Annotated in this window: 101 protein-coding genes, 1 pseudogene, 1 riboswitch and 1 other annotated feature (1 of these 104 running past the window's edge); of the genes and pseudogenes, 34 read left to right on the top strand and 68 right to left on the bottom strand. The window is 57.1% G+C overall.

What is annotated here, in order from left to right; genetic code table 11:
* The 14 genes from murC to ilvI all read right to left on the bottom strand — a co-directional run.
* Window positions 1–647, bottom strand: partial view of a UDP-N-acetylmuramate--L-alanine ligase gene (murC, locus tag V3W49_RS09160; RefSeq protein WP_500145043.1) — the start only. It extends 829 nt beyond the left edge of the window; 647 of the gene's 1,476 nt are visible here — the first part of the coding sequence; its start codon is at window positions 645–647; its stop codon lies off the left edge, out of view.
* A gap of 75 nt (window positions 648–722) precedes the next feature.
* Window positions 723–1,781, bottom strand: a complete 1,059-nt coding sequence (gene murG, locus V3W49_RS09155; RefSeq protein ID WP_500145042.1) for an undecaprenyldiphospho-muramoylpentapeptide beta-N-acetylglucosaminyltransferase — start codon at window positions 1,779–1,781, stop codon at window positions 723–725.
* The gene (gene ftsW / locus V3W49_RS09150; protein ID WP_500145041.1) at window positions 1,778–3,046 is read right to left on the bottom strand and encodes a cell division protein FtsW; all 1,269 of its coding nucleotides are present in this window, start codon (window positions 3,044–3,046) and stop codon (window positions 1,778–1,780) included. The genes murG and ftsW overlap by 4 nt, the downstream gene beginning before the upstream one ends.
* The gene (murD, locus tag V3W49_RS09145; protein WP_500145040.1) at window positions 3,046–4,362 is read right to left on the bottom strand and encodes a UDP-N-acetylmuramoyl-L-alanine--D-glutamate ligase; all 1,317 of its coding nucleotides are present in this window, start codon (window positions 4,360–4,362) and stop codon (window positions 3,046–3,048) included. Before murD ends, ftsW begins: the two co-directional genes overlap by 1 nt.
* 2 nt (window positions 4,363–4,364) lie before the next feature.
* A complete protein-coding gene (gene mraY, locus V3W49_RS09140) occupies window positions 4,365–5,447 on the bottom strand; it encodes a phospho-N-acetylmuramoyl-pentapeptide-transferase (RefSeq protein WP_500145039.1) in 1,083 nt (360 codons plus the stop codon).
* Entirely contained in the window at window positions 5,441–6,799 is a 1,359-nt protein-coding gene (murF, locus tag V3W49_RS09135; RefSeq protein WP_500145038.1) for a UDP-N-acetylmuramoyl-tripeptide--D-alanyl-D-alanine ligase, read from the bottom strand. The genes mraY and murF overlap by 7 nt, the downstream gene beginning before the upstream one ends.
* Complete coding sequence (murE, locus tag V3W49_RS09130; protein ID WP_500145037.1) at window positions 6,796–8,283, bottom strand: UDP-N-acetylmuramoyl-L-alanyl-D-glutamate--2,6-diaminopimelate ligase; 1,488 nt, start codon at window positions 8,281–8,283, stop codon at window positions 6,796–6,798. The genes murF and murE overlap by 4 nt, the downstream gene beginning before the upstream one ends.
* A complete protein-coding gene (locus V3W49_RS09125) occupies window positions 8,270–10,036 on the bottom strand; it encodes a peptidoglycan glycosyltransferase FtsI (protein ID WP_500145036.1) in 1,767 nt (588 codons plus the stop codon). Before V3W49_RS09125 ends, murE begins: the two co-directional genes overlap by 14 nt.
* A 35-nt stretch (window positions 10,037–10,071) precedes the next feature.
* Window positions 10,072–10,437: a cell division protein FtsL gene (gene ftsL / locus V3W49_RS09120; protein WP_138095739.1), complete on the bottom strand. Its 366-nt coding sequence runs from the start codon at window positions 10,435–10,437 to the stop codon at window positions 10,072–10,074.
* Window positions 10,434–11,375, bottom strand: a complete 942-nt coding sequence (gene rsmH, locus V3W49_RS09115; RefSeq protein WP_500145035.1) for a 16S rRNA (cytosine(1402)-N(4))-methyltransferase RsmH — start codon at window positions 11,373–11,375, stop codon at window positions 10,434–10,436. Before rsmH ends, ftsL begins: the two co-directional genes overlap by 4 nt.
* A 3-nt stretch (window positions 11,376–11,378) precedes the next feature.
* The gene (mraZ, locus tag V3W49_RS09110) at window positions 11,379–11,837 is read right to left on the bottom strand and encodes a division/cell wall cluster transcriptional repressor MraZ (protein ID WP_500145034.1); all 459 of its coding nucleotides are present in this window, start codon (window positions 11,835–11,837) and stop codon (window positions 11,379–11,381) included.
* A 562-nt stretch (window positions 11,838–12,399) separates the two neighbouring features.
* Window positions 12,400–13,404, bottom strand: coding sequence for a catabolite repressor/activator (gene cra / locus V3W49_RS09105; protein ID WP_500145033.1), 1,005 nt, complete (start codon window positions 13,402–13,404; stop codon window positions 12,400–12,402).
* A gap of 195 nt (window positions 13,405–13,599) precedes the next feature.
* Window positions 13,600–14,094: an acetolactate synthase small subunit gene (gene ilvN / locus V3W49_RS09100; RefSeq protein WP_138099151.1), complete on the bottom strand. Its 495-nt coding sequence runs from the start codon at window positions 14,092–14,094 to the stop codon at window positions 13,600–13,602.
* Window positions 14,095–14,096: 2 nt separating this feature from the next.
* A complete protein-coding gene (gene ilvI, locus V3W49_RS09095; protein ID WP_500145032.1) occupies window positions 14,097–15,824 on the bottom strand; it encodes an acetolactate synthase 3 large subunit in 1,728 nt (575 codons plus the stop codon).
* An 822-nt stretch (window positions 15,825–16,646) separates the two neighbouring features.
* Between ilvI and leuA the strand changes: the two genes are divergently transcribed.
* From leuA to thiQ, 8 genes are all read left to right on the top strand, one after another.
* Complete coding sequence (gene leuA / locus V3W49_RS09090; protein ID WP_500145031.1) at window positions 16,647–18,218, top strand: 2-isopropylmalate synthase; 1,572 nt, start codon at window positions 16,647–16,649, stop codon at window positions 18,216–18,218.
* A 2-nt stretch (window positions 18,219–18,220) separates the two neighbouring features.
* Window positions 18,221–19,312: a 3-isopropylmalate dehydrogenase gene (gene leuB, locus V3W49_RS09085; protein WP_500145030.1), complete on the top strand. Its 1,092-nt coding sequence runs from the start codon at window positions 18,221–18,223 to the stop codon at window positions 19,310–19,312.
* Window positions 19,313–19,315: 3 nt separating this feature from the next.
* Window positions 19,316–20,716, top strand: coding sequence for a 3-isopropylmalate dehydratase large subunit (leuC, locus tag V3W49_RS09080; protein ID WP_500145029.1), 1,401 nt, complete (start codon window positions 19,316–19,318; stop codon window positions 20,714–20,716).
* 10 nt (window positions 20,717–20,726) lie between these two features.
* Entirely contained in the window at window positions 20,727–21,332 is a 606-nt protein-coding gene (leuD, locus tag V3W49_RS09075; protein WP_500145028.1) for a 3-isopropylmalate dehydratase small subunit, read from the top strand.
* Window positions 21,333–21,565: 233 nt separating this feature from the next.
* A complete protein-coding gene (gene sgrR / locus V3W49_RS09070; protein WP_500145027.1) occupies window positions 21,566–23,224 on the top strand; it encodes an HTH-type transcriptional regulator SgrR in 1,659 nt (552 codons plus the stop codon).
* A 179-nt stretch (window positions 23,225–23,403) separates the two neighbouring features.
* Window positions 23,404–23,492, top strand: a riboswitch (TPP riboswitch).
* 30 nt (window positions 23,493–23,522) lie between these two features.
* On the top strand, window positions 23,523–24,506 hold the full coding sequence (thiB, locus tag V3W49_RS09065; RefSeq protein WP_500145026.1) for a thiamine ABC transporter substrate binding subunit: 984 nt from the start codon (window positions 23,523–23,525) through the stop codon (window positions 24,504–24,506).
* Window positions 24,482–26,092 carry a thiamine/thiamine pyrophosphate ABC transporter permease ThiP gene (gene thiP / locus V3W49_RS09060; RefSeq protein ID WP_500145025.1) on the top strand — a complete coding sequence of 537 codons (1,611 nt, stop codon included), beginning with the start codon at window positions 24,482–24,484 and terminating at the stop codon, window positions 26,090–26,092. The genes thiB and thiP overlap by 25 nt, the downstream gene beginning before the upstream one ends.
* Entirely contained in the window at window positions 26,076–26,795 is a 720-nt protein-coding gene (thiQ, locus tag V3W49_RS09055) for a thiamine ABC transporter ATP-binding protein ThiQ (RefSeq protein WP_500145024.1), read from the top strand. The genes thiP and thiQ overlap by 17 nt, the downstream gene beginning before the upstream one ends.
* On the opposite strand, the gene V3W49_RS09050 is transcribed toward thiQ, so the two are convergent.
* Window positions 26,764–27,522, bottom strand: a complete 759-nt coding sequence (locus tag V3W49_RS09050) for a DedA family protein (RefSeq protein ID WP_500145023.1) — start codon at window positions 27,520–27,522, stop codon at window positions 26,764–26,766. The two genes, thiQ and V3W49_RS09050, sit on opposite strands and share 32 nt — an antisense overlap.
* 78 nt (window positions 27,523–27,600) lie before the next feature.
* Window positions 27,601–28,479: an arabinose operon transcriptional regulator AraC gene (araC, locus tag V3W49_RS09045; RefSeq protein ID WP_500145022.1), complete on the bottom strand. Its 879-nt coding sequence runs from the start codon at window positions 28,477–28,479 to the stop codon at window positions 27,601–27,603.
* 341 nt (window positions 28,480–28,820) lie between these two features.
* On the opposite strand from araC, the gene araB reads away from it, so the two are divergent.
* From araB to araD, 3 genes are read left to right on the top strand one after another with little or no spacing between them, the layout of a single operon-like run.
* Window positions 28,821–30,530 (top strand): ribulokinase, encoded by a 1,710-nt coding sequence (gene araB, locus V3W49_RS09040; RefSeq protein WP_500145021.1) that lies wholly within the window; start codon window positions 28,821–28,823, stop codon window positions 30,528–30,530.
* 11 nt (window positions 30,531–30,541) lie between these two features.
* Window positions 30,542–32,044 carry an L-arabinose isomerase gene (gene araA / locus V3W49_RS09035; RefSeq protein ID WP_500145074.1) on the top strand — a complete coding sequence of 501 codons (1,503 nt, stop codon included), beginning with the start codon at window positions 30,542–30,544 and terminating at the stop codon, window positions 32,042–32,044.
* 51 nt (window positions 32,045–32,095) lie between these two features.
* Window positions 32,096–32,791, top strand: coding sequence for an L-ribulose-5-phosphate 4-epimerase (araD, locus tag V3W49_RS09030; protein ID WP_500145020.1), 696 nt, complete (start codon window positions 32,096–32,098; stop codon window positions 32,789–32,791).
* 367 nt (window positions 32,792–33,158) lie between these two features.
* On the opposite strand, the gene V3W49_RS09025 is transcribed toward araD, so the two are convergent.
* Window positions 33,159–33,839, bottom strand: coding sequence for a hypothetical protein (locus V3W49_RS09025; RefSeq protein WP_500145019.1), 681 nt, complete (start codon window positions 33,837–33,839; stop codon window positions 33,159–33,161).
* Between the two features lie 124 nt (window positions 33,840–33,963).
* On the opposite strand from V3W49_RS09025, the gene polB reads away from it, so the two are divergent.
* The 4 genes from polB (at window position 33,964) to phoC (ending at window position 41,009) form a co-directional block, all read left to right on the top strand.
* Entirely contained in the window at window positions 33,964–36,324 is a 2,361-nt protein-coding gene (polB, locus tag V3W49_RS09020) for a DNA polymerase II (RefSeq protein ID WP_500145018.1), read from the top strand.
* A 213-nt stretch (window positions 36,325–36,537) separates the two neighbouring features.
* Window positions 36,538–39,444 (top strand): RNA polymerase-associated protein RapA, encoded by a 2,907-nt coding sequence (rapA, locus tag V3W49_RS09015; protein WP_500145017.1) that lies wholly within the window; start codon window positions 36,538–36,540, stop codon window positions 39,442–39,444.
* A gap of 12 nt (window positions 39,445–39,456) precedes the next feature.
* Complete coding sequence (gene rluA / locus V3W49_RS09010) at window positions 39,457–40,113, top strand: bifunctional tRNA pseudouridine(32) synthase/23S rRNA pseudouridine(746) synthase RluA (protein WP_500145016.1); 657 nt, start codon at window positions 39,457–39,459, stop codon at window positions 40,111–40,113.
* A 149-nt stretch (window positions 40,114–40,262) separates the two neighbouring features.
* On the top strand, window positions 40,263–41,009 hold the full coding sequence (gene phoC / locus V3W49_RS09005; protein ID WP_500145015.1) for an acid phosphatase PhoC: 747 nt from the start codon (window positions 40,263–40,265) through the stop codon (window positions 41,007–41,009).
* Between the two features lie 48 nt (window positions 41,010–41,057).
* On the opposite strand, the gene djlA is transcribed toward phoC, so the two are convergent.
* Window positions 41,058–41,885 (bottom strand): co-chaperone DjlA, encoded by an 828-nt coding sequence (gene djlA / locus V3W49_RS09000; RefSeq protein ID WP_500145014.1) that lies wholly within the window; start codon window positions 41,883–41,885, stop codon window positions 41,058–41,060.
* Between the two features lie 183 nt (window positions 41,886–42,068).
* Here djlA and lptD point away from each other — a divergent pair, with 183 nt between their 5' ends.
* Genes lptD through apaH form a run of 6 tightly spaced genes read left to right on the top strand, consistent with a single transcriptional unit; the run spans window position 42,069 to window position 48,802 of the window.
* Entirely contained in the window at window positions 42,069–44,423 is a 2,355-nt protein-coding gene (lptD, locus tag V3W49_RS08995; RefSeq protein ID WP_500145013.1) for an LPS assembly protein LptD, read from the top strand.
* Window positions 44,424–44,473: 50 nt separating this feature from the next.
* Entirely contained in the window at window positions 44,474–45,754 is a 1,281-nt protein-coding gene (gene surA / locus V3W49_RS08990) for a peptidylprolyl isomerase SurA (protein ID WP_500145012.1), read from the top strand.
* Entirely contained in the window at window positions 45,755–46,744 is a 990-nt protein-coding gene (pdxA, locus tag V3W49_RS08985) for a 4-hydroxythreonine-4-phosphate dehydrogenase PdxA (RefSeq protein WP_500145011.1), read from the top strand.
* A complete protein-coding gene (gene rsmA, locus V3W49_RS08980; RefSeq protein WP_500145010.1) occupies window positions 46,741–47,562 on the top strand; it encodes a 16S rRNA (adenine(1518)-N(6)/adenine(1519)-N(6))-dimethyltransferase RsmA in 822 nt (273 codons plus the stop codon). The genes pdxA and rsmA overlap by 4 nt, the downstream gene beginning before the upstream one ends.
* Before the next feature lie 3 nt (window positions 47,563–47,565).
* Window positions 47,566–47,943 (top strand): Co2+/Mg2+ efflux facilitator ApaG/CorD, encoded by a 378-nt coding sequence (gene apaG, locus V3W49_RS08975; RefSeq protein ID WP_500145009.1) that lies wholly within the window; start codon window positions 47,566–47,568, stop codon window positions 47,941–47,943.
* A gap of 7 nt (window positions 47,944–47,950) precedes the next feature.
* Entirely contained in the window at window positions 47,951–48,802 is an 852-nt protein-coding gene (gene apaH / locus V3W49_RS08970) for a bis(5'-nucleosyl)-tetraphosphatase (symmetrical) ApaH (protein WP_500145008.1), read from the top strand.
* 14 nt (window positions 48,803–48,816) lie between these two features.
* Here the strand turns inward: apaH and folA are convergent, their stop codons facing one another.
* A complete protein-coding gene (folA, locus tag V3W49_RS08965) occupies window positions 48,817–49,296 on the bottom strand; it encodes a type 3 dihydrofolate reductase (protein ID WP_500145007.1) in 480 nt (159 codons plus the stop codon).
* A gap of 251 nt (window positions 49,297–49,547) precedes the next feature.
* Between folA and V3W49_RS08960 the strand changes: the two genes are divergently transcribed.
* On the top strand, window positions 49,548–50,162 hold the full coding sequence (locus V3W49_RS08960; RefSeq protein ID WP_500145006.1) for a LysE family translocator: 615 nt from the start codon (window positions 49,548–49,550) through the stop codon (window positions 50,160–50,162).
* 25 nt (window positions 50,163–50,187) lie between these two features.
* On the opposite strand, the gene kefC is transcribed toward V3W49_RS08960, so the two are convergent.
* The 13 genes from kefC to ribF all read right to left on the bottom strand — a co-directional run bounded on the left by kefC (window position 50,188) and on the right by ribF (window position 66,727).
* Window positions 50,188–52,050 (bottom strand): glutathione-regulated potassium-efflux system protein KefC, encoded by a 1,863-nt coding sequence (kefC, locus tag V3W49_RS08955; protein WP_500145005.1) that lies wholly within the window; start codon window positions 52,048–52,050, stop codon window positions 50,188–50,190.
* The gene (gene kefF / locus V3W49_RS08950) at window positions 52,043–52,573 is read right to left on the bottom strand and encodes a glutathione-regulated potassium-efflux system oxidoreductase KefF (RefSeq protein ID WP_500145004.1); all 531 of its coding nucleotides are present in this window, start codon (window positions 52,571–52,573) and stop codon (window positions 52,043–52,045) included. The genes kefC and kefF overlap by 8 nt, the downstream gene beginning before the upstream one ends.
* 316 nt (window positions 52,574–52,889) lie before the next feature.
* A complete protein-coding gene (locus V3W49_RS08945) occupies window positions 52,890–53,123 on the bottom strand; it encodes a YgdI/YgdR family lipoprotein (RefSeq protein WP_500145003.1) in 234 nt (77 codons plus the stop codon).
* A gap of 184 nt (window positions 53,124–53,307) precedes the next feature.
* The gene (gene carB, locus V3W49_RS08940; RefSeq protein ID WP_500145002.1) at window positions 53,308–56,532 is read right to left on the bottom strand and encodes a carbamoyl-phosphate synthase large subunit; all 3,225 of its coding nucleotides are present in this window, start codon (window positions 56,530–56,532) and stop codon (window positions 53,308–53,310) included.
* Window positions 56,533–56,550: 18 nt separating this feature from the next.
* A complete protein-coding gene (gene carA, locus V3W49_RS08935; protein WP_500145001.1) occupies window positions 56,551–57,699 on the bottom strand; it encodes a glutamine-hydrolyzing carbamoyl-phosphate synthase small subunit in 1,149 nt (382 codons plus the stop codon).
* 448 nt (window positions 57,700–58,147) lie between these two features.
* Window positions 58,148–58,969, bottom strand: coding sequence for a 4-hydroxy-tetrahydrodipicolinate reductase (gene dapB / locus V3W49_RS08930; protein WP_500145000.1), 822 nt, complete (start codon window positions 58,967–58,969; stop codon window positions 58,148–58,150).
* A 155-nt stretch (window positions 58,970–59,124) separates the two neighbouring features.
* Window positions 59,125–59,835 carry an SDR family oxidoreductase gene (locus tag V3W49_RS08925; RefSeq protein WP_500144999.1) on the bottom strand — a complete coding sequence of 237 codons (711 nt, stop codon included), beginning with the start codon at window positions 59,833–59,835 and terminating at the stop codon, window positions 59,125–59,127.
* A gap of 15 nt (window positions 59,836–59,850) precedes the next feature.
* Window positions 59,851–60,768, bottom strand: a complete 918-nt coding sequence (rihC, locus tag V3W49_RS08920) for a ribonucleoside hydrolase RihC (protein WP_500144998.1) — start codon at window positions 60,766–60,768, stop codon at window positions 59,851–59,853.
* A gap of 105 nt (window positions 60,769–60,873) precedes the next feature.
* On the bottom strand, window positions 60,874–61,821 hold the full coding sequence (gene ispH / locus V3W49_RS08915; RefSeq protein ID WP_500144997.1) for a 4-hydroxy-3-methylbut-2-enyl diphosphate reductase: 948 nt from the start codon (window positions 61,819–61,821) through the stop codon (window positions 60,874–60,876).
* Window positions 61,802–62,272, bottom strand: coding sequence for an FKBP-type peptidyl-prolyl cis-trans isomerase (fkpB, locus tag V3W49_RS08910; protein ID WP_500144996.1), 471 nt, complete (start codon window positions 62,270–62,272; stop codon window positions 61,802–61,804). Before fkpB ends, ispH begins: the two co-directional genes overlap by 20 nt.
* Window positions 62,272–62,787 carry a signal peptidase II gene (gene lspA, locus V3W49_RS08905; RefSeq protein ID WP_500144995.1) on the bottom strand — a complete coding sequence of 172 codons (516 nt, stop codon included), beginning with the start codon at window positions 62,785–62,787 and terminating at the stop codon, window positions 62,272–62,274. Before lspA ends, fkpB begins: the two co-directional genes overlap by 1 nt.
* Window positions 62,787–65,603: an isoleucine--tRNA ligase gene (gene ileS / locus V3W49_RS08900; protein ID WP_500144994.1), complete on the bottom strand. Its 2,817-nt coding sequence runs from the start codon at window positions 65,601–65,603 to the stop codon at window positions 62,787–62,789. The genes lspA and ileS overlap by 1 nt, the downstream gene beginning before the upstream one ends.
* 185 nt (window positions 65,604–65,788) lie before the next feature.
* Entirely contained in the window at window positions 65,789–66,727 is a 939-nt protein-coding gene (ribF, locus tag V3W49_RS08895; protein WP_500144993.1) for a bifunctional riboflavin kinase/FAD synthetase, read from the bottom strand.
* Between the two features lie 328 nt (window positions 66,728–67,055).
* Here ribF and rpsT point away from each other — a divergent pair, with 328 nt between their 5' ends.
* Complete coding sequence (gene rpsT / locus V3W49_RS08890) at window positions 67,056–67,319, top strand: 30S ribosomal protein S20 (RefSeq protein WP_154777710.1); 264 nt, start codon at window positions 67,056–67,058, stop codon at window positions 67,317–67,319.
* 62 nt (window positions 67,320–67,381) lie between these two features.
* Here rpsT and nhaR read toward each other — a convergent pair whose 3' ends face one another.
* The 4 genes from nhaR to dnaK all read right to left on the bottom strand — a co-directional run bounded on the left by nhaR (window position 67,382) and on the right by dnaK (window position 73,000).
* Window positions 67,382–68,281, bottom strand: coding sequence for a transcriptional activator NhaR (gene nhaR / locus V3W49_RS08885; protein WP_500144992.1), 900 nt, complete (start codon window positions 68,279–68,281; stop codon window positions 67,382–67,384).
* Window positions 68,282–68,359: 78 nt separating this feature from the next.
* Entirely contained in the window at window positions 68,360–69,529 is a 1,170-nt protein-coding gene (gene nhaA, locus V3W49_RS08880; RefSeq protein ID WP_500144991.1) for a Na+/H+ antiporter NhaA, read from the bottom strand.
* Window positions 69,530–69,823: 294 nt separating this feature from the next.
* Window positions 69,824–70,966, bottom strand: a complete 1,143-nt coding sequence (dnaJ, locus tag V3W49_RS08875; RefSeq protein ID WP_500144990.1) for a molecular chaperone DnaJ — start codon at window positions 70,964–70,966, stop codon at window positions 69,824–69,826.
* Window positions 70,967–71,086: 120 nt separating this feature from the next.
* The gene (dnaK, locus tag V3W49_RS08870; protein ID WP_500144989.1) at window positions 71,087–73,000 is read right to left on the bottom strand and encodes a molecular chaperone DnaK; all 1,914 of its coding nucleotides are present in this window, start codon (window positions 72,998–73,000) and stop codon (window positions 71,087–71,089) included.
* Window positions 73,001–73,276: 276 nt separating this feature from the next.
* On the opposite strand from dnaK, the gene satP reads away from it, so the two are divergent.
* A complete protein-coding gene (satP, locus tag V3W49_RS08865; protein ID WP_500144988.1) occupies window positions 73,277–73,843 on the top strand; it encodes an acetate uptake transporter in 567 nt (188 codons plus the stop codon).
* Window positions 73,844–73,879: 36 nt separating this feature from the next.
* On the opposite strand, the gene V3W49_RS08860 is transcribed toward satP, so the two are convergent.
* From V3W49_RS08860 to tal, 3 genes are all read right to left on the bottom strand, one after another.
* The gene (locus tag V3W49_RS08860; protein WP_500144987.1) at window positions 73,880–75,181 is read right to left on the bottom strand and encodes an MFS transporter; all 1,302 of its coding nucleotides are present in this window, start codon (window positions 75,179–75,181) and stop codon (window positions 73,880–73,882) included.
* A gap of 125 nt (window positions 75,182–75,306) precedes the next feature.
* Window positions 75,307–75,894, bottom strand: a complete 588-nt coding sequence (mog, locus tag V3W49_RS08855) for a molybdopterin adenylyltransferase (protein ID WP_500144986.1) — start codon at window positions 75,892–75,894, stop codon at window positions 75,307–75,309.
* A 118-nt stretch (window positions 75,895–76,012) separates the two neighbouring features.
* Window positions 76,013–76,966: a transaldolase gene (tal, locus tag V3W49_RS08850; RefSeq protein ID WP_500144985.1), complete on the bottom strand. Its 954-nt coding sequence runs from the start codon at window positions 76,964–76,966 to the stop codon at window positions 76,013–76,015.
* Between the two features lie 200 nt (window positions 76,967–77,166).
* Here tal and V3W49_RS08845 point away from each other — a divergent pair, with 200 nt between their 5' ends.
* Window positions 77,167–78,633: an alanine/glycine:cation symporter family protein gene (locus V3W49_RS08845; RefSeq protein ID WP_500144984.1), complete on the top strand. Its 1,467-nt coding sequence runs from the start codon at window positions 77,167–77,169 to the stop codon at window positions 78,631–78,633.
* Between the two features lie 82 nt (window positions 78,634–78,715).
* Window positions 78,716–79,489 (top strand): peroxide stress protein YaaA, encoded by a 774-nt coding sequence (gene yaaA / locus V3W49_RS08840; RefSeq protein ID WP_500144983.1) that lies wholly within the window; start codon window positions 78,716–78,718, stop codon window positions 79,487–79,489.
* Window positions 79,490–79,523: 34 nt separating this feature from the next.
* Here the strand turns inward: yaaA and V3W49_RS08835 are convergent, their stop codons facing one another.
* The 7 genes and pseudogenes from V3W49_RS08835 to yjjY all read right to left on the bottom strand — a co-directional run bounded on the left by V3W49_RS08835 (window position 79,524) and on the right by yjjY (window position 86,241).
* Window positions 79,524–79,733, bottom strand: coding sequence for a hypothetical protein (locus tag V3W49_RS08835; RefSeq protein ID WP_500144982.1), 210 nt, complete (start codon window positions 79,731–79,733; stop codon window positions 79,524–79,526).
* 214 nt (window positions 79,734–79,947) lie between these two features.
* A complete protein-coding gene (gene thrC, locus V3W49_RS08830) occupies window positions 79,948–81,234 on the bottom strand; it encodes a threonine synthase (RefSeq protein ID WP_500144981.1) in 1,287 nt (428 codons plus the stop codon).
* 3 nt (window positions 81,235–81,237) lie between these two features.
* Window positions 81,238–82,167 (bottom strand): homoserine kinase, encoded by a 930-nt coding sequence (gene thrB / locus V3W49_RS08825; RefSeq protein ID WP_500145073.1) that lies wholly within the window; start codon window positions 82,165–82,167, stop codon window positions 81,238–81,240.
* A 2-nt stretch (window positions 82,168–82,169) separates the two neighbouring features.
* On the bottom strand, window positions 82,170–84,635 hold the full coding sequence (gene thrA, locus V3W49_RS08820) for a bifunctional aspartate kinase/homoserine dehydrogenase I (RefSeq protein WP_500144980.1): 2,466 nt from the start codon (window positions 84,633–84,635) through the stop codon (window positions 82,170–82,172).
* 30 nt (window positions 84,636–84,665) lie between these two features.
* Window positions 84,666–84,784: a sequence feature (Thr leader region), on the bottom strand.
* Window positions 84,723–84,791: a thr operon leader peptide gene (thrL, locus tag V3W49_RS08815; protein ID WP_500145072.1), complete on the bottom strand. Its 69-nt coding sequence runs from the start codon at window positions 84,789–84,791 to the stop codon at window positions 84,723–84,725. It overlaps the preceding feature by 62 nt.
* Before the next feature lie 190 nt (window positions 84,792–84,981).
* Window positions 84,982–85,686 carry a tRNA/rRNA methyltransferase gene (locus tag V3W49_RS08810; protein WP_500144979.1) on the bottom strand — a complete coding sequence of 235 codons (705 nt, stop codon included), beginning with the start codon at window positions 85,684–85,686 and terminating at the stop codon, window positions 84,982–84,984.
* A 412-nt stretch (window positions 85,687–86,098) separates the two neighbouring features.
* Window positions 86,099–86,241, bottom strand: a pseudogene (yjjY, locus tag V3W49_RS08805) (YjjY family protein).
* Between the two features lie 95 nt (window positions 86,242–86,336).
* Here yjjY and arcA point away from each other — a divergent pair.
* Window positions 86,337–87,053 carry a two-component system response regulator ArcA gene (arcA, locus tag V3W49_RS08800; RefSeq protein WP_500144978.1) on the top strand — a complete coding sequence of 239 codons (717 nt, stop codon included), beginning with the start codon at window positions 86,337–86,339 and terminating at the stop codon, window positions 87,051–87,053.
* A 56-nt stretch (window positions 87,054–87,109) separates the two neighbouring features.
* Here arcA and creA read toward each other — a convergent pair whose 3' ends face one another.
* The gene (gene creA / locus V3W49_RS08795) at window positions 87,110–87,580 is read right to left on the bottom strand and encodes a protein CreA (protein WP_500144977.1); all 471 of its coding nucleotides are present in this window, start codon (window positions 87,578–87,580) and stop codon (window positions 87,110–87,112) included.
* Between the two features lie 208 nt (window positions 87,581–87,788).
* On the opposite strand from creA, the gene robA reads away from it, so the two are divergent.
* Window positions 87,789–88,658: an MDR efflux pump AcrAB transcriptional activator RobA gene (robA, locus tag V3W49_RS08790; protein WP_500144976.1), complete on the top strand. Its 870-nt coding sequence runs from the start codon at window positions 87,789–87,791 to the stop codon at window positions 88,656–88,658.
* On the opposite strand, the gene gpmB is transcribed toward robA, so the two are convergent.
* Complete coding sequence (gene gpmB / locus V3W49_RS08785; protein ID WP_500144975.1) at window positions 88,655–89,302, bottom strand: 2,3-diphosphoglycerate-dependent phosphoglycerate mutase GpmB; 648 nt, start codon at window positions 89,300–89,302, stop codon at window positions 88,655–88,657. The genes robA and gpmB overlap by 4 nt on opposite strands.
* Window positions 89,303–89,355: 53 nt before the next feature.
* Here gpmB and yjjX point away from each other — a divergent pair, with 53 nt between their 5' ends.
* Window positions 89,356–89,871, top strand: a complete 516-nt coding sequence (gene yjjX / locus V3W49_RS08780) for an inosine/xanthosine triphosphatase (protein WP_500144974.1) — start codon at window positions 89,356–89,358, stop codon at window positions 89,869–89,871.
* Here the strand turns inward: yjjX and trpR are convergent.
* From trpR to V3W49_RS08765, 3 genes are all read right to left on the bottom strand, one after another.
* Window positions 89,862–90,197, bottom strand: coding sequence for a trp operon repressor (trpR, locus tag V3W49_RS08775; RefSeq protein WP_500144973.1), 336 nt, complete (start codon window positions 90,195–90,197; stop codon window positions 89,862–89,864). The genes yjjX and trpR overlap by 10 nt on opposite strands.
* Before the next feature lie 53 nt (window positions 90,198–90,250).
* On the bottom strand, window positions 90,251–92,188 hold the full coding sequence (gene sltY / locus V3W49_RS08770; protein WP_500144972.1) for a murein transglycosylase: 1,938 nt from the start codon (window positions 92,186–92,188) through the stop codon (window positions 90,251–90,253).
* 714 nt (window positions 92,189–92,902) lie between these two features.
* A complete protein-coding gene (locus tag V3W49_RS08765) occupies window positions 92,903–93,100 on the bottom strand; it encodes a hypothetical protein (protein ID WP_500144971.1) in 198 nt (65 codons plus the stop codon).
* Window positions 93,101–93,521: 421 nt separating this feature from the next.
* Here V3W49_RS08765 and V3W49_RS08760 point away from each other — a divergent pair, with 421 nt between their 5' ends.
* Together V3W49_RS08760 and ettA are read left to right on the top strand one after the other, a co-directional pair.
* Window positions 93,522–93,818 carry a DUF4225 domain-containing protein gene (locus V3W49_RS08760; RefSeq protein ID WP_500145071.1) on the top strand — a complete coding sequence of 99 codons (297 nt, stop codon included), beginning with the start codon at window positions 93,522–93,524 and terminating at the stop codon, window positions 93,816–93,818.
* Window positions 93,819–94,120: 302 nt separating this feature from the next.
* Window positions 94,121–95,791 (top strand): energy-dependent translational throttle protein EttA, encoded by a 1,671-nt coding sequence (gene ettA / locus V3W49_RS08755; protein ID WP_500144970.1) that lies wholly within the window; start codon window positions 94,121–94,123, stop codon window positions 95,789–95,791.
* Here the strand turns inward: ettA and V3W49_RS08750 are convergent.
* From V3W49_RS08750 to serB, 4 genes are read right to left on the bottom strand one after another with little or no spacing between them, the layout of a single operon-like run.
* Window positions 95,788–95,991, bottom strand: a complete 204-nt coding sequence (locus tag V3W49_RS08750; protein ID WP_500144969.1) for a hypothetical protein — start codon at window positions 95,989–95,991, stop codon at window positions 95,788–95,790. The two genes, ettA and V3W49_RS08750, sit on opposite strands and share 4 nt — an antisense overlap.
* The gene (gene nadR, locus V3W49_RS08745; RefSeq protein WP_500144968.1) at window positions 95,988–97,223 is read right to left on the bottom strand and encodes a multifunctional transcriptional regulator/nicotinamide-nucleotide adenylyltransferase/ribosylnicotinamide kinase NadR; all 1,236 of its coding nucleotides are present in this window, start codon (window positions 97,221–97,223) and stop codon (window positions 95,988–95,990) included. The genes V3W49_RS08750 and nadR overlap by 4 nt, the downstream gene beginning before the upstream one ends.
* Before the next feature lie 16 nt (window positions 97,224–97,239).
* On the bottom strand, window positions 97,240–98,619 hold the full coding sequence (radA, locus tag V3W49_RS08740; RefSeq protein ID WP_500144967.1) for a DNA repair protein RadA: 1,380 nt from the start codon (window positions 98,617–98,619) through the stop codon (window positions 97,240–97,242).
* Between the two features lie 56 nt (window positions 98,620–98,675).
* Window positions 98,676–99,650, bottom strand: a complete 975-nt coding sequence (gene serB / locus V3W49_RS08735; RefSeq protein ID WP_500144966.1) for a phosphoserine phosphatase — start codon at window positions 99,648–99,650, stop codon at window positions 98,676–98,678.
* A 112-nt stretch (window positions 99,651–99,762) separates the two neighbouring features.
* Here serB and V3W49_RS08730 point away from each other — a divergent pair, with 112 nt between their 5' ends.
* On the top strand, window positions 99,763–100,425 hold the full coding sequence (locus tag V3W49_RS08730) for a YtjB family periplasmic protein (RefSeq protein WP_500144965.1): 663 nt from the start codon (window positions 99,763–99,765) through the stop codon (window positions 100,423–100,425).
* A gap of 73 nt (window positions 100,426–100,498) precedes the next feature.
* Window positions 100,499–101,515, top strand: a complete 1,017-nt coding sequence (lplA, locus tag V3W49_RS08725) for a lipoate--protein ligase (protein WP_500144964.1) — start codon at window positions 100,499–100,501, stop codon at window positions 101,513–101,515.
* 141 nt (window positions 101,516–101,656) lie between these two features.
* On the opposite strand, the gene deoD is transcribed toward lplA, so the two are convergent.
* The 13 genes from deoD to V3W49_RS08660 form a co-directional block, all read right to left on the bottom strand.
* Window positions 101,657–102,379 (bottom strand): purine-nucleoside phosphorylase, encoded by a 723-nt coding sequence (gene deoD, locus V3W49_RS08720; protein ID WP_500144963.1) that lies wholly within the window; start codon window positions 102,377–102,379, stop codon window positions 101,657–101,659.
* A gap of 33 nt (window positions 102,380–102,412) precedes the next feature.
* Complete coding sequence (gene deoB, locus V3W49_RS08715) at window positions 102,413–103,636, bottom strand: phosphopentomutase (protein ID WP_500144962.1); 1,224 nt, start codon at window positions 103,634–103,636, stop codon at window positions 102,413–102,415.
* 191 nt (window positions 103,637–103,827) lie between these two features.
* A complete protein-coding gene (deoA, locus tag V3W49_RS08710) occupies window positions 103,828–105,144 on the bottom strand; it encodes a thymidine phosphorylase (protein WP_500144961.1) in 1,317 nt (438 codons plus the stop codon).
* A 77-nt stretch (window positions 105,145–105,221) separates the two neighbouring features.
* Window positions 105,222–106,001, bottom strand: a complete 780-nt coding sequence (gene deoC / locus V3W49_RS08705) for a deoxyribose-phosphate aldolase (RefSeq protein WP_500144960.1) — start codon at window positions 105,999–106,001, stop codon at window positions 105,222–105,224.
* 283 nt (window positions 106,002–106,284) lie between these two features.
* Entirely contained in the window at window positions 106,285–107,562 is a 1,278-nt protein-coding gene (locus V3W49_RS08700) for a NupC/NupG family nucleoside CNT transporter (RefSeq protein WP_500144959.1), read from the bottom strand.
* A gap of 139 nt (window positions 107,563–107,701) precedes the next feature.
* A complete protein-coding gene (locus V3W49_RS08695) occupies window positions 107,702–108,499 on the bottom strand; it encodes a TatD family hydrolase (protein ID WP_500144958.1) in 798 nt (265 codons plus the stop codon).
* The gene (locus tag V3W49_RS08690; protein ID WP_500144957.1) at window positions 108,496–109,578 is read right to left on the bottom strand and encodes a patatin-like phospholipase family protein; all 1,083 of its coding nucleotides are present in this window, start codon (window positions 109,576–109,578) and stop codon (window positions 108,496–108,498) included. Before V3W49_RS08690 ends, V3W49_RS08695 begins: the two co-directional genes overlap by 4 nt.
* A 102-nt stretch (window positions 109,579–109,680) precedes the next feature.
* A complete protein-coding gene (locus V3W49_RS08685; protein WP_500144956.1) occupies window positions 109,681–109,842 on the bottom strand; it encodes a DUF1328 domain-containing protein in 162 nt (53 codons plus the stop codon).
* Between the two features lie 110 nt (window positions 109,843–109,952).
* The gene (osmY, locus tag V3W49_RS08680) at window positions 109,953–110,567 is read right to left on the bottom strand and encodes a molecular chaperone OsmY (protein WP_500144955.1); all 615 of its coding nucleotides are present in this window, start codon (window positions 110,565–110,567) and stop codon (window positions 109,953–109,955) included.
* Window positions 110,568–110,755: 188 nt separating this feature from the next.
* Entirely contained in the window at window positions 110,756–112,345 is a 1,590-nt protein-coding gene (gene prfC / locus V3W49_RS08675; protein WP_500144954.1) for a peptide chain release factor 3, read from the bottom strand.
* A 105-nt stretch (window positions 112,346–112,450) separates the two neighbouring features.
* Window positions 112,451–113,131: a pyrimidine 5'-nucleotidase gene (gene yjjG / locus V3W49_RS08670; protein WP_500144953.1), complete on the bottom strand. Its 681-nt coding sequence runs from the start codon at window positions 113,129–113,131 to the stop codon at window positions 112,451–112,453.
* A gap of 20 nt (window positions 113,132–113,151) precedes the next feature.
* On the bottom strand, window positions 113,152–113,595 hold the full coding sequence (rimI, locus tag V3W49_RS08665; RefSeq protein ID WP_500145070.1) for a ribosomal protein S18-alanine N-acetyltransferase: 444 nt from the start codon (window positions 113,593–113,595) through the stop codon (window positions 113,152–113,154).
* Window positions 113,573–113,977: a DNA polymerase III subunit psi gene (locus V3W49_RS08660; protein WP_500144952.1), complete on the bottom strand. Its 405-nt coding sequence runs from the start codon at window positions 113,975–113,977 to the stop codon at window positions 113,573–113,575. The genes rimI and V3W49_RS08660 overlap by 23 nt, the downstream gene beginning before the upstream one ends.
* A gap of 136 nt (window positions 113,978–114,113) precedes the next feature.
* Between V3W49_RS08660 and rsmC the strand changes: the two genes are divergently transcribed.
* The gene (rsmC, locus tag V3W49_RS08655) at window positions 114,114–115,142 is read left to right on the top strand and encodes a 16S rRNA (guanine(1207)-N(2))-methyltransferase RsmC (protein ID WP_500144951.1); all 1,029 of its coding nucleotides are present in this window, start codon (window positions 114,114–114,116) and stop codon (window positions 115,140–115,142) included.
* Window positions 115,143–115,343 lie beyond the last annotated feature (201 nt).

The following is a 115,343-nucleotide window of genomic DNA, read 5'->3' as shown; positions in this document are numbered from 1 at the left end:
TTAATAAACGTCTGCTTCAAATTTTCGAAGTCGCCCTGGTAGGTATCCATATGGTCGGCTTCAATATTGGTGACTACCGCCACCATCGGCTGCAGGTGCAGGAAGGAGGCGTCGCTCTCATCAGCTTCCGCGATCAGATACCGGCTGCTACCCAGTCGCGCATGGGTGCCGGCCGACTTCACCAACCCGCCGTTCACAAAGGTGGGATCCAGTCCCGCCTCGGCATATATGCTTGCCACCATCGCCGTGGTGGTGGTTTTACCGTGGGTACCGGCAATTGCAATACCGTGGCGGAAGCGCATCAGCTCCGCCAGCATCTCCGCCCGACGAATCACCGGGATCCGCAGCTCGTGTGCTGCCACAATCTCCGGGTTATCCTGAGTGATAGCGGATGAAACCACCACCACGCTGGCATCCCGCACGTTTTCCGGACGGTGATTGAAGTAAATGGTCGCGCCAAGCTCAGACAACTGCCGGGTAACCGGGTTCGGCGCCAGATCGGAACCGCTGATCTGGTAACCTTCATTCGCCAGCACTTCCGCGATGCCGCCCATGCCGGCCCCGCCGATGCCAACGAAGTGTATGTGCCGGACGCGACGCATCTCGGGCACGATTGAACGCAGTTTCGCCAGTTGTTGTGTATTCATTCTTTAATACCCACGGCGCAATCAGCGCCTTACCTCTTCAATATCACTCCGGGGCACAAAATCGCGCCCGAATCATCAGGCCAGCGCCGCAGCGCTAACCTCCTTCGCCACACGCTCTGTAGCATCAGGAATAGCAGCCGCGCGCGCGCGCCCGGCCATGGTCAATAAGGTTGCGCGATCCCAGCCGCCCAGCGTTTCTGCCACCGCGTCCACGGTGAACTGCGGCTGCTCCAGGATCTTCGCCGCTCCCGCCTTTTCAAGCGGCAGCGCATTCCAGTACTGCTGACGATCTTTGTGCTGGAACGGCACAAACAGCGCCGCTACGCCCGCGGCCGCAATCTCACTGACCGTCAGAGCGCCGGAGCGGCAGACCACCACATCGGCCCAGCCCCATGCCTGAGCCATATCGTCGATAAATTCCGCGATCCGGTGCTGAGGCTGGCCAGCGGCGGCATAAGCCTGCTCCACCTCTTGCTGCGCGCCCTTGCCGGTCTGATGCCAGATAGTCACGCTATCGCCCAGCCGCGCCGCCACCTGCGGCATCGTCTGGTTCAGGATACGCGCCCCCTGGGAGCCGCCAACCACCAGAACTCGCACCGGGCCTTCACGGCCTGCGAAACGCACCTCGGGCGCTGGCAGCGCCAGCACGTCGCTGCGCACCGGGTTGCCCACCACTTCCGCATTGGGAAAAGCGCCGGGAAATGCCTGCATCACCGTGCGGGCAATCTTCGCCAGCCACTTGTTGGTGAGGCCGGCAATACCATTCTGTTCGTGCAACACTACCGGGATACCCAGCGACCAGGCCGCCAGGCCGCCAGGGCCGGAAACATATCCGCCCATGCCCAGCACCACGTCCGGCTTAAAGCGCTTCATAATGGCCCGTGCCTGACGCCATGCGTTGAAAATGCGCAGCGGCGCCAGCAGTTGCGCCTTCAGCCCTTTGCCGCGTAGCCCGGAAATACGGATAAAATCGATATCGATACCGTGCTTTGGCACCAGATCCGCCTCCATGCGATCGGCGGTACCCAACCAGCGAACCTCCCAGCCCTGGGAATGTAAATGGTGCGCGACCGCCAGGCCCGGAAATACGTGCCCGCCAGTACCACCCGCCATCACCATTAACCGCTTCGTCATCGCGTAGCACCTCTCGTCACCGCCTGGCCTTTAGCCAGCCGGGTTTCATAATCAATTCGCAGCAGCATCATAATGGCCGTCGACATGATAAGCAGGCTCGAACCACCGTAACTGATAAGCGGTAACGTCAGGCCTTTAGTCGGTAACATACCGGCCGCGGCCCCAACGTTGACCAGCGCCTGGAAGCTAAACCAGATACCGATAGAGCAGGCCAGGAAGCCAGCGAAACGCTGGTTCATATCCAGCGCTTTGCGCCCTATCGACATTGCGCGAAAGGCCACGAAGAATACCATCAAAAGCGCCAGCACCACACCGATATATCCCAGCTCTTCACCGATGATGGAGAAGATAAAGTCGGTGTGTGCTTCGGGCAGATACTCCAGTTTCTGAACCGAGTTCCCCAGCCCTTGCCCCCAGAATTCGCCGCGCCCGAAGGCCATCAGAGACTGGGTAAGCTGATAACCACTGCCAAAGGGATCTTCCCAGGGGTTCCAGAATGAAGTGACGCGCCGCATACGATAAGGCTCCGCCAGAATCAGCAAAATCACCGCCGAAATCCCCATGCCGATAATCGCCAGGAACTGCCACAGCTTAGCCCCCGCCAGGAACAGCATCGCCAGCGTGGTGACAAACAGCACCACGACGGTACCGAGATCCGGCTGTGCCAACAGCAGAATCGCCATGACCAGGATAACCCCCATCGGCTTCAGGAAGCCGCGCAGGTTGTTACGGACTTCGTCGACCTTGCGCACCAGATAGTTCGCCAGGTAACAGAACAGGGACAGCTTGGAAAACTCCGCGGGCTGTATACGCAGCGGCCCCAGCGAAATCCAGCGCGAAGCGCCGTTTACCGAGCTTCCCACCACCAGCACGATCAAAAGCATCGCGATCGAAGCCAGCAGCATCACCGCGCTGTAGCGCTGCCAGAACGCCATCGGCAGACGCAGAGTGACCATGGCCAGTAAAAAGGCCAGCACCAGGTAGATGGCGTCGCGCTTGGCGAACAGGAAAGGATCGTCCGCCAGACGCTGGCCCACGGGCATAGACGCCGAAGTCACCATAATGAAACCAATAGCCGCCAGTCCGAAGGTTAACCACAGCAGCACGCGGTCGTAGAGCACCATGCTGTTGTCGTCCGCTTCGCGGGAGCCCATCACCCAGCCCCTGAGCGCAGTAAAGAGCCATGCCAGCAGCGCGCCAATAGCACCGCCGCCCGGTATATGTGGCATGCGCGGCATTCTAAAATGCGGGAGAGAGAGTCGCATCAGCCCAACTCCTTCGCCAGTTGCGTGAAGTTATCTCCACGCTGTTCAAAATTTTTAAACTGATCGAGGCTGGCGCAGGCCGGTGACAGTAGCACCATATCACCGGGACGAACCCGGGGAGCGATCAGGCGCATGGCCTGCTCCATAGTTTCAGTCTGCTCCGCGATCTCCGGACGCAGCGCCGCCAGCTCGCCGCCATCGCGGCCAAAGCAATAAAGACGGATACGATCGCCCTGCAGGTAGCGGCTCAGCGGCGTAAAGTCCGCCGATTTGCCATCGCCGCCCAGCAGCAAATGCAGCGTGCCAGCCACCTGCAGACCATTCAACGCAGCCTCGGTACTGCCCACATTGGTTGCCTTCGAATCGTTAATCCAGCGCACACCGTTGTGATCCAGCACCAGCTGGAAACGGTGCGGCAGGCCGCCAAAAGTGGTCAGCGCCCGCAGGCTACTGGCTCTGGGCAGTGCTACCGCATCCGCCAGCGCCAGCGCCGCCAGGGCGTTGCTGTAGTTATGCTGCCCGACCAGCTGCATCTCATTAACGTTCAGAACCTTCTCGCCGCGTACCCGCAGCCAGGTGTCGCCCTGCTGGCGGTTAAGGTGATAATCCCCGACATCCACCCCAAAGCTGACGCAGCGCTCATCGGCGCCGCGCACCGGCATGGTCAGAGCATCATCGGCGTTCACCACGCACACCGCCGCATTTTCATAGATACGCAGTTTAGCGCCGCGATACTGCTGCAGGCCAAGCGGATAGCGGTCCATGTGATCTTCAGTGACATTCAGCACCGTGGCCGCCGCTGCTTTCAGGCTGGATGTGGTTTCCAGTTGGAAGCTGGACAGTTCCAGGACATACAGCTCACGCTCGGCGTCCAGCAGCATCAGTGCCGGTAAACCGATATTACCGCCGACGCCGACGTTAACCCCGGCGGCGATTGCCATTTCCCCCACCATGCGGGTGACGGTGCTTTTACCATTAGAGCCGGTGATAGCCACAATCGGTGCCTGCGCCTCGCGGCAGAACAGCTCGATGTCGCCAACGATCTCCACTCCGGCATCAGCCGCAGCAGCCAGAGCCGGCGTCGCCAGCGCAATACCCGGACTGGCGACGATCAGGTCGGCTTCCAGCAGCCAGTCTTCATTCAGACCGCCCAGGTGACGTTCGATTTCCGGCGCCAGCTTATCCAGTCCGCCGGGCGAAATACGGGTGTCCATGACGCGCGGCGTCACACCGCGCGTCAGGAAAAACTCCACGCAGGAGAGCCCGGTCATGCCCAGGCCGATAATGACTACCTTTTTCCCCTGGTAATCCGCCATCGTTAACGTACCTTCAGCGTCGCCAGACCAATCAGGACCAGCATCAGTGAAATAATCCAGAAGCGCACAATGACGCGCGGTTCCGGCCAGCCTTTCAGCTCATAGTGGTGATGGATAGGCGCCATTCGGAAGATGCGCTGACCGCGCAGCTTGAAGGAGCCCACCTGCAAAATAACCGACAGCGTCTCCACCACGAAGACCCCGCCCATAATGACCAGCAGAAATTCCTGACGCAGCAGCACCGCAATAACGCCCAGCGCGCCGCCCAGAGCCAGCGATCCCACATCGCCCATAAAAACCTGCGCCGGATAGGTGTTAAACCACAAGAAGCCCAGCCCGGCACCAACAATAGCCGTACAGACAATCACCAGCTCCCCTGCGTGACGCAGATAGGGAATGTGCAGGTAACTGGCGAAGTTCATGTTCCCGGTCGCCCAGGCCACCAGCGCAAAACCTGCGGCGACCAGCACCGTCGGCATAATCGCCAGACCATCCAGACCATCTGTCAGGTTGACCGCATTACCGGTACCAACAATCACAAAGTAGGCCAGCAAAATGTAGAAAATCCCCAACTGGGGCATCACATCTTTAAAGAACGGCACCACCAGCTCGGTGGCCGGGGTTCCCTTGCCGGTAATATAGAGGACGAAAGCCACCACCAGCGCGATAGCGGACATCCAGAAATATTTCCAGCGCGCCACCAGCCCTTTAGTATCCTTGCGCACCACTTTGCGATAATCGTCCACAAAGCCCACGATGCCGTAACCCACCAGCACGAACAGTACGCACCAGACGTAAGGGTTGGAAGGATAAGCCCACATCAGCACGGAGATCACAATCGACGTCAGGATCATCAGTCCACCCATAGTCGGCGTTCCACGCTTGCTGAAGTGGGACTCCGGCCCGTCGTTACGAACCACCTGCCCGAAAGAGAGCTCCTGCAAACGGGCGATCAGACGCGGCCCCATCCACAACGAGATAAACAGCGCTGTCAGCAGGCTGACGATGGCCCTGAACGTCAGATACGAAAAGACGTTAAAGCCAGAATAAAATTGGACCAGATGCTCGGCCAGCCAGACTAACATGTCCCCTTCTCCTGTAATGCTTGCACTACCTGCTCCATGGCAGAGCTACGTGAACCTTTCACTAAAATCGTTACCGTGGCATTTTCGGCAAGCAGCGTTTTAAGGCGCGCCACCAGAGCCGGCTTATCATTAAAATGTTCGCCCACGCCGCTCGCGCGGCTCAGCGCCTGACTCAGAACACCAACGCTCAGCACCTTGTCGATGCCCGCTGCGCGAGCCGCCTCGCCCACCTGGCGGTGGCACACTTGTGCTTCGCTCCCTAACTCGCCCATATCGCCCACCACCAGCACGCGCTGGCCAGGCATTTCCGCCAGAACCTGCACCGCGGCGGTCATTGAGCCCACATTGGCGTTATAGCTGTCGTCCAGCAGCAGTTGATTCTCTGCCAGTCGAATGGGAAACAGACGGCCCGGCACCGCTTGCAACTGCGCCAGTCCCTGCTGTACCGCCTGCGGCGCAGCGCCAACCGCCATCGCCAGAGCCGTCGCAGCCAGCGCATTAGCGATGTTATGGCGCCCGGGCAGCGGCAGCGTCACTTCGAACGCCCCGTCAGGCGCGTTCAGCGTGAAGTGCGTGCCGTCTGCGCCAATCCGCACATCGCTGGCGCTGAAATCGCAGCCGGCGGCATCGGGAGAAAAACGCCAGGTGCGGCGATCGCCGATGATCCCGCGCCAGTTGTCCAGATCGTTGCTGTCGGCATTAATAATTGCCGTGCCGTCAGGGGCAAGGCCTTCGAAGATCTCACCCTTCGCTTTCGCAACGCCGGCAAGCGACCCGAAGCCTTCGAGATGCGCCGCCGCCAGGTTGTTAACCAGCGCCGCTTCCGGCCGGGTCAGACTGGTGGTCCAGGCGATTTCGCCCTGATGGTTCGCCCCCAGTTCAATCACCGCGTATTCATGTTCCGGCGCCAGACGCAGCAGCGTCATCGGCACGCCGATATCGTTGTTCAGATTGCCTTCGGTATAAAGGGTATTACCGCACTGGCGCAGAATCGCCGCGGTCATCTCTTTCACCGAAGTTTTCCCGGAAGAGCCGGTCAGAGCGACGATCCGGGTCGGCACCTGCTGGCGCACCCAGGCAGCCAGCAGACCGAAGGCGTGGCGGGTATCCTCAACCACCACCTGCGGCGCCTTAACGGCCAGTTCACGGCTCACCAGTAACGCGCCGGCGCCGCTTTCCAGCGCCTGCGCGGCAAAATCATGGGCGTCGAAACGCTCGCCCTTCAACGCCACAAACAGACAACCCGGCGTGATTTTACGCGTATCGGTGGCGACCGCGTCGATAGTGCCATCAGCACCGACCAGGCGGCCATTCACCGCCTGCGCCAGCTGGCTCAGAGACAGGCTAATCATGCCATCACTCCCAGCAGTCGCGCGACGGTGACGCGATCCGAATAATCCAGCCGGCGATTGCCGACTATCTGGTAATCTTCGTGACCTTTGCCTGCAACCAGCACCACATCATCGGCTCCTGCTTGCATAATGGCATTAGTCACCGCTTCAGCACGGCCCGCAACCACCCGGGCATGTCCCGCGTCGGTCATACCGGCCAGGATATCCTCAACGATGGCTCGCGGCTCTTCGGTACGGGGATTGTCATCCGTCACCACCACGATATCGGCGAACTCTTCGGCCACCGCGCCCATCAGCGGGCGTTTACCTTTATCGCGATCGCCGCCGCAGCCGAAGACGCACCACAGCTGGCCTTTACAGTGCAAACGCGCCGCTTCCAGCGCTTTTTCCAGCGCATCTGGCGTGTGGGCGTAATCCACGACCACGGTCGGTTTACCCGGTGCTGTGAAAACTTCCATCCGGCCACACACCGGCTGAAGCCGAGCGGCGCTTTCCGTCAGTTTCTCCAGCGGATAGCCCAGGGAGAGCAGCGTCGCCAGCGCCAGCAGCAGATTGCTGACGTTAAAAGCCCCCATCAGACGGCTTTCGATTGCACCTTCGCCCCAGCTTGAGTTAAAGCGGATAGTGGCGCCACTGTCGTGGTAGTCGACACCGGTCGCCTTCAGCCAGCGGCCATGGCAGTTCGGGTTAATTCGATCTTCCATCGAAACCGCCACCGCATCCGGCAGTCGTTCCAGCCAGCGCCGGCCAGTTTCATCGTCGGCATTGATAATCGCCTGACCGTGGTGATGGGTGGAGAAAAGCTGCCATTTGGCCTCTTCGTAATTCGCCATATCACCGTGATAATCGAGATGATCGCGGCTTAAATTGGTGAAAACAGCGGCCGCGAAATGCAGCGCGGCAACGCGATGCTGCACCAGGCCGTGAGAAGAAACTTCCATCGCGGCAAAGGTCGCGCCTTGTTCTTTCAGACCCGCCAGCACCTGCTGAACATCGACCGCAGAGCCTGTGGTGTTTTCAGTCGGCGCCACCTGGCCGAGCAGCCCGTTGCCCACAGTCCCCATCACCGCGCTGGTTTCACCTATCAGTTGCGCCCACTGAGCCAGCAGTTGTGTCGTCGTGGTTTTTCCGTTAGTTCCGGTAACCCCGACCAGACGTAAGTGGTGCGATGGAGAACCGTAAAAGCGACCAGCCAGCGCGGACAGACGCTGATTAAGCTGGCTTAACCAGATAACCGGCACGCCGTGGACTTCGCGCACCTCACCATCGGCAGCTTCGCCATCGGCTTCCGCGACCACAGCGGCAACGCCCTGCGCTATCGCCTGCGGAATAAAACGACGTCCATCAGCCTGATGACCTTTTACGGCAACAAAGAGATCCCCCGACGCCGCCACGCGGCTGTCGAGCGTCATCTCCCGAAGCGTTCGCTCCGGTGCCTGTGGCGCCCAGGGAGCCACCAGGTCATGCAAATTACGATCTGCCACCCGTTTTCCCACCTTCATTAATCACAAATTCGTTTTTATCGTTCGTTGGCAACGCATCCGGCTCGACGTTCATGGTACGCAGAACGCCGCCCATGATGGCGCCAAATACCGGCGCTGAAACGGCGCCGCCATAGTATTTGCCCGCCTGCGGATCGTTGATGACCACGACCAGCGCAAAACGCGGATTGCTGGCAGGCGCGACACCCGCGGTGTAAGCAATATATTTGTTGATGTAGCGTCCATCAGGGCCGACCTTCTTGGCGGTACCGGTCTTGATGGCGATTCGGTACCCCTTAATTGCCGCCTTCACCCCGCCGCCGCCGGGTAGCGCCACGCTCTCCATCATGTGAACCACCGTTCGTACGATGGACTCCTGGAAAATACGCTCGCCGGGTACCGGCGGATCGACCTTAGTGATAGACAGGGGGCGATACACCCCGAAGCTACCGATTGTTGCGTAGACTCGCGCTAACTGTAACGGCGTTACCATTAGCCCGTAGCCGAAAGAGAAGGTGGCCCTCTCTAAGTCAGACCACCGTTGTTTTTTTGGATATAAGCCACTGCGTTCTCCGACCAACCCCAAATTGGTCGATTTTCCCAATCCAAAGCGTGAGTAAGTATCTACTAACGCAGAGGACGGCATCGCTAACGCCAGCTTGGAGACGCCGACGTTACTCGACTTCTGCAGAATTCCGGTGACGGTCAGCTCGCTGTAGCGCGCCACGTCCCGAATTTCATGTCCGCTTATCCGGTAGGGAATCGTGTTCAGCACGCTGTTTTCCCGTACCACACCGCGCTGGAGCGCGGTCATAACCACCATGGGCTTCACCGTAGAGCCCGGTTCGAATACGTCGGTGATGGTTCGGTTACGCATCACCTCTTTCGGCGTTCCCGCCAGATTGTTCGGGTTGTACGACGGGCTGTTCGCCATCGCCAGAATCTCGCCGGTGTTAACGTCCACTAACACTGCGCTGCCCGATTCCGCTTTGTTAAACGCCACTGCGTTATTGAGTTCGCGATACACCAGCGCCTGCAGGCGCTCGTCGATACTCAACGCCAGGTTATGAGCCGCCTGGCTATCGGTCGAAGAGATATCTTCGATCACCCGACCGTAACGATCCTTACGCACAATGCGCTCACCGGGCTGCCCGGTCAGCCACTTGTCAAAACTCTTCTCAACGCCTTCTATCCCTTGACTGTCGACGTTAGTGAAGCCGATAACCTGGGCGGTCACCGCTCCCGCGGGATAGTAACGACGGGACTCTTTGCGCAGATGAATCCCCGGCAGTTTGAGCTTCTTGATGTAGTCGCCGATATCCGGGTTAACCTGACGCGCCAGATAGATAAAGCGCCCTCTGGGGTTAGCGTTTACTCGCTTCGCCACCTGATCCAGCGGCATCTTCAGCGCATCCGCCAGCGCCTGCCAGCGGTTGTCGAGAGTGATCCCCCCGGCGGCATGCAGCTCTTTCGGGTCAGCCCAGACGGCGCTCACCGGTACCGAAACCGCCAGCGGGCGACCGCCACGATCGGTAATCATGCCGCGCGCGGTGGATACTTCCTGCACGCGCAGCGAACGCATATCTCCCTGGCGAACCAGCATGTCGGGATTAATAATCTGTAACCAGGCCACGCGTCCCAGCAGAAATGCCAGTGCCAACAGGATGCAGCCGCACAGCAACGCAAAACGCCAACTGATAAAGTTGGCCTGTTCGTCCTGACGTTTTGGTTTTTGCGATCTCGTCGCGGCTCTCATTGGTTATCGGGTTCCTTAGACTTCATCAAAAACATCTACTTCTGCACCACGATATTTTCCTGTGCCGGATCCACGTGCTGCATATGCAGTTTCTCCGTGGCCGTGCGTTCCACCCGGCTGTGATCGCCGAGGGCATTCTCTTCCAGAATCAGGTTGCGCCATTCAATATCCAGCGCGTCGCGTTCCAGTACCAGCTGCTCGCGCTGCGCGGTAAGCAGACGGGTATGGTGCGCGGTGGTGACCACAAAAATGGCGGTGACGATAATGGCAATGAAAAGACAGAGTGGCAGCTTCCCATATCGCAACAGGTCGCTTCCGATTACGCCAGGCAAGGCATGGCGCTCGTTGCTTCCGATCGACCCGGTTACTTTGCTCAGGGCCTCTGTCACTCTGCTAATCATGCGTTCGTCCTCTCTGCAATACGCAGAACTGAACTCCGGGCTCGAGGGTTGTCCGCCACTTCTTCTGCACCCGGCATCATTTTTCCTATTATTTTCAGCTGGCGACCGCCCAATTGGTTAAGCTGCGCTTCCGTCATCGGGATCCCCGCCGGCACCTGAGGCCCACGGCTGTATTCACGCATAAAGCGTTTAACCAGCCTGTCCTCCAGCGAGTGGAAACTGATAATGGAAAGCCGCCCTCCCGGGGCAAGTACGTCCAGCGAGCCTTTTAGCGCCAGCTCTACCTCCTCCAGTTCACTGTTTACCCAGATGCGCACCGCCTGGAAGGTACGGGTCGCGGGGTGTTTATGCTTGTCTTTGACCGGGGTGGCCGCTGCCACCACTTCCGCCAGCTCGCGAGTTCGGGTCATTGGCTGTTCACGGTTGCGCTCGACGATGGCGCGGGCAATACGCTTCGCAAAGCGCTCCTCGCCCCAGGTTTTCAGCACCCGGGCTATCTCATCCTCTTCGGCATCCATCAGCCATTCGGCGGCCGAACGGCCACGGCTGGGATCCATGCGCATATCAAGCGGGCCGTCGCGCATAAAAGAAAAACCACGCTCGGGATCGTCGAGCTGGGGAGAGGAAACCCCAAGGTCAAGCAGAATGCCGTCGATACGGCCGGCAAGCGAGCGCTCGCGCATATAGTCAGCAAGCGCAGAGAAAGGTCCATGAATGATGGAAAAGCGCGGATCGTCGATGGCCTGAGCGGCGGCAATCGCCTGAGGGTCGCGATCGATAGCCAGCAGACGCCCCTCCGGCCCCAGGCGGGACAGAATCAGACGGGAATGACCACCGCGACCAAAAGTGCCATCAATGTAGATACCATCACGACGCGGGTTAAGACCCTCTACGGCTTCGTCGAGCAGTACCGTGGTATGTTTATAATTTTCCATCATTTTTTATAGTGACAAGTCCTGCAGCCGCTCCGACATATCGCCCGCGGAGGATTGCTCAGCGTCAATATCTTCCATGACCTGTTGATGCCAGGTCGCCTCGTCCCACAGCTCAAACTTGTTAAACTGTCCGACCAGCATCACTTCTTTGGAAAGCCCGGCGTGCTGTCTGAGCACCGGCGCCACCAGCAGACGCCCCGCACTATCCATCTGACACTCGCTGGCATGCCCCAACAGCAGTCGCTGTACGCGACGTTCCGCGGGATTCATGCTCGATAAACGCGACAACTTTTGTTCAATAATCTCCCACTCGGGGAGCGGATAAAGCAGCAGGCAGGGGTGATGGATATCAATGGTGCAAACCATTTGACCCATCGCAGTTTCGATCAGCTTTTCCCGATAACGGGTAGGAACGGAAAGCCGCCCCTTGCTGTCGAGATTGACCAACGTTGCCCCACGGAACATGCCAGTCTCACCCTCTCCTCACCCTGTTCACCACTTTATCCCACAAATTCCCACCTGAAGAAGTTTACGGAGCGGAGGAAAAGCTTGTCAAGCCAACACCCATATATAAGAAAGTAAAAAAAGGTCACTGACAGGGGATTAACAGCCTGAGAGAAAACCGCGATTCGGGCGAGACAAAATTAACGCGCTGAATATTTGTAGAAAAATGACTAACAGACATGAAAATCGTAAAAACGGCTGAAGACATCCTGGAAAAAATATTACGTGCTAAGTTTGCGACGCGGGCGGCATTTTAAGGCAATTCGTCAGGCAAGAACAGCGCCAGATGGCGCCTGTACGCAGACGGGGAGCAGCAGAAAGAAAAACAATCGGAATATTTGCTGTTTTTTCACTCCGTTCCGGGATGTGAGTGTAACAAAATCATTCCGGCCTATTAAAAAATTGACGTCGAAGGAGGGAAAAAAGTCTTAACTAAAAAAACCGGTAAGAATTCTCTGTCTATTTTTAACCCCGTGTGACGAGAATAGTCTCAATTATCAGGCAGCCGAAGCTGCCATTTCAATTAAGAGCGGCTCAGATTACCGCGACGCCAAAGATTTCGGCGAATTCGGGTCAACCCGGCCTGGGGTCTGCGCGGTTCGTCCAGGCTGGCCAGCACCAGTTCCAGCACCCGTTCCGCCACTTCACGGTGGCGCTGGGCCACGGCAAGCACCGGACACTGCAGAAAGTCCAGTAGTTCATTATCGCCGAAGGTGGCGATCGCCAGTTCGGAAGGCAGATGCCCTTCGCGACGCAGCGTGACATCCATTACCCCCTGCAACAGCGCGAATGAAGTCGTATACAACGCCTGAGGCATTGGATTGTTATCCAGCCACTGGCCAAAGCTGCGCGCTGCCGCCTCGCGTTCATAGCTGTCGGCGTACAGAAACTGTACTTCGCGCGGATCGTCCTGCCAGGCATCACGAAATCCTTTTTCACGCAGGAAGCTGACCGACAGTTCCGGCAATGCTCCCAAGTAAAGTACGCGCTCGGCCGGAAACTGACGCAGCTCCGCCGCCAGCATACCGGCATCTTCTTCATCCGCCCCCACCACGCTGGTGAAGTGTTCGGGATCCAGGGCACGGTCAAGAGCGATAATGGGGAAAGTTCCGCTGGCCCAGCGCTGGTAGAAGGGGTGCTCCGGCGGCAGCGAAGTGGAGACGATAATGGCATCGACCTGGCGCTGCAGCAGATGCTCAACGCAGCGCATTTCGTTATCCGGCTGATCCTCGGAACAGGCGATAAGCAGTTGATAACCGCGCTGACGCGCCTGACGCTCCAGATAGTTAGCAATACGGGTATAACTGGTGTTTTCCAGATCGGGAATCACCAGGCCGATGGAGCGGGTTCTGCCAGCTCTCAGACCAGCAGCGACGGCATTGGGATGGTAGTTATGCTCACGTACCACCGCCATCACTTTTTCTACGGTCTTATCACTGACACGATACTGTTTTGCCTTGCCATTAATGACGTAGCTCGCCGTGGTGCGGGAAACCCCCGCCAGGCGTGCAATTTCATCCAGTTTCACTATTGCCCCTTAATAGTCGTTAAGCCTCAGCTCTGCTTCCCGCGTTCACACCATCGGCGCGAAGGCCCCCCGAGGTTACATCTTTTAACATCTAAGCGCAGAATAATAACCTGAGCAACCGCTTTTAAATCAGCGTGACTCCGATTTTGCCAAAAAAAACCCGGCATAAATGCCGGGCTTGTGAGCCGTGTCTCTTCACTGGCGCATAATCTTGTCACCGCGCGACAGGCCTACCACGCCAGAGCGAGCGATTTCAACAATGTTTGCGACATCGCGAATGGCGGCCAGGAAAGCATCGAGCTTATCGCTGGTGCCCGCCAGCTGTACCGTATAGAGCGATGGGGTGACGTCAATAATCTGGCCGCGGAAGATCTCCGCGCTGCGTTTGACCTCTTCCCGACCGTAACCGCTGGCCTGCACCTTCACCAGCATCATCTCGCGCTCGACATGGGAGCCCTGTCCCAGTTCGCTGACCCGCAGAACGTCCACCAGCTTATGCAGTTGCTTTTCGATCTGCTCAATGATTTTCTCATCGCCCACGGTCTGAATCGTCATACGCGACAGCGTGGGATCGTCGGTTGGCGCTACCGTCAGGCTTTCAATATTGTAACCTCGCTGGGAGAACAGCCCGACAACGCGCGACAGCGCACCCGATTCGTTTTCCAGTAATACAGATAATATCCGGCGCATAATCAGGTTCTCTCCGTTTTGCTCAGCCACATTTCATCCATTCCCCCGCCGCGGATCTGCATCGGGTAAACGTGTTCGCTACCGTCCACGGTAACATCCACAAACACCAGCCGACCGCCTTTAACCTGCGTCAGCGCTTCGCTCAGTTTGCTTTCCAGCTCCTGAGGCTGCGTGATGCGCATCCCCACATGGCCATAGGCCTCCGCCAGGCGGGCGAAATCCGGCAGGGATTCCATATAAGACTGGGAATGGCGCCCCGAATAGATCATATCCTGCCACTGCTTAACCATACCAAGATAGCGGTTATTCAGGTTCAGCACCAGCACCGGCAGACCATACTGCAACGCGGTAGAAAGTTCCTGAATATTCATCTGGATGCTGCCGTCGCCGGTCACACAAACTACGGTCTCTTCCGGAAGCGCCAGTTTGACGCCCAGCGCAGCCGGCAGACCGAAGCCCATGGTGCCCAGCCCACCGGAGTTAATCCAGCGACGCGGCTTATCAAAGGTGTAATAGAGCGCGGCGAACATCTGATGCTGGCCGACGTCCGACGTCACGATGGCGTTCCCTTCGGTCAGGCGGTAGATAGCTTCGATGGCCGCCTGCGGTTTGATCATTTCACTGTCCTGATGATAGCTAAGACACTTACGGGCCCGCCACTGCTCGATTTGCTGCCACCAGTCGCGGATCTCATCCAGCGGTCGTTCTGCCGGCGCTTCCTGCTCCAGAAGATCCAGCATCTGCTTCAGAACCTGACGGGCATCGCCAACGATCGGCACATCCGCCGCGACGGTTTTGGAGATCGAAGTAGGATCGACGTCAATATGCAATACCGTGGCGCTCGGACAGTATTTGGCCAGATTGTTGGTGGTGCGATCGTCGAAACGTACGCCAACCGCAAAGATTAAATCGGCGTTATGCATCGCCATATTGGCTTCATAAGTACCGTGCATACCCAACATGCCGAGCGCCTGGCGGTGCGTGCCCGGGAATGCCCCCAGCCCCATCAGCGATGAGACGACCGGCGCGTTCAGCGCTTCCGCCAGTTTCAGTAACTCCTGGTCACAGCCGGCGTTGATTGCGCCGCCGCCGACGTAAAGCACCGGTCGCCTGGCCGCCGTCAGGGTATTCAGGGCCCGTTTAATCTGTCCCCGGTGCCCCTGGGTGGTCGGATTATAGGAACGCATGCTGACCGTCTCCGGCCAGACATAAGGCAGCTTGTTGGCGGGATTCAGAATATCTTTCGGCAGATCGACCACCACCGGCCCCGGGCGCCCGCTGGCCGCCAGCCAGAACGCCTTTTTCAGCACGCCGGGAATATCCTCAGTCTGCTTCACCAGAAAGCTGTGCTTCACGACCGGGCGGGAGATGCCCACCATGTCGCACTCCTGGAACGCATCGTAGCCGATTAGCGATGTTGCCACCTGCCCGGAAAGCACAACCATGGGAATGGAATCCATATAGGCGGTCGCAATGCCCGTAATGGCATTGGTTGCCCCGGGGCCGGACGTGACCAACACCACGCCCACCTCGCCGGTCGCGCGGGCCAGGCCGTCCGCCATATGGACAGCCGCCTGCTCATGACGCACCAGCACGTGATCGATTCCCCCTACGGTATGAAGCGCGTCGTAAATATCGAGCACCGCACCTCCGGGATAGCCGAATACCTGTTTAACGCCCTGATCGATCAACGATCGGACAACCATCTCGGCTCCTGACAACATCTCCATGGTTTGCCTCCAGGCTTTTTTGTTTAGCGACTGACTACGGAACTCATTTCCATACAGTCACGGTGCAGAGGATACCCCCGCCCGTTTTTAGGATATTTAAGAAAACATTTTTCTAACATAACCTCTGAAAATCAGGCAGGCAATGTGTTAACGCCTCGCCCTGAGTGGTTTCCTTTTTGTCTTTCACTAAACGAGCCACTCAATTCAGCCCAAATAACCACACCAACATCGCCAAAACAAATAAAAAACCATAAACAACGGCAATGGTCAGAATAAAATCTAATTAACATCCCTTAGCCTGGCCCCCCGTGGCCTTTTCCCGACTCAGACCCGTAGCCACGTGGGGTTCAGTACGATGCCCCATCTACCGTTGCGGTATACACCCTACCTGTTCCAGAAAAATTTTCTCTTCATCATTAAATTCCCCCTGGCTTTCAGAGACCATTTTTTCCGAAAAAAAGAATGGTCATTTCGCTATTAAGCAGTGATTCATCCCAATTGATGTTGAATAATTAGTTTATCCAACTGGCCTTATCACTTCTCTCATTTAGCCGCCCCGGAATTCGAATCATAGTCTGGGGTTGACACCAGAAGTCAGATAAAGTACCTCTAAATACATCACTTATTTTTGATGAGACGGATTTAAATGATTTTTATCGCTCACAACCTTCTGGCTCTACTACTAAACGCCTTCACTGTGCGCGGTAGGCTGGCGGGTAGCGGTAAGCATTAATCCGACTCACCAGACAACGAAACCCGCGCCACTGCGCGGGTTTTTTTATGCTCGAAGCAGGGCGCCTGATAAACCAAAGGACCGAACCCATGAGCCAACAAGTCATTATTTTTGATACTACTTTACGTGATGGTGAACAGGCGTTGCAGGCCAGCCTGAGTGTGAAAGAAAAACTGCAAATCGCCCTGGCGCTGGAGCGTATGGGTATCGATGTGATGGAAGTGGGCTTCCCGGTTTCTTCCCCCGGTGACTTCGAGTCGGTGCAAACCATCGCCCGTCAGGTCAAAAACAGTCGAGTCTGCGCGCTGGCCCGCTGTGTGGAAAAGGATATCGATGTCGCCGCCGAATCCCTGCGCATCGCTGAAGCCTTCCGTATTCATACCTTTATCGCCACATCACCGATGCACATCGCAACCAAACTGCGCAGCTCGCTGGATGAAGTGATTGAACGCGCGGTTTATATGGTGAAGCGCGCCCGTAACTACACTGACGATGTCGAATTCTCCTGCGAAGATGCCGGTCGTACGCCGGTAGCCGACCTGGCCCGGGTGCTGGAAGCCGTGATCGACGCGGGCGCCACCACCGTTAACCTGCCGGATACCGTGGGTTACACCACGCCGGCCGAATACAGCAATATTATCGCCTCCGTGCGTAACAGCGTACCGAACATCGACAAAGCAATTATCTCTGTCCATACCCATGACGATTTGGGGATGGCGGTCGGTAACGCTATCGCCGCCGTTGAAGCGGGCGCCCGCCAGGTCGAAGGCGCAATGAACGGCCTGGGCGAGCGCGCCGGAAACTGCGCGCTGGAAGAGGTCATTATGGCTATCAAGGTGCGCAGCAAAATGATGAACCTGCACACCAATATCAACCATCATGAAATCTGGCGCGCCAGTCAGACCGTCAGCCAGATCTGCAATATGCCGATCCCCGCTAACAAGGCGGTCGTCGGCAGCAACGCCTTTGCCCACTCTTCCGGCATCCACCAGGATGGCGTACTGAAAAATCGCGAAAACTACGAAATCATGACCCCGGAATCCATCGGCCTGAACCAGGTACAGTTGAACCTGACCTCGCGTTCCGGCCGCGCGGCAGTGAAGCATCGCATGGACGAGATGGGCTATCAGGAAAGCGATTACAACATGGACGAACTGTACGACGCCTTCCTGAAGCTGGCTGATAAAAAGGGCCAGGTGTTCGACTACGACCTGGAAGCCCTCGCCTTTATTAATAAACAGCAGGAAGAGCCGGAACATTACCGTCTGGACTACTTCACCGTGCAGTCCGGCTCCAGCACCATGCCGACCGCCTCGGTGAAGCTGGCCTGCGGCGATGAAATCAAATCGGAAGCCGCCACCGGCAACGGCCCGGTCGATGCCGTCTATCAGGCCATTAACCGGATTACCGGTTACGCCATCGAGCTGGTGAACTATCAGCTCAGCGCGAAAGGCCACGGCGAAAATGCGCTGGGCCAGGTTAACGTCGTCGCGCGCTATAACGGCCGCCGCTTCCACGGCGTGGGGCTGGCGACCGACATCGTCGAATCCTCCGCCCAGGCCATGGTTAACGTGCTGAACAATATCTGGCGCGCCGCCGAAGTGGAAAAAGAGTTACAACGCAAAGCTCAGACCAAAAAACAGAATCAGGAAACCGTGTGAACATGTCCAGGAACACCCATATAGCAGTATTGCCGGGCGATGGAATCGGCCCGGAAGTGATGACTCAGGCGCTGAAAGTGCTGGATGCGGTACGTAAGCGCTTCGATATGCGTATCACCACCAGCGAATACGACGTGGGCGGTATCGCCATCGATCGTCACGGCACCCCGCTGCCGGCCGCCACCGTAGAAGGCTGTGAGCAGGCGGACGCCGTACTGTTCGGCTCGGTCGGCGGCCCCAAATGGGAGCACCTGCCTCCCAACGAACAGCCAGAGCGCGGCGCCCTGCTGCCGCTGCGTAAGCACTTTAAGCTGTTCAGCAACCTGCGTCCGGCTCGCCTGTGGCAGGGGCTGGAAAGCTTTTGTCCGCTGCGGGCCGACATCGCAGAGCGCGGCTTCGACATCCTGTGCGTCCGTGAACTGACCGGCGGTATCTACTTCGGTCAGCCAAAAGGACGCGAAGGCAGCGGCATGTATGAAAAAGCGTTCGACACCGAGGTCTATCATCGCTTCGAGATCGAACGCATCGCACGCATCGCCTTCGAATCGGCACGCAAACGCCGCCATAAAGTGACCTCTATTGATAAAGCCAACGTACTGCAAAGCTCAGTGATGTGGCGCGAAATCGTCAGTGAAATCGGTAAGCAGTATCCCGACGTCGAGCTGAGCCATATGTATATCGATAACGCCACCATGCAGATGATTAAGGATCCGTCTCAGTTCGACGTGGTGCTGTGCTCTAACCTGTTCGGCGACATTCTCTCCGACGAGTGCGCTATGATCACCGGCTCCATGGGGATGCTGCCTTCCGCCAGTCTGAACGAGCAGGGTTTCGGCCTTTATGAGCCCGCAGGCGGCTCCGCGCCGGATATCGCCGGAAAAAATATCGCTAACCCCATTGCCCAGATCCTGTCGCTGGCGCTGCTGCTGCGCTACAGCCTGGATGCCGGCGAAGCCGCCGAAGCCATCGAGCGCGCCGCCAATCGCGCGCTGGAAGAAGGCATTCGCACCAGCGATCTGGCCCAGGGGGGTCAGGCCGTCAGTACCGATGAGATGGGCGATATCATCGCCCGCTATGTGGCAGAAGGGGTATAAACCATGGCCAAAACCTTATATCAGAAGCTGTTTGACGCCCACGTCGTTTACGAGGCCGCGAACGAAACGCCGCTGATCTATATCGACAGACACCTTGTGCATGAAGTGACCTCCCCCCAGGCATTCGACGGCCTGCGCGCCCATAACCGCAAAGTGCGCCAGCCGGGAAAGACCTTCGCCACCATGGATCACAACGTCTCTACCGAAACCAAAGACATCAACGCTTCGGGTGAGATGGCGCGCATTCAGATGCAGGCGCTGATTAAGAACTGCAATGAATTCGGCGTCGAGCTCTACGATCTGAATCATCCCTGGCAGGGAATAGTGCACGTTATGGGCCCCGAGCAGGGAATCACCCTGCCCGGCATGACCATCGTCTGCGGCGACTCCCATACTGCCACCCATGGCGCTTTCGGCGCTCTGGCTTTCGGTATCGGCACTTCGGAAGTCGAACACGTGCTGGCTACCCAGACCCTGAAACAGGGCCGGGCCAAAACGATGAAAATCGAAGTCACCGGTCAGGCCGCCCCCGGCATCACCGCGAAAGATATCGTACTGGCTATTATCGGGAAAACCGGCAGCGCAGGCGGTACCGGCCACGTCGTCGAATTCTGCGGCCCGGCCATCGAGGCGCTTAGCATGGAAGGACGCATGACCCTGTGCAATATGGCGATCGAAATGGGCGCCAAAGCAGGCCTGGTAGCGCCGGATGAAACCACCTTTAACTATGTGAAGGGCCGCCGCCATGCGCCGAAAGAGGGTGCATGGGACGAAGCCGTCGCATACTGGAAGACGCTGAAGAGCGATGAAGGCGCCGTTTTCGATACCGTCGTTACGCTGAATGCCGAAGAGATCGCGCCGCAGGTAACCTGGGGAACGAACCCGGGCCAGGTCATTTCAGTCACCGACGCCGTGCCGGATCCGGCTTCATTCGCCGATCCGGTGGAGCGCGCCTCCGCCGAGAAAGCGCTGGCCTATATGGGCCTGCAGCCAGGCGTTCCCCTGACCGATGTCGCTATCGATAAGGTGTTTATCGGTTCCTGTACCAACTCACGCATTGAAGATCTGCGCGCCGCCGCCGCCATCGCCAAAGGGCGCAAGGTCGCGCCGGGCGTGCTGGCCATGGTGGTACCAGGCTCCGGCCCGGTCAAAGCGCAGGCCGAAGAAGAAGGGCTGGATAAGATCTTCCTCGATGCCGGTTTTGAATGGCGTCTGCCGGGCTGTTCCATGTGCCTGGCGATGAACAACGATCGCCTGAACCCCGGCGAGCGTTGCGCATCTACCAGCAACCGTAACTTTGAAGGGCGTCAGGGACGCGGCGGACGCACCCACCTGGTGAGCCCGGCGATGGCCGCCGCCGCCGCTATCACCGGCCGTTTCGCCGATATTCGCAATATTAAATAGGAGGCACACCATGGCAGAAAAATTTATCCGACATACCGGCCTGGTCGCCCCGCTGGATGCTGCGAACGTCGATACCGATGCCATCATCCCGAAGCAGTTTCTGCAGAAAGTGACCCGCACCGGCTTTGGCGCCCATCTGTTTAACGACTGGCGTTTTCTGGACGACAAAGGCGAACAGCCTGACCCGAATTTTGTTCTTAACTATCCGCAATATCAGGGAGCCTCTATCCTGCTGGCGCGTGAAAACTTCGGCTGCGGCTCGTCGCGCGAACACGCTCCCTGGGCCCTGACCGACTACGGCTTTAAGGTAGTGATAGCCCCAAGCTTCGCCGATATCTTCTACGGCAACAGCTTTAATAACCAGCTGCTGCCGGTCACCCTGAGCGAACAGCAGGTTGATGAACTGTTCCAGCTTGTCCAGAGCCAGCCGGGCATTACGTTCACGGTCGATCTGGAAGGCGAAAAGGTGATCGCCGGCGATAAAGAGTATCCCTTCACCATCGATACCTTCCGCCGTCACTGCATGATGAACGGCCTGGACAGCATCGGCCTGACGCTCACACACGAAGAGGCTATCTCGGCCTGGGAACAAAAACAGCCCGCCTTCGCCCGTTAATAATTATCCCTCCGCCCGGAGGGATGATTTTACAAATATCACCCAGAAAAAAGCCGACGGTAACAAGCCGTCGGCCGGTGATATATTCGCACCAATACTCAGTCACACATGATGTCCGCTACGCTGCATCGCTTTCCAACCTGGTCAACGCGCCTCGCTTTCATCTGACGCTATTATTCGCCTAATATAGGGAAACTAAAATTGATGACTTTCTGTCACGGAGTTCTCCTTTTATGCCCTCCTCTCGCCTGCAACAACAGTTTATCCGCCTGTGGCAGTGCTGCGACGGTAAATCCCAGCAGACCACGCTCAGCGAGCTGGCCCGGATGTTGAGCTGCTCGCGCCGCCATATGCGGACGCTGCTCAACGCCATGCAGGATAAAGGATGGCTGACCTGGCAGGCGGAAGCCGGCCGGGGACGGCGCTCCCGGCTAACCTTTATCTACACCGGCCTGACGCTGCAACAGCAGCGGGCGGAGGATCTGCTGGAACAGGATCGCATCGAGCAGTTGCTGCAACTGGTGGGCGATCGCCAGACGGTACGCCAGATGATTGTCTCCCATCTGGGCCGCAGCTTTCGCCAGGGGCGCCATATTTTACGGGTGCTCTACTATCGCCCGCTGCTGAACCTGCAGCCCGGTACGGCGCTACGCCGTTCGGAAAGCCACGTGGTACGCCAAATTTTCAGCGGCCTGACCCGGATAAATGAGGAAAATGGGGAAGCAGAGGGGGATGTCGCTCACCACTGGCAGCAAATTTCGCCGCTGCACTGGCGTTTCTACCTGCGTCCCGGCATTCATTTTCATCACGGTCGCGAGCTGGATATGCAGGACGTTATCGAAACCCTGCGGCGCATCAATCCCACCCCGCTCTATGGCCACATCGTCCGTATCGACTCCCCTACCGCCTGGACGCTCGATATCCATCTCAGTCAGCCGGATCGCTGGCTGCCCTGGCTGATGGGCAACTCCGCCGCCATGATACTGCCCCGGGAGTGGCGCGATATACCGGACTTCGCCCGTCAGCCGGTGGGCAGCGGCCCCTATGCGGTCGAACGCAATACCAGTAATCAGCTAAAAATTCACGCGTTCGACGACTATTTCGGTTACCGCGCCCTGATTGACGAAGTGAATTTCTGGGTACTACCGGAAATCGGCGAAGACCTCAGCTGCGGCGTACAGCTCGAAGGCAGCGGCGATAGCGAAAAAGCCGTGGAGAGCCGGCTGGAGGAAGGGTGCTACTATATTTTGTTCGACGCGCGCTCGGAATCGGGTCGCAGGGACGATGTGAAACGCTGGATTAATCATGTTCTTTCTCCGGTCAGCCTGATCTATCGGGCCGGTGAACAATATCAGCGCTACTGGTTTCCGGCCTGGGGGCTGTTGCCACGCTGGCATCACGCTCAACCTCCGGAGCCGGTTGAAAAACCGGACGGCCTCGACGCTATCACGCTAACCTTCTACCGCGATCACGCCGAACATCAGATCCTGGGAAACATCATGGGGAAATTACTGGCCGAACACGGGGTGAAGCTGATCGTTAAAGAAGTGGACTATGACCAGTGGCATAAAGGCAATGATATCAGCGATATCTGGCTGAACAGCGCCAACTTCACTCTGCCGCTGGAATTTTCGCTATTTGCCCACCTGTATGAAGTGCCGCTACTCCAGCACTGCATTCCCGGCGACTGGCATGAAGAGGCGCGCCGCTGGCGGGCGGGTGAGCTGGATCTGGCCGAATGGTGCCGCCAGCGCCTTAATCGCCTTGAAATCCAGCCGCTTATCCATCACTGGCTGATACTCCAGGGCCAGCGTAGCATGCGTGGCCTGCGGATGAACACCCTGGGCTGGTTCGACTTTAAATCCGCCTGGTTCGCGCCGCCAGACGTTTAAGTTTTCGGGCATACAGGCTGTTGTCGTCATCCGCCAAAGAGAGGGAGCATCTCCCATAATCTCTCTTTGGCGACGACAGACGTATCAGGCAGATCGGCCCGGTAGCCGCCCCATCAGAGACGGTTTCCTTAATCTCCTTCGCGTCTTTCGCTATGCGAGCGAACTCATTACAATGTGGGCCATTCTCAACGGGGTGCTATGTGCTGAGAGATACCCGTCGAACCTGATCCGGATAACGCCGGCGAAGGGATTTGAGGCCACGCCCAAAATCCTTTGCCACCCAATACTGGAGTGCAAAGTGCTGAATAAACTGCTACCGCTGCTCACACTGGTCGCCCTGCCCGTCTTTGCGAGTCCGCAGCTCACCGTCTATACCTATGACTCTTTCGCCGCCGACTGGGGCCCCGGCCCGGCCATTAAAAAAGCCTTCGAAGCCGACTGCGATTGTACCCTGAAGTTTGTGGCGCTGGAGGACGGAGTCGCCCTGCTTAATCGCCTGCGAATGGAAGGTAAAAACAGCAAAGCGGATGTGGTACTGGGCCTGGACAATAATCTGCTGGAAGCGGCCACCCAAAGCGGCCTGTTCGCCAAAAGCGATGTCGACACCCGCCACCTGACGCTACCTGGCGGATGGCAAAACGACACCTTCGTGCCTTACGACTACGGCTGGTTCGCTTTCGTATATGATAAAAACCGCCTGAAAAATCCCCCCGCAAGCCTGAAAGAGCTGGTGGAAAGCGCCCAGAAATGGCGGGTTATCTATCAGGATCCCCGAACCAGCACTCCGGGGCTGGGGCTACTGCTGTGGATGAAACAAGTCTATGGAGACAAAGCGCCCGACGCCTGGCAAAAACTGGCGCGTAAAACCGTCACCGTGACCCGGGGCTGGAGCGAATCCTGGGGGCTATTTCTGAAAGGCGAAGGGGATCTGGTGCTTAGCTACACCACCTCTCCAGCCTATTCGCTTATTGAAGAACATAAAGATAACTACGCCGCCGCTAACTTTAGCGAAGGGCACTATATGCAGGTAGAAGTGGCGGCCCGCCTGAAAAGCAGCAAGCAGCCAGAGCTGGCCCAAAAATTTATGCAGTTTGTGGTATCAAAGGCGTTCCAGCAGACCATCCCCACCGGCAACTGGATGTATCCGGTAAGCCCGGTCTCACTGCCCGAAGGCTTTAATACGCTGATGCGTCCCCAAAAGACGTTACAGTTTACGCCTCAGCAGGTAGCGACACAGCGCACCGCCTGGATTGATGAATGGCAGCGCGCCCTCAGCCGCTGATTCCCGGCTGGCTGAAACCGGGGCTGCTCGCCGCCGGGCTGGTACTCGGCGTGGCGCTGGCCGCCTTCGGCGCCCTGTGGTTCAGCGCGCCAGCCGTCGATCCCCGCGCCCTGATCCAGGACGACTATCTGTGGCACGTGGTGCGCTTTTCGTTCTGGCAGGCTTTTCTTTCAGCGCTGCTCTCCGTGCTCCCGGCCATTCCCCTGGCGCGGGCCCTGTGGCGTCGCCGCTTCCCCGGGCGTCAGCTTCTGCTGCGGCTATGCGCCATGACGCTGGTGCTGCCGGTGCTGGTGGCGGTTTTCGGTCTTCTTTCCGTTTATGGACGTCAGGGCTGGCTGGCCGGGATTTGCCAGTGGCTGGGCATCGACTGGTCATTCTCTCCCTATGGCCTGCAGGGAATATTGCTGGCGCACCTCTTTTTTAACTTGCCGATGGCCACCCGACTGCTGCTCCAGGCGCTGGAGAGTATTCCCGGCGAGCAGCGCAGGCTCGCCGCTCAACTGGGCATACGCGGCTGGTCGCTGTTCCGGCTGGTGGAGTGGCCGTGGCTGCGGCGTCAGATCTTCCCTACCGCCGCCCTGATTTTCATGCTGTGCTTTGCAAGCTTCGCCACCGTGCTGGCGCTGGGCGGCGGCCCTAAAGCCACCACCATTGAACTGGCCATCTACCAGGCCCTTAGCTATGACTACGATCCGGCCCGGGCGGCGCTACTGGCTTTGATTCAGCTATTCTGCTGTCTGGGCCTCATGCTACTGGCCCAGCGCTTCAGTAAAGCTATTCCCGCGGGCGCCACCCTGACCATGGGCTGGCGCGCCCCCGAGAGCAACCTGTTCTCGCGTGCCCTGGATGTGCTACTTATCTTGCTGCTGCTACTACTGATGCTGCCGCCACTGCTGGCAATTGTAGCGGACGGTTTGCGCGGCCCTCTGCCACACATGCTCCAGCAGGGCGCGCTGTGGCAGGCGGTCTGGACGTCGCTGCGGATCGCCATCGCCGCTGGCTTGCTGTGCGTCGCGCTGACCCTGATGCTGCTCTGGAGCTCCCGCGAGCTGCGCCTGCGCAAGCAGCCGCTGGCGGGCCAGGCGCTGGAGCTGAGCGGCATGTTGATCCTCGCCATGCCGGGCATCGTACTGGCGACCGGATTCTTCCTGCTGCTTAACGCCACCACCGGCCTGCCGGAATCGGCGGACGCCATCGTAATTTTCACCAATGCGCTAATGGCGATCCCTTATGCGCTTAAGGTGCTGGAAAATCCCATGCGCGATCTGGCGGAGCGTTACGGCCCGCTGTGCCAGGGGCTGGGAATTCGCGGTATCAACCGCCTGAGAATCATTGAGCTACAGGCCCTGAAGCGCCCGATTGCTCAGGCGCTGGCCTTCGCCTGCGTCCTGTCGATTGGCGACTTCGGCGTGGTGGCGCTGTTCGGCAATGAAGATTTCCGTACCCTGCCTTTTTATCTCTACCAGCAGATCGGCGCCTACCGCAGCGACGATGGCGCGGTCACTGCGCTGCTACTGCTGCTGCTCTGCCTTGCACTGTTCACTCTGATGGAAAAATTACCGGGGCGCCATGCTGACACTGACTGATGTAACCTGGCTGTATCATCACCTGCCCATGCGCTTTAGCCTGCAGGTCGCACGCGGAGAACGCCTGGCGATACTCGGCCCCAGCGGCGCGGGGAAGAGTACTCTTCTCAATCTGATTGCCGGTTTCCTGACGCCTGGCAGCGGTCGTATTCTGCTTAACGACGTCGACCATACCCGTACGCCGCCCGACCAGCGTCCGATTTCCATGCTTTTTCAGGAGCACAATCTGTTCCCGCACCTCAGCGTACGTCAGAATATCGGTCTGGGTCTGAACCCCGGGCTGCGACTGAATGCGCAGCAGCGCAAAGAGGTGGAGGAAATCGCCGCCCAGATGGCGATCGGTGAATTACTGGACAGGCGGCCGGGCGAACTTTCCGGCGGCCAGCGCCAGCGAGCGGCGCTGGCCCGCTGCCTGATCCGCAAGCTTCCGCTACTGCTGCTGGACGAGCCGTTTTCCGCCCTCGACCCCGGCCTGCGTCAGGAGATGCTCGCCCTGCTGGATGAGATTTGCCGCAGCCGGCAGATCGCGCTGTTGATGGTATCGCACAGCCTGGAAGACGCCGCGCAGATCGCAGCGCGCAGCCTGGTGGTGGTGGATGGCCGTATTTACTGGGACGGCGATACGGCTCAGTTGTTAAGCGGCGCGGTCAGCGCCTCTCATTGGCTTGGGATCAAAACCCCAGCACCTTCCCCAGAATCCTGAGATAAACCGGCATCAGCGGGTGAAACACCACCCGCAGCGTTACGACAATCGACGCCACTGCACAAAGCGGCGTCAGCCACAACAGTCGGCTGCGCGACAGATACGCCGTTAACTTATCTTTCGCCGCCTTGCCGCTGCGCCACAGGCGCCAGCACAGCCATCCCGCCAGCCATAGCAGAGCCGCCGCCGCCAGCAGCCACCACTTAAAGCCCCCTCCTTCCAGCTCTGCGGGAATATCGATAGCGGCGCCGGCCAGAATTCCCGGCAGAAAATAAAACGGCGGCCAGAGGATGCAACCGATAATATTAGGAGCGATAAACTTACGCACCGGTAGCTCCAGCATACCGGCCACCATCGGCACCAGCGGACGCGTCGGCCCAATAAAGCGCCCGACCAGAATAGTGAACATGCTGTGTTGGTGCAGCGCGTGTTCGGTTTTATCCAGCCACGACTTCTGCTTTTTCAGAAATGACCAGCGATGCAGCGGCCCCCGAAAGCGCCAGCCCAGCCAGTACGAAATCCAGTCCGCCAGCAGGCAGCCAAGGGTTCCCACCAGCCATGCCGAGTAGAAATTTATCTGCCCGCTACCGATCAGCGCCCCCAGCGCGGCCATCACCACGGTGCCGGGCATAATCAGCCCCACCAGCGCCAGCGATTCAAGAAAAGCGACCAGCCAGATGGCGATAAGGGAGTAGTGGGTAACGAAGTGTTGCAGAAAATCTTCCATAGCGTATCCGGTTGAAGGCGAAGTCGGTCGATTTTCCCGATGCGGCCGCCGGGCGTCAAGCAGCCCGGCACAGCTGGTTCAAACGCGGTTTAGCGACTCATCCCGATTAAGCTGCTCGCAACCGGCCCGGAACTCGCTGGGACTGGCTCCGGTACACTTTTTAAAAACCCGGGAAAAGTAGAGCTGATCTTCAAATCCCACGTTGCGCCCCACGCTGGCGATGGGCAGCCTCGTAGTACTCAGCAGCAGCTTGGCCTGGCTGATGCGTTGATCCTCACGCCAGCCCAGTACACTCACGCCCAACTGCTGACGAAACAGGTGGGAAAGGCGCGATGGCGACAGGCAAACATGCTGGGCTACGCTTGCGATATCAAAACGGCTGTCCGCCAGATGATCGGTAATGTACTGACAGGCATCTCGCACCCGGTTATCCAGTGGCGCCTTCTGGGATTCGCTCAGGGCATCCATGCGTCGCAGCAGCAGCTGTTCCAGCAGGTTTATCGCCAAAAGCTCCGCATAGCGCCCCTCCCCCTGACCGGCATCGATAATCAACTGAAACAACCGGGAAAAGTGACGCTGGTGTTCCTCGGCCGGGCGATAAAAACCAGTTTTCGCAAAGATGGCGGGCCAGTTCAGCCACTCATGCCAGTAAGCCCGGGGCCGGAAGTAGACCCACTGGTGATACCACTCCTGACTGTCGGGGTGACGCCCGTAGTGGTGGATCTCGCCCGGCGGGAACAGCAACATATCGCCGGTGCGGCAGACAAACTGCTGCCCCTGATTATTGATAATCCCTTCGCCACGCACGGTACGGTTAAGAATAAAACCCTTCATGCCCAGAGGACGATCGATAAAAAAATCCAGCGGCCCGTTGGCCTCAATGGGCGTCAGCCCGGCCACCAGATGGGCGTTAAACGAATAGCCGGGCAGCAGGGGATCATTTTGCGTCTCATTCATCAGGCTCGTCTCTCCACGGGGTCAAAAAGAAACCATTTGTCCATATTCTGTCGCTTCCGCATCCGGCGGCGTATCGGGTTGCATCTCTCCGGGATAGCGCCGAGCGCGAAACCGCACCACGGCGGAAAAATGTGACAAATATCGGGTAAATCCGCCTTCATGAACAGTAACAAAAGTGTCTATAAGAGTGGCAGAAATGTCCACATCAAATACTTGCGTGGCGTCACAAATTTCCCTCTGACAGCAATTTTATCCATAAGATAAGCCAGATCGGCCTGACCCTGTTTCGCCTCTGGCCTCTATGGTTCATCCATGTTCTGTTTGACCCATGGAGTAACGAGATGGCTATTGCACTGGGCCTCGATTTTGGCAGTGATTCCGTTCGGGCGCTGGCGGTGGATTGCGACACCGGCGACGAACTGGCGAGCGGCGTGGAGTGGTACCCACGCTGGAAAGAAGGGCGCTACTGCGATGCCGCCCATAACCAGTTCCGCCACCATCCGCTGGACTACATCGAATCCATGGAGCGCGCCATCAAAAGCGCGCTGGCGGCGTTAAACGACGATCAACGCGCCCGGATTATCGGTATCGGCGTGGACAGCACCGGCTCCACCCCGGCGCCGATCGATGCCAGCGGCAATGTGCTGGCGCTGAATCCCGAATTCGCTGACAACCCGAACGCCATGTTCGTGCTCTGGAAAGATCACACCTCCGTGGAAGAAGCCGAGGAAATTACCCGCCTGTGCCACAGGCCTGGCAAAGAGGACTACTCGCGCTATATCGGCGGCATCTACTCCAGCGAATGGTTCTGGGCCAAGATCCTGCACATCACCCGTCAGGACAACGCCGTCGCTCGCGCTGCCGCCTCCTGGATCGAACTGTGCGACTGGGTACCGGCACTGCTGTCCGGCACCACCCGCCCGGCGGATATTCGCCGCGGCCGCTGTGCCGCCGGCCATAAGTCGCTGTGGCACGAAAGCTGGGGCGGCCTGCCTCCGGCCAGCTTCTTCGACGAGCTGGATCCGATTATCAATCAGAATCTGGACTACCCGATGTTCCGTGACACCTGGACCGCCGATCGGCCTGTGGGCCGCCTGACCGCCGAATGGGCCAGGCGCCTGGGGCTGTCTGAGCAGGTGGTTATCTCCGGCGGCGCCTTCGACTGCCATATGGGCGCGGTCGGCGCTGGCGCGGGAACCAACACCCTGGTGAAAGTTATCGGAACGTCGACCTGCGACATCCTGACCGCCGGGAAGTCCGCCGTCGGCGATCGCACGGTGAAAGGGATCTGCGGCCAGGTGGACGGCAGCGTTACCCCTGGCGTCATTGGGATGGAAGCCGGTCAGTCCGCCTTCGGCGACGTCTACGCCTGGTTTGAACGCATTCTGGGCTGGCCGCTGGATCAGCTGGCGCAGCAGCATCCGGAGCTGCGTGAACAGATTGCGCAAAGCCGTAACAAGATAATTCCAGCGCTGAGCGAAGCCTGGGCCGAAGCCCCCTCGCTGGAGCATCTGCCGGTAGTACTCGACTGGTTTAACGGCCGTCGTACGCCTTTCGCTAACCAGCGTCTGAAGGGGGTCATTAGCGATCTCAACCTGGCGACCGACGCTCCAACGCTGTTCGGCGGATTGATTGCGGCAACCGCCTTTGGCGCCCGCGCCATTATGGAATGCTTTACCGAACAGGGCATTCCGGTGAACCACGTGATGGCGCTGGGTGGTATCGCCCGTAAAAACCCGACCATCATGCAGGCCTGTAGCGACGTACTGAATCGCCCGCTGCAGGTGGTGGCTTCCGATCAATGCTGCGCCCTTGGCGCCGCCATCTTTGCCGCCGTCGCGGCCGGCGTTTACGACGATATTCCCGCCGCCCAGAAGATCATGGCCAGCCGCATTGAACGCACGCTCCAGCCAATACCGGAGCGCGCCGCACGCTTTGAACAGCTCTATCGCCGCTATCAGCAGTGGTGCCAGAGCGCCGAACAACACTACCTCCCCTCGGCCGTTCCTCAGGGCAACGCATCTGCGGGCCAGGCGGCACTGACACATTAAAGGACGCGATGATGACTATTTTCGATCAGTATGAAATTTGGTTCGTAATTGGTAGCCAGCACCTGTACGGCGCGGAGACCCTGCGTCAGGTCAATAGCCAGGCGGAACAGGTGGTTAACGCCCTGAACGCCGATGCAAAACTGCCGTGCAAACTGGTGCTTAAACCGCTGGGCACCCGCCCGGATGAAATTACCGATATCTGCCGCGACGCCAACTATCAGGACAGGTGCGCCGGTCTGGTGGTATGGCTGCACACCTTCTCGCCATCCAAAATGTGGATTAACGGACTGAGCATCCTGAACAAGCCGCTGCTGCAGTTCCACACCCAGTTTAATGCGCAGATCCCCTGGGACAGCATCGATATGGACTTTATGAACCTGAACCAGACCGCCCACGGCGGCCGCGAGTTCGGATTCATCGGCGCCCGCATGCGCCAACAGCACAGCGTGGTCAGCGGTCACTGGCAGGATAAACGCGCTCAGGAGCGTATCGGTGACTGGATGCGCCAGGCGGTCTCGAAGCAGGATACCCGTCACCTTAAAGTGGCGCGCTTCGGCGATAACATGCGCGAAGTGGCGGTCACCGAAGGGGATAAGGTCGCCGCACAGATTAAATTCGGCTTTTCGGTCAACACCTGGGCGGTGGGCGATCTGGTGGCGGTGGTCAACGACGTCAGCACCGGCGATATCAACGCCCTGATCGACGAATACGAAAGCAGCTACACTCTGACGCCCGCTGTGCAGATTAACGGCGCTAAACGCCAGAACGTGATCGATGCAGCGCGTATCGAACTGGGGATGAAGCGCTTCCTGGAAGAAGGCGGTTTCCACGCCTTTACCACCACCTTTGAAGATCTTCACGGCCTGAAGCAACTGCCGGGTCTGGCGGTACAGCGCCTGATGCAGCAGGGTTACGGCTTCGCTGGTGAAGGCGACTGGAAAACCGCCGCCCTGCTTCGCATTATGAAAGTAATGTCAACGGGGCTTTCGGGCGGCACCTCCTTTATGGAGGACTACACCTACAACTTCGAGTCCGGCAACGATATGGTGCTCGGTTCCCACATGCTGGAGGTTTGCCCTTCTATCGCCACGCCGACCAGGCCAATTCTCGACGTTCAGCCGTTAGGTATCGGCGGAAAAGACTCCCCGGCTCGTCTTATCTTCTCAACCGCCACAGGCCCTGCGATCAACGCCAGCCTGATCGATCTGGGCGATCGCTTCCGCCTGCTGGTGAACTGCGTCGATGCAGTTGAAGCGCCTCATGCGCTGCCGAAGCTGCCGGTGGCTAACGCCCTGTGGAAAGCCCAGCCGGATCTGCCCACCGCCGTTGAAGCCTGGGTGCTGGGCGGCGGCGCACATCACACCGTATTCAGCCAGTCCCTGACTCTGGAAGATATGCGCCTGTTCACTGAGATGCACGATATCGAGCTGACCACCATCGATAACGATACCCGCCTGCCCGCCTTTAAGGACGCGCTGCGCTGGAACGAAGTTTACTACCACTTTAAACGCTAAAACCTGATTCGGGCCGGTTCGCCGGCCCGCCTTTTCTGGAGGAAACGACTTATGCTGGAAGAGTTAAAACGTCAGGTTCTGGAAGCGAACCTGGCGCTGCCTCGTCATAATCTGGTCACCCTGACGTGGGGCAACGTCAGCGCCGTTGACCGCGAACGCGGCGTGCTGGTTATCAAGCCTTCCGGCGTGGAATATGACGTTATGCGCGCTCAGGATATGGTGGTGGTTTCGCTGGAAAGCGGCGACGTTGTCGAAGGCGATAAAAAGCCCTCGTCCGATACACCGACCCATCGCCTGCTCTACCAGAGCTTTCCGGAGATCGGCGGTATCGTGCATACCCACTCGCGCCATGCCACCATCTGGGCCCAGGCGGGTCAGCCTATTCCCGCCACCGGTACCACCCATGCCGATTACTTTTACGGCGCCATCCCCTGCACCCGCAAAATGACCGATGCCGAAATTAATGGCGAGTATGAATGGGATACCGGCTCGGTAATCGTGGAAACCTTCCGCGAGCGGGGTATTTCCGCGGCTCAGATGCCCGGCGTGCTGGTGCACTCCCACGGCCCCTTCGCCTGGGGGAAAGACGCTCAGGATGCCGTACATAATGCCATCGTGCTGGAAGAGGTGGCCTATATGGGCATCTTCTGCCGCCAACTGGCGCCGGAGCTGCCGCCCATGCAGCAGACGCTGCTGGATAAACACTATCTGCGCAAACATGGCGCTAACGCTTACTACGGACAGTAATAGCAGGGGGGTATGACTCACCCTTAAACGGTGGTTTGTTCGAAAGCGGGAGCTAAAAACCGGCAGAATATAATGATGCGGTGAGCTGTTCCGTTCACTTTGAGTCACTGCTTCTCTGTTGATTCACAGCAGGTAGAACGGGCCAGGGGCTCAATCGCCGCTCCCTGGCAACCCGGGCTTTCCGGCAGTAAAAAACGCCCTTCGGGGCCCCTTCGCTTATCACTCCGGACTTTTCGGACCGGGCGAGAGCCGCCATCCCTGGCGGCCTCGCCCTGTAGCGACATCCTTGTCGCTCCTCCGGCCCTGCGTGAACGCTCCGGCGTTTTTTAAGCCGGGACACAACCCACACTCATTAGCGATGAACGCTTCAATTTCCCAGACTCGTGATGCCGTCTATCAGTGCGCGTAACACCCGCGCCCGGTTCAGGGTAATATCACACAGCAAAATAAAAACCAGCCCAACATAGACCAGGTAATACCACCCCATATAGTTATTAAAAACAATGGTATACAGCCAGTCCTGCATAAAGATATAGCTGTAAGACATAAACCCCGTCGCCAGCAACAGCAACCCTGTCGGCACCAGCAGAGGTCGGATGCGATCCCGGCACAAAAACGCCGTCAGCATGACAGCCAAAAATAGCCCACCGCTGAGCCCGGTAAACAGGCGAAAGTCATGGGTAAGCTGCTCTACCACCTGCTGATACTTTTGCCAGAGCGCGTGAGCGACCTTCCGATGAACGGCCCCCAGCAGGCCGGTGGATTCCGGCAAGCTCTGGTACGCCGCCACATTATCCAGCCTTTCCGCTACAGCCGCCTGTAGCTGCATCTTTAAACGCTCGCGCTGCTCAACCGTACTGGCGATGCGTTTGGCAAGGAAGGTCGGCAGCGTATCCACCCGCCTGTCTATCTCATCGTGCAGCGCCGTGCTAATCACGTAGCGCGATGTTTCCGCCACAAAATCCGGGCGCAAGAAAGTAAGTCCCCACAATAAAATAAACGCCAGACCGCCAGCAGCGCCGCCGATCGCGATCAGATAGCGCATCATCCCCCATCCTTAAGCGGCGTTGGTCATCCCCTGCCACCCCGTAAAAGATTACTGTATGAATTCACATACTCATCCGCCAAATTAGGGCTATAATAACGCCTGAATTTTGATGAAGGAACAGGGCGTGACCGAGACGCGACAGGGCTTTCTGCTCACCCGCCACTGGCGGGATACCCCCCGGGGCACCGAAGTCAGCTTCTGGCTGGCAACCGACCAGGGGCCGCTGCGAGTGGCGCTCCCACCCCAGGAATCGGTCTGCTTTATTCCCGAAGCGCAACGCGAACAAACCACCCACCTACTGGCCGGCGAAAAACACTGGCGACTGGCGGATCTCACCCTGCGCGATTTTCAGCGTCGCCCGGTTTTCGGACTCTACACCCGCCAGCACCGCCAGATGATGCGCCTGGAAAAATTACTGCGCGACGGCGGCGTTCACGTCTGCGAAGCCGATATTCGGCCCCCCGAACGCTACCTGATGGAACGCTTTATCAACGCCCCGGTTCGGGTTAGCGGCGAGCTACAGGGCAACACGCTGATCAATGCCCGCATGGCTCCCGAACCGAGCTATCGCCCACCGCTTAAATGGGCTTCCCTGGATATTGAAACCAGCCGCCATGGCGAGTTGTACTGCATCGGTCTGGAAGGATGCGGCCAGCGCACCGTTTATATGCTGGGGCCGGAAAACGGCAACCGGGAAGCGGTGGATTTCGAACTGGAGTACGTAGCCAGCCGCCCGCGCCTGCTGGAAAAGCTGAACGCCTGGTTTGAACGCCACGATCCCGACGTACTGATTGGCTGGAATCTGGTGCAGTTCGACCTGAGAGTGCTGCAAAAGCACGCGGAACGCTACGGCATCCCTTTGCGCCTGGGCCGGGCTGGCGTGGCGCTCGAATGGCGCGAGCATGGGTTTAAGCCCGGCGTCTGGTTCGCTCAGGCCGAAGGGCGACTGATTATCGACGGCATCGAGGCGCTGAAGTCCGCCTTCTGGAACTTCAGCTCATTCTCGCTGGAGAACGTCGCCAGGGAACTGCTGGGCGAAGGAAAAGCGATTGACGATCCCTGGCAACGCATGGGCGAGATCGAACGCCGCTTTAATGAAGATAAACCGGCGCTTGCCACCTACAACCTGAAGGATTGCGAGCTGGTCACCCGTATTTTCCACAAAACCGAGCTGATGCCGTTTCTGCTGGAACGGGCTACCGTAAACGGCCTGCCGGCCGATCGCCACGGCGGCTCGGTGGCCGCCTTCTGCCATCTCTATTTCCCCCGTATGCACCGCAGCGGCTACGTGGCCCCTAACCTCGGCGAGGTGCCCCCCCAGGGCAGCCCCGGCGGCTATGTGATGGATTCGCGCCCAGGTCTCTACGATTCGGTGCTGGTGCTGGATTACAAGAGCCTGTATCCCTCAATAATCCGTACCTTTTTGATCGATCCGGTGGGGCTGGTGGAAGGTATGGCACATCCCGAACCAGAATGTAGTGTAGAAGGCTTTCTGAACGCCCGTTTTTCCCGCAGCCGCCACTGCCTGCCCGCCATCGTGACCCAAATCTGGGAAGGGCGCGAAGCGGCGAAACGCCAGGGCAACCGCCCGCTCTCCCAGGCGCTGAAGATCATTATGAACGCCTTCTACGGCGTGCTGGGCACCAGCGCCTGCCGCTTCTTCGATCCGCGTCTTGCCTCATCGATCACCATGCGCGGTCATGAGATCATGCGCCTGACCCGGGAATGGATCGAAGCGCAGGGCTTTGATGTGATCTACGGCGATACCGACTCGACCTTTGTCTGGCTGAAGCGAGCATACAGCGACGACGAAGCCCGGGACATTGGACAACGTCTGGCCGACGGCGTAAACCAGTGGTGGCGTCAGCGACTGGGCGAAAACCAGCAGCTTGAAAGCGCGCTGGAACTGGAGTTTGAAACCCACTTCAGCCGTTTTCTGATGCCCACTATTCGCGGCGCCGACGCGGGCAGCAAGAAGCGCTACGCCGGGCTGACCGGCAGCGGAGAAGATCAACATCTGGTCTTTAAAGGGCTGGAGGCGGTACGCACCGACTGGACGCCGCTGGCTCAGGCATTCCAGCGCGAGCTCTATTCGCGCATCTTCCATAACCAGCCCTGGCAGGAGTACGTCCGCGCCACCATCGCCAGCCTGATGGCCGGCGAGTTGGATTCCCAGTTGGTCTATCGCAAACAGCTGCGGCGCCCGCTGGGTGAATATCAGCGCAACGTCCCGCCCCACGTACGCGCCGCCCGACTGGCGGACGAAGAGAACGCCCGACTGGGGCGCCCCGCCCGCTACCAGAACCGTGGCGCCATCAAGTATGTCTGGACCACTCAAGGGCCCGAACCTCTGGAATATCTGCGTTCGCCGCCGGATTACCATCACTACCTGGAGCGCCAGCTTCAACCCGTGGCCGAAGGGATACTGCCCTTTATTGGCGAAGATTTTGCTACACTGGCTACAGGGCAACTGGGGCTTTTTTGACAGGTGACGAACGGCCTGCCATCCAGTACCATAGCGCCCTTCCATTTGACTGAATCTGATTCCGGCCTCCGGCGACGACGCGCGGGAGGTCATATTCCCCCATAGAATTCGCGTAACAGAACCAAACGGTGCCCGGCACTGGCCCCGATTTCTGTTGCCTGAATTCCCGGGGGCATTTTGCCTGCAAATACAGAGAAACAGAGTTAAACAAATATGCCTTTTACCCCTGGTCAACGCTGGATTAGCGATACGGAAAGTGAACTGGGACTGGGTACCGTGGTCGCGCTTGATGCGCGTACGGTGACCCTGCTCTTTCCCGCCACCGGCGAAAACCGCCTCTACGCCAGAAACGACTCCCCCGTCACCCGCGTCATGTTTAACCCGGGCGATACCATCACCAGCCATGAAGGCTGGCAGTTAAAGGTAGATAGCGTCAGCGAGGAAAAGGGACTGCTGACCTATACGGGAACCCGACTCGACACTGGCGAAACCGATGTGGCGCTACGCGAAGTGATGCTCGACAGCAAACTGGTGTTCAGCAAACCACAGGATCGGCTGTTCGCCGGTCAGCTCGACCGCATGGATCGCTTCGCCCTGCGCTATCGGGCACGTCAGTACCAGAGCCAGCAGTATCGTCAGTCCTGGAGCGGCCTGCGCGGTATGCGTACCAATCTGATCCCCCACCAGTTGCACATTGCCCGCGATGTGGGAACCCGTCACGCGCCGCGCGTACTGCTGGCGGACGAAGTGGGCCTGGGTAAGACCATCGAAGCCGGGATGATCATCCATCAGCAGCTCCTTTCCGGCGCCGCCAGCCGGGTGCTGATCGTGGTACCGGAAACCCTCCAGCACCAGTGGCTGGTCGAGATGCTGCGCCGCTTCAATCTGCGCTTCGCCCTGTTCGATGACGATCGCTATACCGAAGCCAGGCATGAGTCCGACAACCCCTTCGAAACCGAACAGCTGGTCATCTGTTCCCTCGATTTTGTGTACCGTAATAAACAGCGCCTGGAACACCTGAGCGACGCGATGTGGGATTTGCTGGTAGTGGACGAAGCCCACCACCTGGTCTGGAGCATCGATGCCCCGAGCCGCGAATATCTGGCCATTGAGCAGATAGCCAGTCAAACCCCCGGCGTTCTGCTACTGACCGCCACCCCTGAACAACTGGGGATGGAGAGCCATTTTGCCCGCCTGCGACTGCTGGATCCCAGCCGCTTCCACGACTTCGAGCACTTTGTGGAAGAGCAGCAGCACTACCGCCCGGTGGCCGATGCCGTCGCCCTGCTACTGAAAGGCGAACGTCTGAACGACGAAGCGCTAAACGCCATCAGCGAACTGCTGGGCGAGCAGGATATTGAACCGCTGCTACAAACCGCCAACGGCGATCGCGATGGCAGCGAAGCCGCGCGCCGCGAACTGATTACCATGCTGATGGACAGGCACGGCACCAGTCGCGTGCTGTTCCGTAACACCCGTGGTGGGGTGAAGGGGTTCCCCCAGCGCGAGCTGCACACCATTTGCCTGCCGCTGCCGCCCCAGTACCAGACCGCCATTAAAGTCTCCGGCATCATGAGTTCGCGCCAGTCGCCGGAAGAGCGGGCGCGGGATATGCTCTACCCCGAACAGATTTACCAGGCGTTTGAAGGTGACAGCGGCACCTGGTGGAACTTCGATCCCAGGGTCGAATGGCTGATGGGCTGGCTAACCAGCCACCGCTCTCAGAAGGTGCTGGTAATTTGCTCCCGCGCCGATACTGCGCTTCAACTGGAGCAGGTGCTACGCGAACGTGAAGGTATTCGCGCCGCCGTGTTCCATGAAGGCATGTCGATTATCGAACGTGACCGCGCCGCCGCCTGGTTCTCCGAAGAGGATACCGGCGCTCAGGTGCTGCTGTGCTCAGAGATCGGTTCTGAAGGCCGTAACTTCCAGTTCGCCAGCCACCTGGTGATGTTCGATCTGCCCTTTAACCCGGATTTGCTGGAGCAGCGTATCGGCCGTCTGGATCGTATCGGTCAGGCTCACGATATTCAGATCCATATTCCATATCTGGAAAAGACCGCCCAGTCGGTGCTGGTACGCTGGTATCACGAAGGCCTCGACGCCTTCGAGCATACCTGTCCCACCGGCCGCGCCATCTACGATAGCGTCTATCCGCAGCTTATCGGCTATCTGGCCAATCCGGACAATATGGACGGCTTCGACGAGCTTATCACCCAATGCCGTAAACAGCATGAAGCCCTGAAGGCTCAACTGGAACAGGGGCGTGACCGCCTGCTGGAACTGCACTCCAACGGCGGTGAACAGGCCCAACAGCTGGCGGAAGAGATAGCCGCGCAGGATAACGATATCCAGCTGGTCAATTTCGCCATGAATCTGTTCGATATTATCGGCATCAACCAGGACGATCGCGGCGACAATATGATCGTGCTGACCCCTTCCGACCACATGCTGGTGCCGGATTTCCCGGGTCTGCCGGAAGATGGCTGCACCATTACCTTCGATCGCGATGTGGCGCTGTCCCGCGAAGACGCCCAGTTTGTTACCTGGGAACATCCTATTATTCGCAACGGTCTGGATCTGATTGTCTCAGGCAGCACCGGAAGCAGCGCCATCTCTCTGCTGAAGAATAAAGCGCTGCCGGTGGGCACGCTGCTGCTGGAACTGGTGTACGTGGTCGAAGCCCAGGCGCCAAAACAGCTACAGTTGCATCGCTTCCTGCCGCCGACGCCGGTGCGCATGCTGCTGGACAAAAGCGGCGCCAACCTGGCAGGCCAGGTCGAGTTCGAAAGCTTTAACCGCCAGCTAAGCGCCGTTAACCGCCATACCGGCAGTAAACTGGTCAACGCCATGCAGCAGGACGCTCACGCCATCCTGCAACTGGCGGAACCGCAAATGGACGAGGCCGCCCGTCAACTGATAGACGCCGCCCGCGCTGAAGCCGACGAAAAGCTCAGCGCCGAATATGCGCGCCTGGAAGCGCTAAAGGCGGTAAACCCCAACATCCGCGATGACGAGCTGGAAGCCATCGAGCACAACCGTCAGCAGGTGCTGGAGGCGCTGGATCAGGCCAGTTGGCGTCTGGATGCGCTGCGCCCCATTGTGGTCACGCACCAGTAACCGGAGCCCAAAATGCTGGAACCCTACAACCCACCGACGGATCCCTGGCTGGTCATCCTCTACCAGGATGAACACATCATGGTGGTCAATAAACCGAGCGGCCTGCTCTCGGTGCCTGGGCGGCTCGAAGAGCACAAAGACAGCGTAATGACGCGTATTCAGCGCGACTTTCCGCAGGCCGAGTCGGTGCATCGCCTGGATATGGCCACCAGCGGCGTTATTGCGGTGGCGCTGACCAAGCCCGCCGAGCGCGAGCTGAAACGCCAGTTCCGCGAGCGGGAGCCGCAAAAGCAGTATCTGGCGCGGGTGTGGGGCCATCCTGAGCAGGAAGAAGGTCTGGTGGATCTGCCACTTATCTGCGACTGGCCGAACAGGCCAAAGCAGAAGGTGTGCTACGAGACGGGTAAACCGGCCCAGACCCTGTATGAAGTGCTGGAATATGGTGCGGACAACACGGCACGGCTGCTGCTCAAGCCGATTACCGGGCGTTCGCACCAGCTTCGCGTCCATATGCAGGCGCTGGGGCACCCGATCCTCGGCGATAAGTTCTATGCCACGCCAGAAGCGCTGGCGCGCGCGGATCGCCTGCTGCTCCACGCCTGGACCTTAACCATTACCCATCCCGAATACGGGAGCAGCATGACCTTCCGGGCGCCAGCGGATTTCTGAGCGCAAAACGGGCGCGATATAATCGCGCCCGTTTTTTTATCTCTCTGAATAATGTCGTATCACGCACAGAAATCCAGACGTCATCCCCCGGATAATAGCAGAAGGACTTTTCCTGAATTAAAGTCTCCTGCCGTTAAAAAGGATGAAAAATGAAAAAAGTAGTTCTCCCTCTGTGTCTTTCTTTATTGTCATTCAACCTGTTAGCTGCAAACCCGCCAGGGAACGATGTCACCACCAAACCCGATCTTTACTACCTTAAGAGCAGTCAGGCTCCGGACAGTCTGGCGCTGCTGCCGCCTCCGCCGGAACCTGGCAGTCTCCTGTTCGCTAACGATCAGGCGATGTATGAAAAGGGGCGCCTGCTGCGAAATAGCCCGCGCGGAAAGCAGGCCATCGAGGATGCTAATCTGGCGGCAGGCGGTATCGCCACCGCCTTTTCCGGTGCTTTCGGGTATCCGATTACCGCCAAAGAGGCGCCCGAAATCTATAAGTTGCTAACCAATATGATTGAGGATGCCGGCGATCTGGCGACCCGGAGCGCAAAAGAGAAGTATATGCGTATCCGGCCTTTTGCCTTCTACGGCGTGCCAACCTGCAACACCAAAGAACAGGATAAACTATCCACTAACGGCTCCTATCCTTCTGGCCACACCTCCATTGGCTGGGCCTCGGCGCTGGTGCTGGCGGAAATCAACCCCGAAGCGCAGGACAGCATCCTTAAGCGCGGTTATGAACTGGGCCAGAGCCGGGTTATCTGCGGCTACCACTGGCAGAGCGATATCGACGCCGCCCGCGTCGTCGCGTCTGCGGTAGTGGCTACCTTGCACACCAACTCCGCCTTCCAGCAGCAGTTGCAGAAGGCAAAAGCGGAATTCGCGCAGCTGAAGCAAAAATAAACGCACACGGGATCGCGCCTGCCGGCGGGATCCCGTTTTTAATATCCGTTACTTAATATTTTTCGCTGTTTTCACCAGCTCCCACGCTTTCTGAATCTCCTGGGCTTTCTGGCGGGCCATCTCCATCATCTCCGGCGGCAACCCTTTGGCTACCAGCTTATCCGGATGATGTTCGCCCATCAGCTTGCGATATGCCCGCTTGATGGCGGCAGGATCGTCATTGGGGCTCACCCCCAACACGCTGCAGGCATCTTCGAGGGTCGGCCCGCTCTGCGCCTGGCGGGGGCCGCCGCCAGCCTGTTGCTGATACTGCTGGTAGTAAAAACCGCCACCAAAACTGGCGCCGCCCTGCATCATACGCAGGAACTGGTCGAACTGAGCGCGGGAGATCCCCAACTCTTCGCCAATCACATACAGTACATCCCGCTCTCTGGGATGTAGCGATCCATCCGCCAGCGCCGCGCGAGTCTGAATTTCAAGAAACATCCGAATTAAATCAAAGCGCCCGAAGCAGGCGCTGCGCAGCTGACGCAGTTTCTCGCGTAGCGGATAATCGCTCTGTTTCCCCACCCGAAAAGCATGCTGGGCGGCGGTACGCGACTCTCCGTGCAGTTGCATCTGATCCATTAACTGCGAAGCGGCTTCGATATCAGCCTGAGTCACACGCCCTTTGGATTTTGTCAGATGCCCCATGACTTCAAAGGTGGTGGCAAAAAACAGCGCCTGACGCTGCTGCTGGCTGGCGAACAGCACGCTGCGGCGGCTACGCACCCGGTCGAACAAATGTCCGATTAACAGTCCCGCCACGACGCCCCAGAAGCCACCGCCCATCAACAACCCCATGGCAGCACCCACTACTTTACCCAAATACTGCATATACTCCCCAAATCGTCATGCCGTGCGACGGAAATTGCATTATCATACCTGTCATTCGGAGCGCTGCCTAACAGGCGAGCTCAAAAACGGACAGGATAAGACTGGCGCGTTGCCGCCTGGTAAGTTAGTCTCTGAGCGTTTGCCGACGCGAAGCCACTGATGACGGAACAACGAAAAAAACGTATGAAAAAACGTATTCCCACTTTGCTGGCCACCCTGATTGGTTCAGCGCTCTATAGCCAGTCAGGGATGGCTGCGGATCTCGCCTCGCAGTGTATGCTCGGCGTGCCTAGCTATAATCGCCCACTGGTGGAAGGTGACACCAACAAGTTGCCGGTAACTATTAACGCCGACCGCGCAAAAGGGGATTATCCCGATAATGCGGTATTTACCGGTAATGTGGATATCCAACAGGGTAACAGCCGTCTGCAAAGCGATGAAGTCCAGCTTCATCAGAAACAGGTGCAGGGCCAGCCGGACCCGGTACGTACCGTTGACGCCCTGGGCAATGTGCACTACGACGACAATCAGGTCATCCTGAAAGGTCCGAAAGCCTGGTCCAATCTGAATTCCAAAGATACTAACGTCTGGAAAGGCGACTACCAGATGGTTGGCCGTCAGGGGCGTGGTACCGCTGACCTGATGAAGCAGCGTGGCGAAAACCGCTACACCATTCTTGAAAACGGAACCTTTACCTCTTGTCTGCCAGGCTCCAACACCTGGAGCGTGGTGGGCAGCGAGGTTATCCACGACCGCGAAGAGCAGGTCGCAGAAATCTGGAACGCCCGCTTTAAAATCGGCCCTGTGCCGGTATTCTACAGCCCTTACCTGCAGTTGCCGGTGGGTGACAAGCGGCGTTCAGGCTTTCTGATCCCCAACGCCAAATACAGTTCTAACAGCGGCGTTGAGTTCACGCTCCCGTACTACTGGAACATTGCACCGAACTTCGACGCCACCATTACGCCACACTACTATCAGGATCGCGGCAACGTCCAGTGGCAGAACGAGTTCCGCTACCTGACCCACTTTGGCTCCGGTATTGTCGAATTCGACTACCTGCCGTCTGACAGCCAGTACCGCGAAGATCACCCGAGCGAAGATCGTAACCGCCGCTGGCTATTCTACTGGCAGCATAGCGGGGTCGTGGATAAGGTGTGGCGTTTCAACGTTAACTACACCAAAGTTAGCGACCAGTACTACTTTAACGACTTCGATTCCGAATACGGCGACAGTACCGACGGCTATGCCACCCAGAAATTTAGCGTCGGCTACGCGAATGAAAACTTTGACGCCACGCTATCGAGCAAAAATTTCCAGGTGTTCGCCGATCAGCGTTCCCGAAATTCATATCGCGCCGAACCACAGCTCGATGTGAACTACTACATGAACGACCTGGGCCCGTTCGACGCCCATATTTACGCCCAGGCGGTAAAATTCACCAACGTTAACGACAATTTGCCGGAAGCGACGCGTCTGCACGTCGAACCGTCCATTAACCTGCCGGTCTCTAACGGTTGGGGCAGCCTGAACACCGAAGTGAAGATGCTGGCCACCCACTACCAGCAGGACAACCTGAATCGCTACCGGAAGTATGCCGGGAATAACGCCGCCGATCTGGATGGCACCGTTAACCGCGTCATGCCGCAGTTCAAGGTGGATGGCAAACTGGTGTTCGAGCGCGATATGAACTGGGCCGAAGGCTATACCCAGACCCTGGAGCCGCGCGCTCAGTATCTGTATCGCCCCTATCGCGACCAGAGCAATATCTATAGCTACGACTCCACCTTCCTGCAGTCCGACTACAGCGGCCTGTTCCGCGACCGGACTTACGGCGGTCTCGACCGTATCGACTCCGCCAATCAGGTGACTACCGGTCTGACCTCGCGTATTTATGATGACAACGCCGTGGAACGTTTTAACGTTTCCCTGGGTCAAATCTACTACTTCACTGAGTCACGTACCGGTAGTGACGATATTAACTGGGAAAAAGACAAGAAGACCGGTTCGATGGTGTGGGCAGGCGATACCTACTGGCGTATCAGCGATCGCTGGGGCCTGCGCGGCGGACTGCAGTACGATGCACGTCTGAACAATATTTCCACCGGCAGCGGCGCGCTGGAATACCGCAAAGATGCCGACCGTCTGGTGCAGCTGAACTACCGCTATGCCAGCCCGGAATATATCCGCGCCTCGCTGCCGAACTTCGCCAGCTCAGATCGCTATAAAGACGGCATCAACCAGGTCGGCGTCACCGCCAGTTGGCCGATTGTTGATCGCTGGTCCGTGGTGGGCGCCTATTACTACGACACCAACACCCACCAGCCCGCTGACCAGATGCTTGGCGTGCAGTATAACTCCTGCTGCTACGCAATCCGTGTCGGTTACGAGCGTAAGCTCAACGGCTGGGAACATAACAAGAGCGCATACGACGAGAAGATCGGTTTCAACATCGAACTGCGTGGCCTGAGTTCCAACTATGGTCTCGGCACTCAGCAGATGCTGCGTTCGAACATTCTGCCGTATCAGAGTTCGCTGTAACTGATGTTTAAAACAATCCGCTCCGCGGTAAATTCGGAAATGGAAAAAGTATGAAGAACTGGAGAACGCTGCTTATTGGTATCGCCCTGGTGGCGAATACCGCCTTCGCTGCCCCGCAGGTCGTCGACAAGGTCGCCGCCGTTGTTAATAACGGGGTGGTGCTGGAAAGCGACGTGAACGGCCTGATGCAGTCGGTCAAGCTTAATGCACGACAGGCAGGCCAGCAGCTCCCGGACGACAACACGCTGCGCCATCAGATCATGGAGCGTCTGATCATGGATCAGATAATCCTGCAAATGGGGCAGAAAGCGGGAGTACAAATTAGCGACGAGCAGCTCGATCAGGCTATCGCCAACATCGCGGCCCAGAACCATATGTCCGTCGATCAGTTGCGCAGCCGCCTGGCCTACGAAGGCCTGGACTACGCCACCTACCGCAATCAGATCCGCAAAGAGATGATAATCGCCGAAGTACGTAACAACGAAGTGCGCCGTCGCATTACCATTCTGCCGCAGGAAGTAGAGCAGTTGTCCAAACAGGTGGCTAACCAGAATGATGCCAGCACCGAGCTGAATCTGAGTCACATTTTGATTCCGCTGCCGGAAAATCCCAGCTCTGCCCAGGTTAACGAAGCCGGGCAGCAGGCGACCTCTATCGCTGAACAGGCGCGTAACGGCGCTGATTTCGGCAAGCTGGCTATCACTTACTCCGCCGATGGCTCTGCCCTGAAGGGCGGTCAGATGGGCTGGGGACGTATCCAGGAGCTGCCGTCCATTTTCGCCCAGGCGCTGAGCACCGCGAAGAAAGGCGATATTATCGGGCCAATCCGTTCCGGCGTGGGTTTCCATATCCTGAAAGTGAACGATCTGCGCGGTCAGACTCAGAATATTTCTGTGACCGAAGTGCATGCCCGCCACATTCTGCTGAAGCCGTCGCCGATCATGAACGATCAGCAGGCGCGTCAGAAGCTGGAGCAGATCGCCAGCGACATTCGCAGCGGCAAAACCACATTCTCCCGCGCGGCGAAAGAGTTCTCTGAAGATCCCGGTTCCGCTAACCAGGGCGGCGACCTTGGCTGGGCGACCCCGGATATCTACGATCCGGCCTTCCGTGATGCGCTGATGCATCTGCAGCGCGGTCAGCTTAGCGCGCCGGTGCACTCCTCGTTCGGTTGGCACCTGATCGAGCTGCTGGACAGTCGCAAGGTCGATAAAACCGACGCGGCCCAGAAGGATCGCGCCTATCGTATGCTGTTTAACCGTAAGTTCGCTGAAGAAGCGCAAACCTGGATGCAGGAGCAGCGCGCCAGCGCCTACGTGAAGATTCAATAAATGATGAATACAGAACGTGTGGCGATCACTCCCGGCGAACCCGCCGGGATTGGTCCCGACCTGGTCGTCGCGCTCTCAGAGCGCGACTGGCCGGTGGAGCTGGTCGTCTGTGCTTCACCGACTCTGCTGCGCGAACGCGCAGCATTACTCAACCATCCCCTACAGCTTCTCCCTTATCAGCCAGACTCTCCTGCCCGCCCCCAGAAAGCAGGGACGTTAACGGTCTGCGAAATCCCCTTGCGCGCGCCTGCGACGCCGGGCCTGCTTGATGTCGCTAACGGCCAATACGTCACCGACACCCTGTCCCGCGCCTGCGATGGCTGCCTGAGCGGTGAATTCTCTGCTATCGTTACCGGGCCGGTGCATAAGGGTATTATCAACGATGCCGGAATCCCCTTTACCGGCCATACCGAGTTTCTGGAACAGCGCGCCGGTAGCGAGAAAGTGGTAATGATGCTGGCGACCGAAGAGCTGAGAGTCGCGCTGGCCACCACGCATCTGCCGCTGCGGGCAGTGGCAGACGCCATTACCGCCCCGCTGTTGCGCCAGGTGCTGACTATCCTGCATCAGGATCTGCAGCGTAAGTTCGGCATCAGCCAGCCCCATATTCTGGTCTGCGGTCTGAATCCACACGCCGGCGAAGGGGGCCACCTGGGTACGGAGGAGACAGACACGTTGATTCCGGTGCTGGACGAGATGCGCGCCAGCGGCATGCGTCTGACCGGCCCGCTTCCCGCCGATACTCTGTTTCAGCCCAAATATCTGGACTGCGCCGATGCGGTTCTTGCGATGTACCACGATCAGGGCCTGCCCGTGTTAAAATATCAGGGGTTCGGGCGAGCGGTGAATATCACGCTGGGTCTGCCCTTCATTCGCACTTCAGTCGACCACGGCACCGCCCTTGAACTGGCGGGTCAGGGAAAGGCTGACGTCGGTAGTTTTACCACGGCGCTTAATCTCGCCATTAAAATGATTGTTAATAGTCAATGAATAATCGAGTCCACCAGGGCCATTTCGCCCGTAAACGCTTCGGGCAAAACTTTTTAAATGACCCGTTCATTATCGACAGCATCGTCAGCGCGATTCATCCCCAAAAGGACGAGGCGCTGGTCGAGATCGGCCCGGGTCTGGCCGCACTCACCGAACCCGTTGGCGAACGGCTCGATAAGCTGACCGTCATCGAACTGGACCGCGATCTGGCAGCCCGCCTGAAAACTCACCCGTTCCTGGGGCCGAAGCTGACTATCTATCAGCAGGATGCCATGACCATGGACTTCGCTGCCCTTGCCAGAGAGCAGGGACAGCCGCTGCGCGTTTTCGGAAACCTGCCGTACAACATCTCCACGCCGCTGATGTTCCATCTCTTTAGCTATACTGACGCCATAAAGGATATGCACTTTATGCTGCAGAAGGAGGTGGTTAAGCGCCTGGTTGCAGGCCCGAACACGAAAGCGTATGGTCGTTTAAGCGTCATGGCGCAATATTACTGTCAGGTGATCCCGGTTCTGGAAGTGCCACCAGGGGCTTTCACACCGCCGCCCAAAGTCGATTCCGCCGTGGTACGCCTGGTGCCGCACGCTACGTTGCCGCATCCTGTAAAAGACTTACGGCTGCTGGAACGCATCACCAGCGAGGCCTTTAATCAGCGTCGCAAAACGATTCGCAACAGCCTCGGCAACCTGTTCACCGTAGAGGCGCTGACCGAGTTAGGTATCGATCCGGCAATGCGGGCGGAAAACATTTCCGTTGCTGTTTATTGTCAGATGGCCAACTACTTAGCAGAGAATCCGCCGTCGAAGGAGAGCTGACCCATGTCTGATTCACCCCGCGTTTGCGTTCAGGTGCAGAGCGTCTACATTGAATCGCAATCCACCCCCGATGAGGAGCGCTTTGTCTTCGCCTATACCGTCACTATCCGCAACCTGGGGCGCACGCCTGTGCAACTGCTGAGCCGATACTGGCTTATCACTAACGGCAATGGTCGCGAGACCGAAGTTCAGGGTGAAGGCGTCGTTGGGCAGCAGCCGCATATCGCTGCGGGGGGAGAATATCAGTACACCAGTGGCGCCGTCATCGAGACGCCCTTCGGCACCATGCAGGGCCATTATGAGATGATCGACGCCGCGGGCTCTGCCTTCCGCATCGCCATTCCGGTTTTCCGGCTGGCGGTTCCATCCTTCATACACTGATAACACAATGTCGACATATCTGATTGGCGATGTCCACGGTTGCTACGATGAGTTGATTGCCCTGCTCAGGCAGGTTTCGTTCACTCCCGGCCAGGATCAACTGTGGCTTACCGGAGATCTGGTGGCCCGCGGCCCCGGCTCGCTGGAAGTTTTACGCTACGTACGTTCGCTGGGAGACGCCGCGCGTATCGTACTGGGCAACCACGATCTGCACCTGCTGGCGGTTTATGCCGGCATCAGCCGCAACAAACCCAAAGATCGCGTGACCCAACTGCTGGAAGCGCCGGATGCCGACGCGCTGATTAACTGGCTGCGTCGCCAGCCCCTGTTGCAGGTGGATGAAGAGAAAAACCTGGTGATGGCCCATGCCGGTATAACGCCGCAGTGGGATTTGCCAACCGCCAGGGCCTGCGCCCGGGATGTGGAGGCGGTGCTGTCCAGCGATAGCTACCCGCTGTTCCTCGATGCGATGTACGGCGATATGCCCAATAACTGGAGTACCGAGCTGAAAGGGCTGGCGCGGCTGCGCTTTATCACCAACGCCCTGACTCGCATGCGCTACTGCTTTCCTAATGGTCAACTGGAAATGTACTGCAAAGATACGCCGGAAAACGCCCCGGCGCCGCTGAAGCCCTGGTTTGCGATTCCCGGACCAGTGACGCGGTCTTACAGCATCGCTTTCGGTCACTGGGCCTCGCTGGAAGGCAAAGGCACGCCGGAAGGCATTTACGCGCTGGATACCGGCTGCTGCTGGGGCGGCGTCATGACCTGTCTGCGCTGGGAAGATAAAGCCTGGTTTACCCAGCCTTCTCGCCGCCAGAGTGATAACGACAGCGGCGAAACCGCCGCCGCATCCTGAACAAATGGAGCGCCTTAACGGCGCTCCAGCACCTCGAAACAGTAGCTGTGAGAGTTGTTCTCATCAGCGTCATGAAACTCGCTAAACACCGACTGCCACTCATCCGGCTCGTACTCCGGAAAATGGGTATCCCCTTCCACCTCTGCATCAATATGGGTCAGATAGAGGCGTCGGGCCTGAGGCAGGAAATGCTGATAAATCTTACCGCCGCCGATAATCATAATTTCCGGCACCTCGCCACAGGCAGCAATCGCCGCTTCTGGCGTAGGCACCCAGGTAACGCGGGCGTCGTCGCCGGGGCTACGGCTAATCACAATATTCTGACGCCCCGGCAGCGGACGACCAATTGATTCCCACGTCCTGCGCCCCATCACCACGGGCTTGTCCAGCGTGTTGCGCTTAAACCAGGCCAGGTCGGCCGGCAAACTCCACGGCATGGCGTTTTCCATACCAATTACGTGGTCGGCCGCCAGAGCGGCAATCAGACTGATCATTGTTAAAATCCCCGGGTCAAAAAATTGTCGCCACTATACGGAAAGCCGCAGGTTTCGTCGACGGATGCAGCACAAGGTGCTGTAGAAAATCTCTGCCGTATCACATACCCGCGGCCGGACATTCTGGCAAACTCACGCGGGTTGCGACAGCGGGCCTGCGATGGCAGCCGCTTTGCGCACTGTAAATCTCCCTGCACAAGCGTAAAGGCCAGGGTATAGTGCAGAATTCGAACGCCTGAAAGAGTCAGAATATGCTGGAAACTACTCTGCTTATCGCAACTATCGCTACCCTGGGAATGCTTTCTCCCGGGCCAGACTTTTTTCTGGTAATCAAAAACGCGGCCCGCTATACGCGCCCGGCGGCGCTAATGACCTGTGCCGGGGTTATCTCTGGCGTGGCGACCCATATGAGCTACTGCGTGGCCGGACTGGCCGTGGTAATCACCACTACGCCCTGGCTGTTCGGGCTGTTGAAGTACGCCGGGGCCGCTTATCTGGTCTGGGTCGGCCTGCACGCCCTCTTTTCCCGGGGCGGTGGCAAGATGGACGTCAGTCAGTACAGCCCCCGGCAAACCACGCTGAAAAAGGCGTTTCTCCAGGGCTATTTATGCAACTTGCTGAATCCCAAAGCGACGCTTTTCTTCCTGGCGATGTTTACTCAGGTGTTAAGCATAAATTCCGGTCCAGGTGAAAAACTATGGTATGCCGGCGTGATTGTCGGACTGTCAGCGATCTGGTGGCCACTGCTGGTATTACTGATTCAGAGCGACCCCGTGCGTAAAGGACTGGCCAGAACACAAAAGATTGTCGACAAGCTCCTGGGCGGAGTGCTGCTGGCGCTGGGCATCAAGGTCGCATTAAGTTAAGGCCCTCCCGGGGGAGGGCCTGGATTTACACTTCGGGCTTCGCCGCTGGCTCATCCGCCAGATCGCCGCTATGTAGACCCTCTTCGGTTCCCTGCCAGCCCAGCCTCTGACCGGTATTAAGGTGGTTGCGATCCTGATTGATAATTTCCGTCAGCATCGCGCCTGAACGCTGGTAAATGGCGGCGCGGGTGGCGGTATCGCTTTCACCGTTGACCAGCTCTTCCACCATCCGAATATTGAAACGCCGGAAGTGATCCGCCCGCTCCCTGGCCTCATAGCCGCCAACGCCCAGCGCTTCCAGCGTCATACGTCCCGCTCTGAGCGCGCCTTCAAAGGTTTCTCGCTCCGGCTGCTCAATACCGACCTGACGCAGACGAATATAGTGATCCACATCGCGGGCCCTGGCGACGATCTTCAGGTGCGGAAAGTGCTCTCTGGCAAGCTCCGTCAGTTGCATATTGACCTGGGGATCGTCTATGGCATTAATCAGTACCTCGGCTTTTTCGGCGCCGGCGGACTCCAGCAGATCGAGACGCGTGGCGTCGCCGTAGAACACCTTCATCCCAAATTTACGCAGGGTTTCAATATGATCCGGATCGTGATCCAGCACCACCATCTTCACGCCGCTGGTAAACAGCAGACGACCGGCAATCTGGCCAAAGCGGCCAAAACCAGCGATGATCACCCGGGGCTGTTCTTCATCGATATCGTCGGCCTCCCCCTGCTGCTGAGCGCCGCTCTTCTCCAGTTTCGCCAACAGCACCAGCAGCAGCGGCGTAATCGCCATAGACAGCGCCACCGCCAGCGTCAGGGACTTGGCCCAGCCGTCGTCCAGCACCTGCGCCATATGGGCCGCCCCGAAAACCACGAAGGCGAATTCGCTGCCCTGTCCCAGCAGCGCCGCAAAGGTGCGCCACTGACGACGCGGTACCCGCAGCGGCCAGCCGATGGCCCAGAGCACCACGCCTTTAATCACCTGAAATCCCACCAGCAACACAACCACCCGCAGGGGGTTATCGATAAGCGTACCGAAGTCGATGGACATGCCGACACCGATAAAAAACAGCCCCAGCAACAGCCCCTTAAACGGTTCGATATCGCTCTCCAGCGCATGGCGATATTCAGAGCTGGCCAGCAGTACCCCGGCCAGAAAAGCGCCCATCGCCATGGAAAGCCCCGCCTCTTCCAGCAGCAGCCCGAAGCCAAATACCAGAAACAGCGCCACGGCGCTGAATACTTCCCGCAGGCCAGACCGCGCCACAAAACGCAGCATCGGGCGCGTAACGTAGCGGCCCAGCAGGATGACCAGCGCCAGCGCCCCCGCCACCTTCAGCGCCGACAGGGTAAAAGCGCCCAGCGTCGTGGCGGCGCCGCTGCTGGCCAGTAGCGGAATCATCGCCACCAGTGGAATCGCGGCGATATCCTGGAACAGTAGCAGCGCGAAGGCGCTACGCCCCATGGGACTCACCGTCAGGTTGCGTTCGTTCATCGCCTGCATGGCGATAGCCGTAGAAGAGAGCGCCAGCGTCAGCCCGACCAGCGCTGCCACCTGCCAGCGCAGCCCCAGCGCTACGCAGAATCCCCCCAATGCCAGGCCGCAGGCCGCCATCTGCAAAAATCCGCCGCCAAATACCGAGGCGCGTAACCGCCACAGACGCTGCGGATCGAGCTCCAGACCGATGACGAACAGCATCAGCACCACGCCGATTTCGGCAAAATGCAGAATAGTTTCGGCATCGGTCACCAGCCGCAAACCCCAGGGGCCGATAATACAACCGGCAATCAGATAGCCGAGTACCGATCCCAGCCCAAGACGCACCGCGATGGGCACAATCAGCGCGGCGGATCCAAGATAGATCAGCGCCTGTATCATGCTATGGCTATCCATTATCCACCTCCTGCCAGTCCAGCAGGCGCTGCCGGTAACGCGCCGCGTGCATTTTCATGACCTCATCTTCGCAAATAAAGGCATCGTGCAGCGTGAATGGCCGCAGCCAGTTCAGTCCGCAATAGAGCGCGGTCGCCTGAAGCGGCTGTGCCAGAACCTCAAAACCGGGGTGCTCGCCCAGTTCGAAATGATGTTCGCTGCCGCCGGTGGTCACCGCCCACATCAGACTCTTGCCACGCAGCGCCCTGCCCCCTTCGCCATAGGCCCAACCGTGGGACAGCACTTTATCGATCCACAGCTTCATCAGCGGCGGAATGCTGTACCACTGCATGGGATGCTGCCAGATAATCAAATCGGCTTTGGCCATCGCCGCCTGTTCAGCCCCGACATCGATATTAAAGTCAGGATACAGGTGATACAGCGTGCGAATCTCCACCCCAGCTAAATCCCGTACCTGCTCCAGCATGCTGCGATTCGCATGGGAGTGCTCAGGATAGGGATGTGCATAAATAATCAGAATCATAAACATCCACTGCGTTGTTATCGTCTTCTTCGTTTAGCGCACAGGGATAACGGGCAGAGGCCGCGAAAGAGTGGAATAAGGAAGCGAATCGCCGTCCGTCGCTGCTTAAAGGATCCCTGGCGGGAAACATCCACAAAGAGTGTAGTCCGTTAACTTCTGACCTGACAGAGGGAAGTGAGAATGTACTGAAAAAATCGGAGGGCTGCGTGAGAAAAAAAGGAAATATCGTACTACGAGGTGGACACAGCAGCCCCGCGCTCGCTGTGCCCGTGCCCCTGATGCTGGTTCAGGGACGCCACCTCAGGTCGTGAAACCCTTAGTTATCCAGTTCGTTCATGGACTTAACCTGATCGCGGTTAATCTGTTCGGTTCTGCCGGTCTCGGCATTTTTGTAGGAGACCAGGCCGGTGTCGTCATCCACCTGAGGCTTACCGTCGGTGACAATGGTTTTGCCATCGGTGGTTTTGATGGACTGATTCGACGAGCAACCGCCGACCAAGAGCAGAGCCACTGCAGCAAGCGTAGAAGTAACAAGGAGTCTGGTACGCATAGTTTTCTCCTGACAATGTGATCGTTTTTCTCATCCGTCCCTACACTATAGCTAAATCGTCGCCTTCCGACAGGTTCTGACGCTAAAAGCAGAGGAGTCTTAAGAAAAGTTTCCCCAGTAAATCAATGAAAAACGGCCCCCGCCAGAGCGGGAGCCGTCTCAGTGACAGGCAGCCAGGTCGCGCTTATTTTGCCATCTGCGCGTGCATTTCCTGAACCGAAATAACCTGGTCGGTGGCATTGGCATTCAGCGACATCGCTGTAGCAAAACCGCCGTTCAGGGTGGTGTCGTAGTGCACCTTATACTGCAGCGCGCTGCGGCGAATAACGCGGGAATCCTCAATCGCCTGGCGGCCAGCGGTGGTGTTGATAATGTAGCTGTACTCACCGTTCTTAATGCGATCCTGGATATGCGGGCGCCCCTCGTGCACCTTGTTAACCAGGCGCGGATTGATACCCGCCTCGCCCAGCACAATGGCGGTGCCGTGGGTAGCGTCCAGCTCGAAGCCATGCTTAATCAGCCTGGCCGCCAGATCAACCACCCGCTCTTTATCGCCTTCGCGCACCGAAAGCAGGGCGCGGCCCCCTTTCTGCATCTTGCTCTGGCTGCCCAGCATCGCCTTGGCGAACGCTTCGGCAAAGGAGCGACCAACCCCCATCACCTCACCGGTAGAGCGCATTTCCGGCCCCAGCAGCGGATCAACGCCCGGGAACTTGTTGAACGGCAGCACCACCTCTTTCACTGAATAGTAAGGCGGAATCACCTCTTCAGTGTGCCCCTGGCTCGCCAGACTCTGACCCGCCATGACGCGTGCCGCTACCTTAGCCAGCTGTACGCCAGTCGCTTTGGAGACGAAAGGCACGGTACGCGCCGCCCGCGGGTTCACCTCAATCAGGTAGACTTCGTTGTCCTTCACCGCGAACTGCACGTTCATCAGGCCGCGCACCTGGAGTTCAAAGGCCAGTTTACGCACCTGATCGCGCATCACATCCTGAATCGACTGGCTCAGGGTATAGGCCGGCAGCGAACAGGCGGAGTCGCCGGAGTGCACGCCAGCCTGTTCAATATGCTCCATAATGCCGCCAATCAGCACCGTATCACCGTCGCAGATAGCGTCGACATCCACTTCTACCGCATCATCCAGGAAGTGGTCGAGCAGTACCGGCGCATCGTTAGAGACGCTGACCGCCGTCTTGAAATAGCGCTTGAGGTCCATTTCGTCATAGACGATTTCCATAGCGCGGCCGCCCAGAACGTAAGAGGGGCGTACCACCAGCGGGTAGCCTATCTCTTTCGCCTTCTCAACCGCCTGTTCAATGGTGGTCACAGTGGCGTTAGCCGGCTGCTTCAGCTTCAGCCTTTCCACCGCCTGCTGGAAGCGTTCGCGGTCTTCCGCACGGTCGATAGCATCCGGGCTGGTACCGATAATCGGCACGCCGGCGGCTTCCAGGTCGCGGGCCAGTTTCAGCGGAGTCTGACCGCCATACTGCACGATAACCCCTTTCGGCTGCTCGACGCGCACGATTTCCAGCACGTCTTCCAGCGTTACCGGCTCGAAGTAGAGGCGGTCGGACGTGTCATAGTCGGTGGAAACCGTCTCCGGATTACAGTTCACCATGATGGTTTCATAACCATCTTCGCGCAGCGCCAGCGCGGCATGTACGCAGCAGTAATCAAACTCGATGCCCTGGCCGATACGGTTTGGGCCACCGCCCAGCACCATAATCTTGTCGCGCTGCTGGTTGGGGCGCGATTCGCACTCCTCTTCCCACGTGGAATACATATAGGCGGTATCGGTGGCGAACTCGGCGGCGCAGGTATCCACGCGCTTATAGACCGGATGCAGACCAAACTTCTCACGCAGCTTGCGGATTTCGCCTTCGCGCACGCCCACCAGTTTCGCCAGCCGCGCATCGGAGAAGCCTTTACGCTTCAGCTGACGCAGGAAGGTCGAATTCAGGCCGGTAATACCGACTTCCGCCACCTGCTCTTCCAGGCGCACCAGCTCTTCAATCTGCACCAGGAACCAGCGGTCGATATTGGTCAGGTTGAAGACGCCGTCCACCGACAGCCCGGCACGGAAAGCATCGGCGATATACCAGATACGCTCGGCACCGGCATCCTTCAGTTCGCGACGGATTTTGGTTAGCGCTTCCGGGTCATCAAGGCTGACTTTCGGGTCAAAGCCGGTGGCGCCGACTTCCAGACCGCGCAGCGCTTTCTGCAGCGACTCCTGCTGGGTACGGCCGATGGCCATGACCTCGCCTACCGACTTCATCTGAGTCGTCAGACGGTCATTGGAACCTGCAAATTTCTCGAAGTTAAAGCGCGGAATCTTGGTAACCACATAGTCAATGGAAGGCTCAAACGAGGCCGGGGTACGCCCGCCGGTGATATCGTTCATCAGCTCGTCCAGGGTATAGCCCACCGCCAGCTTGGCCGCCACTTTAGCAATCGGGAAGCCGGTGGCTTTCGATGCCAGCGCCGACGAGCGCGATACGCGCGGGTTCATTTCAATGACGATCAGGCGGCCGGTTTTCGGATTCACCGCGAACTGAACGTTAGAGCCGCCGGTTTCCACACCTATCTCACGCAGTACCGCCATCGAGGCGTTACGCATGATCTGGTACTCTTTATCGGTCAGGGTCTGCGCCGGAGCGACGGTAATAGAGTCACCGGTGTGAATCCCCATCGCATCGAAGTTCTCAATTGAGCAGACGATGATGCAGTTATCGTTGCGATCGCGCACCACCTCCATCTCGTACTCTTTCCAGCCAATCAGCGACTCATCTATCAGCAGTTCATTGGTCGGAGAGAGATCCAGGCCACGCTGGCAAATCTCTTCAAACTCTTCGCGGTTATACGCGATGCCACCGCCGGTGCCGCCCATGGTAAAGGAGGGACGGATAATGCAGGGGAATCCGACATCTTCGGCAACAGCCAGCGCTTCATCCATGGTGTGCGCAATGCCAGAGCGAGCGGTTTCCAGGCCGATCTTCTTCATCGCGACGTCGAAACGACGACGATCTTCCGCTTTATCAATGGCATCCGCGGTGGCGCCAATCATGGCAACGCCGAACTCTTCCAGTACGCCCTGACGTTCCAGCTCCAGCGCGCAGTTAAGCGCGGTCTGACCACCCATGGTCGGCAGCACCGCATCCGGGCGCTCTTTTTCAATGATCTTACGCACCACTTCCCAGTGGATCGGCTCAATATAGGTAGCATCCGCCATATCCGGGTCGGTCATGATGGTGGCCGGGTTGGAGTTCACCAGAATGACCCGGTAGCCTTCTTCGCGCAGCGCCTTGCAGGCCTGAGCGCCGGAATAGTCGAATTCACACGCCTGGCCGATCACAATCGGGCCGGCGCCAAGAATCAGGATGCTTTTAATATCGGTACGTTTTGGCATGGCTCTTCTTGCTCCTGATTATTTCGCGCTGTGGCGATGTTGCTCAATAAGCTCAATAAAGTGGTCGAACAGCGGGGCAGCGTCGTGCGGGCCGGGGCTTGCTTCGGGATGCCCCTGGAAGCTAAACGCGGGCTTGTCGGTGCGGTGAATCCCCTGCAGGGTACCGTCGAACAGCGAACGGTGGGTCGCACGCAGATTTTCCGGCAGTGTGCTTTCATCGACCGCAAAACCGTGGTTCTGCGCCGTGATCATGACGCAATCCCTGTCCAGATCTTTCACCGGGTGGTTGCCACCGTGATGGCCGAATTTCATCTTCACGGTGCGAGCGCCGCTGGCCAGAGCCAGCAGCTGATGGCCAAGGCAGATGCCGAACACAGGGATATCGGTTTCCAGAAAGCGGGTAATCGCTTCAATGGCATAGTCGCAGGGTTCCGGATCGCCAGGACCGTTAGAGAGGAAGATGCCATCCGGATTCATTTTCAACACCTCTTCCGCCGGCGTCTGGGCGGGTACAATCGTCAGTCGGCAGCCGCGATCCACCAGCATGCGCAGAATATTACGCTTGGCGCCATAGTCGTAGGCCACCACGTGATACGCCAGCGCCTCTTCGCTCTGCTCTTCAGGCAGGCCACCCTGCAACGTCCAGCTTCCCTGACGCCAGTAGTTTACGGTATTGCAGGTCACTTCTTTCGCAAGGTCCATTCCCTTAAGACCCGGGAAAGCCCGCGCCTGCGCCAGCGCGCTGGCGGCATCGGGATTATCGCCGGCAATAATACAGCCATTCTGAGCCCCCTTCTCGCTTAACAGGCGCGTCAGTTTGCGGGTATCGATATCGGCAATGGCCACAATATTGTGGCGCTTCAGGTAGCTGGAGAGATCTTCAGTGCTCCGGAAGTTGCTGGCAATAATAGGCAGATCGCGAATTACCAGCCCCTGAGCATGTACCCGGGAAGACTCTTCGTCGGCCATGTTGGTACCGACATTACCGATATGAGGATAAGTAAGAGTGACAATCTGGCGGGAATAGGAAGGGTCGGTGAGGATTTCTTGATAACCGGTCATTGAAGTATTGAAAACGACCTCTCCCACGGCCGATCCTAATGCCCCAATGGCCCGACCGTGGAATTGGGTTCCGTCTTCCAGAACCAACAGCGCTGACTTAATCAAAACGTCCTCCAGGGAATAAACAGTCACTTTTATTGCATAGTAATTCATACCATAAGGAAGAATCAATGCAATTACCGCACGACACGGCGAATTTTTGACAAACGGCGGCATTCTAGAGAGAGGCGGAGGGAAAGTCCAGCCTTAAGGGTGTTTTTTATTATTATTTTGAGTATCTGAAGAGAAATTTAAGGAGTAACAATCAAAAAAAGCAAAAAACCAGGCCACAAAAGGGTCTTTATGGCGAAGAAAATTAAAAAACCATTCTATCACAGCTAAGCAAAGTAGACCAAATGGTCAAAATTTACCAAAAATGATATAGAAAAGCATGAAAACAAAAAATTATAACAACTTCAGGCAAAATAAACACCAAAACCAATAAATAAAAAGGGTGACAAAATATCACCCTGACAATCAATATATTATGATTGAAATTACCACATCACACGGCTTACAACTCATTGAGTTCCAGCACATCACGCATATCGTAAAGGCCAGTTTTTTTCGTCATTAACCACAAAGCAGATCGAACAGCGCCATTTGCAAAAGTCATCCGGCTGGAAGCCTTGTGAGTTATCTCGATACGCTCGCCGATATCTGCAAACATTGCCGTATGTTCGCCAACGATATCGCCTGCACGAACCGTCGCAAAACCAATGGTTCCAGGCAGGCGCTCACCCGTATGACCTTCGCGGGACCAGACCGCGCACTGTTTCAGATCCTTGCCCAGCGCATCAGCGATGGTTTCTCCCATCGCCAGCGCAGTGCCGGATGGAGCGTCCACTTTATGACGATGATGGGCCTCAATAATTTCAATATCAGTATGATTGCCCATGACCTTTGCGGTCTTTTCCAGTAGCTTCAGCAGGACATTAACCCCAACGCTAAAGTTAGCGGCGAAAACGACCGGTATTTCACTGGCAGCGTCCTGAATCGCCTGCTTTCCGGCATCGTCAAAACCCGTAGTGCCGATCACGATGCCTTTAGCATGCTGACGACAAAAGGCCAGGTGGTTCAGCGTTCCTTCCGGACGGGTAAAGTCGATCAACACATCGAAATCGTCAACGACATCCTCAAGTGCGGTGGCGACGCTCACCCCGCAGCGCCCGATCCCCGCCAGCTCACCGGCATCGCTGCCCGCAAGCGTCGACCCCGAACGCTCCAGCGCCGCTCCCAGCGTTACCCCTTGCGCCTGCGTCGCCGCCTGAATCAACTGGCGGCCCATTCTTCCCCCGGCGCCGGCTATAGCGACGCGAACCTGTGCATCATGCATATCTGTCTTGTACTCTTAATAATGAACTGTCGAATAAAACGCTCTCAGATTAGCCAGCCCGGGCCCGGGCCGCCAGCCGAAAGCCCCAATAATTAGAAATTTATGACAAAACGGCTTCAGTATCAGTAAAAGGCATTGCCGCTCTCCGATGACGACTAAGGCTGAAACTGCCAGCCGCCGTCACCGTGGTAGATCATCTGGCGCGTCATACCGCCATCGATACAGATATTCTCGCCGGTGATAAATCCGGCCTTTTCGCTGCACAGAAACAGCGCCATATGAGCGATATCCAGTGGATTGCCCACTCGCCCCACCGGGTGTTGAGCGGCGTCCGGCCCCTGATAATCGGTAAAATTGGTATCGATCCAGCCCGGCGAAATAGCATTAACCCGCGCTTTTCCCGCCAGGCTCACTGCCAGTGCGTGAGTCAGCGCCGAGATCCCCCCTTTAGCGGCCGTATAGCTTTCCGTATTGGGCTGGCTCATGCGGTCGCGGGACGACGAGATATTGATAATAGCGGCCCCCGGGCGAAAACAGGGCGCAAAGCGTTTGCTGAGCCAGAAAGGGGCGCTGATCCCCACCTGTAACGCCTCGTTGAACTGCCGCCAGCTCAGATTTTCGATACCGCCATTCATAAACATGGCGTTATTAATCAGGAAATCCACCGCGCCGTGACGGGCAATCACCCTATCGGCGAAGTGGTTCAGATCGGACTCACTGGCCAGATCGCCGGTAAAGGTACACCCCGGCTGTTTATCGATACTGCATACGGTCGCCCCCGCCTGCTCAAAGGCCTGTACCAGGGTTTTACCAATACCGGCCGCGCCGCCAGTGATTACTGCGATTTTGCCGTTAAATTCCGCCATGCACTCCTCCACTTTTCAGGGCGCCTGTGCCAGTAATTCCGCCACCCAGCGGCGAAAACCACCCACATCCAGCCCCAGAGCTACCCGGGCGTTAGCCGGCTGCTCCAGTCTTCCTTCAATATCCACCACGGTGGTGCCCGCAGTCCACTGCCCCTGGGTCTCAACAGCGACAAAGCAGTCACGCAGCTCAAACAGCTGCGGCTGCACCAGCGCGGCGATGGCGCACAGGTCATGCATCCGCAGGCCGGTGGACATACTGCCGCTGCGATAGTGGCTGAAGATCGCGTGCAGCATGGCGCCGGTGCGGTTCATCGTCGGTAGCTGCGCCAGAAAATCCGGCGCCAGTATCGCCTGGTTGGTGACATCCAGACCGCACATCACAATATCCAGGCCACTGGTAAAGACTCTGGCGGCCGCTTCAGGATCCACGGCGATATTAAATTCAGCATTAGGGGTAAAGTTACCGCGCCCGGCGGAGCCGCCCATAATGACCAGACGATGAATTTTATCGACGGCATCCGGATACTGGGTCAGTAACAGCGCGATATTGGTCAGCGGCCCAATAGCCACCAGCGTCATCGGCTGCGGGCTTGCCGTAAGGCGCTCATAAATAGCCTGAAAAGCCGGTATCGCCAGCGGCGCGCGATCGTGCTCCACAAAATCATAGCCTTCCATACCGGAAATGCCATGCACCCCGGCGGCGTCGCGCCCGGGACGCGCCAGCGGCGTGGCCGCACCGCGGGCCACCGGTACGTCCGCCTGCCAGAAATGAATTAGCTGCAATGCGTTACGGGTGGTTTTATCCACCCCGACATTACCCGCTACGGTACTAATCAATTGCAGATCCAGTTGAGGGGAAAAGAGCGCGGCGGCAAGCGCCACGGCATCGTCGATGCCGGGATCGGTATCGAGGATAATCGGGATGCGGTTCATCGGCTTCTCCATAAAAAAATGCCAGACGGTTTATCCATCTGGCATTCTCGCATACTGCCGATGATATGCATGAACCGGGATTGCGGCCCCGGTTACAGCGCTGGCTTATGCTTCGTGCGCATCCAGTCGCAGCTCTCTGGGCACCTCGAAGAAGATATTTTCTTCACGGCCGGTCAACTCAAGCACGTCACCGCCGCCCATCGCTTTCAGCCGCGCCAGCACGTTCTGTACCAGCACATCTGGCGCTGAGGCGCCGGCGGTAACGCCCACACATGCTATATCAGTCAGCCAGCTGTCCTGAATGTCGCTGGCGTCGTCGATAAGCCAGGCCGGTTTCCCCATTCGCCTGGCCAGTTCCGCCAGACGATTGGAGTTGGAGGAGTTCTTTGACCCCACCACCAGCACCGCATCGGCCTGGCTCGCCAGCTCACGTACCGCCTGCTGCCGGTTAGTGGTTGCGTAGCAGATATCGTCTTTACGCGGCCCGACGATCTTCGGAAAGCGGTCGCGCAGCGCATCTATCACCTCGGAAGTGTCATCCACCGACAGCGTGGTCTGAGTCATAAACGACAGCTTGCCTTCGTCTTTGATCTCAAGTTTCCAGACATCGTCCGGCGATTCCACCAGATACATGCCCCCTTTCGGGTTGCTGTACTGGCCCATGGTGCCCTCCACTTCCGGATGGCCAGCATGGCCAATCAGGATCGACTCTTCGCCGCGGCGGCTGGCGCGCGCCACTTCCATATGAACCTTGGTCACCAGCGGGCAGGTAGCGTCAAAGATGGTCAGATCGCGGCTCTTCGCTTCGTTGCGCACCGCCTGGGAAACGCCATGAGCTGAAAAGATCAGAATAGCGCCATCCGGCACTTCGCTGATCTCTTCAATAAAAATAGCGCCACGTTCGCGCAGGTCATCCACCACATAGCGGTTGTGCACCACTTCATGGCGCACATATACCGGCGCCCCGTAGATCGCCAGCGCGTTCTCTACGATGCTGATAGCCCTGTCGACCCCGGCACAGAAGCCCCGGGGATTAGCCAGCAGAATCCGCATGTTGCCCCTCCAGTGCCGGATCGATTTCCAGCACCTCGATATCAAAATGGATGGTGCGCCCGGCAAGCGGGTGATTGAAGTCCACAGTAATGGAATCTCCGCTCACTTCGCGAATCACGCCGGGCATCTCGCTGCCGTCCATTGCGGTAAAGAGCATAATAGTGCCGGGCTCCGGCTCCCCGGCATCGATAAATTCGCGCCGGGAGAAATACTGAATCAGATCCGGGCTGGAGACGCCGAAAGCCTCTTCTGGCTGTAGCGAAAACTGACTCTTTGCCCCCGGCTTCAGCCCCAGAAGATGCCGTTCCAGCCCTTCAGAGAGGGAACCATCCCCCATACGAAACAGCGCCGGTTTACCGTTAGCCTGAGTCGACTCCGCCGTAGAACCGTCGTCCAGTTTCAGCGTGAAGTGCACCAGCACTGCGCTGTCGCTCTGTACAGAGTCCGCCATTAGCTCCCCTTGTTGTTGGCCGCTTTCTTCTTACCGGAAGGCGTAATAAAGCTTTCCAGCACGATAAGGGCAGCGCCGATGCAGATCCCCGCATCAGCAATGTTAAAGGTGGCAAAGTGCCAGTCGCCGACATAAAAGTCGATCATATCGACCACAAAGCCATGCACCATACGGTCGAACAGGTTGCCCAACGCCCCGCCGATAATCAAAGCATAGGCGATATTGTTGAGCTTCTGGCTGGCCGCAGAGCGGTACATCAGCGCCAGTAAAACCACCGCAATGCCAATGGCGATGCCGGCAAAGAACCAGCGCTGCCAGCCTCCTTTATCCGCCAGGAAACTGAATGCCGCGCCCGGATTATGGGCGTAGTGCAAATTCAGAAATGGAATCAGCGGCCGGGTTTCAAACAGCTGGAAATTATCCATCACCCACTGTTTGACGCCCAGATCCACCACCAGAATCAGTAGCGCCAGCCATAGCCAGCGCAGCCCCGTTGAAAATATCGGTTTACTCATCAGGCAAACTTACGTTGTTCACCGTCACCGGCGACGTTACTGACACAGCGCCCGCAGATCTCTGCATGGTCCGCCACCTTACCGATATCGGTCGTGTAGTGCCAGCAGCGTGGGCACTTCTCGCCAATGGCTTTGCTCAGACCCACTTTCAGGCCCTTAATCAGCTCACTCGGCACAGCCTCTTCGCCTGCTGCGGCATAATCTGCGACTTCAGCGCCCGAGGTCAACAGGACAAATCGCAGTTCTTCGCCCAGCGAACGCAGCTTCGCCGCCAGCTCCGGCTCGGCATACAGCGTCACCGCCGCTTCCAGCGAACCGCCTACGCGCTTATCGGCACGAGCCTGTTCAATAACCTTGTTCACTTCGCCGCGCACCTGCAGCAGGTCAGCCCAGAAGGCATCGTTCATCGGCTCATTTTCCGCCAGACCAAACAGCCCCTGATACCATTCACCGGTGAACACGTACTTATCGCGTTCGCCCGGCAGATGGCCCCACACCTCGTCTGCGGTGAACGAGAGTATCGGCGCCATCCAGCGTACCAGCGCTTCAACGATATGATAGAGCGCGGTCTGGCAGCTGCGACGCGCCACACTGTCCGCTTTCGCGGTGTACTGGCGATCCTTGATAATATCCAGATAGAAGGAGCCCATCTCAACGGAACAGAAGCGCATCAGACGCTGTACCACTTCATGGAAGTCGTACGCTTCGTATGCCTTCAGGATATCGTCCTGGGCGGCGCGAGCGCAGCCTACCGCCCAGCGATCCAGCACCACCATCTCTTCCGGCTTCACCATATCCTTCGCGGGATCGAACCCGTTCAGGTTGGCCAGCAGGAAGCGGGCAGTATTACGGATACGGCGATAGCTGTCAGCGGCACGCTTAAGGATCTCGTCAGAAACCGCCATTTCGCCAGTGTAGTCGGTGGAAGCCACCCACAGGCGCAGAATATCGGCCCCCAGCTTGTTCATCACATCCTGCGGACTGACGGTATTGCCGATAGACTTGGACATCTTGCGCCCCTGTCCATCCACGGTGAAGCCGTGTGTCAGTACCTGGCGATAAGGCGCTTTGCCCTTCATCGCCGTGGAGATCATCAGCGAAGACATAAACCAGCCGCGATGCTGGTCGGAACCTTCCAGATACATATCGGCGGCGTGACCAGCAAATTCCGGACGCACGTCCACCACGGAGGCATGGGTAGAGCCGGAATCAAACCAGACGTCCAGGGTATCCGGTACCTTCACGTAGTTGTCGGCCTCATCACCCATGATGTCGCGGGGATCGAGATCCCACCAGGCCTGGATGCCGTCCGCTTCCACGCGCTTTGCCACTTCTTCCATCAGTTCCAGGGTGCGCGGATGCAGTTCTTCTGTCTCTTTGTGCACGAACAGAGACATCGGCACCCCCCAGGTACGCTGGCGGGAGATACACCAGTCAGGACGGTTAGCGACCATGGATTCGATACGCGCCTGGCCCCAGTCCGGAATCCACTGCACGCCCTTGATCTCTTCCAGGGATTTTTTACGCAGGCCGTTCTGATCCATATTGATGAACCACTGCGGCGTGGCGCGGAAGATGATCGGCGTTTTATGGCGCCAGCAGTGCGGGTAGCTGTGCAGCAGCTTTTCGACGTGCAGCAGCGCGCCCTTTTCACGTAACAGCTCAACGATGACATCGTTGGCCTTAAAGACCTGCAGGCCATCCAGCGTCGGATAAGTACCCGGCAGGAAGCGACCATCCGGCCCGACCGGGTTGGCGATCTCCAGGCCATATTTCTGGCTGATGGTGTAGTCGTCCGGGCCATGACCGCCTGCGGTGTGTACCGCGCCGGTACCGGCATCCAGCGTCACGTGATCGCCCATGATGGCCGGAACGTCGAAGTCCAGAAACGGATGCTTAAAGCGCAACAGCTCCAGATCGGCCCCTTTTGCAGTGCCCAGAATCTGCCAGCCTTCGATACCGGCGCTCTGCATCACGCTTTCCACCAGCTCTTTCGCCAGGATCAGCGCCCGGCCTTCCGCCTGAACCAGCGCATAGTCAAAATCCGGATGCAGCGAGATGGCGCGGTCGGCTGGCAGCGTCCAGGGTGTGGTGGTCCATATAACCAGAGAGACCGGCCCTTTTACATTATTTACGCCAAACTTCGCGGTCACCGCAGCGGCATCGGTCGCCTGGAAGGCCACATAGATGGACGGCGAGGTTTTGTCATAATATTCCACCTCGGCTTCGGCCAGCGCCGAACGACAGTCCACGCACCAGTGAACCGGCTTGGCCCCTTTATGCAGGTGGCCGTTGCCGATAATCTTACCCAGCGCCCGAATGATGTTGGCTTCGGTTTTGAAGTCCATGGTCAGGTAGGGATGGCTCCAGTCGCCCAGCACGCCAAGACGGATAAAGTCCTTACGCTGGCCTTCCACCTGCTCGGCGGCGTACTTGCGGCAGGCGGCACGGAACTCGGCGGAAGACACTTTCTCGCCCGGCTTGCCGATCAGCTGCTCAACCTTCAGTTCGATAGGCAGGCCGTGGCAGTCCCAGCCTGGGACGTACGGGGAGTCGTAACCGGAAAGCCCTTTGGACTTCACGATAATGTCTTTCAGAATCTTATTAACCGAGTGACCAATATGAATGTTGCCGTTCGCGTAGGGAGGGCCATCATGAAGAATGAAGGTTTTTTTGCCTTTTTTCGCTTTGCGGATGACGCCATACAAATCGTCATCGGTCCAACGCGCCAGCATGCCCGGTTCGCGCTTAGCGAGATCGCCGCGCATCGGGAACCCTGTTTCCGGCAAATTCAGGGTGGATTTAAAGTCACTCATCAGATTCTCGGTTCCGTATTTCGGTTTGGTTAATGCTTTATACCCTAAATAATTCGAGTTGCAGGAAGGCGGCAAGCTCGTGATTCCCCGGGAGCATAGAGAACTATGTGACCGGGGTGAGCGAGTACCGCCAACGCATCTGCAGCTTGAAGTATGACGGGCATATCAAATTCCAGGCGCGGCAACTATTGCGGCAGCGCCAGCCCGAAGAACTCCCGGGCCGTCATCTCGTCTCTGGCGATTTGCGCTTTTAGTTCATCCAGCGAAGCGAATCGCTGCTCGTTGCGAATCTTGCTGCGCATAATCACCTCAATATGTCGCCCGTACAGATCCAGTGTAACGTCCAGCAGATGGACCTCCAGCTGCTGGCGTTTGCCTTTTACCGTGGGACGAGTGCCAATATTGGCAACGCCAAATAATGGCGTTTCTGCGGCGCCCAATACCTCGACGGCATAGACGCCTCTGACCGGCGACACCTGGCGCCGCAGCGGCAGGTTCGCCGTGGGAAAGCCGATGGTGCGCCCCAGTTCATCGCCGTGCACCACGCGCCCGGAGATGGAAAACGGGCGCCCCAGCAGGCTTTCCACCCGTTTTAGATCGTCATGTGCCAGCGCCTGGCGCACCGCGGTACTGCTGATGCGCACGCCACCTTCGCAGAAGGTGTGGGTGCTGACCACATCAAAGCCGTACTTTTGTCCGGCCTTCTGTAATAACAAGAAATCGCCCTTGCGACCAGCGCCAAAACGGAAATCATCCCCCACCGCCAGGTAGCGAACCCCCAGGCGATCGACCAGCAGATCTTTCACGAAGCTTTCCGCAGTCAGCGCCGCAAACCGGCGCTCGAAGCGTATGCAAAGCACGTAATCAACGCCGCACTCGGCAAGATAGCGCACTTTTTCCCGCAGGCGAGTCAGACGCGCTGGGGCTTCACTGCCGGCAAACAGCTCAAGGGGTTGAGGCTCGAAGATCATCACAATCACAGGCAGCTTGCGACGACGCCCCTCTTCGACCAGTCTCTGAAGCAGGGACTGGTGGCCACGATGCACGCCGTCAAAATTACCAATGGTCAACACGCAACCCCGATGGCTGGCGTTGATATTATGTATGCCGCGTATCAGCTTCATGACAGGCTCAAAACAGTGGAAATCGGCGGATTATACCTTGTACAGCCGTTAAAATTAACCGGCGAATGATTCCTTATAGCATAAAGCGGCAATGATTTTTCCGCTCCTGGCTGCCCCCTACGCCACCCAACGAGAGCGGAGTCAATTTTGTCGCTGAAAGACTGTATTCGCGCGCGGCAAGCTGGTAGAATCTTGCGCCATCGTAACGTAACCGGTGCCGCTTGCTTTAACGGCGCTTATTTGCACAAATCCATTGACAAAAGAAGGCTAAACGGGCATATTCCTCGGCCTTTGAATTGTCCACATATGATTATTTGGGAGTTGGACCTTGGCTAATATCAAATCAGCTAAGAAACGCGCCGTACAGTCTGAGAAGCGCCGCAAGCACAACGCTAGCCGTCGCTCCATGATGCGTACCTACATCAAGAAGGTATACGCGGCGATTGCAGCTGGCGACAAAGAAGCTGCTCAGAAAGCATTTAACGAAATGCAACCTATCGTGGATCGTCAGGCCGGTAAAGGTCTGATCCACAAAAACAAAGCAGCGCGTCATAAGTCTAACCTGGTCGCGCAGATCAACAAGATGGCTTAATCGCCCTCGGGTTGTTGCCTGGTAAAAAAAACCCGCATCAGCGGGTTTTTTTATGTCCTTAATCAGCGTACCGGGCTGGCGAACAGTGCCGAATAGTCCCGATTGCAGATACGTTGCACCGCCGGATGCTGGATCATACGCTCGGCAAAAATCACGTGATACTCCTCCATCACGTTATCCATCCGTCCTATCTCTACAATCTCTTCATCGCGGTAGAAATCGTAAGCATAGAGAGTCGGCGCCACAAAAATAGCGTTATGCGCTGCGCCAAAGGCTTTCATCAGCGCCGCATCATCAAACTCGCCGAGGATCTGCACCTTCAAATCCTGCGCGTTAATCCAGTTCAGTAACTTGCGACCCAGCATGGAGCGACGACCGGGAATCAGCAGACTGCGCTGCTCCAGACAAGCGGGAAAAGGTTGTTCCGGCAGTGGCGCCTGGCTCCAGAAGCTAATGCCACATTCGCCGATCTTCACCGAAAACAGCCCCTCCTGTTGGGACGAGTCGATGGGACAATCGGAAAGAATCATATCCAGTTTATGCTGGCTGAGCTGCTCCAGCAGCAGTTCGTGGGTGGATTCGTAACAGCGCAGCCGTATCTGGCCGTCTTCTTCCACAGCGGCATCCAGCACCCCACTGACCAGACGTTTGGAGAGCGCATCCGCCACGCCGACGTCAAACAGCAAATGCGACTCCTTGCGGTAGTTGACGATATCCAGCATTTCCTGGCTCAGCGTGAACATCCGATCCGCATAGCGGAAAACCAGTTGTCCCAGCTCGGAAGGCTCCAGCCCGCGTCCCTTACGCTTAAACAGCTTGCCCTGTAGCCGCTCTTCCAGCAGCTTAATCTGCCCGGTAATGGTCTGGGGTGTCAGACAGAGCACCTCGGCGGCCCCCACAACCGAGCCCTCTTTACAGACGTGCCAGAAGTAGTACAGATGGTTGTAGTTTATATGGGGCATAAGCGTCGCTCCGTGATGAAAATCCCTGCGACCCCATACGACGGAGCCGCCTTATATTTATTAGCGTGAGCGTGCCTGCTACGCTTCGCGTCCGGAAAGTCGCATTCTCAGCATCACATATCCCAGCACCGCAGAAAGCAGCGAACCGACCAGAATTCCCAGCTTCGCCCAGGTGATAAGCTCAGGATCGATATCGCCGAACGCCAGGCTCGCAATAAAGATCGACATGGTAAAGCCGATACCACACAGTACCCCTACCGCGACAATATCCCGGCAGCTTGTCCCTTCCGGCAGCGACGCCAGCTTCAACTTCAGGGCCAGCCAGCAGAACAGGCTGATACCCAGCGGCTTACCTACCAGCAGGCCAGCGATAATGCCCAATGGAAGCAGTGACATCAACCCGCCCGGCGTCACGCCCTGCAGCGGCACTCCGGCGTTTGCGAAGGCGAACAGCGGCAGAATCAGGAACGAAACCCAGGGGTGCAGGATATGTTCCAGCTCCCGGGCCGGCGAGTGCCCATTTTCCGGCTTAAGCGGAATCAGGAAGCCGATAATCACCCCGGCAAGCGTAGCGTGAACGCCCGATTTTAACACCGCAGTCCACAGCACCACTCCCACCAGCAGATAAATTCCAGTCCGTCTCACGTTAAACAGATTCAGCATCACCAGCGCCACAATAGCGACGGCGGCCACGCCCAGTGACAGCACTGACAGCGAACTGGTATAGAACAGCGCGATAATCACGATAGCACCCAGGTCATCGATAATCGCCAGCGCCATCAGGAAGATCTTCAGCGACGCCGGAACCCGGTTGCCCAGTAGCGCCAGGATCCCCAGGGCAAAGGCGATATCGGTCGCCGCCGGAATGGCCCAGCCTTCACGGGTCACGGGATCCTGCGCATTAAACAACAGATAGATAGCGGCCGGTACCACCATGCCACCAATCGCCGCGATGATGGGAAAAACCGCCTGACGGCGGCTGGCCAGCGAGCCGGATATCAGTTCGCGCTTAACCTCCAGGCCAATCATCAGAAAAAAACAGGCCATCAGCGCGTCGTTGATCCACAGCAGCATGTTTTTGTGGATCTCCAGGCTACCCACCTTTAACTCAACCGGCATGTTAAGGAAAGAGAAGTAGCCCGCCTGCGTAGCGGACATATTCGCCAGAAGCATCGCCAGCGCGGCGGTGATAATCAGCAGTACGCCGCCCGAAGCGTCACTGCTGAAGAAGCGTTGTAATTGTTTCATTATTCGCTGTCTCATCAAGTAAAACCGAAGTAATAACTATCATAGGACAGAATAAACATTCGCTAAAAGCAGGTTATTACTGCCGTAAAACTCGGTTTTCACGATAAGTATAGCAAAAGAAAAGACGATGATTCCCCGTCTACCGACGTTCAGCGATATTAACGGTAAAAAGTCGCTCGCAATAATAACCATACGGAAAAACCTGTTATTCAGAGCAATAGCGAAGGGCTGGAATAAAAAAGCCTTAAGGAACCGTCGGCCCCTTAAGGCTATGTCTGGCTAATGAGAGAGACGTTAGCGGGTCAGATCGTCAAAGAACTTTTTTACCCCGTCGAAGAAGCTTTTGGAGCGCGGGCTGTTTTTCTCGCCGGTCGGGCCACCAAAGCTTTCCTGCAGTTCATTGAGCAGTTGCTTCTGCCTCTCGTTCAGGCTGACCGGCGTTTCCACCACCACCCGACACAGCAGGTCGCCCTGAGCGCCACCGCGCACCGATTTCACGCCCTTACCGCGCATACGGAACAGCTTGCCGGTCTGGGTTTCGCTCGGAACTTTCAGCTTAACGCGGCCATCCAGGGTAGGCACTTCAATCTCGCCGCCCAGTGCCGCCATCGTAAAGTTGATTGGCACTTCACAGTACAGGTTATTCCCTTCGCGTTCGAAGATAGGATGCGGCTTAACCTGCACCTGAACGTAGAGATCCCCTGCCGGAGCCCCGTGCTCGCCAGCCTCGCCCTCGCCCGCCAGGCGGATGCGATCGCCGGTATCGACGCCGGCCGGAATTTTAACCGACAGCGTTTTGCTCTTCTCGACGCGACCATGGCCATGACACCTGGTGCAGGGATCGGTAATCAGCGTACCGCGTCCCTGACAGTGCGGACAGGTCTGCTGTACGGTAAAGAATCCCTGGCGCATCTGTACCTGACCAGCTCCGTGACAGGTGGGACAGGTCTGGGGCTTGGAGCCCGCCTTCGCGCCACTACCGTGGCACAGATCGCACTCTTCAAGCGTCGGAATACGGATCTCTTTGGTCACGCCGCGTACCGCTTCTTCCAGCGACAGCTCCATGTTGTAGCGTAAATCGGCGCCGCGCGCGGCGCGGGTTCTGCGACCGCCGCCAAAGATGTCGCCAAATACGTCGCCAAAGATATCGCTGAAGTCAGCGCCGCCGCCAAAGCCACCGCCGCCGAAACCGCCACCGCCCATGCCGCCTTGCTCAAAGGCGGCATGGCCGTACTGATCGTAAGCCGCGCGCTTCTGATCGTCGGTCAGAATTTCGTAGGCTTCTTTAATCTCTTTAAACTTATCTTCGGCCTCTTTATTCCCGGGGTTACGATCCGGGTGATATTTCATGGCCAGGCGTTTATAGGCTTTTTTAATATCGCGTTCTTGTGCATCTTTCGCGACGCCTAAAATCTCGTAGTAGTCTTTCTTCGCCATCTTTTTATCTGCCCTTATCCCCGAGGCGATTCCACTAATCCTCCCGGGAATAGATGAATAAACGGGCGTGGAGGAATCCCCCTACGCCCGTGCGAACAATCTTACCCACTCAAAGGGCGATTATTTTTTGTTGTCTTTAACTTCTTCGAACTCCGCGTCGACCACGTCGTCGTTCTTGTCGGCACCGGCATCCGCTCCAGGCTGGGCCTGCTGCTGCGCATTCTGCTGAGCGATTTCGACCAGTTTGGCTGAAACCTGCGCCAGCTCCTGCATTTTCGCTTCGATATCGGCCTTATCTTCACCTTTCAGGGAAGTTTCCAGCGCGCTCAGCGCAGACTCGATAGCGGTTTTGTCGTCAGCCGGGAGCTTATCACCTGCTTCTTCAACCTGTTTACGGGTGCTGTGTACCAGGTGATCCGCCTGATTACGGGTCTGTACCAGTTCCTCAAACTTACGGTCGGATTCAGCGTTGGCTTCTGCTTCCTGTACCATCTTGTTGATCTCTTCCTCGTTCAGACCGGAAGAGGCCTTGATGGTGATCTTCTGCTCTTTACCGCTGTTTTTGTCTTTCGCGGATACGTGCAGGATACCGTCGGCATCGATGTCAAAAGTGACTTCGATCTGCGGCATACCGCGCGGCGCCGGGTTGATGCCGTCCAGGTTGAACTGGCCCAGGGACTTGTTATCACCGGCACGCTTACGTTCCCCCTGCAGCACATGAATAGTTACGGCAGACTGGTTATCTTCAGCGGTAGAGAACACCTGGCTATGCTTGGTCGGAATCGTGGTGTTCTTGCTAATCAGCGGAGTCATCACGCCGCCCATGGTTTCGATACCCAGAGAGAGCGGAGTCACGTCCAACAGCAGCACATCTTTCACATCACCGGTCAACACGCCGCCCTGCACAGCAGCGCCAATAGCCACTGCCTCATCCGGGTTCACGTCTTTACGCGGATCTTTACCGAAGAACTCGGCCACTTTCTTCTGCACCATCGGCATACGGGTCTGACCGCCGACCAGGATAACGTCATTGATGTCGGAAACCGACAGACCAGCGTCCTGCAGCGCGACTTTCAGCGGCTCGATGGAGCGGTTAACCAGATCTTCCACCAGGGATTCCAGTTTGGCGCGAGTCACCTTGATATTCATGTGTTTCGGACCGGTAGCATCTGCAGTGATATACGGCAGGTTGACATCGGTCTGCTGTACGGAGGAAAGCTCTATTTTTGCTTTTTCTGCCGCTTCTTTCAGGCGCTGCATCGCCAGCGGATCGTTACGCAGATCAATACCCTGATCCTTCTTGAATTCGTCAACCAGGTAGTTGATCAGACGGGTATCGAAGTCTTCGCCACCCAAGTGAGTATCACCATTGGTCGCCAGCACTTCGAAGGTTTTTTCGCCGTCAACGTCATCAATTTCGATGATGGAGATATCGAAAGTACCACCGCCCAGGTCGTATACCGCGATGGTGCGGTTGCCAGTCTGCTTGTCCAGGCCATAAGCCAGCGCAGCCGCGGTCGGTTCGTTGATGATACGCTTCACTTCCAGACCCGCGATACGGCCGGCGTCTTTCGTTGCCTGACGCTGCGCATCGTTAAAGTAGGCCGGAACAGTGATAACCGCTTCGGTAACCGGCTCGCCCAGGTAATCCTCGGCGGTCTTCTTCATTTTCTTCAGCACTTCGGCAGAAATCTGCGGCGGTGCCATTTTCTGACCTTTAACTTCAATCCATGCGTCGCCGTTATCAGCGTCGACAATTTTATAAGGCATGATGGACACATCACGCTGAACCTCCTCGTCCTGGAAGCGACGGCCAATCAGACGCTTGATTGCAAACAGGGTGTTCTGCGGGTTAGTCACCGCCTGACGTTTAGCCGGCTGACCCACCAGAGTTTCACCATCCTGAGTATATGCAATGATAGAAGGCGTGGTGCGTTCGCCCTCTGCATTCTCGAGCACGCGTGCCTGAGTGCCGTCCATAATCGCTACACAAGAGTTGGTAGTACCCAGGTCGATACCAATAATTTTACCCATCTAAACGTCTCCACTAAAAATTCGTCATCTTTGAGATCGTGAACCTGTAATAAGGGCAAAATTGTCTCTTTCAACCGCCCGGATTCGCTTTTTTTCAGATTCACTTTTCTTTGGTTGACTACAAGATGGGGTCGTCCTGCTCGCCATCAAGGGGCAAAGCAAAAAAAATTTCATTGTTACCCCTTTCGATCAAAGACGCAGCAGGCAGGGCCCCTATATGATGCGCCGCCAGCCGCCAGAGAGCGGCTGTTTCGTTAATGATGATACTGAGGCTCCATGGAAACTCTAAAACTGGCCAACCCGGCTCCGCTGGGCCTGATGGGCTTTGGCATGACCACCATCCTGCTCAATTTGCACAACATTAATCTGTTCCCCCTCGACGGTATTATTCTGGCGATGGGTCTCTTTTATGGCGGTCTCGCGCAAATTATTGCCGGAGTGCTGGAATATAAGAAGGGTAACACTTTCGGCCTGACGGCTTTCATCTCTTACGGCTGTTTCTGGATGACGCTGGTCGCCATTCTGCTGTTGCCGAAAATGGGGCTGGCCGACGCGGCAAACAGCCAGTTTATGGGCGTCTGGCTCGGGCTGTGGGGCATCTTTACTTTGTTTATGTTCTTCGGCACTCTGGGAGGAAACCGCGCCCTGCAATTTGTGTTTCTGAGCCTGACGGTGCTCTTCGCCCTGCTTGCCATCGGCCATCTGGCCGACAGCGCACAGACGGTACGCGTCGCCGGTTGGATCGGCATCATCTGCGGTGCCAGCGCCTTCTGGACGGCGATGGCGGAAGTGATTAATGAAAAAGCGGGCCGCACCCTGCTGCCCATAGGCGAACGCCGCTAGTATCTAAGCTCCTCGCCCGATGGCGAGGAGCCTGTTTCAACTCACCCTCTGCGCCTGAAAATCATCAGCTACCTGTGGCGAACGCCAGAGCCAGAAGCCGATTCCTGCCCCCATCAACGCCAGCGCCAGTACATACCAGGCAGGCGCCAGCGGGGAGATGCCCATCATCAGCGTTACCGCAATCGGCGACAGTCCACCGAAGATGGCGTAGGATACGTTGTAAGAAAAAGAGAGTCCGGAAAAGCGAACCTCTGGCGGAAAGGCGCGTACCATGACAAAAGGCACAGCCCCCACCACCCCAACGCTTAATCCCACCAGGCCATAAAGCAGAAATAGCCCATGAGGATGACTCAAGGTCAGGTGGTAAAACAGCGCGCTGCACAACGCCAGGAGCAGGCTTCCTACGATGAAGGTCTTACCGGCGCCAAAACGATCGGCGGCCAGCCCCGCCAGCAGGCAACCGCAGCACAGCATGATCGTCGCCACGCTGTTGGCCTGTAGCGCCCGGGCCGGCGCGATAGCCGCCTGTTGCTGAAGCCAGGTCGGCGCCATCAGAATCACCACTACAATACCAGCCGACAGTAGCCAGGTAAGCAACATCGAAACCACCACGCCTTTGCGGTGGCGGGTCACCACCGCTTTCACCGGCAGCTCACGCGCCAGCATCTTGCGCTGTTGCAGTTCCACAAAAACTGGCGTCTCCTGCAACCAGCGCCGCAGATACATCGCCATCAGTCCGAAAACGCCACCGAGTAAGAACGGGATCCTCCAGCCCCACCCTTGTACCTCACCGGCCGTTAACAACGAATTCACCAGCGTCGCCACCAGCGACCCCAGCAAAATCCCCAGCGTTAGTCCCGCAGTCAGAACACCGCAGGCCAGCCCGATACGCCGCTCAGGAACGTGTTCAGCCACAAAAACCCAGGCGCCAGGCACCTCGCCCCCAATAGCCGCCCCCTGGAGCAGCCGCATCGCCAACAGCAGCAATGGCGCCGCGATTCCCAGCGTCTCCCAGGTGGGTAATAACCCCATCGCCAGAGTCGGCAATGCCATCAGTAAAATACTAAGGGTAAACATTCGCTTACGACCACTGCGATCGCCAAAGTGCGCCATAACAATGCCGCCGAGCGGGCGAATCAGATAGCCGGCGGCAAAAATGCCGAAGGTCTGCACCTGACGCAACCACTCAGGCACGTCCGGCGGGAAGAACAACGCCCCCACCACCGCGGCAAAAAAAACGAAGATAATGAAATCATAGAATTCCAGCGCCCCGCCAAGGGCAGCCAGCGCCAGCGTTTTATAGTCCTGCCGATTAAGTGGTCGTGCGTCCTGATCCATAGATAAACCATCACCCCGCAATTGTATCGAATAGTTTCCACTTCATTGTAAATATGTAGTTACTATAACGATAAAATGACGACGTGACAGCTATATACAGCGATCAGAGATGTAAAAAAGCGAACTCAGCCGGCATTCTCGCGTCGGGCGCTTTTCGGGCGGAAGGCGGCGACCACCTGAGGATGAGTTTCGACGTAAGGGCCTTCCAGCAGTTGAATGCAGTATGGCACGCTGGCAAAAATACCGTGCACCAGCACATTGCCGGCATCGTCCTTCACCCCTTCCAGGGTTTCCTGGATAGCCTTCGGCTGGCCGGGCAGGTTGAGGATCAGCGCCTGTTTGCGAATGACTCCCACCTGACGCGACAGAATCGCGGTAGGAACAAAGCGCAGGCTCACCTGACGCATCTGCTCACCGAAACCAGGCATTTCACGGTCAGCCACCGCCAGCGTGGCATCCGGCGTCACATCGCGTCGGGCGGGCCCGGTACCGCCAGTGGTCAGCACCAGATGGCAGCCCATCTCATCCACCAGTTCGCACAGGGTTTGCTCAATCAGCTGACGTTCATCAGGGATAAGGCGATTCTCCAGCCGGTACGGCGAAGCAAGCGCCTGCTCCAGCCAGGCTTCCAGAGCCGGAATGCCCTTGTCCTGGTAAACGCCACTGGAGGCGCGATCGGAAACAGAAACTAAACCAATACGTAAGGTGTTCATAGCAAATCCGTAAATCAGTGGTTCATACCCGAATCATACACTGTGAAGGGAATTGCAGACAGAAGGAGGTGAAACGCAAAATGAGGGAAAGCGTGGCCGGTCATCCGGCCACGGGGGATTACAGCAGTTCGCTGACCATTTTTTCCAGTTTTTCCTGGTCAATGGCAAATTTGCGGATACCTTCCGCCAGTTTATCAACCGCCATCGGATCCTGGTTGTGACTCCACAGGAACTCAGACTCGGTCATACGCTCCGGACGAGCCTTCACATCGCCCACATAAGAGAGCTTACGCTCAACTGCACCTTCGCTTTCCGCCAGCTCTTTCAACAAAGCCGGAGCGATAGTCAGGCGATCGCAGCCCGCCAGCTCAAGGATTTCGCCCGCGTTACGGAAGCTCGCGCCCATCACCACGGTTTCATAACCGTGCTCTTTGTAGTACTGGTAGATTTCGCTAACCGACACCACCCCCGGATCTTCAGAGGCCGCATACTCTTTCTTGTCGGTGTTGGCTTTATACCAGTCGAGGATACGGCCAACGAACGGCGAGATCAGATAAACGCCCGCTTCGGCGCAGGCGCGAGCCTGAGCGAAGGAGAACAGCAGCGTCAGGTTACAGTTGATGCCCTCTTTTTCCAGCTGCTCGGCGGCACGGATCCCCTGCCAGGTAGAAGCCAGTTTGATGAGGATGCGATCGTTGCCGATGCCGGCATCATTGTACATTTTGATCAGGCGCTTCGCCTTGGCGATACTCGCTTCAGTATCGTAAGAGAGACGCGCATCCACTTCGGTAGAGATACGACCGGGGATAAGTTTCAGGATCTCAAGACCGATGTTTACCGCCAGCTTGTCGGTGGCATCCACCACCTGCTGCGCACGATCGCTGCTCTGGCCGCGCGCCCATTCAACGGCATCGTCGATAAGCTTGCGGTATTCAGGAATCTGAGCGGCATTGAGAATCAGTGAAGGGTTGGTTGTGGCATCCTGCGGCTGATACAGCTTCATCGCCGCGATGTCTCCGGTGTCAGCCACGACAGTGGTGTACTGACGCAGGGAGGTCAATTTATCCGTCATGATAGATTTCTCGTTAAAACTACTTGTTAGTGAGATGTAACCGATCTCACTCGATAATATCACGCCCCTCCTCCGGTGCAACCGGAGTCACCACGGACTCACCCTCTGTGATAAACTCTAAGAATTATTACCACGACATGACGGACGGTCGGATCAGCGTACGGCACGGAGCGACCAGGGCGCGGCATTAAAGGACATCAATGCACGATTTTTTGTTATTTCTGAGCGACCTGATATGGGGCTCAATCCTCATCTACCTGCTGGCTGGCGCGGGCATCTGGTTTACCTGGAATACCGGTTATATCCAGTTCCGTCATTTACGCACGTTTTGCGCCCTGCTCAGGCGCCGCATAATACCGCCAGGAGATGGTCTTAGCACGCTTCAGGCCTTGCTTATTAGCCTCGCGGCTCGGGTCGGCGTCGGCAGTCTGTCCGGTGTGGCGCTGGCGCTGGCAGCCGGAGGTCCCGGCGCGATTTTCTGGATGTGGATCACAGGCATTATCGGTATGGGGATCTCCTTCGCCGAATGTTCTCTGGCGCAGCTCTATAAAACCCGCAACGAGCGCGGTCAGTTTCAGGGCGGCCCCGCCTGGTACATGACCCGGGGACTGGGTATGCGCTGGATGGGAACCCTGTTTGCCATCATGCTGATAATCGCCTTCGGCTTTATCGCTAACTACCTTCAGGCTTCCGCCATTTCCCGGGCGTTGCATCAGACCTTCAATATTTCCCCGCTGGCGATTAGCATCGCGCTATTCATTCTGTGCGCACTGGCAATTCGCCGCGGAATTCAGGGTGTAGCAGCCATCGCGCTGTGGCTGGCGCCACTCATGAGCCTGTGCTGGCTGCTGCCGGGACTGGGACTCATACTGTGGCATATCGACCGGCTTCCCTTCGTTCTTGGCGTGGTGATCCGCAGCGCTTTTGGCTGGCACGAAGTGGCCGCCGGTACGCTGGGCTACACCCTGAGCCAGGCATTGAGTCAGGGGTTTCAGCACGGAATGTACTCTAACGAAGCAGGCATAGGCTCAACCCCCAACGTTGCAGCGGCGGCGGTTTCATGGCCGCCTCATCCGGCGGTTCAGGGATTAGTACAAATGTTTGGCGTCGCCTTCGATACGCTGATCCTGTGCAGCATCACCGCGATGATCATATTGCTCTCCGGCGTACTCGAAATGCCCGAGCTACAAAATAACGGTATCGCCATTCTCCACCTTGCTATGGCTTCACTGGCTGGCGAATGGGGCAGCACGCTGGTCACGCTGATTATCGTTCTTTTCGCTTTTACCACAATTATCGCCAACGTCGTTTACGCCGAGAATAACCTGAACTTTATGCTACGTTCGACCGCCGCCAGACGCCTGTTCTTCCGGCTGTGCATACTCCTCACCGTGGTTGCCGGCTGCCTGTTTTATATGCCCGGCATCTGGCAGTTGGCCAGCATTATGACGGCGCTGATGGCAATTATTAACCTGGCCGCGATTTTACTGCTTTCTCCGGTAGTGCAGGAACTCACCAGAGACTGGCAGCGCCAGCAGGCCCTGGGTAAGATGCCGGTCTTTAATCCCGAACGCTTCCCGGAGATTCACAGCCAGCTGGAGCCCGGTGTCTGGGATAATGCGAAGCGTCACACGCCATCGATTTCCGATTACAACCATCGGCCATAATATCCGCCAGATTTGCTACAGTAGTCCGGGCTGAATTCCGTATGCTCCGCCAGAACCCGAATCAACCTCGCAAGGAAAAGAGATGCTTATTCTGATTTCACCTGCCAAGACTCTGGATTACCAGAGCCCCCTTGCCACCCAACGCTACACCCAGCCTGCTCTGCTGGAATATTCACAGCAGTTAATCCGCGAGGCCCGTAAGCTTTCCGAACCACAAATTGCTTCACTGATGGGCATTAGCGATAAGCTAGCATCGCTAAACGCAACGCGCTTCCATGACTGGCACCCGGACTTCACACCGCAAAACGCCCGCCAGGCCATCCTTGCCTTTAAAGGCGATGTCTACACCGGCCTGCAGGCAGAAACCTTAAGCGAAGAGGATTTCGATTTCGCCCAGCGCCACTTACGCATGCTCTCCGGGCTGTATGGCGTACTACGCCCGCTGGATCTGATGCAGCCCTATCGCCTGGAAATGGGCATTAAACTGGCTAATCCGAAAGGTAAAGATCTCTACAGCTTCTGGGGCGACATCATTACCGATACCCTGAACGCCACGCTGGCAGAACAAAAAGACGACGTAGTGGTAAACCTGGCTTCAGATGAATACTTTAAATCGGTACGGCCGAAAAAGCTGGAGGCAACGGTAATTAAACCGGTCTTCCTGGATGAGAAAAACGGCAAGTTCAAGGTGATTAGCTTTTATGCCAAGAAAGCCCGTGGCCTGATGAGCCGCTATATCATCGAAAACAGGCTGACCCGACCAGAACAGCTCACCGCGTTTGATAGCGACGGCTACTTCTTTGATGCCGACGCCTCTGACTCCCGTGAACTGGTGTTTAAACGGCACGAACGCTAACGCCAGAACGCCAGCCTTCAGGCTGGCGTCGTTGTTAATGGTGGTGGTGGTGATGATGGCGATGGTGCGGCGGTGACCAATGCCCGTGATGGTGGTAACGCGGCGGCGGCGGCGGCGGACGATGCCAGTGATGGCGTTCGTGGTCGAAATGGTGGTGGCGCGGCGGCGGTCGACGATCGTGGGCCTGTGCCGCAAAGGGCGCTGCTATCATCATTATGAGTGCCAGAGTGAAGGCTCTTAACATCGTCTTCTCCTTATTCTCGCCCCTTTCGGGACTACGCATTCATCCTACTGGAGCAAAAATCAGTTTTTTATCCTGCGAAGTCCGAATTACGCCCTGCTCGCACGCATAGATAATTCATACATATTTTCTGCTTTTTACCTGCACATTTTCTCCATAATTTCCGATAAAAATAAAAAAACCGCCCATCAGGGCGGCTCTTGACAGAAAAATACCTTTACTTACCCGTCAACAGAAGCTGACTCAAAACAGTGAAATCCGCTGGGATAACGCTGGATAGCAGGGGAAGATCGGCACGCTCAGCCAGTGCTTCGGGCAGCTCCAGAGACTCGCCAAGGATCTCTTCAACGCTTTCCTTAAACTTCGCCGGATGCGCAGTCCCCAGGAACAGACCAAATTCACCGGGCTGCAAATTATCACGCAGCGCGCGCCAGGCTACCGCGGCATGGGGCTCGGAAAGATACCCCAGCCCTTTCAGTTCGCGCACGGTCGCTTTGGTGGTTTCATCGTCCACGGCAGCGTAGCCAAGATCGCTCAGGCGCCAGGTCTTACGGCGGAACAACTCTTCAACCCGCGGCCAGTTATTGGGCTGGCTGACATCCATCGCATTGGAAAGCGTCGCACGGGTCGAATGGGGCGACCACTCACCGCTTTCCAGATAGCGCGGCACGGTGTCGTTAACATTGGTAGCGGCAATAAAACGCTTCACCGGCAGCCCCAGCGCTTTCGCCAGCAGCCCGGCGGTCAGATCGCCGAAGTTACCGCTCGGCACGGATACCACCAACTGATTACGGGCTTCCTGCGGCAGCTGCGCCACCGCTTCAAAGTAGTAGCAAATCTGCGCCAGCAGGCGGCTGATGTTGATGGAATTTGCGGAATTCAGCCCCAACTGCTGCTTCAGAAGCTCATCATCAAAAGCCTGCTTCACCAGCGCCTGGCAGGCGTCAAAATCGCCTTCCACCGCGACGGTTTCAATATTACCGCCAAGGGTACAGAACAGTTTTTCCTGCAGAGGGCTTATCTTGCCGCGCGGATAGAGAATCACCACCCGTACGTTTTTCAGACCGTAGAAAGCGTGAGCGACCGCGGCACCGGTATCACCGGAGGTGGCGGTCAGAATCGTCACCGGCTTATCGCCGCTGATGTGCGTCAGCATCTGGGCCATAAAGCGGCCGCCGAAATCCTTGAACGCCAGGGTCGGCCCGTGGAACAGCTCCAGACAGGCCACATCGTCACTGACTTTCGCTACCGGCGCCGGGAAAGTGAAGGCGGCCCGTACCCGCTCTTCCAGAATTTCCGGCGTAATTTCGTCGCCGATAAAGGCCGACAAAATACGGCTGCTGCGCGGCACAAAATCCATCGCCAGCAGCTCATCGATCTCCGTCAGGCTGAATTCCGGCAGCTCGTGCGGAAAAAACAGGCCCTGATTCTTCCCCAGCCCCTGCGTCACGGCCTGCGCAAAGCTGACCTGCTCATTATGATCTTTCAGATTGTAGAGTTTCATGCGTTATCCCAGTACTCGTGCGCCCGCCGTATCCAGACGGCAAATATGAACGAAGCCTTCATCATTCTGTAAATAGTGTTGGTCGAGCCAGTCTGCCGCGCGCTGCGCCGTTTCACGCTTATCGCATACTGCAAACAGCGTCGGGCCAGAGCCAGAAATGCCGCAGGCCAACGCGCCGATTTCACTAACGGCGCGTCGTGCTTCGGCAAATCCCGGCAGCAGCTTCGCCCGGTAAGGCTCGGCGATCACATCGCGCATCAGCGCTGCCGCCAGCGCCGGCTGACCGCTATGGCAGGCGTGAATAAACCCCGCCAGACCACGCCCATGGCTAATACAGTCCTGACGACGATACTGCGCTGGCAGAATCGCCCGGGCTTCAGCGGTGGAAACTTTAATTCCCGGGTAAGCCATCACCCAGAACCACTCCGTGAAACAGGGAACAGACTGACTGATAATCCCCTGCTCTTCTATCATCAACTGCATACCGCCCAGATAGCAGGGCGCCACATTATCGTAGTGAACGCTGCCAGAGATACGCCCTTCCAGTTCCCCCATCAGCGCCAGCAACCGGGTCTTATCCAGCGGCCTATCACAAAATTCGTTGAGCGCAACCAGCGCCGCTACCACCGAGCAGGCGCTGGAGCCCAGCCCGGAGCCAATCGGCATATTCTTTTCCAGGGTCATCGCCACCGGAATCTGCTCACCGATCTCCCCGCAGAAGCGCTCCCAACACTGATAGACAATGTTGTCCTGCGCCCTGGCAGGAAGCTTGCTGACAAAACGCCCGGCGTTTTCCAGACTGAACTGACTGGCTCCCGCCACGCTAACGCAGTCCCCCAGTAGCGAACCGTCGACCGGCGATACCGCCGCCCCCAGCACGTCGAAGCCGACGCTGACGTTGCCAATTGAGGCAGGGGCATAAACTTTGACCATCATTAAACTCCCGAATTCCAGGAAAGAGTGCGCAGCAGATCGGCAAAAACGCCAGCCGCCGTCACATCGTTGCCGGCGCCGTAGCCGCGCAGAACCAGCGGCAAAGGCTGATAATAGTGGCTGTAAAACGCCAGCGCGTTCTCACCATTTTTCACTTTATACAGCGGGTCGTTGCCATCTACCGCCGCGATTTGCACCCGGCAGGCGCCCTGTTCATCGATCATTCCGACATAGCGCAAAACCTTACCTTCGTCTCGCGCCTGCGCCACCTTCGAGGAAAACAGATCGTCAAGCTGCGGCAGACGCGCCATAAACGCCTCTACCGAACCGCTGGCGTCGAAGCTTTCAGGCAATACCGGCTCAATAAAAATATCCTCCAGTTCCAGGCTGTAGCCGCTTTCACGAGCGAGGATCAGCAGCTTACGGGCCACATCCATACCAGAAAGATCGTCGCGCGGATCCGGCTCGGTGTAACCCATCTCACGTGCCGTGCGGGTCGCTTCCGACAGGCTCATGCCTTCATCCAGCTTACCAAAAATGAAAGAGAGCGAGCCGGAAAGGATCCCGGAGAAGCGCTGGAGCTCATCACCGGCATTCAGCAGATTTTGCAGATTTTCGATAACCGGTAAGCCGGCGCCAACGTTGGTGTCATACAGGAACTTACGGCGCGACCGGCCCGCTGCAGTCCGCAGCTGATGATAGTAAGCCATGGAAGAGGTATTGGCCTTCTTGTTCGGCGTTACCACGTGGAAGCCTTCACTCAGGAAGTCAGCATACTGATCGCCTACTGCCTGGCTGGAAGTACAGTCAACAATCACCGGGTTCAGCAGATGGTAGTCCTTCACCAGGCGAATCAAACGCCCGAGATTAAACGGCTCCGAGGCTTCTTCCAGCGCCGGGCGCCAGGCTTCAAGATCCAGACCGTGGACGTTGGTCATCATGGCCCGGGAGTTCGCCACGCCACACACCCGCAGGTCGATATTCTTTTTCTTAAGCCACGTCTGCTGGCGCTTGATCTGTTCAAGCAGGGCGCTGCCGACGCCGCCGACGCCTATCAGGAACACTTCCAGCACCTGTTCGGTGTTAAACAGCATCTGGTGTACTACGCGCACGCCAGTCGTGGCGTCATCATTATTCACCACCACGGAGATGGAACGTTCTGAAGAGCCCTGAGCAATAGCTACGATATTGATATTGGCCCGAGCCAGCGCCGCAAAGAACTTCGCGGAAATACCGCGCAGCGTGCGCATACCGTCGCCCACGACCGAGATAATCGCCAGACGCTCGGTAATGGAAAGCGGCTCCAGCAGCCCCTCTTTCAACTCCAGATGGAATTCCTCTTCCAGGGCGCGTCTGGCGCGCAGCGCATCGCTCTGGGGCACACAGAAGCTAATACTGTATTCAGATGAAGATTGCGTAATGAGCACCACCGAGATGCCGCTGCGCGACATGGTGGCGAACACTCTGGCCGCCATGCCGACCATCCCTTTCATTCCCGGGCCGGATACGCTGAACATCGCCATATTATTCAGGTTGGAGATGCCCTTAACCGGCAGACTTTCAGACGCATCACTATCCAGGCCAATCAGGGTGCCAGGCGCCTGAGGATTGCCGGTATTTTTAATCAAACAGGGAATCTGAAACTGGGCGATGGGGGAAAGCGTGCGGGGATGAAGAACCTTGGCGCCGAAATAAGAAAGCTCCATGGCTTCCTGGTAAGACATCGACTTCAGTAGTCTGGCGTCCGGAACCTGACGCGGGTCACAGGTATAAACCCCGTCGACATCAGTCCAGATCTCGCAACAGTCGGCTCGCAGACAGGCGGCCAGCACGGCAGCGGAATAATCGGAGCCGTTACGCCCCAGCACCACCAGTTCGCCTTTATCGTTACCAGCGGTAAAGCCAGCCATCAGGATCATATGCTCGGCAGGAATGCGCCCGGCCGCGATACGGCGGGTCGATTCAGCGATATCCACCGTAGATTCAAGATAATGTCCCACTGCCAGCAGCTTCTCTACCGGGTCAAGAACCGTAACCTGATGGCCCCGCGCCTGGAGCAATGCATCCATGATGGCGATGGAGAGCTTTTCGCCGCGGCAGATCAGCGATGCGTTGATAGCATCGGGGCACTGCCCCAGCAGGCTGATGCCATGCAGCACGTGTTTGATTCGCGAGAACTCCTGGCCTACCAAATCTTTCATGCGCTCCAGAGGGAAACCAGGTTGCGCCTCCGCCAATCCCTGCAGCAGAGCGTCGAAAATCTGTTCAGCATCGCTGATATTCGGCAGTGGATCCTGGCCGGCGATGGTTTTTTCAATCATGGCCACCAGGTGATTGGTGATTTTAGCCGGGGCAGAAAGCACGGTCGCTACCTGCCCCTGTCCGGCATTGCTTTCCAGAATGTCGGCGACCCGCAAAAATCGCTGGGCATTCGCCACTGATGTACCGCCGAATTTCAACACTCGCATGTCCAGATATCCCCCTGGGTTTTTTAAGCTCAAAAAAAAGCCCGCATCCTTTTGGGTGCGGGCTTTTTTCAGTTTTTCCTGTACGCGTCAGCCCGCCCCGTTACCCGTGGTAATGGTGGTGGTAATGGTCATGGTGATCAGGCCGATGCGATTCATGATGTTTGTGTGCTCTGAATTATTCTGTCCGTCTTGAGTTATATATTGGTTAAAGTATCCGCCGGATTAAGTCAACGAATTTTTAAGTTACTCACCGTGATTAGCTTTCTCCCCCCTCACTACGGACAGCCGGCCAGCTTGTCATATCCGCCAGTTTCAACGTCAGGAACCAGGCGTTTATGCCAGATTGTCATTCCTCAGCAGAATCATCATCCGGGATCTTTTTTTCGATATCATGCAGCAACTGATGCAGCATCGCCGTGTCTCTTTGCGCCAACAGGCCGATACGCTGTTCCAGCCAGGCGGATAATTTGACATCGTCCGCGACCGCCAGCCGGGTCAGCAGTCGGGCAATGCGCTGACGCAGTGCCCGCAATTGCCCGGCATCGGCCTGAGCCTTCGCCCGGGTCTCAATCTGCAGCAACCCGGAAAGCTGATAGCAATAAACCATCACCGCCTGTCCAAGATTAAGGGACGGGTAATCAGCAGCCATAGGCACGCCTGTCAAAATATCAGCCAGCGCCAGCTCCTCGTTAGTCAACCCGGAATCCTCCCTGCCAAACACCAGCGCCAGAGTGGGCAGCCAGCGCCCTTTTTCCTCCAGCAGCGGCACCAACTGTTGGGGAGTGGCGTAGTAGTGATACTGCGCCCGGGTACGCGCTGTTGTTGCGACGGTGAAATCGATGTCGTGTAAGGCGGCATCGAGAGTCGAATATTCTTTAATATTATCAATAATATCTGTTGAACCATGAGCGACGTAACGTGCGGCAGGCAGATGGTGCGCCTCACTATCCACAATCCGCATTTCGCTAAAGCCCATGGTCTTCATGGCACGCGCGGCTGCGCCAATATTTTCGGCTCTGGCCGGCCCGACCAGAATGATCACTAAACGCATAATCTCTCTTTATACTAAAACCAACAAACGCCAACAGGAAATCCAGTAGCGCGGAAATGGAAAAAATTCGCGTCGACAATTTACTTTATTGCAACAATTTTCTCCCCTTTTTGCATAGGGTGATTTATAATAAAAACTTATAAATTTACGCATTCGTGTACAAACGATATCAGCGGTGTTGTAACAGATATCTTGTTGTTCATCAGCTATAAATACCCAGGCACCGCGCCCGGCTATTTCCATTGATTTCGTTTATCGATTCATCAGGGAAACCAGTGCGGTTATTAAAAAAATGTGACGAAAAGAACCAGTACGCTATGAAGATTTCATCACTCTGTTAACGTGCTACAATTGAAATTGATATATGTCAACGAAGCGTAGTTTTATTGGGTGTCGGAAACCTCATACCCTGTTATGTTGCTGTTAAAATGGTTAGGATTACAGCCGTTTTTAACACCGTCGGGTCTTGAGGGATATAGAACCCACGACCAAGCTAATGATGTTGTTGACGTTGATGGATTGAGCATCAAGAACGCAATTACGTACTTTAGTCATGTATGGCCGGTCATGTTAATTTGCGACATGTACCAGGCAGGTCAGGGACTTCTGTACTCCTGTTTCGATTTAGTTGGCAATTTTAGGTAGCAAACATGCAGACCCCTCATATTCTTATCGTTGAAGACGAGTTGGTAACACGCAACACGTTGAAAAGCATTTTCGAGGCAGAAGGCTACGATGTCTTTGAAGCGACCGATGGCGCCGAAATGCATCAGATTCTTTCTGATAATGACGTTAACCTCGTGATCATGGATATCAACCTGCCGGGTAAAAATGGCCTGCTGCTGGCCCGCGAGCTGCGCGAACAGGCAAATGTGGCGTTGATGTTCCTGACTGGCAGGGACAATGAAGTGGACAAGATCCTGGGCCTTGAGATCGGTGCGGATGATTACATCACCAAACCGTTCAACCCACGCGAGCTGACCATCCGCGCCCGTAACCTGCTGCAGCGTACCATGAACCTGGGCGCCATTAGCGAAGAGCGCCGTTCCGTTGAAAGTTACAAGTTCAACGGCTGGGAGCTGGACATCAACAGCCGTTCGCTGGTAAGCCCTACCGGTGAGCAGTATAAGCTGCCGCGTAGCGAATTCCGCGCCATGCTGCACTTCTGCGAAAATCCGGGCAAAATTCAATCCCGCGCCGAACTGCTGAAGAAGATGACCGGCCGCGAGCTGAAGCCACACGACCGTACTGTGGACGTCACCATCCGCCGCATCCGTAAACACTTTGAATCAGTACCGGATACGCCGGAAATCATCGCTACGATTCACGGCGAAGGCTATCGCTTCTGCGGCGATCTCCAGGAGTAATCCGCTCCCGGAGAGCAACAAGAAGGCCGCGTAAGCAGCCTTCTTGTATTACGTCATTATTTCCACGGCATGACAGGCACCGCGCTGAGTGCATTTTTTGGCGAACCTTCCACTACTTTATCTGAATAGCTAAGATAAATCAGTGCATTACGACGTTTATCATAAAAACGCACGACCTGAAGCTTCTTAAACACCAGCGATGTCCGCTTACGGAATACCACTTCTCCTTCCGCTTTCCCCGCCTTGATCTTATCGCTCAGGTTAATAGGCCCAACCTGCTGACAGGATATAGCGGCGTCAGCGGTATCCTCCGCCAGTCCCAGTCCCCCTTTAATACCACCAGTTTTCGCCCGGCTCAGATAACAGGTCACGTTCTCCACATCAGGATCGTCGAAAGCCTCCACCACAATTTTGTGATCCGGGCCAAATATTTTAAACACCGTATCGACAGAACCTACCTGTTCCGCCTGTACACCCCGGGTGGTAAACGCCAGGAGAAGCGCAGTGGCCAACACCTTATATTTCATATTGTTACCAATTTTTAACATTACGTTATGTGACTATTAGACATCTGATAAAAAAAACGTTTAATATCACGTTATTAAAATTTCCAGAGAGAAGCGCGCATTTTTTAAGCACATATTGTTAAAAAAAACACTGAATGCTTAATCATCGAAAAATGATATCATTCGCGACATAAATCAGGCACTCGCTCGTCAGGATTGAGGATATTATATGGATCAGGCTGGGATCATTCGCGATCTACTAACCTGGCTGGAAAGCCATCTCGATCAACCCCTGTCTCTGGATCACGTCGCCGCAAGGGCTGGCTATTCCAAGTGGCACCTGCAACGTATGTTCAAGGATGTGACCGGGCACGCTATTGGTGCCTACATTCGGGCCCGCCGCCTGTCCAAGGCCGCTGTCGCACTGCGTCTGACCGCGCGCCCTATTCTGGATATCGCCCTGCAGTACCGTTTCGATTCACAGCAAACTTTTACTCGCGCGTTTAAAAAACAGTTTGCCCAAACGCCCGCTTTGTATCGCCGCTCGCCGGAATGGAGCGCCTTTGGCATGCGCCCACCAATCCGCCTTGGCGAGTTTACGCTACCGCAGCCTCATTTCGTAACGCTGCCGGAAACTCATCTGTTGGGCATTACTCAAAGCTACAGCTGTACGCTGGAGCAGGTAAGCGAATACCGTAACGAGATGAGGATGCAGTTCTGGCGGCAGTTCCTGAGCAATGCGCCGAGCATTCCGCCGGTACTTTACGGATTGCATGAGCCGCGCCCCAATCAGGAAAAAGATGACGAGCAGGAAGTCTTCTACACCACAGCGATTTTGCCGGAACAGGCAAACGGCTGCCCACATGAAGCACATCCGGTGACGCTGGAAGGGGGGGAGTATGTTCAGTTTAGCTATGAAGGGCCGACCAGCGGCATCCAGGACTTTATTCTGACCCTATACGGCACCTGCATGCCCACGCTGAATCTGACCCGACGCCATGGGCAGGATATTGAACGCTTCTACCCTTCCCATAAAGACAAGGTAGAAGCGAACCCGCAGAAGCTGCGCTGTGAATATCTGATTCCGGTACGCCGTTAACGCTGCAGTTCATCTAACGCGGGGGCGTCCAGATGCGAGACGTCTCCCGCAGTTTCTACCACCCAGCCGGACGCCAGCCACGGGCTATGCTGATGATCAACCCGGGAAAGCGAGCAATTGCGCAAACGCAGGCGACGCTCGGCGTACGGTGGCAGGCCCAAAATGGTGCTGACCAGGCTGCCCAACGCCATACCGTGGCTGACCAGCAGCGGGCGGCTTCCTTCCGGCAGTTCAAGGCAGGCATTGAGCGCCGCGTGCATACGCTTACTCACGTCAGTCATCGACTCGCCTTCCGGAATACGCCCGTCCGGCGTACCGTTCACCAAGCGCTGGCGCCAGCCTTCCTCTTCTTGCGTGAGTGAATCAAGCTGACGGCGCTCCAGCACCCCCATATGTAACTCGCGCAGGCGAGGATCCAGCGTGACCTCGCAGCCACAGGCATCGGCGATAATTTCCGCCGTACGCTTTGTGCGCCCCAAATCGCTGGCGATCACATGAGTGATGCCCATGTTCCTCACCCGCTGCGCAACCTGATGCGCCTGCTGCTCACCTTTTTCGGTAAGCGGGCTGTCCGACTGCCCCTGAATGCGGCGCTCGGCATTCCACTGCGTTTCGCCATGGCGAACAAGGTATACCTGTAACATGCTTATGATCCGTTATACTACTCTCACAATTTTTAAACAGGGTTCCACAGAATATGCTTCATGTCATCTGCGCGACCCGGAATCCCGCCAAAATTAGGGCGATTCTGGGCGCTTTTGAACAGATTTTCGGTAACGGATCCTGCCACATCGACGCCATTGACGTCGAGAGCGGCGTACCAGAACAGCCTCTCGGAAGTGAGGAAACAAGACGTGGCGCACGTCAGCGAGTGGACAACGCCCGCCGTCTTGAACCCAGGGCGGACTATTGGGTCGCGATTGAAGCGGGTATTGACGATGACAGCACCTTTAGCTGGGTGGTTATCGAAAGCCGGGATCAGCGCGGCGAAGCTCGCTCGGCCACGCTACCGCTACCCGAAGCTATTATGACACGGATACGCGCCGGTGAGGCGCTGGGGCCGGTGATGTCGGACTGGAGCGGAATTGATGAAGTGGGTCGTAAAGAGGGCGCCATCGGCATCTTCACCGCCGGACAGCTAACGCGTGCCAGCGTGTACCATCAGGCAGTGGTTCTGGCCCTGAGTCCCTTCCATAACGCCATCTATCGCTGAGGCGCGGTCAACGCCAGAGCCCGCTCCAGCCAGGCACGCAGCTCGGGTGGAGCGGATTTCAGACTGTTCGAGCCGCGGGTAATAGTGGCAATACCGGCGCCAAGCTCATTTTTCAGCTCACGCTGGCTCATTTCACCACGCAGCAACTCTTCGATAATTCGCACCCGGGTGCCCAACGCATCGCGCTCGTCCGGTGTCAGCAGCAGCGTCAGTAACGGCAAATGGAGATCGTCATCAAAGGAGTGCTTCAGCAGCTCGACAAAGCGTAGCCACTCCTGGTCGCGCTGGAGGTTCAGATCCGAAGAAAAAGGTGATTGCTGGGTCATGATATGCCGCCATACTCGTTCACTAGTACAGCAGCATACCATAATATCACCGATCAGTAACGACTCTGCCACTCGGCATCAGTCATCAACTGCGCTGCGCTGTCGCCCATAAAGTGGCGATAATAAGCGTCGTAGGCCAGCACATTCTTCACATAGCCACGGGTTTCCGAGAACGGAATGCTCTCGACGAAAGCAACCGCATTGATACGACCGCCGCTATTGCCACGCCAGGTTTTCACCCGGCCCGGGCCCGCATTATAGGCCGCTGAAGAGAAGATACGGTTATTGCCAAACTGCTGGTAGACGTATTCAAGATAACTGGTACCAATCTGGATATTGGTTTCCGGATCGAGCAGTTGGCTGCTGCCACTGTAGCCTGAAATTCCGTTCATCTGCACCGTATGACTGGCGGTGGCGGGCATAATCTGCATTAGCCCCGTGGCGCCAACCGGCGAACGTACCTTCGGATTCCATGCGCTCTCCTGACGGGCTATCGCCATCGCATAACTGCTGCTGATGCCTTTGCCGCGGGTATAGCGCTCGAAAGTGGACTGCCAGGCCAGCGGGAACCGTTCTTCCAGATGATTCCACAGCTTACCGGCGATGGTGGCCTGTACGCTAAGATCCCACCAGCCGCGCTCCAGCGCATAGTGTGCAAGCCCCGCCTGTTCCGATGCCGTACGGCTGCCAACCAGATTCGCCCACTCGCCGCGCGCTGTGTTATCCAGCCCCCAGTACATCAACTCCCTAACCCGGGCCATCTCCGCCCCCTGAACCAGAGAGCCGTTCACCGATGGGGCTTTATCGATACGCAGTTGGTAGTCTTCGCCCAGACGCTGGGCCGCCACCATCGGATAGAATCCACGCTCTTTCATCAGCGAGTGCAAAATCTCTTTGGCTTCATCCTCACGCCCGCGCTCCAGCAGCAGATCGGCCTGCCAGTAGCGCCATTCATCCTTTTCTTTAGCATCCATCGGCAGGCGCGCCAGCCAGGTATTCAGGCCGCGCCTGTCGCCAGTACCCAATGCCATACGCACCCGGCGTTCCAGCAACGATGTGGAATCGGAACGCATAATCACGTCATCACGCCAGCGCCCCTGTTCATCGGTAACGTCATTACCCATCATGCGCCAGGCCACGGCCTCCTTCAGTTCCTGCTGCTGAGCCTCATCCAGCTTCTGGGCCTGCACCAGTGAAGGGATCATCAGGCGGGCATTTTCCGCGTCCTGCCGCGCCACGCGTTCAAACGCAGCAGCCGCCATCTGGCGGGTAAAGTTGGTGGGTGCAACACTACGGGCGAAAGTCAGTACGTCATTCGGGTTATTGGCAAGGGAGATAATAGCGCTGGAGATAGTTTGATAATCGGCAGGCATCTCCCGCGCCAGATAAGTTACCAGTCCGGTATCGCCCGCCTTCATCGCCAGACGAATCCGCTCAAGGTAAGCTTCCGGACTCTGCTGGCCGGATGAACGCCACGCGGAAAACAGTTTGTCGCAGGCATTGGGTCGGCTCTTGCCGGTCAACCACAGCGCTTTCGCCCCCTGCCAGGCCTGCTGCGCCTGCCCGGTGTTCCACTTCGCGTAGTAATAATTGCACTGGGCTTCAATACCGCGCGGCTCCTCAGGGCTGAACGCCAGCAGACCACGCCAGTCTTCGCGGCGCGCCAGCTCATTGACGTAGCGTGTTTTCAGGCTTCGCGCCACCGGCAGCGTTGGGTATTTTTGAATAAACTGCTTAACAGTGACGGCCGGTTCGTTTTTCAGGGAGTCGGTAATCTGGCGATATTCAAGGTAGGGATAGAGTGGGTAATCACGCAGGCCAGGCATCAGTTGTGCCACCACATCCATCTGCCGGTTGTCCCACGCCTGCTTGATCTGTGAATAGCGGCTGCGCTGCTCATCCAGCGAATCCGCCCGCGCCGCCTGGCTCAGGCTCACCAGACACACTCCTGCCGCCAGCAATGACCAGACGGCCTGTTTAGCTTTTCCCACAAGAATTCCTCACGTAATCAACGTTATTAACCGCAGCTTCATGCCGCCTTAAAATTTTTCACCTTTGTTCATGCTAACCAGGCGCACAAGGTTGCGCCACGTTACGGACACTTTTTTACTTAGATTCAGGAAAATTTCCCCAATAAAAAAGGTTCATCGCGGATTAGCGTGGAGTGTTCGAAAGCGGAAACAAAAAACCGACAGAATATGATGATGCAGCGGGTGTTCCGTTCACTTTGGGTTCCTGCTTCTCCGCTAATTCACCGCCAGTGAGTAGAGAGAAACTCCCTCTCCCTTCAGGGTGTGTACGGTCCGGGGTGAGGGGTATAGACAGCTCCGGCGCCCGGTTTCAGAACAAAAGCGGCAGAATATGATGATGCGACGGGTGTTCCGCTCACTTTGCGTAATTGCTTCTCTGTTAATCCACCGCGGGTGAACGGGCCAGGGGGCTCAGTCGCCGCTCCCCTGACAACCCGGGCTCCCCGGCGGTAAAAAACGCCCTTCGGGGCCCCTTCGCTTATCACTCCGGGCTTTTCGGAACGGGCAAGAGTCGCCATCCATGGCGACCTCGCCCTGTCGCGACATCCTGTCGCTCCTCCGGCCCTGCGTGAACGCTGCGGCGTTTTTTAAGCCGGGAGGCTACACCCTCGTCGCTTCAGACGGGGCGCTCAAAAGCGACCAGCACCATTCTTTGCTGTTAATCAGGGCAGAAGATTAAAGGCGGTGACACTCCGTCCTGAAAATCGCCGGAGTATTCACGGCTGCCAGGGTCAGCCCGACAGGACGTCGGGCTGAGGGCGTGCGGCACACGGAGGTGCCGTCACGCCCGACCCGTCCGGCTGGCGGGAATACGCAGGGGCCCGCGACAGCGGCGATTTTCACGCCGGAAAGCCGGGTTGTCAGGGGCGGCATTTGAGCCCCTGGCCCGTTCACCGGTTCCGAAACCGACATATAAAAATACCCTTAAGGTGAACGGAACCTCCGCCAGCGCGGCATATTCTTTCAGAACACGGCACTGGTGCAGAAATAGCGAAACCGGCATGATCACGTACTACAACCGCCGCCCCAGCCTTCATCTGAAAAGCAACTGGGCAGAATATGATGATGCAGCAAGCCATTCCGTTCACTTCAGGCAACTGCTTCTCTGTTAATCCACCGCGGGTGAACGGGCCGGGAGGCTACCCCCTCGTCGCTTCAGTCTGCTCTTTCAGATGAATTCAGGCGGAAGATTCAGGGCGGTGACACTCTCCGTCCTGAAAATCGCCGGAGTATTCACGGCTGCCAGGGTCAGCCCGACAGGACGTCGGGCTGAGGGCGTGCGGCACACAGAGGTATCGTCACACCCGCCCCGTCCGGCTGGCGGATAAAGAAGAGCTATATTGCAGGTGCAGAATTTTTAGGGTTTGACGCGAAAACCGGTGAAGCAGCCTACAGTGGCATGGATCTGTTGCTATCAGCCTACGGAATCATACGTTTGATCCGCAAACCAGAAGCCAGGCGTTTGTTCCACTACCTCAATACTGACTATGTAAGAGGCATTAAAAATATGAGTCGCTTTGAGTTAGGTGTAGAAATTTACAACGATTCAATGGCGCTTAAATCGCTATACGACAATCGCATCCAAAACTAGTTTTTGCGAATAAAACGGAAAGCCTTGAAACCAAGCCTCAACGGTGTAAATACACAAAAAATAAGAAAGATTATAGCCAGGGTAATTGTACAGGAAATAATGGATTCTCGATCCTCATATGCGATAGTCCACACTGCCTATACCTGCCACATAGATTTTTCGTTCAACCACAGACTCAGCGCATACCGTTATAGATATGGCTAAATCCCATTCACCCCACATCTGGGATTAAGACGTGAAAAAGGCTACACTTCGCCATTAAGACTAACCATTTACTACGATAAAAGAGGCGAAGTCGCAACGTGGCTCAATTCGTTTATACCATGCATCGCGTCGGCAAAGTGGTGCCGCCGAAACGCCATATTCTAAAGAACATCTCCCTGAGCTTTTTCCCCGGAGCCAAGATCGGCGTACTGGGCCTGAACGGCGCCGGTAAATCCACCCTGCTGCGCATTATGGCGGGTATCGATACCGATATCGAAGGCGAAGCCCGTCCGCAGCCCGGCATTAGGATAGGCTACCTGCCCCAGGAGCCGCAGCTTAATCCAGAGCAGACGGTGCGCGAAGCCGTTGAAGAAGCGGTCGCCGAGGTGAAAAACGCCCTGACCCGCCTGGATGAAGTTTACGCCGCCTATGCCGATCCGGACGCCGACTTCGACAAACTGGCGAAGGAGCAGGGCGAGCTGGAAGCCATTATCCAGGCTCACGACGGTCATAACCTGAACATCCAACTGGAGCGCGCCGCCGATGCGCTGCGCCTGCCGGAATGGGATGCCAAAATCGCTAACCTTTCCGGCGGTGAGCGCCGCCGCGTAGCGCTGTGCCGCCTGCTGCTCGAAAAGCCGGACATGCTGCTGCTGGATGAACCGACCAACCACCTGGATGCCGAATCCGTCGCCTGGCTGGAACGCTTCCTGCACGACTTCGAAGGCACCGTGGTCGCGATTACCCACGATCGTTACTTCCTCGACAACGTCGCTGGCTGGATCCTGGAGCTGGATCGCGGGGAAGGGATTCCGTGGGAAGGCAACTACTCCTCCTGGCTGGAGCAGAAAGAGAGGCGTCTGGCCCAGGAAGCTTCTCAGGAAGCCGCCCGTCGCAAATCTATTGAGAAAGAGCTGGAGTGGGTGCGTCAGGGCACCAAAGGGCGCCAGTCTAAAGGCAAGGCCCGTCTGGCCCGCTTCGAGGAGCTTAACAGCGCCGAATACCAGAAGCGTAACGAAACCAGCGAACTGTTTATCCCACCCGGACCGCGCCTGGGCGATAAGGTACTGGAAGTGGCTAACCTCACTAAATCCTACGGCGATCGCGTGCTTATCGACGATCTGTCGTTCTCGATCCCCAAAGGGGCGATCGTGGGGATCATCGGCCCGAACGGCGCCGGTAAATCGACCCTGTTCAGGATGATAACCGGAGCTGAACAGCCGGATTCCGGCGCTATCACCCTGGGCGACACCGTGAAGATCGCCGCCGTAGAGCAGTTCCGCGACGCGATGGACGACAAGAAAACGGTCTGGGAAGAGGTCTCTGGCGGTCTCGATATCATGAAGATCGGCAACTTCGAACTGCCAAGCCGCGCCTACGTCGGCCGCTTTAACTTTAAAGGCACCGATCAGGGCAAACGCGTCGGCGAACTTTCCGGTGGCGAGCGCGGACGTCTGCATCTGGCGAAACTTTTACAGGTTGGCGGCAATATGCTGCTGCTCGACGAACCGACCAACGATCTGGATGTGGAAACCCTGCGCGCGCTGGAAAACGCCCTGCTGGAATTCCCCGGCTGCGCCATGGTCATCTCGCACGACCGCTGGTTCCTCGACCGTATCGCCACCCATATTCTGGACTACCAGGACGAAGGGAAAGTAGAGTTCTTCGAAGGCAACTTCACCGAATACGAAGAGTACAAGAAGCGTACCCTCGGCGCCGAAGCACTGGAGCCGAAACGCATCAAGTACAAACGAATCACCGCCCGCTAATCAAGCAGAAGAGGCGCCGGTGGCGCCTCTTCGGACTGATGACCGACCTGGGCCGAACGCGTTCGGCCAGAATCACCAGAAAAATAAACAAGGAAAATCAATTCATTGATTTTCGCCTGATAACCATAAAGAGGGAAAAACCACGTTTTTCCCTCTTTATCATCAACCTGAAGAGGCGCCGTCGGCGCCTCTTTTTTCACTCTTCAGCTTCGCCCATCAACTGCTTCACCAGCTCCACGCAGCGCAGGAAGCGTGCGTCGTAGTCCGACTCCTCTACCAGCACATACTCAATATCGTTCTCTTTGAGCATCGACACCAGCAGCGCCTGAAACGCAGCCCGATCCTCCGGACTGCCCAGACTACGTAAGCCATCGGCGACCCAGGGGGTATTGTTTTCCAGCAGGATCACCAGATCGAAGCGATATTCGTCAATCAGCGCCTGCACGAAAGGATGTTCGCGCCCTTCATAGCGCACGCAGAAGGCCTGGGTTGAAACAAAATCGGTATCGATAAAGGCCACCTTATTGGCGTACTTCACCGCAAAATCAATGTACTGGGCGTGGCCAAGGGCGATTTTATCGTAATCGGAATACTGAAGCGCCATCTCATCTCCCCCCAGGTGAGATAATACATACTCCCGCCCGTACTCCCAGGCGCTGGTGGTATTAAAGATATTGGCCAGCTTATTGACCAGCGTCGACTTACCGCTTGATTCCCCGCCCAGAATCGCCACCGTGCGCACAAAGAAAGGCTTCACCTCGGTGGGAATATATTCCCAGTAGCGGAACGGATTCTCACGGATCCGTGCGCCACTGATATTCATAAAGGTACGCCGGGGATCCACCAGCACGGTTTCAATGCCCAGATGCTCCAGATATTGCGGCGCATCAGTTTCTTCCGAGGTGTAGATCCGGTCTGGCAGGATCCCTTTCTCGGCCATAAACTGCTTAATGCCGCGACTCCATACATCCCAGCCATAGGGATAAGGCTCCATCCCCTCTTCGTTAAAGGGATGAATATGAATATTTTTCTGATACTTAAAGGTCTGGAGCAACCAGCGCAGCCGATCGCTGATAGTAGGCTGCTGAGACATAGCGCTGGCCTCGAACAACGTCCGATCGCGGGTTTCGTCATAACCCATAATGATATGCAGCTCATCCACCTGGCTACAGGCCCGCTGGATAAGATAGATATGACCGGTATGCAGCGGGTAAAACTTACCGAACACCACTCCAATGCGTTTAGGCTTCAGAGGGTATTCCAGCCCCAGAAAGCGATGCAGCGCTTCCAGCTTGCGGGCGCTGGGGCTTTTAATTTTGGCGTTCAGCAACTGGCTGAGGTACCCCTTGGTCATGCCGCTGGCTTCCGCCACCTGCTGCAAAGTACAGCCCTTCTGGCGGATGGCGGTCTTCAGGTAGTCGAATGACGACATAATACGGGCTCCAGAATTACAGATCGTCAAAAACGGCCAACGCGTCCGAAAGCTTCTTCACGCCGAATACCTGCATCCCCTCCGGCGGCTTCTTCGGCACATTAGCCTGGGGGACAATAGCGCGGCGAAAACCGTGACGGGCCGCTTCGAAAATACGCTCCTGGCCGCTAGGCACGGGGCGAATCTCACCGGCCAGCCCCACCTCACCAAACACCACCAGATCCTTCGGCAGCGGGCGATCGCGCAGGCTGGAAACCATCGCCAGCAGCAGCGCCAGATCGGCACTGGTTTCCATGACCTTAACCCCGCCCACCACGTTAACGAAGACATCCTGATCCGCCATCTGCAAGCCGCCGTGACGATGCAGCACCGCCAGCAAAATCGCCAGCCGGTTCTGTTCCAGCCCCACCGCAACACGTCGGGGATTCGACATCATCGACTGATCCACCAGCGCCTGGATCTCCACCAGCAGCGGTCGGGTACCTTCCCAGACTACCATCACCGAGCTGCCCGACGTAATTTCGTCGCCGCGACTCAGGAAGATAGCCGAAGGGTTGCTCACTTCACGCATCCCCTGTTCGGTCATGGCGAAGACGCCCAGCTCGTTCACCGCGCCAAAACGGTTCTTATGGCTGCGCAGAGTACGGAAACGGGAATCGGCGTCGCCATCCAGCAATACCGAACAGTCAATGCAGTGTTCCAGCACCTTCGGCCCGGCCAGCGAGCCGTCTTTAGTGACGTGGCCCACCATAATAATAGCGACGCCGCGCGTCTTGGCGAAGCGCGTCAGATAAGCCGCGGTTTCGCGCACCTGCGCCACGCTGCCGGGGGAAGACTGAATATCCGCCATATGCATTACCTGAATGGAGTCGATCACCATCAGCTTCGGCTCTTCCTGCGAGGCGATTTCGCAAATCTGTTCGATACTGGTTTCCGACAGCATATTCAGGTTATCGGTCGGTAATCCCAGCCGATGAGCACGCATCGCCACCTGCTGGAGGGACTCTTCGCCGGTGACGTACAGCGTTTTCATCTGATCGGCGAGCCGACACATGGTCTGCAACAGTAGCGTTGATTTCCCGGCTCCCGGGCTACCGCCAATAAGGATAGCGCTGCCCGGCACCACACCGCCGCCCAGTACCCTGTCGAACTCTTTAAAGCCGGTGGAAAAACGCGGCAGCGACTCCAGGCTAATCTCGGAGAGTTTCTGTACCTTGCTGCCCGCACTGCCCGCATAGCCGCTCAGGCGTTCGTTACGCGCCGCCTGGGGCGAGGCGGCGATACGCACCTCGGTAATGGTATTCCAGGCATGGCAGGCGCTGCACTGCCCCTGCCAGCGCGGAAAGTCCGCGCCGCACTCATTACAGACAAATGCGCGTTTTGCCGCTTTCGCCACCGTTGTTACCTCGCTCTGTTACCGTTTTAGCCCCGCTGTACGGCAGGGAGAAATGCTTACTCTTCCTGATTCAGGCTACCCGACAGAATGCAAAAAACGCCCATCAGGCTGGCGTGGCGAATGGTCACCTCCGCCTTTTCATTCACTTTGGGTTTGGCATGATAAGCCACTCCAAGCGCCGCTCGCTTAAGCATGGGCAAATCGTTAGCGCCGTCGCCTATCGCCACCGTCTGCTCCGGGGCGATATTGTACTGTTCCGCAAGCCTGATCAGGGTGCGGGCTTTATACTCCGCATCCACCACCGGGCCGATCACTTCGCCAGTCAGCTTGCCGTCAACGATCTCCAGTTGATTAGCCACCGCCTCGCACAGATGCAGACGTTCGCGCAGGTTTTCGGCGAAGAAGGTAAAGCCGCCGGAAGCGATCGCCACCTTCCAGCCCAGCGCCTCCAGCTTCAGCACCAGCGATACCAGCCCCGGCATCAGCGGTAATCGTTCCAGCACCTGGCTGAGAATTCGGGCATCGGCCCCTTTCAGGGTTGCCACTCGCTGACGCAGGCTGGCGGTGAAATCCAGCTCGCCGCGCATCGCTCGTTCAGTCACTTCGGCCACCTCATCGCCAGTGCCGGCCAGCTTCGCGATCTCGTCAATGCACTCGATCTGAATCGCCGTCGAATCCATATCCATGACCAGAAGTCCCGGCGTACGCAAGTGAGGGATTTTACCCAACGGCGCCACATCCAGCCCCGCGTCATGCGCCAGGCGGGTGGCGCGAGTCGTCAGCGATCCCGCAAGGCGGATAACCTGGTACTCTTCAACGCACCAGGCGCTGACGATAACCATCGCCGCTCCCAGCTTGCGCTGGTACTGGGTCAGGCGCCCTTTATCCAGATCCCGGCCATACAGAAGCCAGCCGCTACGGCCGGCTCGATAGTCAAGCGGCATAACCTCATCGCCGCTCAGGGAGAGGGGCAACCCGGGCCAAAGGGAGACATCATTTGGCAAATCGCACCAGGTCAGACTATTTGGCATTAGCGCACAGCTCCTGTATTCAGTTAATGGCCGGAACAAAACAACGCATGAGGCTACCCCGTCGCGCACACTTCTGGCAACATGCTGCCAGCAAATTTTCAACGGGAGGGATATGACCAGCGCAAAACTTAAATTCCGCCTGCATCGTGCGGTTATTGTACTGATCTGTCTGGCGCTTCTGGTGGCGCTGATGCAGGGGGCTTCCTGGTTCAGCCAGAGCCATCAGCACGCGCGTAATCTGCAAATGGAAGAGATGGCCCGAACCCTGGCGCGCCAGGTCAGCTATAGCCTGGTTCCCCTGATGGGCGGCAAATCGCCGGACGAAAAGGGCCTCACTCAAATTCTAAACCAACTGACTCACGATAGCCGGATTCTTGACGCCGCAGTCTACGATGAAAGCGGCAGCCGGGTTGCGCGGGCCGGCGAAAGCGTAGCATTACGCGACAGACTGGCTATCGACGGCAAAAAAGCCGGCAGCTATTTTAACCGCCAAATCGTACAACCCATTGAGAAGAAAGGGAACCGGTTAGGTAATCTTCGGCTGACGCTGGATACCCACACCCTGGCGACCGAGTCGCAGCAGGTGGACAATACATCCAATATTCTGCGCCTGATGCTACTGCTGGCGCTGGCTATCGGCATCGTACTGACCCGTACTCTGCTGGAAGGCAAGCGCACGCGCTGGCAGCAGTCCCCCTTCCTGCTGACCGCCAGTCAGGAGCTGCCCGATGACGATAATGAGAACGAAGCGCCGCAGAACCAGAAGAAACCCTGAAGCGCTCTGAGCGCCACGCCACGGCTGGCGCATCGTGATAAAATCGGGTTCCTGTTCAGGAAAGGAACCCGCTATGTCTGCTCTGCGATTACTGATTTCCCATTCTCACGACCCCTGGTTTAACCTGGCGGTAGAAGAGTGCATCTTTCGCCAGATGCCCGCCACCCAGCGCGTACTGTTCCTGTGGCGCAATGCCGATACCGTCGTTATCGGTCGCGCCCAGAATCCCTGGAAGGAGTGCAACACCAGGCGGATGGAACAGGACAACGTTAAGCTGGCCCGGCGCAGCAGCGGCGGTGGCGCAGTATTCCACGACCTGGGCAATACCTGCTTCACCTTTATGGCCGCTAAACCGGAGTATGACAAAAGCGTCTCGACGGGCATCGTTATCAACGCCTTACGTCGTCTGGGCGTCAGCGCCAGCGCGTCAGGGCGTAACGATCTGGTGATGGATACCCCCGAAGGGCCGCGTAAGATCTCCGGCTCTGCCTATCGGGAAACCCGGGATCGCGGCTTTCACCATGGCACCCTGCTGTTGAATGCCGATCTCAACCGGCTGGCGAACTACCTGAATCCGGATCGGAAAAAACTTCAGGCTAAAGGAATTACTTCGGTACGCGGCCGGGTCGCCAACCTGAGCGACTTCGTGGATCAGATTAGCCATCAGCAGGTGTGCGACGCCGTCGAGGCCGCCTTCTTCGAGCATTACGGCGAGCGGGTTATGCCAGAATATATCTCTCCGGACGCCGCTCCTGCTCTGCCTGGCTTCGCTGAAACCTTCGCCCGCCAGAGCAGTTGGGAATGGAACTTCGGCCAGGCGCCAGCGTTCAGCCATCTGCTGGACGAGCGCTTTGTCTGGGGCGGCGTGGAGCTGCACTTCGATGTGGAAAAGGGGCAGATCACCCGCTGCCAGATGTTTACCGATAGCCTGGACCCCACGCCGCTGGAGCGACTTGCCAAACGTCTGGTAGGCTGCACCTACCGCAGTGAAACGCTGAAAGCCCAGTGCGATGCATTGGTAGAGGCCTTTCCGGCCCAGGCCGAACAGCTACGGGAGCTGGGCGCCTGGATAGCCCGGGCGGTAAGTTAAATCGTCACCCCCTGCCATTTATAACAGGCTACGGCGCCTCAGAAAGAGGCGTCAAAACGGTGAGTGACCTTCAGGAAAGCGGGAATAGCGCGCCCTGGCTATCTTCAGGGCGCGGCGAGTATCGTCTAAAAGACGACGGCATCAGGCGGCTTTATCGCCCAGCAGTACCGATTCCAGGGCCACCTTGATCATCTCATTAAAGGTGGTCTGGCGATCGGCGGAAGAAACCTGCTCGTGAGTGCGGATATGGTCGGAAACGGTGCAGATTGTCAACGCCTTCGCGCCAAACTCCGCCGCCACGCCGTAGATGCCGGCAGCTTCCATCTCAATGCCCAGAATGCCGTACTTTTCCATTACGTCGAACATCTGCGGGTCCGGAGTGTAGAACAGATCGGCGGAGAAAATGTTGCCGACCCGGGCCTCGATGCCCAGCGCCTTTGCCGCGTCCACGGCGTTACGCACCATGTCGAAATCGGCAATGGCGGCGAAGTCGTGATCCTTAAAGCGCAGGCGGTTCACCTTAGAGTCGGTGCAGGCCCCCATGCCGATCACCACGTCGCGCAGTTTCACATCCGGACGCACCGCGCCGCAGGAACCAACGCGAATGATCTTCTTCACGCCAAAATCGGTAATCAGCTCTTTGGTATAGATAGAGCAGGAAGGAATGCCCATTCCATGCCCCATTACCGAAATCGGACGGCCTTTATAAGTCCCGGTGTAACCCAGCATCCCACGAACGTTATTCACCTCGCGGATATCGTCCAGAAAGGTTTCGGCGATGTGTTTCGCACGCAGCGGGTCGCCCGGCATTAAAACGACGTCAGCGAAGTCACCCATTTCCGCATTGATATGTGGCGTAGCCATAGAAAATTGTCCTTATCAACGATTCAAAATTAGTTAAAACAGTGCCTTACCGTATTCCATCTTCGATACTCCAAAATAATCGGCAAGGGTCTGCCCGATATCGGCAAAGGTATCGCGATGGCCGTAAGAGCCGGATTTAACCTGCGGGCCGTAAACCAGCACCGGAATATGTTCACGGGTGTGGTCAGTGCCTTTCCAGGTGGGATCGCAGCCGTGGTCAGCGGTCAGAATCAGGATATCGTCCTCTTTCACCAGCGCCATCAGCTCCGGCAGGCGCCTGTCGAACAATTCCAGCCCTGCGGCATAGCCCGCCACGTCGCGACGGTGGCCCCAGGACGAGTCAAAATCGACGAAGTTGGTGAAGACAATGGTGTTGTCCCCTGCCTGTTTCATCTCTGTAAGCGTGGCGTCGAACAGCGCATCCAGGCCGGTGGCCTTCACTTTTTTAGTGATCCCCACGTTGGCATAGATATCGGCGATTTTACCGACCGAAACCACCTGACCCTGTTTTTCGTCCACCAGCTTTTTCAGTACCGTGGGCGATGGCGGCTCGACCGCCAGATCGTGGCGATTGCCGGTACGTTCAAAATGACCGGCCTTATCGCCAGTGAAGGGACGCGCGATGACGCGACCAATGTTATAGCCCCCGTCAGTCAGCTCTTCGCGGGCGATTTCGCACAGCTCATAGAGTCTATCAAGACCAAAGGTTTCTTCATGGCAGGCAATCTGGAACACCGAGTCAGCAGAGGTGTAGAAGATAGGCTTGCCGGTCTTCATATGCTCTTCACCCAGCTTATCCAGGATGACGGTGCCGGAAGAGTGGCAGTTGCCCAGATAGCCCGGCAGCTTCGCGCGTTCGACCAGTTTATCCAGCAGCGCCTGAGGGAAGCTGTTCTCCTCATCTTTAAAGTAGCCCCAGTCGAAAAGTACCGGCACGCCGGCTATCTCCCAGTGGCCGGACGGCGTATCCTTACCGGAAGAGAGTTCGTGAGCCCAGGCGTAACCGCCGATAATTTCCGCATCACCGTCCATTCCGGCCGGGATCTTCCCGGTGACCCCTTCAGCCGCTTTCGCCAGCCCCAGTCGGGTCAGATTCGGAAGATTTAGCGGCCCTTTACGACCATTATCGGCCTTACCTTCGGCGCAGGCCTGCGCAATGTGGCCCAGCGTATCCGAGCCTGCGTCACCAAAGCGGCTGGCATCCTCAGCGGCGCCAATACCAAATGAATCCAGCACCATAATAAATGCACGTTTCATAGTTATCTCCTGCGTTAACGCGCGCATGACCCTGAATAGCTCCAGCTGCAGAAAGCGGCAAGTGAACGAGCTCCCGGGAGCATAGAAGACTATGTGACCGGAGCGAAAGAACGCAGCCAACGCATCTGTAGCCTGAAGTATGACGGGTACTGGCTTATGACAAAAAAGCGATCAGATCAGTATACCGTACCTTAGCGGCCGATCCTGCGATAAATCACCGGCGTCGGTTGATACGTTTGTTCCGTCACGCTGATAGCGGCTTTCACACGGGCAGCGGCAACCTGCCAGTCGGCTTCGCTGGATGCATGAATTACCGCCAGCGGACGCTGGTTGTCCACCCGTTCGCCCAGGGTAATCATCTGATCCAGCCCGACGCTGTAATCAATGGGATCCTGGGCCCGGCGACGTCCGCCGCCCATACCAACCACCGCCATCCCCAGCGCCCGGGTATCCATAGCGCTAACCACGCCGTCTCTCTCGGCATAGACCGCTTTGCTCAGGGTGGCTGCTGGCAAATAGCGATCGTAGTGAGCCATAAAATCACCCGGCCCCTTCTGTGCCGCCACCATCCGTCCAAAGCACTCCGCCGCCTGGCCGTTATCCAGCACCGCCTGTAGCTTCGCACGGGCTTCCTGCTCATTCTGCGCCAGCCCGCCTGAGATCAACATATCGGCACTCAGGGCCATCGTCACTTCCAGCAGGCGTGGATTTCGGTACTCACCGGTCAGGAAGCGCACCGCTTCTCGCACTTCCAGAGCATTACCGGCGCTGGAGGCCAGCACCTGATTCATATCGGTCAGCAGCGCAGTGGTACGCACGCCAGCACCATTAGCTACGCCGACGATGGCTTCGGCCAACAGTTGCGAACGTTCGAACGTCTCCATAAAGGCGCCGCTGCCTACCTTCACATCCATCACCAGCGCATCCAGCCCTTCCGCCAGCTTTTTAGCCAGAATCGAGGCGGTGATCAGCGCAATGGAATCCACGGTGGCGGTAATATCCCGGGTAGCGTAAAAACGCTTGTCCGCCGGGGCCAGTGAGCGGGTCTGGCCAATAATCGCCACCCCAACCGAGTGAATAATTTCCCGGAAACGGTCATCATCCGGGAAAATATCGAAGCCCGGTATCGCTTCCAGCTTATCCAGAGTACCGCCGGTATGCCCCAGGCCTCGTCCGGAGATCATCGGGACATAACCACCGCAGGCGGCCACCATCGGCCCCAGCATCAGCGAAGTGACATCCCCTACGCCACCGGTAGAGTGTTTGTCGACTACCGGGCCGTTCAGCCCCTGCCAGTCGAGCACCGCGCCGGAATCGCGCATCGCCAGCGTCAGGGAGACCCGCTCGGCCATATCCATATCCTGGAAGAAAATGGTCATCGCCAGAGCCGCAATCTGCCCTTCGGTAATGGTATTGTCACGGATACCATTCACGAAGAAGCGGATCTCTTCATCGCTGAGCGGCTGGCCGTCACGTTTCTTACGAATAATTTCTTGAGCGAGGAACACGGTCACTCCTTGCAGAGTCGAGATAAAGGGCGGCGGCCGGGAAACCACCGCAAGAAAAATCCGCCAGGCGCGGCGGCTTAGTAGCTGCTGGCGCTCTTACCATCGCCATGGCCCAGCGCTTTAAGCAGGCTGGCAAGCAGGCTGGATGCGCCAAAACGAAAATGGCGGCTATCGGCCCAGTCAGCGCCGAACAGTTCATCGGCAATTCCCAGAAAGAGGGCCGCATCTTCAGCGCTGCGTACCCCTCCGGCCGGTTTAAAGCCCACGCTTTTCGCCACGCCCATATCGCGAATCACTTCCATCATGATGCGTGCGCTTTCCGGCGTAGCATTGACCGGCACTTTACCGGTAGAAGTCTTGATAAAATCGGCACCGGCGCGAATGGCGATTTCAGAAGCTTTGCGAATCAGGCTCTCTTCTTTCAGCTCGCCAGTTTCGATAATCACTTTCAGCAACACGCCGGCATCGGCGCAGGCCGATTTACAGCGTTGCACCATATCGAATCCGGTCTGCTCATCGCCGGCCATCAGAGCGCGATACGGAAAGACCACATCCACTTCATCAGCGCCGTAGGCAATGGCGGCGCGGGTTTCGGCCAGGGCAATCTCGACGTCATCGTTACCGTGGGGAAAATTGGTCACGGTCGCAATACGAATATCCGGCGTCCCCTGCGCTTTCAGGGTTTTGCGGGCAATCGGGATAAAACGCGGATAGATGCAGATAGCTGCAGTGTTGCCCACCGGCGTTTTCGCCTGACGACACAGAGCGATGACCTTCTCATCGGTATCGTCGTCATTAAGCGTCGTCAGATCCATCAGTTTCAGCGCGCGCAGGCTGCTGGCGGTTAAATCGGTCATGGTTTTTCTCCAGTAAAATTGACGGCATCCCGGGCCGGAAACGCAATGCAGAAACGCCCGAGAGGAACGCTTCGCCGGAAATGTTAAAATACTAACATTCCGCTATCTGCCATTTTGTGTTTGGTTTCACAAAAGCCAAAGATGATATTGCAGCATATCGAGAAGTATATGTGATCAGACCGACAAAACAATCCCAGGCACGGTCAGAAAAACGCAAAGGCGGCCGGGCTTATCGCCAGGCCGCCTTCGGCAGAAATGTTATAATTATAACATCCAGAGCAGATTACAGCGCCAGGAAGATCCCAGCGATGGTGGCGCTCATCAGGTTCGAGAGCGTTCCCGCAGCAACCGCTTTAAGTCCCAACTGGGCCACTTCATGACGACGGCTGGGCGCCATACTGCCCAGACCGCCGATCAGGATGGCAATAGAAGAAAGATTAGCAAATCCACAGAGCGCGAAAGAGATAATCGCCTTGGTGTGCCCGGAAAGCACCTGCAGACCGGCCGCCGCTACGGTGGCGTCATCCTTCAGATACTCGCCAAAGTTCAGATAGGCCACAAATTCGTTGATAATCAGCTTCTGGCCGATAAAGGAGCCCGCTACCGTCGCCTCGCTCCAGGGAACGCCAATAAGCCAGGCCAGCGGCGCGAACACCCAACCCAGGATCAGCTGCAGCGAAAGTTCCGGATAGTTGAACCAGCCACCAACGCCCGACAACATCCCGTTAAGCAGCGCAATCAATGCGACGAAGGCCAGCAGCATCGCACCGACGTTCAGCGCCAGCTGCATACCCGACGCCGCTCCGGCCGCCGCGGCATCCAGTACGTTGCAAGGGCGATCGGGATCGTTTTTCAGGGTTTCCGGCTCCGGCGCGTCGTGCGGTTTTTCGGTTTCCGGAATCATCAGTTTTGCGAACAGCAAACCACCCGGCGCCGCCATAAAGGAGGCTGCTATCAGATACTCCAGCGGCACCCCCATCTGAGCGTACCCCGCCAGCACCGAGCCCGCAACGGAAGCCAGACCGCCGCACATCACAGCGAACAGCTCAGAACGGGTCATGGTGGCGATATAAGGACGCACCACCAGCGGTGCTTCGGTCTGACCGACGAAGATATTGGCCGTGGCGGAGAGCGATTCGGTACGAGACGTCTTCAGCACCTTACGCAAAGCCCCCCCGAGAATCCGAATGACCAGTTGCATAATGCCCAGATAGTAGAGCACGGCAATCAGGGATGAAAAAAAGACGATAATCGGCAGCACCCGCAGTGCAAACACAAAACCGCCGCCGCCGAACAGTTCAAACATTTTGTCTGAAGCCAGACCGCCAAACACAAAGCTGATGCCGTCGTTACCGTAGGAGATAACTTTAGAAACCCCTTCCGACATCGCCAGCAGCACCCGACGCCCCGCAGGTACGTAAAGGATAAGCGCCCCGATTCCCACCTGAATTAGCCATGCTCCCAGGACGGTGCGCAGATTGATCGCCCGGCGGTTGCTGGACAACAGAACGGCAATCAGCAACAGCGCCATCATGCCGATTATTCCCATAAGGATTCGCATACAGAATTCCCTGCCTGATAATTAAAAAAAGAGAAGCCATGACAGACGGGGCGAATTATAACGGTGGGGAATCATTAAATATCTACACACATCACGAAATAGTGCAGCATTTTACATAGCATGGTTTTATATAGTGACATCAGTCACACTTTTCATTTGAAGATAGCTCAAACACGCGACAGGCGTTTTCGAACAGCGCATCAGCAATCTGGTGGGGAGCTTCGCTGCGTAACTCGCACAGCGTTCGAAAAACCTCTGCGATCCGTTCAGGTCGGTTCGGCTGCCCCTGCCAGCCATTAAGCGGCATATCCGGCGCATCGGTTTCCAGCAGCAGCGCATCCAACGGCAGCGCCGCCATCACGGCGCGGGTCTTACTGGCCCGGGGATAAGTAATGGTGCCTCCTACGCCGATATGGTAGCCCAGTGACACAAAGCGCTGCGCCTGTTGCAGACTACCGGAAAAACCATGCACCACACCAGCGCGCGGCAACGCCATGCGCCGCAGCAGGGCAGCCAGTCGATCGTGGGTACGCCGCGAATGCAGTATTACCGGAAGATCGTAACCTTTTGCCAGCCGAAGCTGGGACTCCAGCAGCGCCATCTGCCTGTCAAACTGCGGCTCGGGGAGATAAAGATCGAGGCCAATTTCGCCGATCGCCACCAGTCCTGAAGGACATGAACTCAGACGCTGCTCCAGCGCCGCCAGATCCGCCTCGCTATGCTGGTCGATCCATACAGGATGCAGGCCCAGTGCGACGCGAATCGCCGGGTGCCGCCGCCCCAGCGCCAGCACATCATCGAAGCGCGCGGCGCACACCGCAGGAACAATAATGCGTTCCACCCCGGCCCTGGCGGCCTGCGCCAGGCTTTCCGCTTCATCCCCCGCGAAAGGCGGAAAGTCGAAGTGGCAATGGGTATCAATAAAGCGCCGGCTCACGCCAGATCCTCGCCGTTGAATGCAGCATCGTTTGCTTCCGGCGTCGCTTGCGGCATGACAATATCATTAGCCGCGGACGTAATCAGTGGCACGGTATCCGGCTGCGCGACGGGCGCGGTAATAGCCGGCGCGCTAAAGCGTCGCAGCGGCGGCTTACGGGCCAGCATACGCCCGACCGTCGCCAGGAAGTAACGCCCGCACTGACGGCCCAGCTTATAGTCGCTGCGTAGCGCCACCTGTCGACTACCCAGGGCAATACTCTTTAGCGGCGCAGGCGGGTAAATTTCGAAAATACGTAAATCGCCGGGCGGTTTATCGATGAAGCGCTGGATGGCCGCATAACTGGTTTCATGATGCTGCACCAGGTTGATTAGCGGCTTCAGGCTTCCTTCCCCCAGCCAGCGCTCCATACGCCGGAACCACTGGGGCGTATAGTACATCTGGGAAGGGACGGTACGGATAACCACCAGCGTTTGCGCGCCGCGCTGCGCCGCCTGGCGTACCGGAATCGCATCGCTGATTCCGCCATCCTGGTAGCTAAAATCGCCAAGCTGAACGCCGGTACGATAAAAGCCGGGAATCGCGCTGGAGGCGCGAATGACATCAAGCCAGTTACTGCTGTCAGGGGCAAAATATTCCGGCGTATAGTCATCATCGCTACGACAGGCGCACATATAAAATTCGCGACCGGCGTCGAACAGCCGCGACGCGTTATCCATCGCCAACGGCATTTTACGAGAGGTGGCATCCACCAGCCAGTCGAGATCGATAAGATTACCGCCGCGTACGAAACGCAGCGGATTAAAAAATTCGCTGCGCGTCGTGTAACGGGTAATGACCCGCCGGGCATAACCGGGCTGGCGACATACGAAGGCCGACAAATTCTGGGCGCCGGCCGAAGTGCCGAAATAAAAATCGAACGGATCGAAATTAGCGTCCAGAAATTCATCCAGCACGCCTGCGGTAAAAATACCGCGCTGGCCGCCGCCTTCACAAACCAGCGCCAGCTTGCCGGGATGAAAGGGTTTTAACGCCAGCGGCGCAATATTGCCGAGCGTTACAGGTATTCTCTGCCCCACCGCTGCTTTCCTGAAATTTTATCGTATCGGAGATCATTCTTTATTCAGAACAAAATAGCCAGCCCGAAGGCTGGCTATTTTGTTACAAATGCCTGGCCCGGGCTAAGGGCGTCTGCGCCCCATAAAAAGGCTTACCAGGAACAGGATAACACCGACCACAAAAACTATTTTTGCAGCGCTTGCTGCCACACCTGCCAGGCCACCAAAGCCCAGAGCCGCCGCAATCAGTGCAATAATCAGAAAAATAATGCCCCATCGAAACATATACATCTCCTTTTAATGGATATCTGAGTGGTTACGTATCGCTCTCGAGTGGGAAGCTCCCCGTTACTGACGCTTTTTATACTGCTCCGTACAAAGGCAAATAATTACGATTACGGCTCAACCTGAAGGTCATTTTTAACGCTCTTTACGCCATCCACGGCTTTCGCGATGCTTTCAGCCCTGTCGGCCTGAGCCTGAGTTTTCACATGCCCCGTCAGTTGCACCACCCCATCGGTGGTTTTGACTTTTACATTGCGCGAAGGCAGCCCGTCATCCGCCAGCATTTTGGCTTTAATTTCGCTGGTGGTGGCCGTATCCCCCGCATAGCCTTTCAGGCTCTGGGTTTTGCTGTCCTTCACGTGTAGCTTATCGCTCACCGAGGTCACGCCTTCAATTCCTTTCGCCAGCGCTACCGCTTTTTCAGCTTCCGCCTGGCTGGTGACAAAACCGCTCAGGGTCACCGTTTTATTATCCGTTTTTACCGAAATATCGCTGCTTTTAATCGCATCATCGTCCACCAGCGCCGCTTTCACTTTCGCTGTAATGGCGCTGTCATCCATGAAGTTACCGACTTTTTTCATCGAATTATCGATTTTCTGTCCTGCACTCTCGGCGCCAGACTGAACGCGGTTCATCGTCTCGCTTTGCGCCATTGCAGAGCCGCTTGCCAGAACTGTCCCCAGAACTACAGTCAGTAGCGTTTTGGAAATCATAGGCTTATTCATCGGTTTACTCCTGTTTTTGCTTATCCATCTGAATCTGACCTTATTAAATATAGACGAGCAAAATAAAAGCGCATGGAGATAAACCTGAAAACACCTGTATCGTCAGGGAATTAGGAGCATTCCTTAAGTGATTAATAGCGCAGGAGAATGATAGAGCGCGGCGCAATACCGCGCTCAGGCGGGACAGATTAATGTTCGCGGGTCTTACGGAAAGTAACGTCAGGATAACGTTCCTGAGTCAGATTCAGGTTAACCATGGTCGGCGCAATATAGGTCAGGTTATCGCCACCGTCCAGCGCCAGCTGCTGCTCATTCTTACGCTGGAATTCATCGAATTTCTTCACGTTATCGCACTCCACCCAGCGAGCGGTGGCGACGTTGATGGATTCGTAAATCGCCTCAACGTTGTATTCGCTCTTCAGGCGGGCGACAACTACATCGAACTGCAGTACCCCGACGGCCCCCACAATCAGATCGTTATTGGCAACGGGACGGAACACCTGCACCGCCCCCTCTTCAGAAAGTTGCACCAGTCCTTTCAGCAGCTGCTTCTGCTTCAGCGGATCCCGCAGGCGAATACGGCGGAACAGTTCTGGGGCGAAGTTAGGAATCCCGGTGAACTTCATGGTCTCACCCTGGGTAAAGGTATCGCCAATCTGAATGGTGCCATGGTTATGCAGGCCGATAATATCACCGGGATACGCCTCTTCCACGTGGGCGCGATCGCCGGCCATAAAAGTCAGGGCATCGGAAATCACCACATCCTTGCCGGTACGCACCTGACGCAGCTTCATGCCTTTCTCATAACGACCGGAAACCACGCGCATAAAGGCCACGCGATCGCGATGTTTGGGATCCATATTGGCCTGAATTTTAAAGACGAAGCCGGAAAATTTCTCTTCGCTGGCTTCAACCGTGCGGGTATCGGTCACGCGCGGCATGGGCGCCGGCGCCCATGCGACCAGGCCATCGAGCATATGGTCGACGCCAAAGTTACCCAGCGCGGTACCAAAGAAGACCGGCGTAATATCGCCGCTCAGGAATAGCTCTTTATCGAATTCATTGGAAGCCCCCTTCACCAGTTCCAGCTCATCGCGCAACTGCTGCGCCAGGTCTTCGCCCACGGCAACGTCCAGTTCAGGGTTATCCAACCCTTTCACGATACGGACTTCCTGGATAGTGTGACCCTGACCGCTCTGGTAGAGGTAAGTCTCATCCTTATACAGGTGATAAACCCCTTTAAACAGCTTGCCGCAGCCGATGGGCCAGGTGATGGGCGCGCAGGCGATCGAAAGCTCGTTCTCCACCTCATCCAGCAGTTCCATTGGATCGCGGATATCGCGATCCAGTTTGTTCATAAAGGTGATGATCGGCGTATCGCGCAGGCGGGTAACTTCCATCAGCTTACGGGTGCGATCCTCAACCCCTTTCGCAGCATCGATAACCATCAGGCAGCAGTCTACCGCCGTCAGCGTACGGTAGGTATCTTCCGAGAAGTCTTCGTGTCCGGGAGTATCGAGCAGGTTGACCAGCGCGTCATGGTAGGGAAACTGCATCACCGAGGTGGTGATGGAGATACCACGCTGCTTTTCCATCTCCATCCAGTCCGACTTAGCGTGCTGGCTGGCGCCGCGCCCTTTTACCGTACCTGCGGTCTGAATCGCCTGTCCGAACAGCAGCACCTTTTCCGTAATGGTGGTTTTACCGGCGTCCGGGTGAGAGATGATGGCAAAAGTGCGGCGTTTCGCCACCTCTTGCAAATAAGGAGACAAGGTCATAGTTCAGTCTTCAGTTGCGGCGCGCGGTTTCGGTTCGCACGCGGAGTATTCAATAAAGTGGGGCAATTTTACTCATCACCGCGGGTTACACAATTATTCATTGCACTATTCTTCATGGCACAGCAGTGCTTCCAGTTCCGCCAGTGAGCTGACCTGCCAGTCGGGGCGAATACCGTCCGGCAGGGGGCGCTGGTGAGCATTCAGCCAGACGGTGGAAAGCCCGGCGTTGATCCCCCCCAGGATATCGGACTCGGCGGTGTCGCCAACCATCAGCACCCGCTCCCGGGAAGGCTCGCCCATGCGCGCCAGGGCATAATCAAAGATTTTACGATCCGGTTTGGCGACGCCCACCTCTTCGGAAATCACCAGCAGATCGAAATAGTCGCTCAGCCCGGTGCGAGCCAGACGACGGTTTTGCAGCGCGCTAAACCCGTTGGTGATAATGCCCATCTTCGCTTTCCCTTTCAGGGCGTTAAGCAGAGAAACCGCGCCGGGCAGCGGCGTACAAATCTCGGCCATCGCGTTCAGGAAGGCGTCGTTCAGGGCGCTGGCCGGTACCTTCAGGCGATCGGCCCATCCCTGAAAGCGCTGATGCTGTAATTGCAGGGCGGTGATGTTGCCATTCTGGTAATCGACCCAAAGCGGCTTATTAACGGCCTGGTAATCCTGATAGTCCTCTGGCGTAAAGGTCACGCTGTAGTCAAGAAACATGCGCTGCAGCCCGCCAAAGGAGTCGAAGCTGAACAGCGTTTCATCAGCATCAAAGAGTATCCAGTCCCACTTCATTCACATCACCTTCTTGTTATTCAGCCCAGCGGCAGGGCCATAATAATGGCGTCCTCACGTCCGTCTGCGGTGGGATAATAGTTGCGGCGTACCGTCACCTCATTAAAGCCGAGGCTTTCATAGAGTGCGATGGCGGCGACGTTAGACGCGCGCACCTCCAGCCACAGCGTAAGGACATCGCGTTGTTCCAGTTCGCCAATCAAATGCGTCAGCAACTGACGGCCAAGCCCGCGCCGCTGCCAGGCGGGATCGACCGCGATATTAAATAGCGTGGCTTCGTCCAGCACCACCTGGGTTATGGCGAAAGCCGCCATCTCGTCGGCCACATCGAGCCGGAAGTTGAGATAGCGTTCACCCTGATTGCTTGCGAAAGTTTTTTCGCTCCATGGGAAGGCGTGGCTGCGCTGTTCAATCGCCCAGGCCCGCGCCAAATCCTCCGGCTTAAGGGAAGAGATCCTGTTCATGTTCACAAATCTGGCGCCAGAGCGCGATGCGCGCCGCGGCGTTATGAAGAAGCTCGTCGAAACCCGGTGAAGAGAGCTGAACGCCAGGCAGCGTCAGCGGCGATTCCACACCCAACCGCCAGCTATTGCAGCGGCTCCCCTCGGGCAGCAGCGCCGCGCGATCCGGCGTGAGCGGTAGCACGTTGGCTTCTGTTAACGTCAGCGCGCGCAGCACATCCTGAATCAGGGGATCGGTCAATGTGGGCGGCTTATCAGCTACCATCACCAGGCGGATATGTTCGGGGATTCTGAGCGCGATTTCGCCCTGCAACACCGCGGGGCGTCGAAGCCGCCACTGGGTGATCCCCAGTTGCGTGAGCTGCCTGTCACGTCGGGATGTCATCACGAAACCTGTTCCAGTCACCAGAAGCCCGCAAATATAGCAAATTCCTCGAATCCCCGCCAACAGATGCCGCTTATCTGCAACTTCACGCGCGTTGGGGTTATAATCCCCGGCCAACTATGAGAAGGAGTCGTTTATGTCCGCCTGGTGCCCTGCAAGCGAAGTCGTGCTGCGCCACAGTGATGATTTTACCCACCGCCGTGTACTGTTCGCCGGCGATCTCCAGGATGCATTACCGGCACAGCTCGAAACGGAGCAGAGCCGGGCATATACCTGGCAGTACCACCACTGGCAGCTACTGAGCGCGCAGATGGGCGATCGCGCCCGCTTTGGCCTGCAGGCCGATGCCGATGCCGTTGGCGACAGCGATACACTGGTTTACTACTGGCCCAAAAATAAGCCCGAAGCCCAGTATCAGTTGATGAACCTGCTGTCGCTGCTGCCGCAAGGATGTGACATCTTCATCGTCGGGGAAAACCGCAGCGGCGTTCGTAGCGCCGAGCAAATTCTGGCGGACTACGCGCCGCTGAACAAAATAGACAGCGCCCGTCGCTGCGGCTTCTATTATGGCCGACTCGAAACGCATCCGGTTTTCGACCCTGAAGCCTGGTGGGGCGAGTATCAGCACGACGGGATGACCATCAAAACCCTGCCTGGCGTGTTCAGCCGCGACGGACTGGATAGCGGCAGCCAGTTGCTGCTTTCCACCTTTATGCCGCACACCAAAGGCAAGGTGCTGGACGTCGGCTGCGGCGCCGGGGTTCTGGCCGTAGCGCTGGCGCGTCATTCTCCCAAAGTCCGCCTGACCCTGTGCGACGTTTCGGCGCCGGCTTTGGCCGCAAGCCACGCAACGCTTGCCGCTAACGGTCTGGAAGGTCATGTGCTGGCCAGTAACGTTCTGTCCGACGTTCAGGGCCGCTTCGATATGATAATCTCCAATCCCCCGTTTCACGAAGGGCGCGAAACCAGCCTGGAGGCGGCGCGTCAGCTTATTCGCAGCGCGACCCGCCATCTGAACAGCGGCGGCGAACTCAGAATCGTCGCGAATGCCTTTCTGCCTTATCCGGACGTACTGGACGAGGTTTTCGGCAGCCACGAACTCCTCGCTCAGACCGGGCGCTTTAAGGTTTACCGCGCCGTTTACGGCCGCAACGCCCGGCGCTAACGCTTTTTTTACCCAATGTGCCGCTTTTTGCATCATTCAGTGTAGCGGCACATAATTAACTGTTGACGACGGCGATAAAACATCTAGAATGCGCCCCCGTGGTAGTGAGATTTCTCACGCTGTGATGCGAAGGTGGCGGAATTGGTAGACGCGCTAGCTTCAGGTGTTAGTGTCCTTACGGACGTGAGGGTTCAAGTCCCT

Origin of the sequence: Rosenbergiella sp. YN46 (assembly GCF_036620675.1) — a bacterium.
Classification (GTDB): Bacteria; Pseudomonadota; Gammaproteobacteria; order Enterobacterales; family Enterobacteriaceae; genus Jejubacter.
The sequence above is the reverse complement of the archived record's forward strand: the minus strand, read 5'-3'. Positions and strand labels throughout refer to the sequence as shown.

What these genes read in the sequence shown, in the direction of transcription:
- araA (WP_500145074.1), top strand. Translation starts at nt 30,542, where the DNA reads ATGACTATTTTCGATCAGTATGAAATTTGGTTCGTAATTGGTAGCCAG.
- murF (WP_500145038.1), bottom strand. Translation starts at nt 6,799, where the DNA reads ATGATTAGCCTGTCTCTGAGCCAGCTGGCGCAGGCGGTGAATGGCCGC.
- mraY (WP_500145039.1), bottom strand. Translation starts at nt 5,447, where the DNA reads ATGTTAGTCTGGCTGGCCGAGCATCTGGTCCAATTTTATTCTGGCTTT.
- phoC (WP_500145015.1), top strand. Translation starts at nt 40,263, where the DNA reads ATGAAAAAAGTAGTTCTCCCTCTGTGTCTTTCTTTATTGTCATTCAAC.
- deoD (WP_500144963.1), bottom strand. Translation starts at nt 102,379, where the DNA reads ATGGCTACGCCACATATCAATGCGGAAATGGGTGACTTCGCTGACGTC.
- ftsL (WP_138095739.1), bottom strand. Translation starts at nt 10,437, where the DNA reads ATGATTAGCAGAGTGACAGAGGCCCTGAGCAAAGTAACCGGGTCGATC.
- lplA (WP_500144964.1), top strand. Translation starts at nt 100,499, where the DNA reads ATGTCTGCTCTGCGATTACTGATTTCCCATTCTCACGACCCCTGGTTT.
- yjjG (WP_500144953.1), bottom strand. Translation starts at nt 113,131, where the DNA reads ATGAAGTGGGACTGGATACTCTTTGATGCTGATGAAACGCTGTTCAGC.
- V3W49_RS09125 (WP_500145036.1), bottom strand. Translation starts at nt 10,036, where the DNA reads ATGAGAGCCGCGACGAGATCGCAAAAACCAAAACGTCAGGACGAACAG.
- apaG (WP_500145009.1), top strand. Translation starts at nt 47,566, where the DNA reads ATGTCTGATTCACCCCGCGTTTGCGTTCAGGTGCAGAGCGTCTACATT.
- V3W49_RS08925 (WP_500144999.1), bottom strand. Translation starts at nt 59,835, where the DNA reads ATGGCGGAATTTAACGGCAAAATCGCAGTAATCACTGGCGGCGCGGCC.
- pdxA (WP_500145011.1), top strand. Translation starts at nt 45,755, where the DNA reads ATGATGAATACAGAACGTGTGGCGATCACTCCCGGCGAACCCGCCGGG.
- rsmC (WP_500144951.1), top strand. Translation starts at nt 114,114, where the DNA reads ATGTCCGCCTGGTGCCCTGCAAGCGAAGTCGTGCTGCGCCACAGTGAT.
- ileS (WP_500144994.1), bottom strand. Translation starts at nt 65,603, where the DNA reads ATGAGTGACTTTAAATCCACCCTGAATTTGCCGGAAACAGGGTTCCCG.
- robA (WP_500144976.1), top strand. Translation starts at nt 87,789, where the DNA reads ATGGATCAGGCTGGGATCATTCGCGATCTACTAACCTGGCTGGAAAGC.
- rsmA (WP_500145010.1), top strand. Translation starts at nt 46,741, where the DNA reads ATGAATAATCGAGTCCACCAGGGCCATTTCGCCCGTAAACGCTTCGGG.
- yjjX (WP_500144974.1), top strand. Translation starts at nt 89,356, where the DNA reads ATGCTTCATGTCATCTGCGCGACCCGGAATCCCGCCAAAATTAGGGCG.
- V3W49_RS08960 (WP_500145006.1), top strand. Translation starts at nt 49,548, where the DNA reads ATGCTGGAAACTACTCTGCTTATCGCAACTATCGCTACCCTGGGAATG.
- araC (WP_500145022.1), bottom strand. Translation starts at nt 28,479, where the DNA reads ATGAATGAGACGCAAAATGATCCCCTGCTGCCCGGCTATTCGTTTAAC.
- leuC (WP_500145029.1), top strand. Translation starts at nt 19,316, where the DNA reads ATGGCCAAAACCTTATATCAGAAGCTGTTTGACGCCCACGTCGTTTAC.
- dnaK (WP_500144989.1), bottom strand. Translation starts at nt 73,000, where the DNA reads ATGGGTAAAATTATTGGTATCGACCTGGGTACTACCAACTCTTGTGTA.
- V3W49_RS09050 (WP_500145023.1), bottom strand. Translation starts at nt 27,522, where the DNA reads ATGGAAGATTTTCTGCAACACTTCGTTACCCACTACTCCCTTATCGCC.
- nhaA (WP_500144991.1), bottom strand. Translation starts at nt 69,529, where the DNA reads ATGAAACAATTACAACGCTTCTTCAGCAGTGACGCTTCGGGCGGCGTA.
- sgrR (WP_500145027.1), top strand. Translation starts at nt 21,566, where the DNA reads ATGCCCTCCTCTCGCCTGCAACAACAGTTTATCCGCCTGTGGCAGTGC.
- araB (WP_500145021.1), top strand. Translation starts at nt 28,821, where the DNA reads ATGGCTATTGCACTGGGCCTCGATTTTGGCAGTGATTCCGTTCGGGCG.
- gpmB (WP_500144975.1), bottom strand. Translation starts at nt 89,302, where the DNA reads ATGTTACAGGTATACCTTGTTCGCCATGGCGAAACGCAGTGGAATGCC.
- murD (WP_500145040.1), bottom strand. Translation starts at nt 4,362, where the DNA reads ATGGCGGATTACCAGGGGAAAAAGGTAGTCATTATCGGCCTGGGCATG.
- satP (WP_500144988.1), top strand. Translation starts at nt 73,277, where the DNA reads ATGGAAACTCTAAAACTGGCCAACCCGGCTCCGCTGGGCCTGATGGGC.
- carB (WP_500145002.1), bottom strand. Translation starts at nt 56,532, where the DNA reads ATGCCAAAACGTACCGATATTAAAAGCATCCTGATTCTTGGCGCCGGC.
- mraZ (WP_500145034.1), bottom strand. Translation starts at nt 11,837, where the DNA reads ATGTTCCGTGGGGCAACGTTGGTCAATCTCGACAGCAAGGGGCGGCTT.
- lspA (WP_500144995.1), bottom strand. Translation starts at nt 62,787, where the DNA reads ATGAGTAAACCGATATTTTCAACGGGGCTGCGCTGGCTATGGCTGGCG.
- V3W49_RS08835 (WP_500144982.1), bottom strand. Translation starts at nt 79,733, where the DNA reads ATGTTAAGAGCCTTCACTCTGGCACTCATAATGATGATAGCAGCGCCC.
- V3W49_RS08660 (WP_500144952.1), bottom strand. Translation starts at nt 113,977, where the DNA reads ATGACATCCCGACGTGACAGGCAGCTCACGCAACTGGGGATCACCCAG.
- yaaA (WP_500144983.1), top strand. Translation starts at nt 78,716, where the DNA reads ATGCTTATTCTGATTTCACCTGCCAAGACTCTGGATTACCAGAGCCCC.
- ftsW (WP_500145041.1), bottom strand. Translation starts at nt 3,046, where the DNA reads ATGCGACTCTCTCTCCCGCATTTTAGAATGCCGCGCATGCCACATATA.
- leuB (WP_500145030.1), top strand. Translation starts at nt 18,221, where the DNA reads ATGTCCAGGAACACCCATATAGCAGTATTGCCGGGCGATGGAATCGGC.
- rapA (WP_500145017.1), top strand. Translation starts at nt 36,538, where the DNA reads ATGCCTTTTACCCCTGGTCAACGCTGGATTAGCGATACGGAAAGTGAA.
- arcA (WP_500144978.1), top strand. Translation starts at nt 86,337, where the DNA reads ATGCAGACCCCTCATATTCTTATCGTTGAAGACGAGTTGGTAACACGC.
- V3W49_RS08685 (WP_500144956.1), bottom strand. Translation starts at nt 109,842, where the DNA reads ATGTTTCGATGGGGCATTATTTTTCTGATTATTGCACTGATTGCGGCG.
- thrB (WP_500145073.1), bottom strand. Translation starts at nt 82,167, where the DNA reads ATGGTCAAAGTTTATGCCCCTGCCTCAATTGGCAACGTCAGCGTCGGC.
- lptD (WP_500145013.1), top strand. Translation starts at nt 42,069, where the DNA reads ATGAAAAAACGTATTCCCACTTTGCTGGCCACCCTGATTGGTTCAGCG.
- kefF (WP_500145004.1), bottom strand. Translation starts at nt 52,573, where the DNA reads ATGATTCTGATTATTTATGCACATCCCTATCCTGAGCACTCCCATGCG.
- V3W49_RS08765 (WP_500144971.1), bottom strand. Translation starts at nt 93,100, where the DNA reads ATGCCGCCCCTGACAACCCGGCTTTCCGGCGTGAAAATCGCCGCTGTC.
- trpR (WP_500144973.1), bottom strand. Translation starts at nt 90,197, where the DNA reads ATGACCCAGCAATCACCTTTTTCTTCGGATCTGAACCTCCAGCGCGAC.
- rimI (WP_500145070.1), bottom strand. Translation starts at nt 113,595, where the DNA reads ATGAACAGGATCTCTTCCCTTAAGCCGGAGGATTTGGCGCGGGCCTGG.
- folA (WP_500145007.1), bottom strand. Translation starts at nt 49,296, where the DNA reads ATGATCAGTCTGATTGCCGCTCTGGCGGCCGACCACGTAATTGGTATG.
- araD (WP_500145020.1), top strand. Translation starts at nt 32,096, where the DNA reads ATGCTGGAAGAGTTAAAACGTCAGGTTCTGGAAGCGAACCTGGCGCTG.
- V3W49_RS08860 (WP_500144987.1), bottom strand. Translation starts at nt 75,181, where the DNA reads ATGGATCAGGACGCACGACCACTTAATCGGCAGGACTATAAAACGCTG.
- V3W49_RS08700 (WP_500144959.1), bottom strand. Translation starts at nt 107,562, where the DNA reads ATGCGAATCCTTATGGGAATAATCGGCATGATGGCGCTGTTGCTGATT.
- mog (WP_500144986.1), bottom strand. Translation starts at nt 75,894, where the DNA reads ATGAACACCTTACGTATTGGTTTAGTTTCTGTTTCCGATCGCGCCTCC.
- rihC (WP_500144998.1), bottom strand. Translation starts at nt 60,768, where the DNA reads ATGAACCGCATCCCGATTATCCTCGATACCGATCCCGGCATCGACGAT.
- surA (WP_500145012.1), top strand. Translation starts at nt 44,474, where the DNA reads ATGAAGAACTGGAGAACGCTGCTTATTGGTATCGCCCTGGTGGCGAAT.
- ilvI (WP_500145032.1), bottom strand. Translation starts at nt 15,824, where the DNA reads ATGGAGATGTTGTCAGGAGCCGAGATGGTTGTCCGATCGTTGATCGAT.
- prfC (WP_500144954.1), bottom strand. Translation starts at nt 112,345, where the DNA reads ATGACCTTGTCTCCTTATTTGCAAGAGGTGGCGAAACGCCGCACTTTT.
- fkpB (WP_500144996.1), bottom strand. Translation starts at nt 62,272, where the DNA reads ATGGCGGACTCTGTACAGAGCGACAGCGCAGTGCTGGTGCACTTCACG.
- apaH (WP_500145008.1), top strand. Translation starts at nt 47,951, where the DNA reads ATGTCGACATATCTGATTGGCGATGTCCACGGTTGCTACGATGAGTTG.
- murG (WP_500145042.1), bottom strand. Translation starts at nt 1,781, where the DNA reads ATGACGAAGCGGTTAATGGTGATGGCGGGTGGTACTGGCGGGCACGTA.
- serB (WP_500144966.1), bottom strand. Translation starts at nt 99,650, where the DNA reads ATGCCAAATAGTCTGACCTGGTGCGATTTGCCAAATGATGTCTCCCTT.
- dapB (WP_500145000.1), bottom strand. Translation starts at nt 58,969, where the DNA reads ATGCATGATGCACAGGTTCGCGTCGCTATAGCCGGCGCCGGGGGAAGA.
- leuD (WP_500145028.1), top strand. Translation starts at nt 20,727, where the DNA reads ATGGCAGAAAAATTTATCCGACATACCGGCCTGGTCGCCCCGCTGGAT.
- thiQ (WP_500145024.1), top strand. Translation starts at nt 26,076, where the DNA reads ATGCTGACACTGACTGATGTAACCTGGCTGTATCATCACCTGCCCATG.
- deoB (WP_500144962.1), bottom strand. Translation starts at nt 103,636, where the DNA reads ATGAAACGTGCATTTATTATGGTGCTGGATTCATTTGGTATTGGCGCC.
- djlA (WP_500145014.1), bottom strand. Translation starts at nt 41,885, where the DNA reads ATGCAGTATTTGGGTAAAGTAGTGGGTGCTGCCATGGGGTTGTTGATG.
- V3W49_RS08845 (WP_500144984.1), top strand. Translation starts at nt 77,167, where the DNA reads ATGCACGATTTTTTGTTATTTCTGAGCGACCTGATATGGGGCTCAATC.
- dnaJ (WP_500144990.1), bottom strand. Translation starts at nt 70,966, where the DNA reads ATGGCGAAGAAAGACTACTACGAGATTTTAGGCGTCGCGAAAGATGCA.
- V3W49_RS08810 (WP_500144979.1), bottom strand. Translation starts at nt 85,686, where the DNA reads ATGCGTTTAGTGATCATTCTGGTCGGGCCGGCCAGAGCCGAAAATATT.
- leuA (WP_500145031.1), top strand. Translation starts at nt 16,647, where the DNA reads ATGAGCCAACAAGTCATTATTTTTGATACTACTTTACGTGATGGTGAA.
- thrC (WP_500144981.1), bottom strand. Translation starts at nt 81,234, where the DNA reads ATGAAACTCTACAATCTGAAAGATCATAATGAGCAGGTCAGCTTTGCG.
- creA (WP_500144977.1), bottom strand. Translation starts at nt 87,580, where the DNA reads ATGAAATATAAGGTGTTGGCCACTGCGCTTCTCCTGGCGTTTACCACC.
- thrA (WP_500144980.1), bottom strand. Translation starts at nt 84,635, where the DNA reads ATGCGAGTGTTGAAATTCGGCGGTACATCAGTGGCGAATGCCCAGCGA.
- rluA (WP_500145016.1), top strand. Translation starts at nt 39,457, where the DNA reads ATGCTGGAACCCTACAACCCACCGACGGATCCCTGGCTGGTCATCCTC.
- V3W49_RS08945 (WP_500145003.1), bottom strand. Translation starts at nt 53,123, where the DNA reads ATGCGTACCAGACTCCTTGTTACTTCTACGCTTGCTGCAGTGGCTCTG.
- V3W49_RS08730 (WP_500144965.1), top strand. Translation starts at nt 99,763, where the DNA reads ATGACCAGCGCAAAACTTAAATTCCGCCTGCATCGTGCGGTTATTGTA.
- nadR (WP_500144968.1), bottom strand. Translation starts at nt 97,223, where the DNA reads ATGTCGTCATTCGACTACCTGAAGACCGCCATCCGCCAGAAGGGCTGT.
- rsmH (WP_500145035.1), bottom strand. Translation starts at nt 11,375, where the DNA reads ATGATGGAAAATTATAAACATACCACGGTACTGCTCGACGAAGCCGTA.
- ilvN (WP_138099151.1), bottom strand. Translation starts at nt 14,094, where the DNA reads ATGCGCCGGATATTATCTGTATTACTGGAAAACGAATCGGGTGCGCTG.
- ribF (WP_500144993.1), bottom strand. Translation starts at nt 66,727, where the DNA reads ATGAAGCTGATACGCGGCATACATAATATCAACGCCAGCCATCGGGGT.
- osmY (WP_500144955.1), bottom strand. Translation starts at nt 110,567, where the DNA reads ATGAATAAGCCTATGATTTCCAAAACGCTACTGACTGTAGTTCTGGGG.
- kefC (WP_500145005.1), bottom strand. Translation starts at nt 52,050, where the DNA reads ATGGATAGCCATAGCATGATACAGGCGCTGATCTATCTTGGATCCGCC.
- ispH (WP_500144997.1), bottom strand. Translation starts at nt 61,821, where the DNA reads ATGCGGATTCTGCTGGCTAATCCCCGGGGCTTCTGTGCCGGGGTCGAC.
- tal (WP_500144985.1), bottom strand. Translation starts at nt 76,966, where the DNA reads ATGACGGATAAATTGACCTCCCTGCGTCAGTACACCACTGTCGTGGCT.
- deoC (WP_500144960.1), bottom strand. Translation starts at nt 106,001, where the DNA reads ATGACCGATTTAACCGCCAGCAGCCTGCGCGCGCTGAAACTGATGGAT.
- V3W49_RS09025 (WP_500145019.1), bottom strand. Translation starts at nt 33,839, where the DNA reads ATGATGCGCTATCTGATCGCGATCGGCGGCGCTGCTGGCGGTCTGGCG.
- nhaR (WP_500144992.1), bottom strand. Translation starts at nt 68,281, where the DNA reads ATGCCCCATATAAACTACAACCATCTGTACTACTTCTGGCACGTCTGT.
- thiP (WP_500145025.1), top strand. Translation starts at nt 24,482, where the DNA reads ATGGCAGCGCGCCCTCAGCCGCTGATTCCCGGCTGGCTGAAACCGGGG.